Source organism: Streptomyces sp. TS71-3, from assembly GCF_018327685.1.
Taxonomy (GTDB): domain Bacteria; phylum Actinomycetota; class Actinomycetes; order Streptomycetales; family Streptomycetaceae; genus Streptomyces.
Genome location: NZ_BNEL01000001.1, coordinates 5115697 through 5231039, shown reverse-complemented (window position 1 = coordinate 5231039; position 115343 = coordinate 5115697). Strand labels below are relative to the sequence as shown.

Here is a 115343-nt window from a genome sequence, read left to right as displayed (position 1 = left end):
TGGCTGTCGGCGCTGACGGTGTCGGCGATCGTGGCCGTGGTGGTGGCGGGCAGCTCGACGGCGATCCGGTCGGCGGCGGCCCTGGTGCTCCTCGCGGTGGTGCTCCACAACGGCCTGGGGCTGGCCCTCGGCTACGGCGCGGGGAAGCTGGCGCGGCTGGGCACGCCGTCGTCGCGGGCGATGGCCTTCGAGGTGGGGATGCAGAACTCGGGCCTCGCCGCGTCGCTCGCCACCGCCCACTTCAGCCCGCTCGCCGCCCTGCCCGCGGCCGTCTTCTCCGTGTGGCACAACGTCTCGGGTGCGGTGGTGGCGGCCTGGATGTCCTACCGGGACCGTCGGGCGAAGGGCGCCGTGGCCGGGGCCTGAACGGGCGGTCGCGGGACCGGACTTACCCGACCGGCCGGTCGGACTCACCCGACCGGCCGGTCCCGCGATCCCGGTCCCCCGACCCCCTGTCCCGCGACCGCCGAAGGTTCAGTGGTCGTTCTGCGCGAGCCTCAGCAGATGGTCCGCCAGTGCCTGGCCTCCGGTCGGCTGCCGGCTGATCAGGAGCAGGGTGTCGTCGCCCGCGATGGTGCCGAGGATGTCGTGCAACTCGGCCTGGTCGATGGCCGAGGCGAGGAACTGGGCGGCACCCGGCGGGGTGCGCAGGACCACGAGGTTGGCGGAGGCCTCCGCGGAGATCAGCAGTTCCGCGGAGAGCCGCCGCATCCGCTCCTCCTTCGCCGACTCGCCCAGCGGCGCGCGCGGGGTGCGGAATCCTCCCTCGCTGGGCACCGCGTAGATGAGGTCGCCCTCAGCGTTGCGGATCTTCACGGCGTTGAGCTCGTCCAGGTCGCGGGAGAGCGTGGCCTGGGTGACGGTGAGTCCGTCGTCCGCGAGGAGCTTCGCCAACTGGCTCTGCGAGCGCACCGGCAGACGGTTGAGGATGTCCACGATGCGGCGGTGGCGGGCGGTGCGGGTCTGCGGCACGGCGGGCCCGCCGTGCTCGGGTCCGTGGTCCTGCGGCTGGCTCATCGTCGTCTCAGTCTCCGGATCATTCTCGGGCCGGCCCTTCCCCCTGCTGGTTCACGCTGTTGAGAACGCCGGGCAGCGCCCGGAGGAAGGCGTCCACCTCCTCGTCGCCTAGGGTCAGCGGCGGCATCAGCCGTACGACGTCGGGGGCGGGCGCGTTGACCAGGAGGCCGGCGTCCTGAGCCGCCTGTTGCACCTGGGGCGCGACGGGCTCGGTGAGCACGATACCCAGCAGCAGCCCGGCACCCCTGACATGGCTGACCAGTGGGTGCTTTCCGGTGCCGCCGGTGCCGCCGGCGCCCTCGATGCCGTCCCGCAGGCGCTCCCCCGCCCGCTTGACGTTCTCCAGCAGCCCGTCGGCCGCGATGGTGTCGAGGACGGCGAGGCCGGCCGCGCAGGCGACGGGGTTGCCGCCGAAGGTGGTGCCGTGCTGGCCGGGCCCGAGCAGGCCCGCGGCGTCGCCGAAGGCGACGGTGGCGCCGATCGGCAGGCCACCGCCGAGGCCCTTGGCCAGGGTGACGATGTCGGGGTCGACGCCGTCGTGCGCCTGGTGCTCGAACCAGTGGCCGGTGCGGCCGATGCCGGTCTGCACCTCGTCCAGCACCAGGAGCGCGCCGGTGGCACGGGTGATCTCCCGGGCCGCGCGGAGGTAGCCGGCGGGCGGCACGACCACGCCGTTCTCGCCCTGGATCGGCTCGATGACGACCAGCGCGGTGTCCTCGGTGACCGCGGCGCGCAGCGCCTCCGCGTCCCCGTACGGGACATGCGTGACGTCCCCGGGCAGCGGCAGGAACGGCTGCCGCTTGCCGGGCTGTCCGGTGAGGGCGAGCGCGCCCATGGTGCGGCCGTGGAAGCCGCCGTCGGTGGCGACCATGCGGGTACGGCCGGTCAGCCGCCCGATCTTGAAGGCGCCCTCGACGGCCTCGGCGCCGGAGTTGCAGAAGAACACGCGCCCGTCCCGGCCGAAGAGCTGGAGCAGCCGCTCGGCGAGCGCGACGGGCGGCTCGGCGACGAAGAGGTTGGAGACGTGGCCGAGGGAGGCGATCTGGCGGCTGACGGCCTCCACGACGGCGGGGTGGGCGTGCCCCAGGGCGTTCACGGCGATACCGCCCACGAAGTCCAGGTAGACCTTGCCCTCGGCGTCCCAGAGCCGGGCGCCCTCGCCGCGCACCAGCGGCACGCTCGGGGTGCCGTAGTTGTTCATGAGCGCGCCCTGCCAGCGGCGCACGAGCGAGGCGTTGCCGTCGGCCGCTCCCTCGGCGGCGGTGCGCACGGGGGCGGGGGCGGTGCCGCTGGTCGCGACGGCGGCGGTGCCGGTGGCCTCGTCCGCTCCGGTGGTGCCGCTCGCTCCGCCGGTGCCTGTGGTGGTCATGCGGTCCCCTTCTGCGGTGCCTGCGTGTTCTGCGGTGCGTGCGTGGTGGCGGGGTCGTCGGGCACGACCATCGTGCCGATGCCTTCGTCGGTGAAGATCTCCAGCAGGATCGAGTGCTGGACGCGGCCGTCGATGACGCGGGCGGTGGTGACGCCGCCCCGTACCGCGTGCAGGCAGCCCTCCATCTTCGGGACCATGCCGCTGGCCAGCTCGGGAAGCAGCTTCTCCAGCTGGGTCGCGGTGAGCCTGCTGATCACGTCGTCGCTGTTGGGCCAGTCCTCGTAGAGGCCCTCGACGTCGGTGAGGACCATCAGCGTCTCGGCCTTCAGCGCGGCGGCGAGCGCGGCGGCGGCGGTGTCGGCGTTGACGTTGTAGACGTGGCCGTCGTCGGCGGAGCGTGCGATGGACGACACCACCGGGATCCGGCCGTCCGAGAGCAGCGCCTCGACGGCTCCGGTGTCGATCCGGGTGATCTCGCCCACCCGCCCTATGTCGACGAGTTCGCCGTCGATCCTGGGGCGGTGCTTGGTGGCGGTCATGGTGTGCGCGTCCTCGCCGGTGAGGCCGACGGCGAAGGGGCCGTGGCGGTTGAGCAGGCCGACGAGCTCGCGCTGCACCTGCCCGGCGAGCACCATGCGGACCACGTCCATGGCCTCCGGAGTGGTGACCCTGAGCCCCGCCTTGAACTCGGAGACCAGGCCGTGCCGGTCGAGCTGGGCGTTGATCTGGGGCCCGCCGCCGTGCACCACGACGGGCTTGAGCCCGGCGTGCCGCAGGAAGACGACGTCCTGGGCGAAGGCGGCCTTCAGCTCGTCGTCCACCATGGCGTTGCCGCCGAACTTGATCACGATCGTCTTGCCGTGGTGCCGGGTCAGCCAGGGCAGTGCCTCGATGAGGATCTGTGCCTTGGGCAGTGCGGTGTGCTGGCGAGTGGTCATACGGTCGGGACCTTCGGGCCGGGGGACGGGGGGACGGGCCGCGAGCGCCCGGCGCCCGGTCCCGCGGGTGCGGGGCGGGCGGCGCGGTGGCGCCCGGTCGGGGCACGGGAGTGCGCTGCGGCATGTCGGTTCATGGAGCTAGGACGAGTACGCGCTGTTCTCGTGGACGTAGTCGGCGGTCAGGTCGTTGGTCCAGATCGTGGCGGAGGCGGGGCCCGCGGCGAGGTCGGCGGTGACGGTGACCTCGCGGTAGCGCATGTCGACGAGGTCGCGGTCCTCGCCGACCGAGCCGCCGCGGCAGACCCAGACGCCGTTGATGGCGACGTTCAGCCGGTCGGGCTCGAAGACGGCGGAGGTGGTGCCGATCGCGGAGAGGACCCGCCCCCAGTTCGGGTCCTCGCCGTGGATGGCGCACTTGAGGAGGTTGTTCCGGGCGATGGAGCGGCCGACCTCGACGGCGTCGTCCTCGCTGGCAGCGCCGACGACGTCGATCCTGATGTCCTTGCTGGCGCCCTCGGCGTCGCGGATGAGCTGGCGGCCGAGGTCGTCGCAGACGGTCCGCACCGCCTCGGCGAACTCGTCGAGCCCGGGGGTGGTGCCACAGGCTCCGGAGGCGAGCAGCAGCACGGTGTCGTTCGTCGACATGCAGCCGTCGGAGTCGACGCGGTCGAAGGTGGTGCGGGTGGCCGTGCGCAGCGCCTTGTCGAGCGCCTCGGGGGCCAGGTCGGCGTCGGTGGTGAGCACGACGAGCATGGTGGCGAGGCCCGGTGCGAGCATGCCGGCGCCCTTGGCCATGCCGCCCACCGTCCAGCCGCCCTCGCCGCGCACGACCGCGGTCTTGTGGACGGTGTCGGTGGTCATGATGGCGAGGGCGGCCTTCTCGCCGCCGTGCTCGGACAGTTCGGCCGCGGCCTGGTCCACGCCGGGCAGCAGCTTGTCCATCGGCAACCGCAGGCCGATCAGGCCGGTGGAGGCGACGGCGATCTCGGCCGCGCTGTGGCCGTCGAGCACCTCGGCGGCGTGCTCGGCGGTGGCGTGGGTGTCCTGGAAGCCCGCGGGGCCCGTGCAGGCGTTGGCGCCGCCGGAGTTGAGCACCACCGCGGACACCTGCCCGCCGGCGAGCACCTGCTCGGACCAGAGGACCGGGGCGGCCTTCACCCGGTTCGAGGTGAAGACGCCCGCGGCGGCGAGGCGGGGGCCGGTGTTGACGACGAGGGCGAGGTCGAGCCCGCCGCTGTCCTTGATCCCGGCGGCGACGCCCGCGGCCTTGAAGCCCTTGGCGGCTGTGACGGTCACTGCGTCTCCTCGTTGGCTGCGTCACCTGCGGAGCACGGGCGCACGTACGCCGCCGCCCGGCCCTGGTGTGTGGCTTGTGCCGCGGCCCGGCGGGCGGCGGTGGTGGGTGCTCCCGTGGCGGCCGGTGAGAGGCGTGTCCGGTTCACGGGGCGACTCCCACGGCGGTCAGGCCGGTGCCCTCGGGGAGGCCGAGAGCGATGTTCATGCTCTGGATCGCGCCGCCGGCGGTGCCCTTGGTGAGGTTGTCGATGGCGCTGACCGCTACGACGCGCCCGGCCGTCTCGTCCAGCGTGACCTGGATCTGCGCGGCGTTCGAACCGTACACGGAGGCGGTGGCGGGCCACTGGCCCTCGGGGAGCAGCCGGGTGAACGGCTCGTCCGCGAGTGCCTTCTCGTAGGCGGCCCGTACCGTCTCGGCGGTGACGCCGTCCTTGGCGCGTGCCGAGCAGGTGGCGAGGATGCCCCGGGGCATCGGGACGAGCGTGGGGGTGAAGGAGACCGTGACGGGCTCGCCCGCGACCGCGCCGAGGCTCTGGCTCATCTCGGGTGTGTGCCGGTGCACCCCGCCGACGCCGTACGGCGAGACGGATCCCATCACCTCGCTGCCGAGCAGGTGCGGCTTCGGCGACCTTCCGGCGCCCGAGGTCCCGCTGGCGGCGACAATCACGGCCTCCGGCTCCACGATGCCGGCCGCGTACGCGGGGAACAGCGCCAGGCTGACCGCCGTGGGGTAGCAGCCGGGGACCGCGATGCGCTTGGCCCCCTCCAGCGCGGCGCGGCCACCCGGCAGCTCCGGCAGGCCGTACGGCCAGGTCCCGGCGTGCTCCGAGCCGTAGAACCGCCGCCAGGCCGCGGGGTCCGCGAGCCGGAAGTCGGCGCCCATGTCGACGACGAGCACCTCGGGGCCGAGCTGCTCGGCCACCGCGGCGGACTCGCCGTGCGGCAGCGCGAGAAAGACGACGTCGTGTCCGGCGAGCGCCGCCGCGCCGGTGGGTTCGAGCACCCGGTCGGCGAGCGGCAGCAGGTGCGGCTGCACGGCGCCGAGGCGCTGGCCGGCGTTCGTGTGTCCCGTCAGGGCTCCGATCTCCACCTCGGGGTGGCCGAGGAGCAGCCGCAGCACCTCGCCCCCCGCATACCCGCTCGCTCCTGCCACTGCTGCACGTACGGCCATGGAATCCTCCTCCTGGACAGCATGACTATACGTCCACTAGCACACCTATGCAATGAGGTCTGGTTCACACTCCCGACTCGGCCCGTGACCGAGAGTCCTGGTCGGTGGACGGGCGCGCCGGCTCGCGGATCCTGACGTCGGAAGGATCGTTCTCTGCGGCCGCTCCCGCGCTGCTGTCGCCGGGCAGGCGGACCTCAGCTCTTGACGGCCTCCGCGATCCGGAGGGCGGCCTCGGCGGGCGTGAGGTGCGTGGTGTCGACGACCTCACCCTCCGCGTGCAGCCATGTGCGGGCCGCCTCGGCGTAGGGCTCGAGGTAGGCGAGGCGGAACGTGGACGGGCCGAGGACGGCGTCCCCCTGGATGCGCCCGCGGAGGGTGTCCTGGTCGGCGTGGAGGACGAAGTGCCGTACCGGAATGCCATGGCGGGCGAGGCCCGTGCTGATCTCGCGCCAGTACTGCTCGACCAGGACGGTCATGGGGATCACGAGGGTGCCGCCGGTGTAGTCGAGTACGTGGCGGGCGGTCTCGACGACGAGCGGCCGCCACGGCGGCCAGTGCTGGAAGTTGCCCGTCCAGGGCAGCTCCGGCTTGATGTCCATGAGCGTCTCGCCGACCTTCTCGGCGTCGAACACCCGCGAGTTCGGGACCAGCGGCTGCACGAGTGCACTGGTCGTCGTCTTGCCCGCGCCGTGGGTGCCGTTGAGCCATACGATCACGGGGCCCAACGCTAGCGTCGCACGGGCCGGGAAACGGGGCCGACGGAAAACCGGCCGACGACGTGGGGCGGGAGCGATGAGTTCCGGCCTCCTGCGCGGTCCGCCCCCACGGATTCTCGGCCCTTCGGGAACGAGACCGGTGTGGCCAGGCCGATCCGCTCGTTCACGGTGTCGGCGAACGGTCTACCTCCGCTACGGCGGCGCGGCCTGACACCGCTGCGCGCTGCGGGCACCTGGCCCCGCCCCGGCCCGGCGTCCTACGGTGGCCGCATGGACTCCTCCTCGCACCCCCAAGGCCCCGGGGCCGCCGCGGCGGGCCGCCCGGGCACCGCGGTCGCGGGCACCGGCGTCATACCCGAGGCCGGCGCCGTACCCGTGCCCGACCTGCTCGGCTACCTCGCCGGCACCTGGCATGTGGAGCGCACGGTGCGGGATGCCGCGAGCGGCGCGGAGGGCACGTTCACGGGCACCACGGTGTTCGCACCGCTTCCTCCCGCGGCGGGCGCGAACGGGTACGGGGAGAGCGGTGGGGGCGAACCGCCCGCCGCCCCCGCCGCCGGGAGCGGGGTCCTCTCGGAGCCCCCGGAGCCCGGTGCGGCCGCCGGCGCGCCCGGCACCGGCCGGGGGCTGCTGAGCCGGGAGGCCGGGACGTTCACCTGGCAGGGCACATCCCGCCCGGCCGAGCGCGTGCTGCGGTTCCTGCCCGGCGAGCGGGCCGGCACCGGCCACGTCGAGTTCACCGACGGCCGCCCCTTCCACGATCTGGACCTGACCTCCGGCCACCACATCGCCCACCACCCCTGTGCGGCGGACGACTACCGGGGCGAGTTCACGGTCCTCGGACCCGACCGCTGGCGCACGGTCTGGCGGGTCGCCGGGCCCGCCAAGGACCAGCTCCTCGTCACCGAGTACACGCGACGGGACACGGCTTTCGGCCACGCATCCGACCGCGGCGGCACGCCCGTGGAACCGCGCCCCGAACAGACCATATGGTAGAAATTTCCTTGAATATCATGGAATGACGTATTGCTCCTTTGGTGTGCTCCTCGCACGTCAACGCCGAGGGCAGGGCGACAGCACCGCTTAGATCTCGTGCGACGACGTCGCACCGGTCCGCACCCCGGCTTCCGCTGCCTGCCGCGGACGGGCGACACGACGGAAGGACACACCTCATGCGTCTTCGCCACGCTCTGGCCGGTGCCATCGGCTCGCTCGGGCTCCTGCTCACGTTGCCCACCTCGGCGAACGCGGCCACCGGCACCTTCGCATACGTCTACGAGACCGGGGCAGGCCCGTACACCACCGCGCTGGTCGACCCCCCGAGCGGACAGTGCGTCACCATTCCCTCGCCGGGACTGTCCCCTGCCTACTCGCCGCGGAACCTGACCAGTTCGTACGCCACCGTCTTCACCGGCTTCGCCTGCACCGGCGCGGCCTACGTCCTGCGCCCCTACGAGGGCCAGGGCTCCCCGCTGGTGGGGATCCGCTCGGTGCGGTTCACCTGAGCCGGTAGCCGTACCGCCCCGGAATCTCAGACCCCGGGTCTCGGGCCGCTTGTGCCCGGGCCCCGGGGCCCCGGCGGGTCATCCCCGCATCTCGTCCCAGGCCTGCCGCAACCGGCGGACGCCTTCGGTGATCTCGGCGAGGTCCGCCACCCCGGCGAAGCTCAGCCGCATGTACGAGGCGGAGGGCTCGGCGCAGAAGTAGGCGCGGCCGGGCGCCACCATGACCCCCGCCCGCAGAACGGCCGACGCCCACGCGGACTCGTCCGTGCCGTCCGGCAGCCGTAGCCACAGGTGGTAGCCGCCGGAGGGGAAGTAGGGCATCTCGAACTCGGGCAGTTGCCGCGCGAGTTCCGTGGCCATGACGTCACGCCGCGCCCGCAGCTCACCGGCCACGAACCTCAGGTGCCGGTGCCAGGCGGGCGCACCGACGAGTTCGAGCGCTGCCTCCTGGAGCGGGCTCGGCACGAAGAAGTTCTCCACGACCTGGATGGCGCGCAGCCGGTCGAGCACCGGGCCGCGGGCGGCCACCGCGCAGACCCGGAAGCTCGGCGAGGTGACCTTGGTGAGGGAGCAGACGTGCACCACCACGCCGTCCGGGTCCCCGCTCGCCAGCGGCCTGGGCAGCGGTCCCGCGTCGTCGTGGACGAGCCTGCGCACGAAGTCGTCCTCCACGACGAAGGCGCCCGCCTCCCGCGCGATCCGCAGCACCTCGCCGCGCCGCTCCCCGGCCAGCACCGCCCCGGTCGGGTTCTGGAACAGCGGCTGGCAGATGAACAGCCGCGCCCCGGTCACCCGGAAGGCGTCGGCGAGCAGAGGCGGCCGCACCCCGTCGGTGTCCACCGGCACCGGTACCGGACGCAGTCCGGCTGAACGGGCGATGGCGAGCATGCCGGGGTAGGTGGGCGACTCCACCAGCACCGGCGCACCGGGCGGCGCCAGCCCGCGCAGCACGGTGGTCAGCGCCGACTGGCCGCCCGCGGTGATCAGGACGCCCTCGGCGGTGACGGCGCCTCCGATGCCGCGCGCGAACCACTCCCTGAGCGCGGTCAGGCCCTCCACCGGCGGCCGGTCCCACGCACCGGGGTGCCGCCCGGCCCGGGCCAGCGCCTCGGCCATGGCGCGCTCGGGGCGCAGGGACCTGTGCAGGTAGCCGTCGTTGAACGCGATCACGCCGGGCGGCGCGGCGGCGAGGGTGGCGAGGAGGCCGGAGGCGTCGACCGTGCGCGGGACCGCGTCGGTGGCGCCGTCCGCGCTGAGGGCCACCTCCTGCCAGGAGGTGTCACCCGTGGCGGGCACAACGGTCGCGGGCCGGGAGCGGAACGCCCCCGCTCCCGGCCGGGTGGTCACCAGCCCCTCGGCGGCGAGCTGCGCCAGCGCCCGGGAGACGGTCACGGGGCTGACCCGGAAGCGTTCCACAAGTGCCCGGCTCGACGGGAGCTTTCCACCAGGTGAGTAGCGGTTGAGCTCGGCTCTAAGAGTTTCGGCCAGCTCGGACACGCTGCTACGCTCAGACATGAGAGCTAAGGATAGCGCTACCGATGAGGCCCCGATAGCGGTGGGCCCCTCCAGCTCCCCCTCCGCCGAGGCCCGATCCGGCCCGAGCGCTGCGGACGGCCACCGCCCGGCGGGGACGCTCGCTCCCTCGGACGCACCCGGCGCGGAACCGCGCTTCTCCGCAGCGGCAACCCGCCCCTCGGATCCGCCCCACTCCCCGGGCCCGCCGCAGGGCTCGGCAGCGTCCCGCCCCACTCCCCCGGGCTCCGCGGCCACCTCCGAACGGCCCCACCCGACGCGGCTCGGGCCCCACCCGGCGCGGCTCGGCGCACTGGAGGCCGGCCTCGGGGTGGCCGCCTTCTCCCTCACCTTCCCCGCTACCGCGTGGGGCCTGGAAGGGTTCGGCGCCTGGTCCCTGGTGACGGTGCGGACGCTGCTCGCCGGGCTACTCGCCGGCTGCTGGCTGGCCGTCCGGCGGGTGGCACCACCCGAACGGAGGCACTGGGCGTCCCTCGCGGTGGTCGGCGGGGGTGTGGTGATCGGCTTCCCGGTCCTGACCACGCTGGCGCTGAGGACGTCCAGCACGGCCCATGCGGCGGTGGTCGTGGGCCTGCTGCCGCTGGCCACGGCGGCGTGCTCCGCGCTGCGCACGGGTGCCCGGCCGTCCCGCACGTTCTGGGGTGCGGCACTGGCCGGGGCGGCGGCGGTGGTCGCCTTCACCGTGGGGCAGAGCGGCGGCGCCCTGAGCAGTGCGGACCTCTACCTCTTCGGCGCCCTGGTGGTCTGCGCCGCGGGCTACACCGAGGGCGGCCGGCTGGCCCGGGAGATGCCGGGGTGGCAGGTCATCGGCTGGGCCCTGGTGGCGCTGCTGCCGCTCTCCATGGCCGGGGCCTTCCTCGCGCTCGGCCGGGAACCGGTGACCCTGACGGTGCACAGTGTCACGGGGGTGCTCTGGGTGGCGGCCGTGTCGCAGTTCCTCGGCATGGTCGTGTGGTACCGGGGCATGGCAGCGATCGGCATCCCCAAGGCGAGCCAGCTCCAGCTTGCGCAGCCGCTGCTCACCCTGGTCTGGTCGGTGCTGCTGCTCGGCGAACGGATGACGGTGTGGGCCCCGCTCACCGCGCTGGCGGTCCTGGTGTGCATCGCGGTGACGCAGCGCTCGCGTGGGTAGGAGAACCCACAGAAGGCCGGTGTCACGGACGGCGGGCCGGTGTGCCCCGCACCGCGGGACCACTGCGCACGCGCGCGGTGCGCACGCTGCGGCGACCGCGTTCGTACTCCCACATATCGCCGTCGGCGGTGAGCCGGTCGTAAAATGACAGCCGCGGACAGACCACGGAACGCTGGCCCCGGACGAGGCCCCGCCCCGGCCATCCGGGCGGCGTCCCGCCGGGCGTGACGAGGAGGTCACTCCGATGCAGGCAACCAAGGGCGACCGGCTCCTGATGCACGGCAGGGTTGTCGGGCAGGAGGACAGGGTCGCGCAGATCGTCGAAGTTCTCGGCAACGACGGCAACCCCCCGTACCGGGTGCGCTTCGAGGACGGGCACGAGGCCGTGATGTCCCCGGGCCCCGACTCGGTGGTCCGGCACGAGAAGCCGACGCGGTGACGCGCCGCGCCGTCCTCCGTTCCCGCACACCCACGCCACCGTAGATTCATGGGCAGGCACCCCACCGGCCGGGTCGGCACGTCCGACCCGGCCGGTGGGCGGTGTGGCCGCCCGGAGTACCGTGCAGGCCGGAACAGGCGCCCGCGGGCATGGCCGTGCGGTCGCCGGGGTCGAGGATCGCCGAAAGGGACGATGTGACGGACACCCTGACCGACATCACACGCGTCGGTGTGGTGGGTTGTGGCCAGATGGGGGCGGGCATCGCGGAGGTGTGCGCCCGCGCCGGTCTTGAGGTCATGGTCGCGGAGACCACCGGAGAGGCGCTGGAGATCGGCCGCACCCGGCTGTTCAACTCGCTCTCCCGGGCCGCCGACCGCGGCAAGATCACCAAGGCGGACGAGGATGCCGCCCGTGAGCGGCTGAGCTTCACCACCGACCTCGGCGAGTTCGCCGACCGTGATCTGGTCATCGAGGCCGTCGTCGAGAACGAGCAGGTCAAGACGGAGATCTTCCGGGTGCTCGACGCCGTGGTGACCCGGCGGGACGCCATCCTCGCGTCCAACACCTCCTCGATCCCGCTGGTCAGGCTGGCCGTCGCGACCACCCGCCCGGACCAGGTCATCGGCATCCACTTCTTCAACCCCGCGCCGGTGCAGCGGCTGGTCGAGCTGATCCCGGCGCTGACCACCTCCGAGGGCACCATCAGCAGGGCGCAGCTGCTGACCGAGAAGGTGCTCGGCAAGCACGCGATCAGGGCCCAGGACCGCTCCGGCTTCGTGGTCAACGCCCTGCTCATCCCCTACCTGCTGGCGGCGGTCCGGATGTTCGAGTCGGGCATCGCCAGCCGGGAGGACATCGACGACGGCATGGTCCTCGGCTGCGCCCACCCCATGGGCCCGCTCCGGCTCACCGACCTGATCGGCCTGGACACCGTCGTCTCGGTGGCCACCTCGATGTACGAGGAGTACAAGGAGCCGCTGTACGCCGCTCCCCCGCTGCTCCAGCGGATGGTCGACGCGGGCCGGCTCGGCCAGAAGACCGGCTCGGGGTTCTACGTTTACACCTGACACCACAGGATCTACACGTGTGACCAGACGCCTTCCGCCTGAGGTCACGGGGAGCTATCCCGGTTCGTGTCACTCCATGTAGTCGGGCCGGAGTTCGAGTTCGTGCCCGGCGCTCCTGGGAGCGCCGGGCACGTATCTTTCACACGGCGTGTGCGCCGCTAACACACACCCACCTGCCGCACACTCTTTCGCCGCGCCTACCAGGGGGATTGACTTTCCGTATCTGCACAAGGGGATGTGACACCTACGGAAAGGAGCGGATCTGTGACCCCCGACCCCGAGCATCCCGTGGTCCCGGAAGACATCGCAGAGTTACGCAGACGGCTGGATGTGGGCATTGCCCGGATGGAAGGCCACCTTGCGTTGCTCACCCAGCGCGACGAGCAGAATGCCAAGGAACAGGATGACCTGCACGCCCGGTTGACCGCCCTGGAGCACACACGCTGGCCCCTTCCCACCGTCGCCGCGCTGACGGCGGTGGGAGCGCTGGTCGTGGCCGTCTGGCAACTGCTGCGTTAGCCCACCGGCCCCGGATCAGGAGGGATGCGGCACGGCAACCTGCCCCAGCCTGAGATGGTGCAACAGGAGCAGGGCCGCAGCCATGTTGGCGGCCGGGACCTCACCGCGGGCCACCAGCTTGGGGACGAGTTCGAGGGAGACCCACTCGCGGCGGTCCGACTCGAAGTCGTCCACTGGTGGGCCGGTGTAGACCCCGTCGTCGGCCCAGAAGATGTGGTGCCTGGCGTCGGAGAGCCCGTTGGAGGGCTCCACCGTCATCAGGTGCCGCAGGGGCCCCGGCCGCCAGCCGGTCTCCTCCTCCAGCTCTCGGGCCGCGGCGTAGGCGATGTCCTCGCCGTCCTCGACGACCCCGGCCGGCAGCTCCCAGCCCCAGCTGTCAGTGATGAACCGGTGCCGCCAGAGCAGCAGCACCTCGTTGGCGGCGTTGACGACGGTGGCGACGGCCACGGGCCGCAGCCGGATCAGGAAATGGTCCAGGTGATTACCGTCCGGCAGTTCCACATCGGCCAGATTGACGTCGAACCACCGGTTCGCGTAGACGGTCTGCTCGCTCTGCTTTCTCCACTGCACGGTCCTGCCACCTTCCGGTCGGATAGATGGCTATATCGCAGCAGCAGCATGCTCAGAGCGGTACGCGTAGTGCCCCGTCGATCAGTTCGGCCGCCTCCGCCGTGCCCGCTCCCCCGGTGCGGACGAGGTGTTCGCGGACCGCACGCAGCCGGTCGCGCAACCGCTGCGACTCCATGCCCCGCGCCTGCTCAGCCATCTGCACGGCCGTCGCGACCGCCTGATCCGCGTTGCCCTGGCGCAGTTCGATCTGGCTCAGGATGGCGAGCCGGTGCACGCGGCCCCGGTCGTGCGCCGGGGTGCCGACCGCGGCCGCGGCGTGCTCCTGTGCCGCCGCCAGGTCCCCGAGGCTGAGAAGCGCCTCCGCCACCTGGACGTTGACCAGGCCCGGCTGGACGTAGCCCGTCTCGTCCGGTTCGTGGCCCCGGCTGATGCGATCGGCGGCGGTCTCCGCACGCCTGATGCAGGACAGGGCGCTACTGCCGTCACCGAGGTGCGCGTACGCCTTGGCCTGCATCGCGTACAGGTCCGACGCCAGGGCGGGGGTGATGTGCTTGCCCGCGGCGCGCAGCGCGGCCTCCGCGAACGCGACCGCCTGCCGGTACTCCCGCATGAACAGCGACTGGTTGACCAGCAGCGCGATCACGTAGGCGCCGAGCCCGCGGTCCCCGCTGGCCTTGGCGAGCCGCAGCGCCTGGTGGAAGTAGCGCTGGGCGAGGCCGTGCGCGTCGGAGTCGTAGGCGCAGATCCCCGCGATGGCGACCAGGCCGCCGGTGGCGCGGTGCAGCTGCCGCCCCGTGGGGTCGGGGTAACTGCCGCGCAGCAGCGGCGTCGCCTCGGTGTTGAGGAATCCGACGATGCGGGAGCGGGTGGCCACGCCGCCGGCCTTGCGGTACATCTGCTCGTAGTGGGTGCGCGCGGCCCGCAGCACCTCGATGTCCGACATGCTCACCCGGCGCCTTCCGCCGCGGGACACGTCGACGTCCTCCGGCGGGTTCTCCCACTCCCAGACCGGCATCACGGCCGGGGTGCCGGTGACGGCGGGGGCGCCGAGGATGTGGGCCCGCTGCTGCTCGTCGGAGCGCCAGAGCGCGGTGGCGCGCTCCACGAAGCCGGACAGCGAGGTGGCACCCTGCGGGGCGGCCCTGCCGGGCACGCCGAGGCCGATGTCGTCGAGGGTGACGGGCCGGTGCAGCCGGCCCGCGAGCACCTCGCAGATCAGGTCGGGCACCTGCCCGCGCGGCCGCTGCCCCTTCAACCAGCGGGCGACCGCGGTGTGTTCGTATCTGAGCGCCAGGCCGCGGGCCTTGCCCGCCAGATTGACGTGGGCGGCGAGGCCCGCGTGAGAGATGCCCGCCTCGTCCAGGATCGCGTCGAGCAGGGTGTTGGGCTGCATCGGGCCCTCCGTAGGCGCGCAGCGGACAGGACGGCGTGGGGGGCCAGCGGGCACCCGGGGCGCACGCCGTGCCGGCGCGGGGGCTGCTGACGCAGCCGGTGCTCACGGCAGGTTATCGCGCTGGCCGTGTTGGAGAGCTTTCCCTTCACACGGGGTGTGAACCGGGTTCGGCCGCACGGCCGTTCGGGGGCGGGTCCTCCCGGCCGCGGGGCGGTGGGCTCAGCCTTGCGCCGGCGGCGGGTGCGGTGCGGGTGGCGGTGCGGTTCTTTGCGCAGTTCCCCGCGCCCCTTGACACGGCGCTTCGCACCCAAGACCGCAACGGCTGATCCCGGCGGCGCACCTCAGAAACATCCCGATTCTCGCGCAGTTCCCCGCGCCCCTGAGGGGCGCCGCCGCAGGCGGAACAAGGCGCGAAGCGCCAAAAAGGGGCGCGGGGAACTGCGCGACCAGCCACCACCGACCAGCAGCCAAGCAGACGACCGCAAGGGGCAGGACCCGATAGCCCACCGCAGGTGAACCGCGGCCGGCCTCACACAGCCCCCGCGCCGCCGCAGGCGGAACAAGGCGCGAAGCGCCAAAAAGGGGCGCGGGGAACTGCGCGACCAGCCACCACCGACCAGCAGCCAAGCAGACGACCGCAAGGGGCAGGACCCGATAGCCCACCGCAGGTGAACCGCGGCCGGCCTCACACAGCCCCCGCGCCGCCGCAGGCGGAACAAGGCGCGAAGCGCCAAAAAGGGGCGCGGGGAACTGCGCGACCAGCCACCACCGACCAGCAGCCAAACAGGCGACCGCAAGGGGCAGGACCCGATAGCCCACCGCAGGTGAACCGCGGCCGGCCTCACACAGCCCCCGCGCCGCCGCAGGCGGAACAAGGCGCGAAGCGCCAAAAAGGGGCGCGGGGAACTGCGCGACCAGCCACCACCGACCAGTGGCCAAGCAGACGACCGGAAGGGGCTGGACCAGGTGGCCCACCGCAGGTGAAAGGAGCGCGGGGAACCGCAGAACCAAACCCCACCGGCCACCACAGCACCGGCACAGCGGCGCGCCGCAGGCGCTACGCGCCTCGGAGCACCGCCCCCACCCGCTCCGCCGCGAGCGAGACCGCAGCGTCCCGCGCCGCGCTGGCCTCCTCGACGGTCAGCGTCCGGTCGGGGGCACGGAACCGCAGCGCGTAGGCGAGGGACTTGCGGCCCTCGCCGATCTGCTCGCCGGTGAAGACGTCGAACAGCCGGATGGACTCCAGCAGCCCGCCGGCGCCCTCGCGCAGCACCGCCTCGACGTCCGCGGCCGGCACTGCGGCGTCCACGACGAGCGCGACGTCCTGCGTGGCGACCGGGAACGTGGAGATCCACGGCGCCTGGACGACGCCCTGGCTCGCCTCCTGGAGGCGGTCGAGGTCGAGTTCCATCGCGCAGGTGCGGTCCGGCAGCCCGAGCGTCTTGACGACACCGGGGTGCAGCTCACCGGCGTGCCCGATGACCTGCTCGGTGCCCTCGCCCTCGGCGCCGTCCAGTCGCACCACGAGCTCGGCGCACCGGCCCGGGTGCCAGGGCCCGTAGCGGCCCGCGCGGACCGTGAGCTCGACCCCGGTCTCCCGGGCGACGATCCGCGCGGCCTCGACGGCGTCGGCCCACTCGGCCGGGCGGCCCCCGCCCCACCAGCCGGCCTGCTCGCGGGCGCCCGCGAGGACGACCGCGAGGTGCCGCGGCTGGACGGGCAGCGCCTCGGTCAGGTCGACGATCTCCTCGTCGCTGGGCCGCCGGTCGACCGGGAGCCGGGTCGCGATCCGCTGCCGCTCGCGGGGCTGGAAGACCAGGCCGGTCTCGAAGAGGGCCAGGTCGCGGCTGCCGCGGCCGTCGTTGCGGCGCAGCGCGCCGAGCAGGCCGGGCAGCAGCGTGGTGCGCAGCGCCGGCTCCTCGTCGGAGAGCGGGTTGACGAGCGTGACCACGCGGCGCGCCGGGTCGCCTGCGTCCAGGCCGAGCTGGTCGAAGACCGACTCGCTGATGAACGGGTAGTTCGGCGCCTCCACGTACCCGGCGCCCGCCAGCGCCCGCCCGACGCGGCGGTGCAGCCGCTGCCGCTCGGTCAGGCCGCGGCCCGCGGGGGGCCTGGGCAGGGTGGCGGGGAGGTTCTCGTAGCCCTCAAGGCGGATGACCTCCTCGGCGAGGTCGTTCGGGTCGCCGAGGTCGGGGCGCCAGGACGGCACCGTGACCTCCAGCTCGTCCTGCCCGAGGACGTCGCAGCCGATCTGCTGGAGGCGGCGGACGACGGTCTCGCGGCCGTAGGCCACGCCGGCGACCTGGTCCGGGTGGTCGGCCGGGATGGTGATGGTGCGGGGCACGGTGGGCGCCGCGACCTCGGTGACGCCGGGGTCGGCGGTGCCCGCCGCGAGCAGCACCAGCAGGTCCACGGTGCGCTGCGCGGCGGCGGCCGCCGCCTGCGGGTCGACGCCGCGCTCGAAGCGCCGTGACGCCTCGGAGGACAGCTTGTGGCGGCGGGCGGCGCGGGCGATGGCGACGGGGTCGAAGTGCGCGGCCTCGATGACGACGTCCGTGCTGCCGGCGACCTCGCCGGTCTCCGGGTCGGCGGCCGTGGACCCGTTGATCTCGGTGTTCGCGCCGCCCATCACGCCGGCGAGCCCGATCGGGCCCCGGTCGTCGGTGATGACCAGGTCCTCGGGGTGCAGGACCCGCTCGACGTCGTCGAGCGTGGTGAGCTTCTCGCCCGGCTGGGCGCGGCGCACCCCGATGGCGCCCTGGACGCGGTGCTTGTCGTAGGCGTGCAGGGGCTGGCCGAGCTCCAGCATCACGTAGTTGGTGACGTCCACGGCGAGCGAGATGGGACGCATGCCGGCCTTCTGGAGGCGGCGCTGCAGCCAGATCGGGGAGCGCGCCTCGGGGTTCAGGCCGGTGACGGTGCGGGCGGTGAAGCGGTCGCAGCCGTACGTGTCGCTGACCACCACCGGGTGGCCGAAGGTGTTCGGCTGGGGGACGTCGAGCAGGGCCGGGTCGCGCAGCGTCAGGCCGTAGGCCGTGGCCGTCTCGCGGGCGACGCCGCGCATCGACAGGCAGTAGCCGCGGTCGGGGGTGACGGCGATGTCCAGGACCTCGTCCACGAGCTCCAGCAGCTCGATGGCGTCGGTGCCCACCTCGTGCTCGGGCGGCAGGATGAGGATGCCGTGCGCGCCGTCGTCGCCGATGCCCAGCTCGCTGCTGGAGCAGATCATGCCGCGGGACATCCGGCCGTAGGTCTTCCGCTCGGCGATCTCGAAGCCGCCGGGCAGCACCGCGCCGGGCAGGCAGACGACGACCTTGTCGCCGACGGAGAAGTTGGTGGCACCGCAGATGATCTCCTGCGGCTCCCCCGTGCTGTTGGCGGCCCCCACGTCGACCGTGCAGTACCGGATCGGCTTCTTGAACTCGGTCAGCTCCTCGATGGTCAGCACCCGGCCGACCACCAGCGGGCCCTTGATGTCGGCGCCCAGGTGCTCGACGGTCTCCACCTCGAGGCCGGCCGAGATCAGCTTGGTCTGGACGTCACGGCCGGACTCGGTGGCCGGCAGGTCGACGTACTCCCGCAGCCAGGAAAGCGGGACCCGCATCAGATCTCCATCCCGAACGGCCGGGTGAACCGGACGTCACCCTCGACCATGTCTCGCATGTCCTCGATGTTGTGGCGGAACATCAGCATCCGCTCGATGCCGAAGCCGAACGCGAACCCGCTGTACTTCTCCGGATCGACACCGCAGGCGACCAGCACCCGGGGGTTGACCATGCCGCAGCCGCCCAGCTCGATCCAGCCCTCGCTGGCGCAGGTCCGGCAGGGCCGGTCGGGGTTGCCGACGGACTCGCCCTTGCAGACGTAGCAGAGCATGTCCATCTCGGCGGACGGCTCCGTGAAGGGGAAGTAGTTGGGCCGCAGCCGGGTCGTCATGTCGGGCCCGAACAGGGACTGCACCATGTGGTCCAGCGTGCCCTTGAGGTCGGCCATGGTCAGGCCCTCGTCCACGGCCAGCAGCTCGATCTGGTGGAAGACCGGGGTGTGCGTGGCGTCCAGCTCGTCCGTGCGGTAGACGCGGCCGGGGCAGACGACGTAGACGGGCAGTTCGCGGCCGAGCAGGACGCGGGCCTGCACCGGTGACGTGTGGGTGCGCAGCACCACGCCGGAGGCGGACTCGTCGTCGCCGGCGCCCTGAGGGCCGCGGACGAAGAAGGTGTCCTGCATCTGCCGGGCCGGGTGGTCGGGGCCGAAGTTGAGCGCGTCGAAGTTGAACCACTCGGCCTCGGCCTCGGGGCCCTCGGCGACCTCGTACCCCATGGCGACGAAGACGTCGGCGACCCGCTCCATGAAGGTGGTCAGCGGGTGGCGGGCGCCGGGCGGGGTGCGGTCGGGGGCCAGCGTGACGTCCACGGCCTCCTCGACCAGCACCCGGGCGTCCCGCTCGGCCTCCAGCTCGCTCTGCCTGGCGGCCAGCGCGCGGCCCACGGCGGCGCGGGCCTGGCCGACGCGCTTGCCGGCCTCCGCCTTGGCCTGCGGGGGCAGGGCGCCGATCTCCCGGTTGGCGAGCGCCAGGGGGGAGGTACCGCCGGTGTGGGCGGTCTTGGCCTCCTGGAGCTGCGTGAGGTCGGCGGCGGCCGCGAAGGCGGCGAGCGCCTCGTCCCGCATGCGCTCGATCTCTTCCGCTTTCAGTGCCTCGACCTCGACAGGGTCGTACGACTTGTTCGGTGCCGACATCTCTTCCCGTGCTTCCGGTTGGCTGGCTGATGGTCCCCGGTGTCCCCGGCGCCGTCCCTGCGTCCCGGGGGGGGTGCCCCGTCGGCGCGGGGCCGGGCCGGCCCGGCCGGTGTGACGGGGGGACGCAAAGGTGCCAGTGGCCGAGTCTAACGGGGCGGCGGTACCGGGCGGCGCCCGCGGGCTGCGTGAAGGGCTCAGAAGGCCGGCGTGCCCACGGGCAGGGTGAATCGGAACAGTGCCCCGCCGCCGGGCGCGCGGCCGACGGTGATGGAGCCGCCGTGCGCCTCGACGATGCCCTTGACGATGTAGAGCCCGAGCCCCGTGCCCCCGCGCTTGCTGCCCCGCCAGAAGCGGGTGAAGACGCGGTTCATGGACTCCTCCGGGATGCCGGGGCCCTCGTCGCTGACGGTGACCGTGGTGCCACCGCCGCGCTCCCGGGGTTCCGGGGCGGGCTCGACGTCAATGGTGACAGTGCCCTCGCCGTGCCGCACCGCGTTTTCGAGCAGGTTGCTCAGCACCTGGTCGATCTTGTCCGGGTCGGCCCACAGCTCGGGCAGCGGATGGCGGACGCGGACCAGGAAGCGGTCGGCGGGGTGGCCCGAGGCGACGTGGGCCTGGATGTGCCGGCCGACGGCGGCGCCGACGTCGACGGGCTGGCGGCGCACCTCCAGGCGCCCGGAGTCGATCCGCGAGATGTCCAGCAGCTCGGCGATCAGCCGGGTGACGCGGTTGGCGTCGGCGTCGACGGTCTCCAGCACCAGCCGCTTCTGGTCGTCGGTGAACCGCTCCCATTTGGCGAGCAGGGTCGCCGTGAAGCCCTTCACGGACGTCAGCGGGGAGCGCAGCTCGTGGGCGACCGTCGCGATCAGCTCGGCATGGCTGCGCTCGGTGCGGCGGCGGGCCTCGGTGTCGCGGAGCGAGACGATCACGCGTTGTACGGGTCCCATGGGCGCGTCCCGTACGTAGCGGGCGGCGACGAGGACTTCACGGCCGCCGGGCAGCAGGAGGTTCCGCTCGGGCTGGCCGACCCGGATGGCGAGCCCGCCGTAGGGGTCGGTGAGCTGCCACCAGCGGCGCCCCTCCAGGTCCTCCAGGGGCAGCGCACGCTCCAGGGGGGTGCCGAGGGCGTCGGCGGGGCGTACGGCGGTGATGCGGGCCGCGGCGGCGTTGAAGCAGACCACGGAGCCGGTCTCGTCGGCGATGACCAGGCCGTCCGGCAGCTCGTCCGGGTCGACGGCGAGCGGTTCTGCGCGGGCTCGCCCGGACTGCGGCGGTCCCTCCGCTCCGCGTGCCTGATGTGGCCTGCTGGTGCGGACACCCATCCCCGATCCCATCTCCCTAGCCGGCGCGGTGGGCTGGTACGAGCCCGCCACACTACTAGGCTCCGGTGACGCTGCGGCACCCTCCCGGCGCACGCTGTGCACGGGCGGAGGCGTAGAGGCACACGGCGGCGGCCGTGGCGAGGTTCAGGCTCTCGGCCCGGCCGTGGATGGGCACGCGCACCACCGCGTCGGCGAGCGCCGTGGTCTCCTCGGGCAGCCCCCAGGCCTCGTTGCCGAACACCCAGGCCGTGGGCACGCCCAGGCGCTCGTGGTCCAGCTCCGCGTCCAGGTCGTGCGAGCCGGCCCCGTCCGCGGCGAGCACCCGCACGCCCGCCTCCTTGAGGCCGTGCACGGCCTGCTCGACGGGGACGCCGACGGCGACGGGCAGGTGGAAGAGGGACCCGACGGACGCCCGTACCGCCTTGGGGTTGTACACGTCGACGGAGGCGTCGGTGAGGACGACGGCGTCGGCGCCGGCGGCATCCGCGCAGCGCAGCACGGTGCCGGCGTTGCCGGGATCGCGGACGTGCGCGAGGACCGCCACGAGCCGCGGCCGGGCGGCGAGCACCGTCTCGAACGGCGTGTCCAGGAACCGGCAGACGCCGACCAGCCCCTGGGGGGTGACGGTGGTGGAGATGTCGGCGATCACGGCCTCGTCGGCCAGGTGCACGCGCGCGCCCAGTTCCCGGGCGGCCGCGACGACGTCCGCGTACCGCTCGGCGGCCTCGACGGTCGCGAACAGCTCGGCGAGCACGGGCTCGGTAGCGTCCTGCCACGTCCCGTGTGCGACGGCCTCGCGCACGGCCTGCGGCCCCTCGGTGAGGAACCGCCGCTCCTTGCCGCGCACGTTCCGCCGCACCAGCCGCCGAGCGGCGGCCACCCGCGCGGAACGGGGAGAGATCAACTCGGACGCGGCGGGCATGGGTGCACCTTCGGTACGGGGAGGAACGGGGTCTGGGGGCCGGATCAGCGACGCATCCGAGACCGGGCATCGCCGGCCCGGAACGGCGCTCCACCGGAGCCACGGGAATGCCCAAGCCGGCACGGCACCTTCTCAGGGGCCGCCGATCTCCGGCCCGGCACCCTCTAGGGGTTACGCACATCTCTGGGCCGACACGGCGTCTCCAGGGGGCAGGCAGGTTTCCGGCCCGGCACGACGCCCTCCAGGGGGCACGCACCTCTCTGAGCCGCCACGGCGCCTTCCAGGGGCACGCAGACCTCCGGCCCGGCACGGCCCCCTCCAGGGCCACGCAGACTTCCGGGCCGCCACGACACCCTCCAGGGCCACGCAGACTTCCGGGCCGCCACGACACCCTCCAGGGGCGCGGGGAACTGCGCGACCAGCCCCCACCGGCGGATGGATGAGGCGAGACCGCAAGAGCCACCCCCTTGATGGCCCGCCGCAGGTGAATCAGGCGCGCCGCAGGCGGGGCCAGGCGCAGCCGGCCGACCGCCCCGCCCAGGGGCGACCCATCGGACGGGAGCCCCACACAACCGGACCCGCAGGCCACCGGCCCACGGGTCCGAAGCATCGGCTGAAGCCAGCCGCTGGCGTCACGCCGCCTTGGGGGCGTTCACGTCCGCCGGAAGCGCCTTCTGAGCGGCCTCGACGAGCGCGGAGAAGGCCGCGGAGTCGTTGACGGCGAGCTCGGCGAGGATCTTGCGGTCCACCTCGATGTTGGCGGCCTTCAGACCCTGGATGAAGCGGTTGTACGTCATGCCGTTGGCACGAGCGGCGGCGTTGATCCGCTGGATCCACAGCTGCCGGAAGTCGCCCTTGCGCTTCTTGCGGTCGTTGTAGTTGTAGACGAGGGAGTGGGTGACCTGCTCCTTCGCCTTGCGGTAGAGGCGCGAACGCTGGCCGCGGTAGCCGCTGGCCTGCTCGAGGATCGCCCGGCGCTTCTTGTGGGCGTTGACTGCCCGCTTGACGCGTGCCACTTGTTAACTCCTTGTAGCGGGGCCGGCTGCTGTCCTTCACTCACCGGCCCGGTGTCGATTGGGTCCCGGTCCTGACGTCGCGTGGCCCCCTCGGGGGCCACGGGTCACTTGCCGAGAAGCTTCTTGATCTTCTTGGCGTCGCCCGGGGCCATCTCGGCGTTGCCGGTGAGACGGCGGGTCAGCCGGGAGGACTTGTGCTCAAGCAGGTGGCGCTTGCCGGCGCGCTCGCGCAGCACCTTGCCGGAGCCGGTGACCTTGAAGCGCTTGCTGGCACCGCTGTGCGTCTTGTTCTTCGGCATGGCGCCGTACTCTCCTCGTCTGTGGCGCTTCGCTGCCCGGTCGGGTGGGCCGGGCACACGAAAGCGTCAGGTGTATCGGTGGGTGTTGCTCCCCTGGCTCCCGCGGAACGCAGGCGCGGTGTCCGGGGGTCAGGCGTCGGCGGTCTGCTCCTGCTCGGCCTGCTCGGAGGCCACCGGGGCGCGGCCCTGGCGCTCGGCCTCCTGGCGCTCGGCCTTGCGGGCCGCCTGAGCTTCCCTGGCCTCGGCCATCGCCTCGGTCTTCTTCTTGTGCGGACCGAGGACCATGATCATGTTTCGGCCGTCCTGCTTCGGGTTCGACTCGACGAAACCGAGGTCCTGGACGTCCTCCGCGAGACGCTGCAGCAGCCGGTAGCCGAGTTCCGGCCGGGACTGCTCGCGACCACGGAACATGATCGTGATCTTGACCTTGTCGCCCTGCTTGAGGAACCGGACGACGTGACCCTTCTTGGTGTCGTAGTCGTGCGGGTCGATCTTCGGCCGGAGCTTCATCTCCTTGATGACCGTGTGCGCCTGGTTCTTGCGCGCCTCACGGGCCTTCATGGCCGACTCGTACTTGAACTTCCCGTAGTCCATGAGCTTGCAGACGGGCGGACGGGCGTTCGCCGCGACCTCGACCAGGTCAAGGTCGTACTCCTGCGCAAGCTCCAGGGCCTTGGCAAGCGGAACAATCCCGACCTGCTCGCCACTGGGACCGACAAGTCGCACCTCGGGAACGCGAATCCGGTCGTTGATGCGGGGCTCGGCGCTGATGGATCCTCCTCGGTAGCACCACGCGGCTCATCTGGAGGGAACCGCGCTACGTATTGGTCTATATGACCTAACCGCGCCGGACCACGAAAAATGCCCCGGACGATCGCATGCGGAGCTCCTGTCACTACCGGAGCACCGCCGCTGACCGCGGGGCGCATCGGGCGGGCGTCGGGGACGCTACCGCCTGACCGGTGACCTGCCGCCCAACGGACAGCCAGGTGGGAGTTCGGAGCCTCCACTTGCGGGCCGGGCACCTGGATCTACGAAGGTGTCCAGCCGGTCGTCACACAAGGTTAGCAGGTTCCGCCCCGCGCGGCTAACCGCGTGACCGCGGGAGCCTTGCCGGGGCGGATCCGGCGGATCCGGCGACACCGACGAGGGCAGGGCGGCCGGTCCGGCGGCACCCCGGTGACGGTGGGCGAGCAAGCCGGCACCGGGGCCTAGGGTGAGGGGCCATGAGCGACCCCATCCTCCCCGCGCAGGGCGCGGACCTCCCGGCCGGCGACGGCGCCTCCGCTTCGGACTCCCAGGCCCCCGACTTCGACGCGCTCACCCGCGACCTCGCGGACGTCCCCGCGGTGGAGGTGATCACCACCGTGGGCGTCCACCTGATGAGCGCCGCCGCGGTCAAGCTGGGCCTCGCCGAGGGCGGCGAGCACCACAAGGACCTGGACGAGGCACGGAAGCTGATCCAGGCGCTCGCGGGCCTGGTCGAGGCGAGCGGCACCGAGATCAGCCCGTTCCACGCCGCCCCGCTCCGCGACGGCCTCAGGTCGCTCCAGCTCGCCTTCCGCGAGGCGTCGCCGGTGCCGGACGAGCCGGGCCTGGGTCCCGGCGAGGGGTACACGGGCACGGTCTTCGGCTGATCGTCCCGCCTCCGGCTTCGACCCATCGCCCTCTGGCCGTTCGACCGGGCACGCGAACCGCCAAGCGGTGGAGTCCGGCCCGTGCACGTGCGCGCCCGCTCGTACGAGCAGGTACGCGTGCGCGCCCGTACGAACAGGTACGCGCGCGTGCCCGCTCCTACGCCTGACTCCGCGCGCCTGCCCGCGCGTACAGAGGCGTGCCGGGCGGCCTGCTGCCGGGTGGCAGGACCGCCAGGTCGAGGCCGTGCACCAGGCGGGCCCTGAGAGTTTCGTCGTCGGCGAGCCGCCGCGCGAGGGCTCCGAGCGCCTCCTGTGCCGCGGGCCCGCTCGCCGGGTCCAGCACCACGGCGAGGGTGCCGTCGGCGCTGCCGGGGCCCAGGTGGGCACTGGCCACGGCCGGCACGGCGGCGACGGCGGCGCGCACCGCCTCGCGCACCGCGGGGTCGCCGAGCGGGTCGGCGGCGGGGCGCCCCTCCGCGAGGGCCCGCAGGGCCGCCCCTGTGAGCTCGAACGGGACGGGCCCGGCCAGGTCGAGCACGAGGGTGTCGGCGTGCTCGTGGGCGGCGGCCTGGAGCGCCTGGTGGAGCCGTACGGCGACGGGGCGGGCTGCCGGGTCCCAGCGGGCGAGCGCCGCGGTGGAGGTGAACGCGGGCAGCGCCGTTCGGCCGCCCGCCCTCAGGGTGGGCACGGCCATGTCGCTGGTCTTCTCGCGGGGCAGCCCCGCTCCGGCGCCGGACGCCTGCGTCTCGCCGGGCTCCTCGGCCTCCCCAAGTTCCCCCAGCACGGCGACGACGGGCACGAGCAGCCGGGCGGTCCTGAGCGCGTCGAGCACCGGCTTCTCGTCGGCCGGGGTCTTCGCCCACGCGGCCAGCGCGGCGGCGAGCCCGGGATCGGGCGAGCCGTCGTCGCCGGAGAAACCGGTGTCGGGGATGTTCATCTTCGGCACGCCCCGACCCTATCCGGGGCCACGGCGGCGTCCCGGGGCCGGGCCGGTGCCCGTGGAGCCAGGAGCCGGGCCGTGCCCCTGTCACCCCTGGCCGGGTCCGTACGGGTGCCCCCTCATGCCCTCGTGCCGCGCCTCACTCACCGCCCGGCGGCCGCACCGCAGGCCCCGCCGCGCGCACGCCGGCGGTGTCAGGCGCGCCCGCGGCGCCGCCACAGCAGCACGGCCGCGACCAGCAGCAGCACGCCGAGGCCGCCCGCCACCGGGGCCGCCCAGCCGAGGGCGCCCGCGCCGCCGGAGGCGTCCGGTCCCGGGCCGAAGTACTTCTTGCCGTAGGCCGCCGACCGCAGGCCCTCCGGCTTGACCTTGCCGCCCTCGCGGATCGCGGCGGCGGGGTCGACGAGACCGTAGCCGCGGGACTCGTCCCGGCCGCCGTCCGGCGGCTGGTCCGCGGTGTCCTCCAGCAGCTTCTTGATCTGGTCGGGGGCGAGCCCGGGGTGGGCGGCGCGCACCAGGGCGACGGCGCCGGACACGTACGCGGACGCGGCGCTCGTGCCCCAGCCCTTGTAGTAGTGGTGGTCGGGGTCGGCGAGGACGACGTCCACGCCGGGCGCGCTGACCGTCGCGTACCACCGCCGGGTGGAGAACCCGGCCCGGATGTCGTAGCGGTCGACGGCGGTGGCGGCGATCACGCCCGGGTAGGCCGCCGGGTACGAGATGTGGTCGCCCTTCTCGCCGCCGTTGCCCGCGGAGGCGACGACGACGGCGCCCTTCTTCAGGGCGTACTGCACGGCGGAGTCCTCCGCGGCCTCCGGGTGGGCGGAGGCGGAGTCGTCGCCGAGGGAGAGGTTGATGACGTCGGCGCCGTGGTCCGCCGCCCAGCGGATGCCGTCCGCGAGGGCGCCGCCGCGGGTGTTGCGGGCCTTCTTGCGGGCCGGGTCGCCGTCTTCGAGGATCACCCGGACCGGCAGGATCCTCGCCTCGGGGGCGATGCCCAGCACGCCCTCGGCGCGGTCGGGGCCGTGTCCGTGGCCCGCGATGATGCCGGCCATGGCGGTGCCGTGCCGGGCCCAGCTCCGGTCGCCGCGCCCCGCGCCGAAGCCGATCATGTCCTTGCCGGTCAGGACGTTGCCGGCGAGGTCGGGGTGCTCGGCGTCGACACCGGTGTCCAGTACGGCGACGGTGATGCCCTTGCCCTTGGTGGTCGCCCAGGCCTGGTCCGCGTGCAGCGCGTCGAGGCCCCACTGCTGGGCGCGTATGTCGTCGGCGTGCACCGCGGTGGCGGGCAGCAGCGCGAGCGAGGCGGCGAGCAGGACGGTGGCCGGGCCGCGGAGCCGTCGGGCGGCGTGCGCGGGCCGGCGGGTCATCGCTGCTCCGTGTCGGTGCTGACGGACTTGCGCAGGCCGCGCTCGACGCGGTCGGCGAGGCCCTTCGCGTCGAACCCGAGGCCCGCCTGTGCGGGCGCGGTGGTGGCCGAGGGCCGCATGGCGTCGGCGGCGGGCTGGGGATCCTGCACCGTGCGCCCGTCGGCGAAGCCGGAGACGGCCCAGACGACCACGGGGGCCTCGGTGAGCACCGACACCGTCCAGGAGGCGCGCTGGCCGTCGCCGAAGCCGGCCGCGGGGGTGCCCTTCGCGGGGTAGGCGCGCGGCATCAGGTCGCCCCGCCGGTCGAGCCCCTCGCCGGTGAACCGCTGGCGCAGCGCGCGCATCGCCACGGGGTCGGCCTTGGTGAAGAGCAGGCCGACGGTGGTGACGCTGCTGTGGGTGGCGTCGGTGTAGGTGGCGCGCAGCAGGCGCAGGCAGCCGACGGGTGCGAGGGCCTTGTACAGCAGCGGGTCGAAGGCGCCCGCACAGCCGGAGTCGGGGGCGACGGCGACCCTGGTCCAGGTGCGGTCGGCGCCGCCCGGACCGGCGCCGTCGCCCTGCACGACCGGCGGGAAGAGCGCGTCGACGGGGGTGTTGTGCCACAGCTCCGCGGCGGCGGCGAACGACTGCGCGGGGCCCGGTGCCGCGGAGCTGTCGCCGGTGAGCCAGCTGCCGGTGACGGCGCCGCCGATGAGGCCGAGGCCAAGGACCACGCAGGCCGCGGCGCTCGCGGCGCGCGGCGGCATGCGCAGTTTCAGCGCACGGCGCTCGCGTATCGGGCGCAGGCGGGTGGTGCTGTCGTCGAAGGCCTCCGGCCGTGCGAAGGAGACGAACGGCCGGCCCGCACCGGGCCCGGGGGTCAGGTCCACGGCTCCCACGGCGCGCCGGGGAGCGGCGGCGTCGCGCGCCGGGTCGGCGGCGGTGTTCCGTTCCGGACCGGCGGCGTGGGCCGCTGCCTGCCCCGGCCGGGGAGCGGCGGCGGGCGGTGCGGCGGGTCGGGGCGGTAGGCCGGGCGGGACGGCGACGGGCGTGGTGCCCGTGCCGCTCGCGGCGCGGGTGCCGGAGCCCGCCTGCCTGTCGCCGGCCTGCGCTCGGCCAGGGGCGGGCGGGGCCGCGGCTCTTCCTACCGCCGGCGGCGCGGCGGGCCGGGGCGGGAGTGCGGCACCGGGGCGCGCGGAGGCGTCCTGCCGTGCCGGGGCGCCTGGACGTTCCTGAGGGCCCTTCTGAGACGGCGTCAGGGGCAGTTCCCCGGAGGGCCGCCAGGGCGGCGCGGTGGGCGCAGGAGGTGCTTCCGGCGGGAGCGGCAGCGAGGCCGGCCGCGGGGCGGGCGTCGCCGGTGCGTCCGGGGAGCGGCCGTCGGCGGGTTTCCCGGCGTTGCGGCCGGCCGCGGCCGCCTGGGGGCTCCCACCGGCGGACGGCGTGGCCGCACCACGACCGCCGTGACCCGCGGATGACGCGTCCGCGTCCCGGGCAGCGGCCGGCGCCTGGGGGCCGTTGCCTGCGAACGATGTGGCTCCGCGAGCGGCCGGCGCCGCGTGCGCGTCGCGCGCGCCGCCCGGGGCGGCGGGCTCCGTGGCCGAAGCCGCCGGTGCCCGTGCGGGTGCCGGGACCGGCGCGGGCGGGGTGTCGGGAAGCCGTGCGGAGGCAGCGGGCGGCGGGGCCGGCGCGGGAACCGCGGAGGGCGCCGCGGACGGCGGCTGCTCGGGGGGTACCGCGGGTCTGGGCGGAACGGACGAGCGCTGCGTCTCCGTACTCATGCGCCCCCCGCTTCCTCGTACCGGCACCCCTGACCGGTGACCGCCGCTGGTGCGTGCACCCGGTGACGCGGCCCGGAACACGTACGCTCCTCCCGCGTGCGCGTCACTCTACGGGCTGGCACGGGTGCGAGGAGAACCGGTCCGCAAGCCAGAGTTGATCTGTCCGTATCGTCCCGCGGCCTCCCCGGATCCGGCCCATCCCCTCCGTATTCTCTCCCAGTTCCTTTCCTTCTCTCCCCGTTGCCCTGGCCGTCACACACGTTCCGCCGCACGTGCTCTACCCCTGGCAGGAGCCGTCTGGCACCCTGCGGTCATGAGCGCCCCCTCTGCGGACCGCGTCCGTTACGACCGTGCCACCGCGCGTCTGGACGCGCCGCTCGCGATGGTGGACCTGGAAGCCTTCGACGCCAACGCCGCGGACCTCGTGCGGCGGGCGGGCGGCAAGCCGATCAGGGTGGCCAGCAAGTCCGTCCGGTGCCGTGCGCTGCTGGAGCGGGTGCTGGAGAGGGACGGCTTCTCCGGAGTCATGGCGTTCACGCTGGCGGAGTCCCTCTGGCTGGCCGGATCCGGCTTCGACGACGTGCTGCTCGCCTACCCCTCCATGGACCGGGCGGCGTACGCCGAACTGGCCGGGGACCCCAAGCTGGCCTCGGCCGTCACGGTGATGATCGACGATCCCGAGCAGCTGCGGCTGATCGACGAGGCGCGCGCGGGTGGGCGCGAGACCATCCGGGTCTGTCTGGAACTCGACACCTCCCTGCACCTGTTCGGCGGCCGGGTCAGGGTGGGCACCCACCGCTCGCCGCTGCACTCGCCCGCGGACCTCGCGGACGTGGCCCGTGCGGTGCTGCGCCGGCCCGGGTTCCGGCTGGTGGGCGTGATGGGGTACGAGGGCCACATCGCAGGCGTGGGCGACGCGGTGCGGGGCCGGCCCATGCGGTCGCGTGCGGTGCGGATGATGCAGGCAGCGGCCCGTGGGGAGCTGGCGGCACGGCGCGCCCAGGCGGTGCACGCGGTGCGTGCCGTCGCGCCGGACCTGGAGTTCGTGAACGGCGGAGGCACCGGCAGCGTGCAGCACACCGCCGGCGAGGACGCGGTCACGGAGATCGCCGCCGGCTCCGGGCTCTACGTGCCGCGGCTGTTCGACGACTACACGTCGTTCCGCGGCCGTCCCGCCGCGCTCTTCGCGCTGCCGGTGGTGCGCAGGCCGGGGGTCGGGGTGGTGACGGTGCTGGGCGGCGGCTACCCCGCCTCGGGCCCGGCCGGACGGGACCGGCTCCCGGTGCCGTACCTCCCCCAGGGGCTGAGGTACGCGCCGCAGGAGGGGCCCGGCGAGGTGCAGACCCCGCTGCTCGGCTCCCCCGCGGACGACCTGCTGATCGGGGACAAGGTGTGGTTCCGGCACGCCAAGGCCGGTGAGCTGTGCGAGCGGTTCAACGCGCTGCATCTGGTCGAGGGCGATCAGGTGACGGCGACGGTGCCCACCTACCGCGGCGAGGGGCACGCGTTCCTCTGACGCCCGCCGGTGACGCCGCCCCTCCCGCGTCGCGGGGCCCGGCCCCGGGCCGCGTTCCGGGGGACGGGTCTCCCGGCCGCCCTCCGCCGCAGGCGCCGTTACCGCGAGGGCCCCACGCTGCTGCCGACCCCTCCGCCGGTCGCGGCGCCGCCGACGGGCCTGATGCCCTTGGTGATCCGGTCCATGTCGGCGAGCGGCGGCCCGTCCGGGCCGGCGTCGAAGGCGAAGCGCACGGACACCAGCGACTGGGGCCCGGTGCTGGCGGGGAACACCAGCGACTCGACGTATCCCCCGGGCCCCGAGGCGGTCCGCACCCGCCAGCGCACCATGTACCCGGGGCGCCCCGCGACCGTGACGGAGCCTTCCTTGATCTGCTGGTGCGACGTGAGGCCGTCGTAGGGGCGCGAGCCCGTCCCGTCGCGGTCGTAGAAGTGGTCGGCGGCGTCGCCGACGTCCTTCCTGGCCACCGCCTTCGGTGATGTCTCGTCGGTGCTGGTGACCGTGCTGGAGCCGACCCGGCCGTGGCGGCACAGGTTGCCGTCCCCGGGGCAGTCGTAGGTGCCGGGGGTGGTGAGCAGGATGGTGTCGTCCACGACGTACTCGGCCTTGGCCCAGCCGTCGAGCACCGGCAGCGTGATCCCGTCGAGCTCGTCCACGGCCACGGAGGCGTCCGCGCCGGAGGGCGAGGAGGGCGGGGAGTCGGTGGGCGTCGGGGTGGGCCCGGCGCCCGCCGGGGGCGATGCGGTGGAGCCGTTTCCCGGATCCGCCGGCGTGGCGCCGTCCCCGCCGCCGAGCACGACGGCGCCGACGACCACCGCCGCGACCACGACCAGCGCGGAGACCGTGAGCGCGATGGCCTTGCCGCGTCCCTGGCCGCGGCCGGGCGCCGGTGCGGGCGGCCCGAACCCCATCGGGACCGTCGGCGCCTGGGGCGGCATGAGAGCCGCCGGCCTGCGGTGGTCGGTCCAGGCCGCCCCGTCCCACCAGCGCTCCGTGGCCGGCTCCGACGGGTCGGGATACCAGCCGGGCTGCGGCGTCATGCTCATGCCCGGAACTGTAGAACACGCGTCAGGACACGGGGTCCGGACCGCCGGTCACCGCGGCCCACCTGCCGTTCCCTCCCCCCGCCCTGACGGCTCGTCCGTTCCCCGCGGGGCTGCTACAGCGGGGTGACGTACGCGCCGGCGATGCCGCCGTCCACGACGAAGTCCGTGGCGTTGACGAAGGAGGAGTCGTCGCTGGCGAGGAAGGCGACGGCGGCGGCGATCTCGGTGGCCTCCGCGAACCGCCCCACCGGGATGTGCACCAGGCGCCGCGCGGCCCGCTCCGGGTCCTTGGCGAACAGCTCCTGGAGCAGCGGGGTGTTGACGGGGCCCGGGCAGAGCGCGTTCACCCGGATGCCCTCCCGTGCGAACTGCACTCCCAGCTCGCGCGACATCGCGAGCACGCCTCCCTTGGAGGCGGTGTAGGAGATCTGCGACGTCGCGGCGCCCATGAGGGCCACGAAGGAGGCGGTGTTGATGATGGAGCCGCGCCGCTGGCGGCGCATGTAGGGCAGGGCGGCCTTGCAGCAGAGGTAGACGGAGGTGAGGTTGACCTCCTGCACCCTCCGCCATGCCGCGAGGCCCGTCTGAAGGATGGAGTCGTCCTCGGGCGGCGAGATGCCCGCGTTGTTGAAGGCGACGTCGACGGACCCGTAGGTGTCGTTGGCGACCTTGAAGAGCGTGTCGACCTGTCCCGCGTCGGTGACGTCCACCTGCACGAAGGTGCCGCCGATCTCCTCCGCGGCGGCCCTGCCGGCCCGCTCGTCGATGTCGCCGCAGACCACGTGCGCGCCTTCGGAGGCCAGCCGGCGCGCGGTGGCCAGGCCGATGCCGCTGCCGGCGCCGGTGATCACGGCGGTGCGGCCCCCCAGCCGGCGGCAGACGGGCGGGGCGGCCCCGTCGTCGACAGTGGTGTTCTCGGGCATGGCTTCAGGCCTCCGTGGCGATGAAGACGTTCTTGGTCTCGGTGAAGGCGGCGAGCGCGTCGGGGCCGAGCTCGCGCCCGAGGCCCGACTGGCGGAAGCCGCCGAACGGGGTCCAGTAGCGGACGCTGGCGTGGGAGTTGACGGAGAGGTTGCCGGCCGCGACCGCCGACGACATCCGCAGCGCACGGCCCACGTCGCGGGTCCAGATGGAGCCGGAGAGGCCATAGGAGGTGGCGTTCGCGAGCCGTACGGCGTCGGCCTCGTCGTCGAAGGGCACGATCACCGCGACCGGGCCGAAGACCTCCTCGCAGGCGACCGGCGAGGCGGGGTCCACTCCGGTCAGGACGGTCGGCGGGAACCAGTAGCCGGGTCCTGCGGGCGCGCTGCCGCGGATCGCGGCGGCGCCGTCCGGCACGTAGCCGCGTACCCGGTCGAGCTGGGAGGCCGAGATCAACGGGCCCATGTCCGTGCCCTCGTCCGCGGGATCCCCGACGGTGACGCCGGCCACGGCCGGTGCGAGCAGTTCCAGGAAGCGGTCGTGGACGGAGCGCTGGACGAGGATGCGGGTGCGGGCGCAGCAGTCCTGTCCCGCGTTGTCCAGGAAGGCCATCGGGGCACTGGCGGCGGCCTGTTCGAGGTCGGCGTCGGCGAAGACGATGTTGGGGTTCTTGCCGCCGAGCTCCAGGGTGAGCCGCTTCACCTGCTGGGCGCAGCGGGCCATGATCTCCTTGCCGACCCGCGTGGAGCCGGTGAAGACGATCTTCGCGACGCCGGGGTGCTCGACCAGCGCGGTGCCCGTGGTCGGGCCGGTGCCCGCAAGGACCTGGAAGAGGTTCTCGGGCAGGCCGGCCGCGAGGGCGAGTTCGGCGAGCCGCAGGGCGGTCAGCGGGGTGGTCTCGGCGGGCTTGAGCAGGACGGCGTTGCCGGCGGCGAGCGCGGGCGCGGTGCCCCAGGCGGCGATGGGCATCGGGAAGTTCCAGGGCGCTATGACGCCGACCACGCCGAGGGGCTCCAGGAGGGTGACGTCCATCCCGCCGGGCACCGGGATCTGCCGGCCGGTCAGCCGTTCCACTCCCCCGGCCGCGTAGTCGAGCAGGTCGCGGACGTTTCCCGCCTCCCAGCGGGCATTGCCGACGACGTGGCCCGCCTCCGTGACCTCCAGCTGCGCCAGTTCCTCGCGGTGGTCGTCGACGGCGGAGGCGAAGCGGCGCAGCAGCCGGGCGCGGTCGCCGGGTGCCAGGGCCGCCCAGGTCCGCTGGGCGGCGGCGGCCCTGCGGACCGCGACGTCCACGTCCCCGGCGGTGGCGGCGGGGACGGTGGCGACGACCTCCTCGGTGGCGGGATTGCGCACCAGGAGCTCGGTGGGGTCGGTGCCGGCCCGCGGTACCGCGGCGGGTCCTGCGGTGTCGTTCGCTGTCTCGGGCACTTCGGTCCTCACATGCGTTCGAAGGAGCGGCGCAGCTCCCAGTCGGTGACGGCGGCGTCGAAGGCGTCCAGCTCGACACGGGCCATGGTGCGGTAGTGCTCGACCACCTCGTCGCCGAAGGCGGCGCGGGCCAGGGCGCTGTCGGCCCAGAGCCCGGCGGCCTCGCGCAGCGTGGCGGGCACCTGCGGGTAGCCCGCGGAGTAGGCGTTGCCGGGGCAGACCGGGGGCAGTTCGAGCCGCTCCTCGATGCCGTGCAGGCCGGCGGCGATCATGCCGGCGACGGCGAGGTGGGGGTTGACGTCCCCGCCGGGCAGCCGGTTCTCGAAGCGCAGCGAGCGGCCGTGGCCGACGACCCGCAGCGCGCAGGTGCGGTTGTCCAGGCCCCAGGCGACCGCGGTGGGCGCGAAGGAACCGGGCTGGAACCGCTTGTAGGAGTTGATGCCCGGGGCGTAGAGCAGCGCGAAGTCGCGGAGCGCGGCGAGCTGTCCGGCCAGGAAGTGCCGCATCAGCGGCGACATGCCCGCCTCGCCGTCACCGGGCATCACGCTGGTGGCGCCGTCGGCGTCGGTGAGCGAGAGGTGGATGTGGCAGGAGTTGCCCTCGCGCTCGTTGTACTTGGCCATGAAGGTGAGCGCCATGCCCTGCTGGGCGGCGATCTCCTTGGCGCCGGTCTTGTAGATCGCGTGCTGGTCGCAGGTGGTCAGGGCGTCCGTGTAGCGGAAGACGATCTCGTGCTGGCCGGGGTTGCACTCGCCCTTCGCGGACTCGACGGTGAATCCGGCGCCGGCCATGTCGTTGCGGATGCGCCGCAGCAGGGGCTCGATGCGGCCGGTGCCGAGCACGGAGTAGTCGACGTTGTACTGGTTGGCCGGGGTGAGGTCGCGGTAGCGGGCGTTCCAGGCCTGCTCGTAGGTGTCCCTGAAGACGATGAACTCCAGCTCCGTGCCGACCTGGGCGGTGAGGCCGTGCGCGGCGAGCCGGTCGATCTGGCGGCGCAGTATCTGCCGCGGGGAGGCCGCGACCGGGGTGCCGTCCTCCCAGGAGAGGTCGGCGAGCAGCAGGGCCGTGCCCTCGTTCCAGGGCACCCGGCGCAGGGTGGCCGTGTCGGGGTGCAGCGCGAAGTCGCCGTAGCCCTGCTCCCAGGAGGACATCGCGTACCCGTCGACGGTGTTCATGTCGGTGTCGACGGCGAGCAGGTAGTTGCAGGCCTCCGTGCCGTGCCGGAGGACCTCGTCGAGGAAGAAGCGGGCGGCGAAGCGCTTGCCCTGGAGGCGCCCCTGCATGTCCGGGAAGGCCAGCACGACGGTGTCGAGCTCACCGCCCGCGACCAGGGCCGTCAACTCCTCGACGGTGAGCGGGGGTGTGCGGTCTGCCACGGGGAGGTCTCCTTCTGTCAGCCGCCCCATAAGGTATTGCCGTAGACCATTGGTTGTGAAGGGGGCACGGGCGCATGTCGGGGAGCGGGGGCGGTGCGCGCACGGACGAGCCGGGGCCGGACGGCGGCCCGGACGCCTCGGCCGGTGCGCCGGCCGACGGTTCGCCGGCGGCGCTGCTGCGTCCGGTGCACACGGGCAACGGCTTCGAGGAGGCGCTGGAGCAGATCCTGCAGATCGTCCGGCTGGGCCTGGTGCCCGGCGGCGGCCGGCTGCCGTCCGAGCGCGAGCTGGCGGGACTGCTCGGCATCAGCCGGGTCACGCTGCGCGAGGTGCTCAAGGTGCTCCAGGAGCAGGGCCTCGTCGAGTCGCGGCGCGGCCGGTACGGCGGGACGTTCGTGGTGCCCAGGGCCGGCACGCCCGGCGAGGCGGAGCTGCGGCGCCGGGTCGGCGCGGTCGACGTGGAGGACGTGCTGCGGTTCCGCGTCGTGCTGGAGACCGGCGCCGCGGAGCTGTGCGCCGCGCACGGCCTGGCCGGGCGGGACGCGGCCAGGCTGCGCGGCGCGCTGGCGCGCACCCATGACGCGCCGCTGACCGAGTACCGGCGCCAGGACACCCTGCTGCACCTCACCCTCGCCGAGCTGTGCGGCTCCCCGACGCTGGCCGGCCAGTACGCGGCCGTCCGGGCGGCCCTGAACGACCTGCTGGACTGCATCCCGCTGCTGGTGCGCAACCTGGAGCACTCGCAAGCGCAGCACACGGCCCTGGTGCGTGCCGTGCTGGACGGCGACGCGGTGTCCGCGGGAGCCGTGATGCGGGAGCACTGCGCGGGGACGGCCGCGCTGCTGCGGGGCTTCCTCGCGTGACGCGGCCGCGGTCCCGCGCCCGGTCCTGACGGGCCGGCCGAGGCCACCGGTGCGGCCGCCGGCGGCCGGGGGCCGGTGTGGTTCGCCTGGTCCCCAAAGGTATGCAAGCATTCCTTTGGGGTCGGATCGGCTGGAGGAGGACCAGGTGGGCAGACCGCTGATCGGCGTCAGTACGTATCTGGAGTCCGAGGTGCGCTGGGGCGTGTGGACGCTGCCCGCGGCGCTGCTGCCGGACGGCTACCGCCGGCTGGTGCAGGCCGCGGGCGGCATAGCCGTCATGCTCCCGCCGGACTCCCCCGACCACGCGGCCGCGGCCATCGAGCGGCTCGACGGTCTCGTCATCTCGGGCGGCCCGGACGTCGACCCCGACCGGTACGGCGCGGAGCGCGACCCGCGGACCGGCCCGCCCGCGCACGAGCGGGACACGTGGGAGCTGGCCCTGATCGACGCCGCCCTGGCGGCCGGCACCCCGATGCTGGCGATCTGCCGGGGCATGCAGGCCCTGAACGTCGCCCTCGGCGGCACCCTCGTGCAGCACCTGGACGGCCACGGGGACGACCGTCCGGGCGTCTTCGGCACGCACTCCGTGGTCCCGGTGCCGGGCACCCGGTACGCATCGCTGGTGCCGGAGGAGTCCGGCGTGGCCGTCCACCATCACCAGGCCCTGGACCGGCTGGGCAGCGGCCTGGTGGTCTCCGCCCGCGCGGCAGACGGGACCGTGGAGGCCGTGGAGCTGCCCGGAGCGCCCTGGGTGCTGGGCGTGCAGTGGCATCCGGAGATGGCCGACGACCCCCGGGTCATGCAGGACCTCGTACGGGCCGCTTCGCCAGTCGTGTCCTGAGCCAGCCGAGCGCGACGACCCCCTGCGCGTACTGGAACGCGCGCACCGGGGGCAGCCCCGGCGGCGAGGGCCGGCGGGCATGCGCGACGAGGTGGCCCGCCAGGGCCGCGAGCACCGCCGTCACCCCGGCCGGATCGGCCCTGCGGCCGAGCGGATGGGACGTGAAGACCTCCTCCGGCGGCGGCCCGCCCTGTGCCCGCACCCCGGGCAGCAGCGTCAGGAGGTCGAACCAGGGCGCGGCGAGCGAGGCGTGCGGCCAGTCGACGAAGGTCACGCCGCCGTCCGCGGTGAGCAGGATGTTGTCGGCGCGCAGGTCGCCGTGGGTGAGGGTGTCGCCGGCCGCGTGCTCGGCCCAGGGCGCGCTCAGGTCGGCGAGGTACGGCAGGTGGCGCACGGCCCAGGGGTCGAGGCCCCGGGTGTCCCCGCTCGCCAGGAGCTCCTGCCAGCCGGAGAACGCGTCCGCCTGACGCACCGCCACGGAGGGTGCGTCGACCGGCGAGGGGGTGAGCGTGCCGGCCAGGTCCTGCACGGCTGCCAGCACGCGGCCCAGCTCGTCGGCCCGCCAGGGGATGTGGGGCTGGTGGCCGGGGATGTCCTCGAAGACCAGGGCGACCCAGGTGCCGTCGTCGTAGCTGCCGAGCAGCTGGGGCGCGGCCACCCGGGAGGGCAGGGCAGCCGTGTGCCGGGCCTCCGTGCGGTGCATGCCGGGGGTGGCGGCTCCCGCCTCGCAGCTCACCGCCTTCACGAAGGCCCGCCGCCCGTCCACCGTGCCGACCCGGGCGGCCACGCCGGGCGAGAACCCGCCGCGCTGGGTGGTCGCGGTCTCCACCTGGCCGCCCAGGATCTCCGCGACGGCATCGCGGACACGCCCCGGAAGACGCTCCCAGGGGGTGCGGACACCGGGCGCGGGCGGGACATCGGTGGCAAAGGCAGGCATGCCAGCATCCTCCGTGCTCCCGGTGCCGCCCGCCACTCGGGCATCCCCCGTCCGGGCCCTTCCAAACGGCCGATCCAGCCGCCTCTGACCTGCACGCACGACACAGGGTGACCGTTCACGGCGGTGCCGGCGGGGTGCCGGCGAGCGGCGGCGGGCGGCGGCGGATTCCCGCGGTGCGTTCCTCCGTGGGGAGCAGTGGCGGGTCCGTGCGGCGGCACGGGCCGAAGGGGGCAGTGCCGGGTCCGTACGGCGACGGGACGAAGCGAATGGACGGCGGCGGGTCCGTACGGCGGGCCGGAGGGGCGGTGGCCGGGTCCACACCCGGCACGGTCCGAGTCAGGAGTGCTCCGGAGCCGGAAAGGGCGCCCCGGTCCGGAGGGCCGTCAGCGGCGGTCCTCCACCGCGTCGATGTGGTCGGCGAGGGCCACCACGACGATCCGGGTGTCCGGTTCCGTCGCGCGCCAGCGGTGCCGGACGCCGCCGGTCATGTACAGGGCATCGCCACGGCCCAGGCGGTAGGCGCTGCCCTCCGCCTCCACCTCAGCGGCACCGTCGGCGACGTAGAGCAGCTCGTCGTTGCGGTGCTGGAACTCGCGGCCCGCGTCGTGGTCGCCGGTGAACTCCATCGCCTGGAGGTGGTGGTGGCCGCGCACCAGCTGGCGCACCAGACCGCCCACCGGGGGCAGGCCCTGGCCGTCGTCGGCGCGTACCACGTCCACGCTGCGCGCCGGGTCGGCGGCGGCCAGCAGCTCGACGGCGGTCGTGCACAGGGCGTCGGCGACCTTCTCCAGGGAGCGCATGCTGGGGCGCGCACGCTCGTTCTCCACCTGGCTCAGGAAGGGCACGGAGAGGCCGCTGCGCTCGGCGACGACGGCGAGGGTGAGCTCCAGGGCCCTGCGCCGCCGGCGGACGGCCGCGCCCACCCGAGGTGTCTCTTTGTCGTCCATCGCTCCGGCTCCCTCCCGTGCGTCGTGTCCGCCGTGCGTCGTCTCAAGTCTCCATGGTCCCGCGCATTCGGCCGTTCGTTCCGGTGCAGACCGTCATGGATTGCGGTACGGCACCGCACGGTGCCGCCCTGTGAAGTTTCCTGCACCTTACGCACGTTCGGTAAACGGTCGCATCCGCTTGTGCTGTGCTCCTGCTTACAGCCCGTCGCGCGCACCCCTCCGCGCGCTCCACCGCGGTCCCTCACCGCGGTGCGCGTTCACCGGGGAGCGCGCGCACCGCCGGGTGCCGCGCCGCCGGGTGGCGGGTTCTCGCACTCGGGTTCCCAGGGTGCCGCGGGACAGACGGATCGGCGGCGATACAGGCGAAGGGGTGGGCTCCGCGGTGCGCGGAACCCACCCCTGTGCGGTGGACGGTCTCGGCCGGCTAGCCGGCTACCGGTGCGAGCTTGTCCTCCATGCCCGGGTGGGTGTCGAGCCAGTGCCGGGCGGACTGCTTCTCGTTGCCCGCGCCGCCCTTCTGGATCTCCACCTCGAGCGAGGCGAGCTCGCTCTCGCTGAGCTTGAACTTCTTCAGCCAGCCGTTGAACTCCGGGAGCTTCTTGTCGAAGCCCTTGTGGGCGACGATGTGGATCCGCTCGCCCTTGCCCCAGGCACCCTGCGGGTCCTTGAGCTTCTTCAGGTCGTACTTGCCGTACGCCCAGTGCGGCGTCCACAGCACCACCACGACCGGCTGCTTCTGCTTGATCGACCGGTCGAGCTGCGCCAGCATCGACGAGGTGCTCGACGACACCACCTTGTACTCGCCGTCCAGGCCGTAGGCCTTGAGCACCTTGCTGTTCAGGATGGACATCTCACCGGCGCTGGCCTCGATGCCGATGATCTTCCCGCCGAACATGCCGCCCTTGCCCTTCAGGTCGGACAGCGAGTCGACGCCCTTCACGTACGACGGGACCGTCAGCTCCAGCGACGTCGGCCCGTACCAGGAGCCCACGTCGTCGAGGTTGTTCTTGTATCTCTCCCAGTACTGCTTGTGCGTGGTCGGCAGCCACGAGTCCAGCTGGACGTCCATGTCGCCTCTGGACAGCGCCGTGTAGAGCGGGCCCGGGTCGAGCTGCTTCACGTTCGTCTTGTAGCCGCGGTCCTCGAGGATGTTCTCCCAGAGGTAGGTGGAGGCGATCGCCTCGTCCCACGGGAAGTAGCCCAGGTTGACGGTCTTGCCGGCGTCCTTGCCCTGCCGGCCGCCCTGGCCGCCGGGCACCGGGGCCAGCTTGTCCACCACGGTGGGGTTCTTCTTCAGCCAGGCCTTCACGCCGTCCTGCTCGTGGCCCTCGCCGGCGTTCTGGATCTCGTTCTCCAGGCTCGTGAGCTGCTGCTCGCTGAGCTTGAAGTGCTTCAGCCAGTTCGCGACGGTGGGGTCCTTCTGCGCGAAGCCCTTGTGCGCGACGGTGTGGATCTGCTCGCCCTTGCCCCAGGCGCCCTTCGGGTCCTTGAGCTTCTTCAGGTCGTACTTCTTGTACGCCCAGTGCGGCGACCAGAGGCTGACGACGACGGGGGCCTTCTTCTTGATCGACCGGTCCAGCTCGGCGAGCATCGAGGAGGTGCTCGACGTCACCACCTTGTACTCGCCCGACAGGCCGTAGGCGCCCATGACCTTGTTCTTCAGGGTGGTCATCTCACCAGCGCTGGCCTCGATGCCGGTGATCTTCCCGCCGAACGTGCCGCCCTTGCCCTTGAGGTCGGACAGCGAGTCGATGCCCTTCATGTACGACGGGACCGTCAGCTCCAGCGACGTCGGGCCGTACCAGCCGCCCAGGTCGTCGAGCTGGCTCTTGTACTTGTCCCAGTAGGCCTTGTGCGTGTTGGGCAGCCACGAGTCCGTCTGGAAGTCGACGTCACCGCGTGCCACACCCGAGTAGAGCGGGCCGGCGTCGAGCTGCTTGAGGTTGACGGTGTAGCCGCGCTGCTCCAGCAGGTCCTTCCAGAGGAACGTGGTGGCGATGCCCTCGTCCCACGGGATGTAGCCGATGTTGACGGTCTTGCCGGCGCCGACGTCGGCCCCGGCCCCGGCCTGCGCACCGCTCCCGCCGGAGTCCGTCAGGTTGAGGCCGCCCGCGACCAGCGCGAGGACCACGACGCCGATCAGGGCGACCGCGGTGCCCGGCCGGTAGCGGGCGAACTGGAACCGGCGCACGGCGGCGGCCGCCTTGGCCGCGGCACGGCGGCCGAGCGGGGACACCCGCTGGTTCAGGGCGCCCGTCATCCGGTCCAGGTAGATGGCGAGGATGACGACCGCCACGCCGCTCTCGGCGGCCAGGCCGACCTGGAGCTGGGTGATCGCGGCGTACACCTTCTCGCCGAGCCCGCCCGCACCGGCCATGCCGCCGATCACGACCATGGACAGCGCCAGCATGATGACCTGGTTGATACCGGCCATGATCGTCGGCAGGGCGAGCGGGAGCTGCACCCCGGTGAGGGTCTCGCGGGGGCTGGTGCCGAAGGCGTCGGCGGCCTCCACCAGCTCCTCGTCGACCTGCCGGATGCCCAGCTCGGTCATCCGCACGCCGGGCGGCATCGCGAACACGATGGTGGCGATGATGCCGGGGGTGGTGCCGACGCCGAAGAACATCACGCCGGGGATCAGGTACACGAACGCCGGCATGGTCTGCATGACGTCGAGCACCGGCCGTACCGCGGCGCTCACCCGGCTGTTGCGCGCCGCCCAGATGCCGAGCGGCACCGCCAGCACGATGGTGATCACGGCGGCGACGACGACCAGAGAAAGCGTCGACATCGCGTCGTCCCACAGGGCGAGCGAGTCGATCAGCGCGAAGCCGACGAAGGTGAAGACGGCCGGAACCAGGCCGCGCAGCCACCAGGCGATGACGGCCAGGATGCCGGCCATCAGCAGCGGCTCACCGCCCCCGAGGACGGCGTCCACGCCGTGGTACATCCCGTCGAGGACGGTCTTGATCAGGTCGAAGAGCCAGTTCAGGTGCGTCTGGAGCCAGTCGACGACGTCTTCGACCCAGTTGCCGAAGTTGAGCCTAGGCACCCGCGGTCACCCGGCCCTCGGTGTCGCCGCCGCTGCGGTCGGACGGGGCCGGCACCTTGCCGGAGCCGTTCTCGTCGGGCGGGGCCATCGGCTCGCCGAGCACGGCGAGCAGCCTGGCGCGCGGCACGACTCCGGTAAGCCGGCCGTCCCCGTCCGTGACGGCGACGGCCGTGGCGCTCGTGGAGCAGGGCGTGAACAGCTCGATGATCGGCGTGTCCTCGCTGACCGTGGCCGGAGCGGCGGCGAGCACGTCCTCGGGCGTGCGCAGCCGGGTGCCGTCCGGGGCGGTGCCGTAGGCACTGTCGGGGTCGGCCATGATCGCCCCCGCTGTCAGCACCCGGGAGCGGTCGACGTCCTGGGTGAACGCGGCCACGTAGTCGTTGGCCGGGGTCACCAGGATGTCCTCCGCGGTGCCGATCTGGACGATCCCGCCGTCGCGCATGACGGCGATCCGGTCGCCGAGGCGCATGGCCTCGTTGAGATCGTGCGTGATGAAGACGATGGTCTTCTTCAGCCGCTTCTGGAGCTCCAGGAGCTGGTCCTGCATGTCGCGCCTGATCAGCGGGTCGAGCGCGCTGAACGACTCGTCCATCAGCAGCAGCTCGGCATCCGTGGCCAGCGCCCTGGCGAGCCCGACGCGCTGCTGCATGCCGCCGGACAGCTCGTCGGGCCAGGACTTCTCCCAGCCCGCGAGGCCCGCGAGGTCCAGCGCCTCCAGTGCGCGCTTCTCGCGCTCGGCGCGCGGCACGCCCTGCACCTGGAGGCCGTACGCGGCGTTCTCCAGGACGCTGCGGTGCGGGAAGAGGGCGAAGTGCTGGAAGACCATGCTGATCTTCTTCGACCGCACCTCGCGCAGCTCGCCCGCGCCCAGCGCGGTCAGGTCCTGCCCGTCGAAGCGGACATGCCCGGACGTCGGCTCCAGCAGGCCGTTGAGCATGCGGAGCAGGGTGGACTTGCCGGACCCGGACAGCCCCATCACGACGAAGATCTCGCCGGGCTCGACGCTGAAGGAGGCGTCGATCACCGCGGCCGTCGCGCCGTCGGCGCGCAGCGCCTCCCGGTCAGCCCCGGCGCGGAGGCTGTCCACCGCTTTCCCTGGATGTCTGCCGAACACTTTGTACAGGTGCTCGGCTTGCAGCATGGACACATACACCTCTCGGCTCGAACCGGGACGACGGCCCGTATCCCCCGCCGGCGGGCCGTGGAGCGGCATGATCCGTCCGCGTGACCGGCCGGTTCCGTCGAACTGACACGACCGGGGTCCGCTCCGGGTGCGCGCCTGCCCTCACTTAGGTGGAGCAAACACACAAGTGCTTCAGTTCACAGGCCATTCACTTCTGTGGGGCTTGACTCCGCTCGTGCGGGGCGTGATGCGGTGGTCGGGCGTCCGGTGGTGATGAGCCGGTGAACCAGTGGGCCGAGGGGCCGGGCGGTCCGGTGGCCCCCGTGGTCCGGTGGCCGCTGTGGTCCGGTGGCCGCTGTGGTCCTGCGGCCACGTGGTCCGGTGGCTGCGTGGTCCGGTGGCTGCGTGGTCCGGTGGCCGCGTGGTCAGCGGGGCGCGCTGTCGGTGGGGATGCACTGCCGGTGGGGTGCGCTGTCAGTGGCGTGCGGCATGATGCGGTGCGTGACTGAGGACACCCGCCGGCTGATGCTGCTCGACACCTCCTCGCCGCGCCTTACCATCACCCGCAATGACAACTGAGCATGCGCCGAGACGGGTCATCGGGTACGCCCGGATCTCCAAGGCAACGGACGAGAGCACGTCCATCGAACGCCAGCGAGAGGTCATACAGGCCACGTGCCACGCACGAGGATGGGCCCTCGCCGACATCATCGAGGACGTCGACGTATCCGCCACCAAGACCCGCCTCGACCGTCCTGGCCTTGCCCGGGTACAGGATGCCGTCGCCGCCGGTCGCGTCGACACGGTCATGGTCTGGCGCATCGACCGCGTCGCCCGGTCCGTGTCCGACCTCGCGTCGCTCACTGAGGAGTGGGCGAAGACCGATGTGTCCCTGGTTTCGGCTACGGAACCGTTCGACATGACGACGTCAGCCGGTCGCATGCTGCTCCAGTTGCTCGGCGTGTTTGCCGAGTTCGAAGCGGCCACCATCCGGGACCGTGTGACAGCTGCCCGCGCCGCACTGGTGAAGGCCCAGCGATGGCCAGGAGGCTCGGCACCGTACGGATACCGCATCGTTGACAACTCCGACGGCGCCGGAAAGGCCCTTGAGGTCGACCCGGTCGAAGCCGCGTACGTCCGCAAGGCCGCCGACCTGGTCCTGAGCGGCAAATCCGTCTACTACGCGACCAACGTGCTCAACGAAGCCAGCTCGGTCCCGCGCAAGGCCAAGGCGTGGTCGATGACGTCGCTGCGTATTGTCCTCACGCAGGCGGCGACGCTCGGCCACATGACGCACAAGGGGAAGGTCGTCACCAACGCCGACGGCCAGCCGGTCCAGGTATGGGAGCCGTCCGCGCTTCAGCACATCGTGGTCAAGCCAGGCGTTCGCGGGCGGCGGGGTATCGATCCCGATCGCGTTGATATCCACTGGCACAACTGACGGCCAGCTGACGACCGAGGGGCGGCGTTCCGGGGTGATGGTCCCGGGGCGTCGCCCTCGTCGTCTACGCGCCCGGCTGGCCCGGCTCCGGCGCGGCCGTACCTTCCCCGTCATCGGCTGGTGCGGAGTTCATGTGCTTGGCCACCTCATCAAAGAGCACTGTCGCTCGCGGTGCATACACCTCGACCTGTTTCCAGGACCACGGTTCCTCGTATGCACCGCCGGTCATGAGGAGTGCGAGCTGGCGCGCATAGATGAAACCGGGGTCAGGGATCAGCTGGACTCGCTGGGGGGTGGCGCCCAGGCGCTCCTCAACTTACGATTCATGGCTGCGTTTGGTATCCCTCAGCTTGTCGACGGTCCATTCATTGACTTGGTCGTCGATCATCTTGTGATGGATTCGGCAGAGCAGAATCAGGTTTTCATGGTGATCGACATCGCCGGGATAATTCGCGTCTCCGCGTGGCCCCTGGGGCGACTGGGCAACTATGTGGGCTTCCTCGGCTACGACGGACGGGTCATCCTGTCCGGACTTGCTCGGTATCACCAATTCCGAGCGGCAAATGGCGCAGCGCCCGCCGCTTCTACACCACAAGATTCGCCTGCTGGGGAGAGAAATGGCCACCACGGCAGGCGTAACCCGGCGGTCGTCGAGCCGCACCAGGGCTGCCGCCGGTTCGTCGGCCGGAACGGATCGTGATCGTCGTCGCGGATGACGGCGCACTGGTCACGGCGTTGCTCCCGCGGTCCTCGCACTGGACCGACGACGACGCCATACGGCGTGCCTGCTGACCACAGGACGGCCACACCAACGCCCTCGGGATATCCGGGGGCGTTCGTCGTTCTCGCACGTCCAGCGGGCAGCAGTGCGATCCTGACCGCATGACCACCAGATCTGGAAATTTCCTTTTGCTAGACACCCCATCCCTGTACTTCCGGGCCTACTTCGGGGTTCCGGACTCCGTCCGCGCCCCGGACGGCACCCCGGTGAACGCGGTGCGCGGCCTGCTGGAGTTCATCGACCGCCTGGTGCGCGACCACGGCCCGGACTCGCTGGTCGCCTGCATGGACGCCGACTGGCGGCCCGCGTGGCGCGTGGAACTGATCCCCTCGTACAAGGCCCACCGGGTGGCCGAGGAGGTCCCGGGCGGGCCCGACGAGGAAGAGGTGCCGGACACCCTCTCGCCGCAGGTTCCCGTGATCGAGGAGGTGCTCGACGCCCTGGGCATCGCCCGCGTCGGCGTCGAGGGCTACGAGGCGGACGACGTCATCGGCACCTTCACCGCGCACGCCACCGGCCCGGTGGACATCGTCACGGGCGACCGGGACCTGTTCCAGCTCGTCGACGACGCCCGGGGCGTGCGGGTGCTCTACCCGCTCAAGGGCGTGGGTTCGCTGCAGGTCACGGACGAGTCGCTGCTGCGCGAGAAGTACGGCGTGGGCGGCGCGGGCTATGCCGACCTGGCCCTGCTGCGCGGCGACCCCAGCGACGGCCTGCCCGGGGTGCCCGGCATCGGCGAGAAGACGGCCGCGAAGCTCCTGGCCGAGTTCGGCGACCTCGCGGGCATCGTCGCCGCGGTGGCCGATCCACGCGCCCGGCTCACCCCCACGCAGCGCAAGCGGCTCACGGAGGCCGCGCCGTACCTGGAGGTGGCCCCGAAGGTGGTCAGGGTCGCCTCCGACGTCCCGCTGCCCGCCGTGGACACCACCGTGCCGCGAGCCCCGCGCGATCCGGCCGCCCTGGACGAGCTGGCGACCCGATGGGGCCTCGGCGGGTCCCTCAGGCGCCTGCTGGTCACCCTCGGGGAGTGAGGTGGGCGGTGGAGTCCGGGCATAGTGAAGGGGGACTCGAAGGGTGAGGCGAGGGGCCCGGGAGGCCCCTGAAGCGCGATATCCCGGCGCGGATCGGGCACCCGGATGCTAACTTAGGTAAGCCTAAGCATTCTTGATCTACCGGGAGGCCGAAATGGCAGATCGTCCTGCGGGCAACCAACGTCGGGTCCGCCACGCGCAGGTCGTGCGCACCGAGCGGATGACCCCGCACATGCAGCGCGTGGTGCTCGGCGGACCGGGCCTCGCCGCATTCCCCGTGGGCGAGTGCACCGATCACTACGTGAAGCTGCTGTTCGCCCCCGCCGGCGCGGCCTATCCGGAGCCCTTCGACCTGGAGCGGATCCGCGAGGAGCTGCCGCGCGAGCAGTGGCCGGTCAGCCGGGCGTACACGGTGCGCTCCTGGGACGAGGCGGCCGGCGAGGCGACCATCGACTTCGTGATCCACGGCGACGAGGGCGTGGCGGGCCCCTGGGCGGTGAACGCCCGCCCCGGCGAGACCGTGCACTTCCTCGGCCCCGGTGGTGGCTACGCCCCGGATCCGGCAGCCGACTGGCACCTGCTGGCGGGCGACGAGAGCGCGCTGCCCGCCATCGCCGCAGCCCTGGAGGCACTGCCGGAGGGCGCCCGCGTCCACGCCTTCATCGAGGTGGACGGGCCCGGCGAGGAGCAGAAGATCGCGACCGACGCGGACGTGGTCTGGCTGCACCGCGGCGAGCGGCCGGTGGGAGAGGCACTCATGGCGGCCGTCCGGGCCCTCGACTTCCCGGCGGGCCGGCCGCACGCGTTCGTGCACGGCGAGGCCGGCTGGGTGAAGGAGCTCCGCCGCCACCTCCGCCTGGAGCGTCAGGTGGCGAAGGAGCACCTGTCCGTCTCCGGTTACTGGCGCCTCGGCCACGACGACGAGAGCTGGCGCGCCTCCAAGCGGGAGTGGCGGGAGCAGGTCGAGGCGGAGCAGGAGACACCGGCCGCCTCCTGAGGGCCGGTGGCGGGCCGACCGATCCGGACCTCGGTGCACGGCGGCCAACCAGGGAAGCCGGGCCTGGGCGGGGCGCCGGGGGCGGCCGGGAACGCCGGGGCCGGGCACAAGCCCGAGGCATGCGGGCCGGGCTCGGAGCATCGGGGCCGGGCCACCGGCTCGCCGCTGGGCACCCACCGGAAGCACGCCTCGGTCGGCGCGTCAGCTCAGCAGGACCGGGTTGCCGAGTGCCGCCATCCGGCCGTCGGGCCCGCGGACCTCGACACGGACGAACGCCGAGTCGGCCGCGCTCGTGCGCCACTCCACGCTGCCGGACCCCGCGGCGGGCAGCGCCGCACGGTGGACGAGTCCCGCTTCGGTGTGGATGCCCACCACCCCGGAGGGCACGCCCTGCACGCCGACCCGCACCACGGCCGGCCTCCCATCCGTGACCACCCGCTCCCCCACCCCGGCGCCGCGCCCGCCGGCCGAGACCGTGACCGCCAGCTCGACCGCGCGCGAGGCGGCGAGCCAGCCGCGGCCGGCCCGGACGGCGGCGAGGATCGCGCCGGTACTCAGCTCGTCGGCCGGCACGACGGTGTGCGGCGTCCCGAGCTGCCCCTCCAGGTGGGCGTCGCTGTCGCCGATCGCCGGCCGCCACCGGCCCCGCCGGACGTCCCGGGCCAGAGCGCGCCCCCACTCCGCGAGAGCCGCCTCGTTGTCCGCCTGCCAGGGCACCTCGGAGTCCCACGCCCCGTTCCACACCTCGACCGCGTCGAAGCCCTCGTACGGGTACGTGAAGGTGCCCGAGGGGTAGGGCGCGTGGGGGTGGGCGGCCACGCAGAGCCCACCGGCCCGGTGCACCTCGTCCAGGTGCCGCACGAGGGGATGCCGCCCGGTCACCGCGCCCGTCCCCCGCGACCGGGAGCCCCCGAGGCGGCCGTCGCCGTCGCGCCCGCCGACCGTCTGCCCCGGCGGGAGTCCCAGCGCGAGCCAGTGGCCGGACGGGGTGACGACCTCCTGCCCCAGGATCACCAGCAGGTCATCGCCCGCGTGCGGGCCCCAGGCGCCGTGCGTGACGGTCGTGTTGTGCTCGGTCACGGCGAGGAAGTCGAGGCCCACCGCGCGCGCCGCGGCGGCGAGCTGCCCGGGCGTCAGCTCACCACCGCTGGAGACGGCGGAGTGGACATGGAAGTCACCGCGGTACCAGCCACGCCCGCGACCGGCCGCCCGTACCGGCGGGTACTCCTGCACGGGCACCTGGGCCTCCGGTCGATCGGCTGTCGGCATCGCGGCAGCCTAGTCCCAGTGCGCCGCCAGAGCCCGGCGGGCCACGGTGACCGTCGCGGCCAGCAGCTGGACGTTCGCCGCGCCGCCCCCGCGCCGGTCGAACGTCCGGTCCGGTGGCCCCCGGCCGCCGCCGTACGCTTGGCCGTGATGAGACGCAAGCGGCCGGCCCTGCCGGCACCCCTCCCCCAGCGCGACGGCATCGATCCCGTGCGGGTCAGGCTGCCGGCCGCCGGGGCGTGGGGCACCGTCCGGGACCACCTCGTGGAGCGGCTGGCGCCCGGTGCCGAGGTGATCGACACGATGCTGCGCGAGGGTGCGTTCGTGGACGGCGCGGGGCGGACCGTGGCGCCCGACGCCCCTTACGTGCCGGGCGGGACGGTGTGGTTCCACCGGGAGCGCGCGCCCGAGACGCCGGTGCCGTTCCCCCTTCGCGTGGTGTACCGGGACGAGCACATCGTCGTCGTCGACAAGCCGCACTTCCTGGCCACCACCCCGCGCGGCGGGCATGTCACGGAGACCGCGCTCGCCCGGCTGCGCAGGGAGCTGGGGGCGACCACCCTCAGCGCCGCCCACCGCCTGGACCGGCTCACCGCCGGCCTGGTGCTGTTCACCGTGCGGCCGGAGGAACGCGGCGCGTACCAGACGCTGTTCCGCGACCGCCTGGTCCACAAGGTGTACGAGGCCGTCGCCCGCCACGACCCCGGGCTCGCCCTGCCCCGTACCGTGCGCAGCCGGATCGAGAAGGACCGCGGGGTGCTGGCCGCGCGTGAGGTACCGGGCGAGCCCAACGCCGTCAGCCGTGTGGAGCTGTTGGAGCACCGGGCGTCTCTCGCTCGGTACCGGCTGCTGCCCAGCACCGGGCGTACCCACCAGCTGCGGGTGCACATGAACGCGCTCGGCGTGCCGATCCTCGGCGACCCGCTCTACCCGGTGGTGACGGGGCCGGTGCCGGACGACGACTTCAGCAGCCCGCTGCAACTCGTGGCCAGGGCTCTGGAGTTCACCGATCCGGTGACGGGACTCGCCCACCGGTTCACCAGCGGGCGCGAGCTGGCCGCGTGGCCGGCTCCGGGGGCGTGACCGCGCCCGCACCCCGCCCGATCGGTCAGTCGCCGCGCCACCACAGCACCAGCCGCCGCCAGAGCCCCACGGGCGCCACCGGCCCCGGCGCGGGACCTGCGGGCCCGGGCAGCGGTCCCGTGTCGTCCTGCGCAGGGAGCGGGCCCGCCGTGCCGGAACGCGCACTCGCCGGCGGGGCGGATCGCGGGGCGGGCGAGGACACCTGCCAGTCGGGGTCCCGCGGCCGCGGCACCACAGGTACGGCGCTGGGGCGGAGCATGACGTCCTGCGGGGGCTTGGGGGCGAACCGCACCGGCAGCGCGACCAGGTGCCGGGACGAGATCGACGACGTCCAGCGCAGCTCCTCTTCGGGCACCGCCAGCCGCACGTCCGGCAGGCGGGTCAGCAGCGCGTCGATGCCGGTGTCGGCGATGGCGCGGCCGATGTCCTGGCCGGGGCACTCGTGCGGGCCGCCGCTGAACGCCAGGTGGGAGCGGTTGCCCTGCATGTCGGCGCCGGGCTCCGGGCGGACCACCGGATCGGCGTTGCCGGGCGCGATGCCGAGCATCAGCCCGTCGCCGGCCTTGATCTGCCGGCCGCCCAGTTCGGTGTCCTGCTTGGCGACGTACGTCAGGATCGCGCTGAATGGAGGCTCGTCCCAGAGGGACTGCTCCACGGCCTCCGGCACGGTCATCTGGCCGCCGCCCAGCCGGGCGCGGAAGCGCGGGTCGGTCATCACGACCCGCAGCACGTTGGCGATCAGGTTGGCCGTGGCCTCGTAGGAGGCGATGAGGACCAGCCGCAGGTGCTGGGCGACCTCCTCGTCGGTGAGCCCCGACTCGTGGGTGAGCAGCGCGCCCGTGAAGTCGTTCCCGGGCTCCGCGCGCCGCCGCGCGACCAGCCGGTACAGCGCCGCCATCACGTACTCGTTGCTGGCGATGGCGGTCTCGGTGCCCTTGATCATGTCGCGGGCGGCCTGCACCATGCGCTCGTCGTACTCCTCGGGCATGCCGAGGATCTGGCACATCACCATCATCGGCAGGTGCTCGGCGAACTGGCCCACCAGGTCGGCGGTGCCCGTCTCGCAGAAGTCGTTGACGAGCCGCTGGCTGTAGCGGTTGATGTAGCGGCGCACGCCGCGGTGGTCGATCCTCGCCATGGCGCTCGTGACGGCGCCGCGCAGCCGCCGGTGCTCGTCGCCCTCGGCGAACGCGCAGATCGGCTGCCAGGTGAACACGGGCGCGAGCGGGTGGCCGGGACCGGCGGTGCCGTCCTGGACGGCCCGCCACTGCCGGGTGTCGCGGGTGAAGTGCGAGGGGGTGCGCACCATGTGCAGGTTCTCGGTGTGGCCGAGGACCGCCCAGACCGGTAAGCCGTCGTGGAGCAGGACCGGCGCGACCTGGCCGTGCTCCGTGCGCAGTTTCTCGTAGAGGCCGGCCAGGTCGTGCTGGGCCTCGGGGCCGTCCAGGCGGTGGAGGCCGCCGGGTCCGGTGCCGCCCGCGGCGTGCACCGGGCAGCCCGGCGCGGACGGGGACGGTCCGCCCGGTGCGGGGCGGGGGGAGGAGTCGGTCACGGTTCAGGCTCCGGAGGGGAAGGGCCGGGTGTGCGGGGCGGTTGCCGCGGGGCGGCCCGGCGGCCGTGCCGTCGCTGCCGGCGCCGGCACGTCGGGCGCCCCGTCACCTGGCGTGTGGTCAGGGGGTGAGGGAGAGGGAGTGCAGGAACCGCATCAGCGTCATCAGCGTGTCCCGGCTGGAGGCGCGGATCCGCGCGTCGCAGGACACGATCGGCACGTCCGGTGGCAGGTCGAGGGCGGCGCGCAGCTCCTCGACGGGGTAACGGGGCGCGTCGGGGAACTCGTTGACGGCGACCACGAAGGGCACCCCGCGGTCCTCCAGGCGCCCGATGACGTCGAAACTCACCTCCAGGCGGCGGGTGTCGACGAGCACGACGGCGCCGAGGGCGCCCTCGAACAGGCCGTTCCACAGGAACCAGAAGCGTTCCTGTCCCGGGGTGCCGAAGAGGTACAGGACGAGCTGGTCGGTGATGCTGATCCGGCCGAAGTCCATGGCGACCGTGGTGGCCGTCTTGGCCGCGGACCCCGGGTTGTCGTCGATGCCGATGCCGGCCCTGGTCATGGTCTCCTCGGTGGTCAGCGGGCGGATCTCGCTGACCGAGCCGACCATGGTCGTCTTGCCGACACCGAAGCCGCCCACGATCACGATCTTCACGGCGGCCGTGGCCGTGTCGGGCAGCACGTCCTCACTGCGGGGGCCCGAGAGCGTGTCAGAGCTTTTGAAGTCCATGCATCACCGCTTCGAGAAGGGAACGGTCCGGGAGCGCGGAGCGGACGATCGGCGCACGCGCCAGCACCAGTTCGGCCGCGAGCAGCTCGGTCAGCAGCACGGTGACCACGCTGAACGGCAGACTGAGGTAGGCCGAGATCTCGGCCACGGAGAGGGGATTCGCGCACAGCCGTAACACGGCGGCGTGCTCGGGCCCCGCGGTGGCCGGCGCCTCGGCGCGCGTCACGATCAGGGTGACCAGGTCGAGCGGGGCGCGCTCGCCGCCGTCCGGTCCGCCGGTGAGCACGTACAGCCGCTCGGGGTTGCCCTCCAGGCCTGCTTCCGGCTGGCGTCGCCGGCGCCTCGGAGGAGTAGTCATCCGGCCTGCCCGTCGTGCCTCGGCGGGCTGGTGAGGTGGGCGCCGATCCGGACGACGAGGTCCCGCATGCGGTTGCTGATGAGTCCGGCCTCGACGGTCTCGTCGGCGAGCACCGCGAGGTAGGCCCCGGTGCCGGCGGCCATCAGGTAGAAGAAGCCGCCGCTGATCTCGATGAGGACCATGCGCATCCGGCCGTCGTGGTCGGGGAACTCGGTGCCCACGGCTGCCGCGAGGCTCTGGAGCCCGGCGCAGGCGGCGGCGATCCGGTCGGCGGCGTCGGGCTCGCCGCCGAAGCGGGCGATGCGCAGGCCGTCGGCGGACAGGACCACGACCTGGCGGACTCCGGGGACACCGTCGGCCAGTTCCTTGAGCATCCAGTCGAAGTTGGCGCGCTGCTGGATCACTTGGGGTCCCCTTCGTCCACCACGTCATCGGAGTCTGTGCGAGCCGGCGGTCTTCCCGAGCCGCCGGCGGGGCGGGCGGCGACCGCCGAGGATCCGGCCCCCGGGCCGGATCGGGTCCATGAGCCCGAGCCGTCCGCCGGAGGGGGTTCGGCCCCCGGGGCGGCGCCGGGCAGCGGGGCGGCCTCGGGCAGCCGGCCGGCATCGGCGGCCGCGCGCGGCTCGCCGGCCTGATCGGTGCCGGCGCCCCGGTCGCCGCCGTGCACGCCCTCCATGAAGGCCTCGACCCAGAGGCCGGGCTCGGGTCCGGGGTCCGGCGCGTTCTGCCGCGGTCCCCCGGGGGCCATCCGCTCGGTCACGGAGGCGGCGGACGCGGAGGCGGACTCGGCCGCCTGCCGCGCGGCCTCCTCGGCGCGGGCCTCCGCGATGCGCTGGCTGAGGGGGGTCTTGACCCGGCTGCGGCGCTGGGGCAGTCCCATGGCGGTCCACTCGGTGACCACCGGGGCCTCGTCCTCCGCGGGGGCGCTGGCGGCGCGCTGCGGGGCGGGCGGCTCGGCGGTGCGCTGCGGCGGAAGCACGGGCGAGGGCACGGGGCCGGTGGGGCGGCGCTTCTTGGTGGCGACGGCGGTGACCAGCGTGCCGTCCTCGTCGATCCTGGGCACCGCGGAGGCCCCGATGCCGTGCGCCAGGCCCGGCGCGGGGCCGGTGGTGAGCATGTCGTGCGGGGCGACCAGCACGGCGCGCACGCCCCCGTAGGCGGACTGCCGCAGCGACACGCGCAGGTCGTACATCCGCGAGAGCCGGCCCACGACGGCCAGGCCGAGCCTGGGCGTCTCGCCGAGGTCCTGGATCTCGCTGCCGGCCTCGGGCGCGGACAGGATCCGCTCGGCGCGGGCGCGGGCCTCCTCGCTCAGGCTGACCCCGCCGTCCTCGATCTCGATGGCGATCCCGGACTGCACCTCGACGGCGGTGACGTGCACCTTGGTCTGCGGCGGCGAGTAGCGGGTGGCGTTGTCGAGGAGTTCCGCGCAGGCGTGGATGAGGGGTTCGACGGCGGAGCCCTTGACCGCGACCTTGACGATCGAGTGGAGTTCGATGCGCTGGTACTCCAGGATCCGGGACATGGCGCCGCGCAGCACGCTGAACAGCGGTACGGGCCTCGGCCACTGGCGGCCGGGCCTGGCCCCGCCGAGCACGGCGATGCTGTCGGCGAGGCGGCCGATGAGCGCGGTGCCGTGGTCGATGCGGAGCAGGTCGTCGAAGACCTCGGGGCTGCGGCCGTAGTCCTCCTCCATGCCGCGCAGCTCCGCGGCCTGCTGGTGGACGATGGCCTGCACGCGCCGGGCGATGTTGACGAAGGCGCGCTGGCTGATCTCACGGCGCGCCTCCTCCTCGTCCACGGTCTCCAGCACGGAGCGGAGCAGCAGGCGCTGCGGGCGGGGGAGGTCGCGGTGGGCGGGGTCCTCGTCGACGACGGCGCGGATCACCTCGTCGGGCGACTCGCCCTGCTTGAGGCGGAACACCGCGTCGGGGATGAGCCGGCTGCTCAGCCGGACGGTCTCCTCGTCGTGGCCGGCGAGGCGGCGCTCCAGGAACTCCAGCCGCTCGGTGAAGTGCTCGCGCACCTGGCGGGTGTGGTGACCGCGGCGGACGGCCTCGGCGGCGACGGCCAGCACCAGGACGGTGCACAGTGCCCCGATCAGGCCCACGGCGAGCCTGGCGGGCGGTGCGACGGCGGCGACGGCGCCCGCGGCGGCGGCCGCCATCAGGAGCGCGGGCGGTAAGAGGATGCGGGCGGGGCGGCTACCGCGGCCGCCGGGAGGTGATTCTTCACTCACCATGTATGCCTTCTGGACGATCACTCGGGGAACGGTGTCTCAGCGGTGTGACAGCGGGCATGGGAAACGCTTTTCCGAGCAGGGGGAACCATGGGGACAAAGCGCGCGAAAACCCTCAACTCGCTGCACTGCGTGGGAGTTTAGTCCGACAGGAACATCGCCCGTGTCATATTCCAAGAGCCTCTGACAGAGTGGTGCCGGCGGCGTAGACTCGAGCCCATTTGCACGCGGAGTAAGCAGTGCAAACGGTGAGTGATCGCTTCCGCTCAGCCGACCGGCGGGCTCGGGTTCCGGTCGCCGCGGCCGGTGCCCCTCACTGTCCGCGGGGTCGGCGGATGCCGCCTCCGCGGTGGGCAGATGTCACCTGCGAGGTCGCCGGCCACCACCCGCGGGTTCGACGGCTCTCACCCGCCGGGTCCACCGACGCCTCCGGCCGGGTCGCCCGGTGCCTCCGCCTCCGGCCGTTCGGGGATGCCTCCTCAGCCCACCGACGAGTACGCCACCACGCCCCGCAGCAGCCCCTCCACGGCCTTGCGGGCGTTCTTCGGCACCGTCGAGGATCCGTCGACCGGTGCGGCGGCCGAGATCTGGCCGAGGACGTCGATGACCTGCTTGCACCACCGGACGAAGTCGCCCGCGGGCATCTCCGCCTCGCGCAGCACCTCGTCGAGTCCCTTGCCGGAGGCCCACATGTAAGCGGCCCAGGCGAACCCGAGGTCGGGCTCACGCTGGCCGACACCCTCCGCCTGGCTGATCCGGAAGTCCTCCTCCAGGGCGTCGAGGCGGCCCCAGATGCGGACCATCTCGCTGAGCGACGCCTTCGCTCGGCCGGACGGCAGCTTGGGCGCGAGCGCGTCGTCGCCGATCCGGGACTCGTAGACCAGCGCCGAGACGCAGGCGGCCAGTTCGGGCGGGGCGAGGCCCTCCCAGACGCCTTCCCGCAGGCATTCGCTGGCGAGCAGGTCCAGCTCGCCGTAGAGCCGGGCGAGGCGCTTGCCGTGCTCGGTGACCTCGTTGCCGCGGAGGTAGTCCAGCTCGGTGAGGAGGGAGACGATCCGGTCGAAGGTGCGGGCGATGGTGTTGGTGCGGCCCTCGATGCGGCGCTCCAGCTGGTGGGTGTCGCGCATCAGCCGGTGGTAGCGCTCGGCCCAGCGGGCGTGGTTCTCGCGGTCGCTGCAGCCGTGGCAGGGGTGGGCGCGCAACTCGGCGCGGAGCCGGGCGATCTCGCGGTCGTCCGCGGCGGCGGCGCGCTGCTTGCGGTGCCGCTCGGGGACGATGTGGCCGGCCTTGGTGCGCAGCGCCGAGGCCAGGTCCCGGCGGGACTGCGGGCTGCGCGGGTTGAACGACTTGGGGATGCGCATCCGCTCCAGCGGTTCCACCGGCACCGGGAAGTCCATCGCCGCCAGCCGCTTGACCTGCCGCTCCACGGTGAGCACCAGGGGCCGGGGGCCGTCCTGCTGGTCGAAGCCGCGGTGTCCGCCCGCGCGGCCGGCGGGCATCCCGGGGTCGAGCACCAGGGCGAGGCCGGCGAACTTGCCGGTGGGGACGTGGATGACGTCGCCGGGGCGCAGCTTCTCCAGGGCGGCGGCGGCCGCGGCGCGCCGCTGGGCCGCCCCCTGCTTGGCCAGCTCCGTCTCACGGTCCTTCAGATCCCGGCGGAGCCGGGCGTACTCGTCGAAGTCGCCGAGGTGGCAGGTCATCGACTCCTTGTAGCCCGCGAGGCCCTCCTCGTTCCGCTGCACCTGGCGGGAGATGCCCACCACCGACTTGTCGGCCTGGAACTGCGCGAACGACGTCTCCAGCAGCTCCCGGGAGCGGTGCCGGCCGAACTGCTCGACGAGGTTGACGGCCATGTTGTACGACGGCTTGAAGCTGGAGCGCAGCGGATAGGTGCGGGTGCCGGCGAGGCCCGCGAGGTGCTCGGGGCTCATGGCGCGCTGCCAGAGCACCACGGCGTGGCCCTCGACATCGATGCCGCGCCGCCCGGCGCGGCCGGTGAGCTGGGTGTACTCGCCGGGGGTGATGTCGGCGTGCTGCTCGCCGTTCCACTTGACGAGCTTCTCCAGGACCACGGAGCGTGCGGGCATGTTGATGCCCAGGGCCAGGGTCTCGGTGGCGAAGACGGCCTTGACCAGGCCCCGCACGAACAGTTCCTCGACGACCTCCTTGAAGGTGGGGAGCATGCCCGCGTGGTGCGCGGCGATTCCGCGCTCCAGGCCTTCCAGCCATTCGTAGTAGCCGAGGACGTGCAGGTCCTCGGGGGGAATGGAGTCGGTGCGCTGCTCGACGATCTCGCGGACGCGCTCGCGCGCCTCCTCGTCGTTGAGCCGAAGGCCCGCGAAGAGGCACTGCTGGACGGCGGACTCGCAGCCGGCGCGGCTGAAGATGAAGGTGATGGCGGGCAGCAGGCCCTCGGCGTCGAGCCGCTCGATGACTTCCGGGCGGCTCGGGGTCCAGATCCGGGAGCGCTGGCGGCGCTCCCGCTCGCGGTCGGCCTCGCGCAGGCTCCTGCCGCGTCTGCGGCCGGGCCCGTACGCCGGTCGGGTGGCGTCGTTCCTGGCGAGGCGGGTGAGGTCGGGGTTGACGGCCTTCTTGCTGCCCTCGCCCTCCTCGAAGAGGTCGTACATCCTGCGGCCGGCCAGCACGTGCTGGAACAGCGGCACGGGGCGGTGCTCGGAGACGATCACCTCGGTGTCGCCGCGGACGGTGTCGAGCCAGTCCCCGAACTCCTCGGCGTTGGAGACCGTGGCCGACAGGGAGACCAGGGTGACCGACTCAGGAAGGTGGATGATCACTTCCTCCCAGACGGCGCCGCGGAAGCGGTCCGAGAGGTAGTGCACCTCGTCCATGACGACGTATCCGAGGCCGCGGAGGGTCTCCGAGCCGGCGTAGAGCATGTTCCTGAGCACCTCGGTGGTCATCACGACCACGGGGGCGCCGGGATTGACACTGTTGTCGCCGGTGAGCAGGCCCACCTGGTCGGGGCCGTAGCGCTTGGCGAGGTCGGAGTACTTCTGGTTGGAGAGCGCCTTGATGGGCGTGGTGTAGAAGCACTTCTTCCCCTGCCGGAGGGCGAGGTGCACCGCGAATTCCCCGACGATGGTCTTGCCGGAGCCGGTGGGTGCCGCCACCAGCACGCCCTTGCCGGCCTCCAGGGCCTGACACGCCTCGGTCTGGAAGGGGTCCAGGTCGAAGTCGTACATCCCGCGGAAGGTGCCGAGCGCTGTGGCTTGCTCGGCGGCACGCTTACGGGCTACCGCGTACCGCTCGGCCGGTGAGAGGTCCTCAGTCATCGTACTTTCGAGCCTACCCGCCCCCTGTGACAGAGCACGATCTTTATGGGGATCGGCGAATCGTTCCTGGTCAGCGCGGTACGTTCCCGGACCGGCGGGCGGGGCCCGCGGGGCGAGGGGGCGCACGGGCACGCGGACGGTGTCAGCGGACCAGCACGCGGACGGCCGCGGGCACGCACTCGACGGTCAGCGGCAGCGGGCCGAGCGGCTCCCCGTCGGCGTATCCGGTGGTGGCGGGTGCGGCCAGTTCCACCTTCGCGGCGCGGTGCACGGTGACCTTGGGGTGGTGCACGTGGCTGCCGGTGTAGACCCGCGGAAACACCTTGAGGAGGGTGGCGCGGCCGCAGTCGCCGACGACGGTGACGTCGAGGAGCCCGTCGCCGGGGTCGGCCGCGGGGCAGATCTTCATGCCTCCCCCGTACGAGGGACCGTTGCCGACGGCCACCAGGGTCGCCTCGGTGTGCAGGGGGGTGCCGTCGTCGAGGGTGATGCGGTACGGCACGGGGCGGAAGGCGGCGAGTTCGGCGAGCATGGCCAGGTCGTACTTGAGGCGGCCGGCGGGCCAGCGCATCCGGTTGCCGCGGTCGTTGACGCGGGAGTCGAAGCCGGAGGCGAGGACGGTGCCGAACCAGCGTCCGGCGGCCCGGCCGAGGTCCACGTCGCGCATGTGGGAGCCCTTGAGCGCGTCGGCGGCGAGCCGCCCGCCCGCCGCAGGGTCCCGCACGGGAAGGCCGAGGCAGCGGGCGAAGTCGTTGCCGGTGCCGACGGCGACCACGCCGAGCGGGGTGCCAGTGCCCGCGACGGCCTGAAGGGCGAGGCCGACCATGCCGTCGCCGCCGACCGCGATGAGCGCCCCCGTGCCGTCCCGGACGGCGTCGCGGGCCCTGTGCAGGGCGTCCTCGGGGTCGCGGCCGAGGATGGTGCGCACCGAGAAGCCGGCCGCGCGCAGAGCGGAAGCGGCCGGCTGCGCTGCGTGAGCGCCCCGGCCGCGGCCCGCGGCCGGGTTGACGAAAAGGCTGATGTCGCTGGTCACTGCGGGCCCCCCGGGCGGCGTACTGCGCCAGGACCCTACAAGGTGACCGGCCGGCGGTGGGTGGCCGGTCAGGTCACGTCGTCATAACCGTTGATCCGGTCCTGGTCGCCGGAGGCCTGCTCGGGCAGGGCGCGGCTGGCGGAGACGGGCTCCGCGTCGTCGACGGAGTCGGGGGTGAGGTCGAGGTCGGACGCCTCGTCGTCGCCGGGTCCGGCCTCTTCGAGGCGCGCCTTGCGGCGGTCGTTGAGGATCGAGAAGACGGTGGCGGCGAAGTACAGCACCCAGATCGGGCCGGCCAGCGCCAGCATCGTGAGGGGGTCGGTGCTGGGCGTGGCGACGGCGGCGAAGACGGTGATCCCCATGATCATCGCCCGCCACCAGCCGAGCATCCGCCGGCCGGTGAGCACGCCGGTGAGGTTGAGCATCACCAGCAGCAGCGGCAGCTCGAAGGAGAGGCCGAAGATCACCACCATGCGGGTGATCAGGTCGATCAGCTCGTCGAGCGGGAGGAGGTTGTCCAGGCCGCCGGGCGAGAAGCCGAGCAGCACCGTCGCCATCGTCGGCAGCGTCTTGTAGGCGAAGAACGCCCCGCCGAGGAAGAGCGGAACGCCGGTGCCGACGAAGGCGCGGGCGTACTTCTTCTCGTGCCTGTGGAGGCCGGGGGCGACGAAGGCCCAGAGCTGGTAGAGCCAGACGGGGGAGCCCACGATGACGCCGACCATCAGGGAGACCTTGAGCGCCAGGGTGAACGGCGTCAGCAGGCCGTTCAGGACGATGCGGGCGCAGGTGCCGCTCTCCTTGTGGGCCAGGTCGTCAAAGCTGGAGTGGCACCCCACGGCGTCCAGGATCGGGTTCGTGAAGAACTCGACGATGTCCTTGTAGAAGAAGGCGGCGACGATCGTGACCAGAATGATCGCCAGGACGGCCTTGGCGAGCCTGTTGCGCAGCTCGCGCAGATGATCCGAGAGCGGCATCCGGCCCTCGGGATCCCTCTCCTGCTTGCGGGCAGACCTGAGCAACCCACGTCCTCATCTCGTGCGGCGGTCCGCGACTGCCGACCGCTCCGGCGTCGTCAGCGCTGCGTGGTGTCCGTCGGCTCGGAGACCGGACGGGAACTGCTGACGTCGCCCGGGGCGGCCTGGATCGTGCGCTGCGAGGGGTCGGAGGCCGGCGGGTCGGCGGGGGCGGTCTGGGACGACCCTTCCGACTTCATCGCCTTGGCCTCGCTCTTGAGGATCCGCGCGGACTTGCCGAGGGAACGGGCCATGTCCGGAAGCTTCTTCGCACCGAACAGCAGGACGATGACGACGAGGATGAGAATGATCTCGGGGGCGCCGAGCCTTCCGAACATGGTCTCTACCTTCTCACCGAGGCGGCGTGGGACGGGAATGCGGCCCGATCGGCCGGTTTGCGTACCGACCGCCGTGCTGTCAAGGATCGTAACCCTCTGGGGTAAACGTGAAGCAAGCCCCGAGCGTACTCCCGGCGCGGCCCGCGCCTCGTCTTCGGGCCACGGGGAGCAGAGTACCTGCCTGGCCTGTGACTTCGACAGGCCGTTGCCGGCCTCATGCCCCTACCACGGCCCTGACCTGGGCCGCTACAAGGTCAGCGGGTTCTCCCGGCGGCCCCGGAGGCGGCCGCCGCGGCTTCCGCGGCCTCCACTGCCTTCTCCAGGTCGCCGGCCGCTCGCCCGATGCGCTGCGCGGCGCGTGTCACCTCCCGGCCGAGCCGCTCGGCCGCCAGGAAGACCCGCACCGCGAGGACGCCGAGCACGGCCAGGCCGAGGAAGCCGGCGGCCACGGCGAGCATCGCCCAGAACATCCGGCCTCCTACGAGCCGCGCGGTGTGTGCAGCCGCAGGGTGCGCACACCGCCGCCGGTGAGCAGTTCGACGATGCGGTCACCGGCGGGCTTGCGCACCGCGGTGCCGCACTCGGGGCAGGTGAACGAGTAGAACGTGGTCTTGGGGGTGGCGCCGACGGCCAGCCGCAGGGCCTCGGCGTCGAGTTGGAAGCGTGCCCGGCATTCGGGACAGGCGGCCTTGAACAGCACCTCGCCCACGGCCGCGAGGCCGGGGTCGTCGTCACCCGGCCGGGGGGCGTCCTCGCCGGGCCGGGGGTCATCCTCGCCGGGCTTGCGGGCTTCCTCGCCGGGCCGGGGGTCGTCCTCGCCGGGCTGGGGGGCTTCCCCGCCGGACTGAAGACCGTCGTGCCCGGGGCCGCCTTCGGTGCCGGACATGGCCGACGTGCTCAAAGCTTCTGCTCCTGCCTGTCGTGGGGGGACGTACGGGGACCGGGGGCGCCCGGTGCGGCCGGCGCCGGGTCGGGGGGCGCCGCGGCGCTCTCCCGCGCCGCCTCCGGAACGAGTGCCGCGGTCTTGGACGCCCCAGGACCGCCTGTCGCCGCCGGGTCGCCCGCCGGGTCGTCGTAGGCGGCGAGGGCCGCTGTCGCCGCCTGCTGGGCGCTCTCGGCGAGCTCACGCGGCGCGACGATCCGGCCGTCGCGGCCGAGCCGCAGGGCGAGCCTGCGCAGCGAGGCCGGGTCGGGGGTGCGCAGCGTGATCCGCAGGCCGCCCTCGGGCAGTTCCTCGGCGCTGTCGTGGGGGTAGTACTCGGCGACCCAGCGGCCGCCGGGGCCGACCTCGACGACCACCTCGGGGTCCTCGGCGGCGGGCTGCACCAGGCCCTCGGAGAGGTCGCGCAGCTCGACCTCGGGCGGCTCGGAGGGCTCGTCGAGGACCTTGATCTCCGCGACCCGGTCGAGCCGGAAGGTGCGGCGCGCCTCCGAGCGGCGGCACCAGGCCTCCACGTAGGTGTGCCCGACGCTCACCAGCCGTATCGGGTCGATCTCACGCTCGGTGACCTCGTCGCGTGCCGGGGAGTAGTAGCGGATCCAGAGCCTGCGGCGCTCGGAGATGGCGCGGTCGACGTCGGCGAAGACGCCGCCCTCGGACTCGAAGGTGACCGAGACCCGGGCGCTGGCGCCCGCCGCCTCCCCGGCGGCCGTCTCCAGCTTGGCGGTGGCCCGCAGCAGGGCCCGCCGGTCGCCCTCCCGGAGTCCCGGGAGGGTGGCGACGGCGCGTGCGGCGACCAGCAGGGCGGTGGCCTCGTCGGCGGCGAGGCGCAGCGGTTCGGCGGCCTCGGCGGCCAGCGCTCCGGGGTTGCGCCACCAGATGCGGTCACCGTCGGTGTCGATGTCGAGCAGGTCGCCGCCGCGGAAGCTGGTGCCGCACATGGGCAGGACGTCGAGGTCGGCGATCAGCTCGTCCTCGGTGATGCCGAAGGCGCGGGCCACGTCGCTGACGCGGGCGCCCGGACGCTCGCGGAGGTAGGTCACCAGGGAGAGCATCCGGCGGGTCTGGTCGATGGCGTTCTGCGGCCGGGCGGCGCGCGCCGGCCTGCCGTGGCGCGCGGATGTGGCGTCCATGGTCCCTGCTCTCCCCCTCAGCCCTTGGCCACGGCGCGTAGCCGGTCCACCACGTCGGCCCGCAGCTCGGCGGGGTCGAGCACGACCACGTCGGGGCCGAACTCGACCAGCCATGCCTCCAGGCCGTGCCCGTACGGAATCTCCAACTCGTCCCACCCGCCTCCGAGTTCCCGCACCGAGTCGGCCTTGGCGCGCAGCGGGTAGCCGGCGCCGGCGCGGAGCCTGATGCGGGCCCGGCGCTCGGCGCCCTCGCCGGCCCACGCGGCGACGGTCTCACGGACGGTGACGACGTCGGGCACGTCGACGGTGAACGATCCGCCGCGGCTCCTGACCCGGCCGGTGATCCTGGAGAGCCGGAAGACCCGCTCGGCGCTGCGCTCGCGGTCCCATCCGGCGAGGTACCAGTGGCCGCGCCAGCACTCCAGCGCCCAGGGCTCCACGACCCGCTGCTCGGGGTGGACGGCGGTGGCCTTGCGGTAGTCGAAGGTGACGGCCCTGCGGTCCCTGCACGCCAGCATCAGCGGCTCGAACGCGGCCTCGCGGGCGGGGATGCGGGGCTCCAGGGCTGAGTGGGTCTCGTACGGGTCGACGTCCTCCGGCAGGCCGGCGGCGCGCAGCTTCTGCAGGGCGCCGCTGGCCGCTCCCGCGAGCCGGGCCTGCTGCCACACCTTGGCGGCGAGGCCGAGGGCGGCGGCCTCCTCGGCGTCCAGGGAGATGGGCGGCAGGCGGTTGCTGTCGCGGCGGGCGAGGTAGCCGACCTCGCCGTCGATGTTCTCCACGGTGTCGATGACCAGCCCGAGTTCGCGCAGGTCCTCCTTGTCCCGCTCGAACATGCGGTTGAAGGAGTCGTCGGAACCGGAGCCGCCCGCCGCCGACGTGCCCCGGGACGCCGCCGCGGCTTCCACGTAGGCCTCGATGGAGTCACGCAGTTCGCGCTTGCTGAGGGGGCGCCGGGTGCCGAGCAGGCACAGCGCCAGGTTCATCAGCCGCTCGGCCTTGGCAATCGCCATCGCCGCCCCAACGTCCTCTCATCAGTCCTTCCGCCCGCCCGACGGTACCGCTGATGGACGGCACGGCAAAAGCGAGGACCCATGCCCGGGGGCATGGGTCCCGCGCGCGCCGGGGGCGGTCCGCCCCCGGGCGCGTCCCGGTCCTCTCACGAGGGGCCGGTCGGGGTGGTCAGACGGCCACCAGGTCGCAGACGAAGATCAGCGTCTCGCCGGGGGCGATCCTGCCGCCGCCCGCGCCACGCTCGCCGTAGGCAAGGTGGGACGGGATGGTGAGCTGGCGCCGGCCGCCCACCTTCATGCCCTGCACTCCCTGGTCCCATCCGGCGATCACCTGGCCGACGCCGAGCTGGAACTGGAGCGGCGTACCGCGGTTCCAGCTGGCGTCGAACTCCTCGCCGGTCGAGAAGGACACGCCCACATAGTGGACGGAAACGGTGTCGCCCGCCTTGGCGACCGGGCCGTCCCCCTCCCAGATGTCCTTGATCTCCAGGTCCGCCGGGGGCTCTCCGCCGGGGAAGTCGACCTCGGGCTTCTCGATGTTCACGTCACGCGCTCCTGCTCAGTACGGTTGGGCAACCCGGCCAGTCTCGCATCCGCGCCCTCACATCGCGTCGAGGATGTCCACCACGAAGACGAGGGTCGAGTTCGCCGGCAGGTCCGCGCCCTGGGCCTGGTTCTTGTAGGCCAGCTCCGGCGGGATCACGAGCAGCACCCGGCTGCCGACCTTCTTGCCGACCAGGCCCTTGTCCCAGCCCTCGATGACCTGCTTCTGGCCGATCACCGTCGAGAACGGCGTGCCCACGTTGTACGAGGAGTCGAAGAGCTTGGCCTGGGCCTTGCCCTCGTTCGGCTTCCACGCGGCACCGCTGTACTGCATGTACACCGTCTGGCCGCTCTTGACCTCGGGCCCCTTGCCCTGGATCAGCACCTGGTCGACGAGGTCGTTCGGCGGGTTCTTCTTCGGCACGGAGATCACGGCGGGCTCGGGCTTGTCGGCCTTGATCTGCGGCAGGTTGGACGGGATCGGGGCCTGCTTGCCCTGCGCCGTCCTCGGGATGATCTTGTCGATGTCCAGGACCAGCACGAGGGTGTCGGTGCCCTTCACGCCCAGCTGCTGGTTGCCCTTCTGGCCGAAGCCGGCGTCGGGCGGGGCGACGACCAGCACCCGGCCGCCGACCTTCTGGCCCATCACGGCCTGCGAGAAGGCAGCGATGATGGTCTTCTTCCCGGCCGGGATGACCTGCGGCGCGGCGCCCTGGTCGTAGGAGCTGCCCAGGTCCTTGCCGCCCTGCCACACCTTGACGGTGTAGTGCGAGACGACCAGGTCGTCCGCCTTCACCACCGGGCCGTCGCCGTCCTTGAGGGAGTGCACGACGAACTTCCCGCTCGGGGACCCCTTGGGGATGGTGATACCGGCCTTCTTGCCCTTGTCGCCGCTGACCTTCGGCATGGGCGCGGCGGTCTCCACCGGCTTGAGGTTCGCCGCCTGCGCTGACTGGCTCGGGGAGGGGGACGCCTGTTTCTTGCCCGAGTCGCCACCTCCACAGGCGGTCAGTGCCAGGGCCGGCACGATGAGCAAGGCGGCAAGTCGGCGTCGCACGTCGGTGTCCTCGAAGCTAGTGGGGGTGTTCCCGGCCCGCCACACTCTACGTCCGCACCCCCACCGCCTGAAGTGCGGCATGCACAAGGGCCCCGCGGGCGACGCCCGCGGGGCCCTTTAGGTCGATGTGAGGGTGATCACATTCCTGCGATGAGCTTCTCCACCCGGTCGTCCACGCTGCGGAACGGGTCCTTGCACAGGACCGTCCGCTGCGCCTGGTCGTTGAGCTTCAGGTGCACCCAGTCGACCGTGAAGTCGCGGCGCTGCTCCTGGGCGCGCCGGATGAAGTCACCCCGCAGCCGCGCGCGGGTCGTCTGCGGCGGCACGGACTTGCCCTCGAAGATCTTGAGGTCGTTGCAGACACGGGCCGCCTGGCCGTTCCGCTCCAGCAGGTAGTACAGGCCACGACGCCGGTGGATGTCGTGGTACGCGAGGTCTATCTGCGCGACCCGCGGGTGCGACATGGTCATGTTGTTCTTGGCGCGGTACCGCTCGATGAGCTTGTACTTCATCACCCAGTCGATCTCGGTGCCGATGCGGTCGAGGTCCTCCTCCTCGATCGCCTCCAGCGCCCGGCCCCACAGCTCAAGCACCTGCTCGACGATGCCCTTGCGGATGCCGCGGCGGTCGCAGAAGTCCACCGCCTTCTCGAAGTACTCCCGCTGCACCTCCAGCGCCGACGCCTCCCGGCCGCTCGCCAGGCGCACCTTGCGACGGCCCGTGGTGTCGTGGCTGACCTCGCGGATCGCCCGGATCGGGTTCTCCAGCGTGAGGTCCCGCATGACCGTGCCGGCCTCGATCATCCGCAGCACCAGGTCGGTCGCGCCGACCTTCAGCAGCATCGTCGTCTCCGACATGTTCGAGTCGCCGACGATCACATGCAGCCGGCGGTAACGCTCCGCGTCCGCGTGCGGCTCGTCGCGGGTGTTGATGATCGGCCTGGAGCGGGTGGTGGCCGAACTGACACCCTCCCAGATGTGCTCAGCGCGCTGGCTCACGCAGTACACGGCCCCGCGCGGGGTCTGCAGCACCTTGCCCGCCCCGCACAGCAGCTGCCGGGTGACGAGGAACGGGATCAGGATGTCCGCGAGCCGCGAGAACTCGCCGTGGCGCGCCACCAGATAGTTCTCGTGGCAGCCGTAGGAGTTGCCCGCGGAGTCGGTGTTGTTCTTGAAAAGGTAGACGTCGCCCGCGATGCCCTCCTCATGCAGGCGGCGCTCGGCGTCGACGAGGAGGCCTTCGAGAATGCGCTCGCCCGCCTTGTCGTGCGTGACCAGCTCCGTGACGCTGTCACACTCCGGGGTGGCGTACTCCGGGTGCGAGCCCACGTCGAGGTACAGACGGGCGCCGTTCCGCAGGAAGACATTGCTGCTGCGGCCCCATGACACAACTCGGCGGAAGAGGTACCGCGCCACCTCGTCGGGAGACAGGCGGCGCTGTCCCCGGAACGTACACGTGACGCCGTACTCGTTCTCCAGCCCGAAAATGCGGCGGTCCATGACTGAACATTACGCCCGACCGCCCTCACTGAAACCGGCTTCGGGGACACCATTCCGATCATTTTCCGTCGCGACCTCGACCTCCGCCGCACGTCCGGTAGCTGCGAGGACCTGCCGAGTGGCCAGCAGGACGAGGAACGCCACCGCCCCCGCACACCCCGGCACCGCAAACCCCCGGACGGTCCCACCCCACTCCACCACCGGACCCGCCACGGCCGAACCCGCCGCCGAACCCACCGTGAACGTCGTCACGAGCCACGAGAACGCCTCCGTCACCGTCCCCACCGGAGCATGCCGGTCCACCACCACGAACGCACACGCGATCGCAGGCGCCAGGAACACCCCCGCCAGCACCGCCAGCCCCGTCATCGCCACCGGCCCCGGCACCAGCAGCAGCGGCAGATAGCCCAGCGTCAGCAGCCCCACCAGCACCGAAAGACGCCGCTCCGGCGCGCCCGCCCACGGCCGCGCCCCGTACGCCGCACCACCGATCAGCGCACCCAGCCCCAGCGCCGCCATCAACCAGCCGTACACCGCATCACCGCCGTGCGTGTCCGCATACGACACGGCGACCACCGCGATCGACCCCAGCGCCATCCCCACGAACAGGAACGCGCCCAGCAGCGCCAGCAGCCCCGGCGCCCGCAGCGCCCCCAGCCAGTGCGGCACCCGCTGCGCCGACCGCCACGCGCGCGACGGCCCCGACACCACCACCGACACCACACCGAGCACACCCACGGCGTTGATCAGCAGCAGAGCCGCCCGCGCCGACCACACCGCCACGCACAGGCTCACCAGCAGCGGCCCCACGGTGAACATCACCTCCTGGGCCACCGCGTCCATCGCGTACGCCGTCTGCACGCGCTCCGCCCGCAGGATGCTCGGCCACAGCGCCCGCAGCCCGCCCTCCAGCGGAGGCACGCTGAGGCCCGCCACCGCCATCGCCCCATAGGCGACAGCCGGAACGCCCGTACCCACCACCGCGAACGCCGCCGTGGCCAGCGCCGAGAGCAGCACCGCGGGCAGCTGCACCCAGGGCTGCCCCCACAGGTCCACCAGCCGCCCCAGCACTGGCTGCCCGACCGCGTTCGCCACCCCGTACACCGCCGCCAGCGCACCCGCCAGGCTGTACGAGCCGCCCTCCGCCCGCACGAACAGCAGCACCGCGAGCGGCGCCACCGCGTTCGGCAGCCGGCCCACCAGCGTGCCCGCCAGCAACCTCAGCGCGTGCCGCGCCCGAAGGATCTCCCCATACCCGGCCGCCATGCCCGCCGCCCACCTCTCCGCACGACCCACGGCGGCCCAGACCGCCCGTCCCCGGCACACCCGCGCCCACCCCCGGCGGGATACCCAGCGAGGGCAGGCGCGTACGTTTTACGTATAACTTCGCGAGGTCATACGTACCATGTCCGCGGACCACGGTCCACCGCGATCACCGCCCGCACCGCACCGGAAACCGGCGCAGGCCCGCGAGACACGCGACAGAAAGGCCACCGGTGACCACCGCAGAGCACGGCCGGGAGCACCCCCGCACCCGTCCCGCCCAGCCCACCGGCCACGACGAGGCCGGCCCCCGCGGCCGGGACACGGCACGCCCCACCAGCCGCGACGTCGCAAGCGCCGCCGGCGTCTCCCAGGCCGCCGTCTCCCTGGTACTCAGCGGCAAGTGGCAGGGCAGGGTCTCGGCAACCACCGCGGAACGCGTCCGCACCGCCGCCCGCGACCTCGGCTACCGGCCCAACCTCGCCGCACGCAACCTACGGCTCGGCAGCACCCGCACCGCCCTCCTCGTCGTCCCCGCCCTCACCAGCGAGTTCTTCGCACACGTCCACACCGGCGCCGCCCGCATCGCACGCCGCCACGGCTTCGGCATCGTCCTCTACCCCACCCCCGAAGGAACCGGACCCGCCAGCACCACCACCCAACCAGGCACCGACACCGCGGGGATGCCACAGCAGCCCCCGCCCGTCACCGACCCCTTCGCCTCCGCGCCCGCCGCACTCGACGGCGTCATCGCCTCCTCCATGGCCGCCCACACCCTCAGCGCCATCCGCGGCGACCGCCTCCCCCTCGTCATGCTCGACAGCGAACCCACCGCCGACCCCACGACCACCACCGTGAACCCCGACATCGCCGACGGCATGCGCCAGGTGACACACCATCTCCTCGCCCTCGGCCACCGCCGCTTCCTGCACCTGGCCGCCGCCGTCGACTCCTGGACCTTCCGCACCCGCGCCCACGCCCTCCAGGAAGCCCTGCACGGCACCGGAGGCGACCTCCGCCGGGTCCACGCGCCCCTCGGCACCGACGAGGCCCGCGCCGCCGCCCACGCCGCTCTCACCGCATCCGGGGCACCACGACCCACCGCACTCGTCTGCGACGACGACACCATGGCCGCCGGCGCCTGCAAAGCCGCCCGCCGCCTCGGCCTGCGCATCCCCCAGGACCTCTCCGTCACCGGCTTCGACGACCTCACCCTGGCCACCGCCATCGAACCCGAACTGACGACCGTACGGCTGCCCGCCGAAGCCGTCGGCGAGCACGGCATGTCCGCCCTCCTCGCCCTCCTCGACGGCGAGCCACCCGCCCCCGGCACCCTCCCCTGCCACCTCGTCGTCCGCGCCTCCAGCGGACCCCCACCGGCCGGCGGCTGAAACCACCCCACACCCACCGGCCGACCTCACCGGCCAACCCCCGAGGCCGCCTCACACCCACCGGACACACCTGTGCCCGGCCGCCCACCGGCGACCGGGCACACACCAGAACCCCACAGAGCGGCACGCCCCAGAACAGGGGCGCCCGCGAGGATCACTCGTCCGCGGACTCCGAACCCGAGCCGCCCTTCTTCTCCTCCGACGCCTCCGAGCCGCCGGAAGAACCCTCCGAAGAGCCCTCAGAGGAAGCCGAGTCGCCGCCCTCGTCACCAGACGGCTCCCCCGACCCCCCGTCCGCCTCCAGGAGCCGCGCCAGCTGCCGGCCCACGATCCGCTTGAACTTCCGCTGCTGCGGCCGCGTACGGTCCAGCACGGCAACCTCCAGCCGCTCCGCCGGAATCTCCCGCTCACTGCCGTTCGTGTCCCGCGACAACGCCTGCACGGCCAGCTTCAGCGCCTCCGCCAACGTCATCCCATCCCGATGACGCTGATCCAGATAACCGCTGATCTGCTCCGCATTGCCGCCGACCGCCACCGAACCGTGCTCATCCACGATCGAGCCGTCATGCGGAAGCCGGTAGATCTGATCGCCCTCAGGGGTCTCCCCCACCTCCGCGACCACCAGCTCCACCTCGTACGGCTTCTCCGCCGCACTCGAGAAGATCGTGCCCAGCGTCTGCGCGTACACGTTCGCCAGACCGCGAGCCGTCACATCGTCACGGTCGTACGTGTAACCCCGCAGATCCGCGTAGCGCACACCACCGATACGGAGGTTCTCGTACTCGTTGTACTTACCCGCCGCCGCGAACCCGATCCGGTCGTAGATCTCGCTGAACTTGTGCAGCGCGCGCGACGGGTTCTCACCGACGAACACGATGCCGTCGGCATACTGCAGGACGACCAGGCTGCGGCCCCGGGCAATGCCCTTGCGCGCGTACTCCGCCCGGTCGGCCATGGCCTGCTGGGGTGAGACATAGAACGGCGTCGACACCGGCTGCCCGTCCCTTTCTGTCAGAGGTTAAGTTCTCAACGGGGGCTTGCGCTGACCTGCGACAACCCGATCAGAGCAGCGAAGCCCGCGGGCCGTCCGGCTGCTCCAGCCGCTGGTCGACCACCGTGCGCACGATCTCGGACGACTCCGCGTCCGCCAGCCTCCGGTAGCCGTCCGCGTCGATCACCGAGATCAGCGGATAGATCCGCCGCGCCACGTCCGGACCACCCGTCGCCGAGTCCTCGTCGGCAGCGTCGTACAGCGCCTGCACGGCGAGCATCGTCGCCTGCTCCTCGGTCAGGTCGTCGCGGTACAGCTTCTTCATCGACCCGCGCGCATAGACCGAACCCGAGCCCGTCCCGGCGTAGCCGTGCTCCTCCGAGCGGCCACCCGTCACGTCATAGGTGAAGATCCGGCCCTTCTCGCGGTCCACGTCCCAGCCCGCGAAGACCGGCACCACCGCAAGGCCCTGCATCGCCATCGACATGTTCGACCTGATCATCGTCGAGAGGCGGTTGGCCTTGCCCTCCAGGGACAGCGTGGTCCCCTCCACCTTCTCGAAGTGCTCCAGCTCCAGCTGGAACAGCTTCACCATCTCCACGCCCAGGCCCGCGACGCCCGCCATGGCCACCGCGGAGTACTCGTCCGCAGGGAAGACCTTCTCGACATCGCGCTGGGCGATCACATTGCCCATCGTCGCCCGCCGGTCGCCGGCGAGCACCACACCACCCGAATAGATGATGCCCACGATCGTGGTGCCGTGCGGCACCTCGATCGCACCCTGCACCGGCGGCAGGTCGCGGTTCGCCGGCAGCATCCCGGGCTGGTGCGACGACAGGAAGTCCATGAAGGACGATGACCCGGGAGTCAGGAAGGCAGCAGGTAGACGCCCGGTGCCACGAGTGTTGGCTTCCACACGATTCCTTCCACATACGCGGCTGCACGCCTCATGGCATCCGGCCGATCCTTGAACTGCCCCAGGGCTGCGTTGCAGCTGAAGCACAGTACGCCACGGACCCTACCCGTCTCGTGGTCGTGATCCACATGCTCGGCGGGAGCGGCCAGACAGATGACACAGATCCCACGCTGCTGCTCCAGCAACGTTTCCAACTCGGTCTGCGTCAAACCGTATTTCCTGCGGTAGTAGCTGTCGCGATTACGCTGCGCACGACATTCACGGCAGTAGCTCGCCCAGCCGTCGGGCGAACTGCGGTTGCGCTCCCAGTCGGCGTACGGCTTGATCTCTGCACACTGCGGGCACCGCTTGTGGCCCTCAGGCACGGGCACCTTGACGCGCACGGTCTTGCCCTTGGCCTCCTGACGCTGCCGGTAGTACTCGGCCGAGCAACCACGGCGGTACGCCTGGAGGCCGTCGCGCATGGCTTTGTTGCTGGCGAACGCGGTGCGAGGAAGCATCTCCTTGCACCGCGAACACCTCCTAGATCCCCCGTTCATGGATGTGACTACTGTCCACCCTTCTGAACAAAGGACCTCACGAAATCCTCTGCGTTGTCCTCTAGGACGTCATCGATCTCGTCCAGCACGGAGTCGACATCATCGCTCAGCTTCTCCTGGCGTTCCTTGAGGTCGTCCGACCCCTGCGCGTCCTGTGACTGCTCCTCCGCCTCGTCGGTGGAGCGCGTCGCCTTCTGCTGTCCGCCGCCGGTGTCCTTGGTTGCCATGACCCTCACCCCGCTCGGTTCGAGACTTCGACATGTCGACCGTAACCAGTCGTACAAGATCAGACCCTACAAGCAGGGTCCGACATCGGCCCTGCCGTTGTTGCAACGTCCGGGAACCACCTCGATGATTCCCTGACGACAGGTTTTTCAGCCCTGGGGCCCGTGGTGGGCCTCTGATGGGCGGTCCCGCCAGGTCCGGGCCCCTCAGCCGCCCGAGAGAACCCTGACCAGGTCTTCGGCCGTGCGGCAGCGGTCCAGGAGCTCCTTTACGTGATTACGCGTTCCGCGAAGGGGCTCCAGGGTGGGTACCCGTTGGAGCGAGTCCCGACCGGGCAGGTCGAAGATCACGGAGTCCCAGGAGGCGGCGGCCACGTCGTCGGCGTACTGGTCGAGGCAGCGGCCGCGGAAGTAGGCCCTGGTGTCCTCGGGGGGCTGCGTGCGGGCGCGGGTGACCTCGTTCTCGTCGAGGAGGCGGCGCATCTTGCCGCGGGCCTCCAGCCGGTTGTAGAGGCCCTTGTCGGAGCGGACGTCGGCGTACTGGAGGTCGACGAGGTGCAGGCGCGCTGCGTCCCAGTCGAGGCTGTCGCGGCGCCGGTAGCCCTCCATGAGTTCTCGTTTGGCGACCCAGTCGAGTTCTCCGGCGAGGCTCATGGGGTCGCGCTCCAGACGGGTGAGGACGTCCTCCCAGCGGGTGAGGACGTCCTTGGTCTGGTCGTCCGCGTCGCCGCCGTAGCGCTCTTCGACGTATTTGCGTGCGAGCTCGTAGTACTCCATCTGCAGCTGGACCGCGGTGAGCGAGCGGCCGTTGCGGAGGGTGACGAGGTGCTTGAGGGAGGCGTCGTGGGAGACGTCGTGGAGGGTGCGGACGGGCTGGTCGACGGCGAGGTCGACGGCGATGAAGCCGTCCTCGATCATGGAGAGGACGAGTGCGGTGGTGCCGAGTTTCAGGTAGGTGGAGATCTCGGAGAGGTTGGCGTCGCCGATGATGACGTGGAGTCGGCGGTATTTCTCGGCGTCGGCGTGCGGCTCGTCGCGGGTGTTGATGATGGGCCGCTTGAGGGTGGTTTCCAGGCCGACTTCGACTTCGAAGTAGTCGGCGCGCTGGCTGAGCTGGAAGCCGTGCTCGTGGCCGTCCTGGCCGATGCCGACGCGGCCGGCGCCGGTGACGACCTGACGGGAGACGAAGAAGGGCGTGAGGTGGCGCACGATGTCGGAGAAGGGGGTCTCCCGCTTCATCAGGTAGTTCTCGTGCGTGCCGTAGGAGGCGCCCTTGTTGTCGGTGTTGTTCTTGTAGAGGTGGATGGGCTGGGCGCCGGGGAGCTGGCTGGCTCGCTCGGCGGCCTCGGCCATGATGCGCTCGCCGGCCTTGTCCCAGAGGACGGCGTCGCGGGGGTTGGTGACCTCGGGGGCGCTGTATTCGGGGTGTGCGTGGTCGACGTAGAGCCTGGCGCCGTTGGTGAGGATGACGTTGGCGAGGCCGATGTCCTCGTCGGTGAGCTGGCTGGCGTCGGCGGACTCGCGGGCGAGGTCGAAGCCCCGTGCGTCGCGCAGGGGGTTCTCCTCCTCGAAGTCCCAGCGGGCTCGGCGGGCCCGCTGCATCGCCGCGGCATAGGCGTTGACGATCTGGGATGAGGTGAGCATGGCATTGGCATTGGGGTGACCGGGGACGGAGATGCCGTACTCCGTCTCGATGCCCATTACTCGCCGTACGGTCATGCGGCCCTCCTTGCCAGGCAGCGGCCCCGGGCGGGGGCGGCGCTCTTGTACCGCGGGTGGCGCGGGTGTGCGGTGTGCTTCCCCGCACTGCGCGACTCGGCGGTACGAAAGAGCCTAGAACGCCTTTGCGCTGGTGGGGAGATCATTTCGGTCATTGGTCGGTTCGGATGATGGCCTGAAAAACAGGTGGCTGCGGGTACCCCGGTGAGGGCACCCGCAGCCACCCTGCCTTTACAGGTATTGTCCGGTGTTCGCCACCGTGTCGATGGAGCGCCCGGTGTCCGCGCCCTGCTTTCCGGTGACGAGGGTGCGGATGTAGACGATCCGCTCGCCCTTCTTTCCGGAGATCCTGGCCCAGTCGTCGGGGTTGGTGGTGTTGGGGAGGTCCTCGTTCTCCTTGAACTCGTCCACGCATGCCTGGAGGAGGTGGGAGACGCGGAGGCCTTTCTGGTTCTGTTCGAGGAAGGCCTTGATGGCCATCTTCTTGGCGCGGCCGACGATGTTCTCGATCATTGCGCCGGAATTGAAGTCCTTGAAGTAGAGGACTTCCTTGTCGCCGTTGGCGTAGGTGACCTCGAGGAAGCGGTTCTCCTCGGATTCCGCGTACATCTGCTCGACCACGGACTGGATCATGCCCTGGACGGTGGCGGCCTTGTCGGTGCCGTGTTCGGCGAGGTCGTCGCTGTGCAGGGGGAGCCGGGCCGTGAGGTACTTGGCGAAGATGTCCTTGGCGGCCTCTGCGTCGGGGCGCTCGATCTTGATCTTCACGTCGAGCCGGCCCGGGCGGAGGATGGCGGGGTCGATCATGTCCTCGCGGTTGGAGGCGCCGATGACGATGACGTTCTCCAGGCCCTCGACACCGTCGATCTCGGCCAGCAGCTGGGGGACGATGGTGTTCTCCACGTCCGAGCTGACGCCCGAGCCCCGGGTGCGGAAGAGGGATTCCATTTCGTCGAAGAACACGATGACCGGGGTGCCTTCGCTCGCCTTCTCGCGGGCGCGCTGGAAGACGAGGCGGATGTGCCGCTCGGTCTCGCCGACGTACTTGTTGAGGAGCTCTGGTCCCTTGATGTTGAGGAAGTAGCTCTTGCCCGCGGGCTGGCCGGTGACCTCCGCGACCTTCTTCGCGAGGGAGTTCGCGACGGCCTTGGCGATCAGCGTCTTGCCGCAGCCGGGCGGGCCGTAGAGCAGGACGCCCTTCGGGGGCCTGAGCTCGTGCTCCTTGAACAGGTCGGGGTAGAGGTACGGGAGCTCGACGGCGTCGCGGATCATCTCGATCTGACCGCCGAGGCCGCCGATCTTGTCGTAGCTGATGTCCGGGACCTCTTCGAGGACGAGCTCTTCGACCTCGCTCTTGGGGATGACCTCGTAGACGTAGCCCGAGCGGGGCTCCAGCAGGAGCGCGTCGCCGGGGCGGATGGTGACGTCGAGGAGGGGTTCGGCGAGCCTGACGACCCGCTCCTCGTCGGTGTGTCCGAGCACCAGGGCGCGCTCGCCGTCCTCGAGGATCTCCTTGAGGGTGACGATGTCTCCGGCGCGCTCGAACTCCATGGCGTCGACCACGTTGAGTGCTTCGTTGAGCATCACTTCCTGGCCGCGCCTGAGCTCGTCGAGCTCGACGCTGGGGCTGACGTTCACGCGGAGTTTGCGGCCTCCGGTGAAGATGTCGGCTGTGCCGTCCTCGTTGGCCGAGAGGAAGACGCCGAATCCGGCGGGCGGCTGCGCGAGCCGGTCGACCTCCTCCTTGAGGGCCACGATCTGGTCTCGGGCCTCACGGAGCGTGTTCGCAAGTCGCTCGTTCTGTGCGGAGACGCCGGCCAGATTGGTCTGCAGCTCGACGATCCGCTCTTCGAGAATCCTCGTGTGGCGCGGAGAGTCGGCGAGCTTGCGCCGCAGGACGGCGATCTCCTGCTCAAGATAGGCGATCTGACCAGCGGGGTCCTCGGACCCGCGACCGGGCCGGATGCCGCGGTTCATGTCGTCGTCGTGGGCTGCCACGGTCCTCACCTCCTCCAAAGGGAGCTGGACGCTTCCTGACCCTACCTGGGTGGGTGTCGATTGAAACCCCTAGATCACAAAGACGGTCGGGGTGTGTCCGATCTTCACCCTTGCGCTCTCCCTCACGCCAGGGGAATACCCATCCCACTACGTAGAGACAACATCGGGAAGCTGACAGTTGTACGGTCGATGCGGTCAACACCCGTCCGCGGTGGCCTGACTTGCTCGGTGGGTGGCCTGCTCCGGGCGGTGTGGGCGGGGCGGGAGGACCGTTCGGCGGGAGACCTTCTCCGGGGCGGGGGTGTGCGCGGGTCCGGGGGGTCCGGTTCGGTCGGGACCTCGGTGCGGGCGGCGGCGTCTTCGACCAAGTATGCGCCCGAGGTCTTCGCGCTGGGTTCGGCTGGTGTCGCGGGTGGGGGGAACGGGGCGGCCGGCTGCTGGCGGGAGCCCGGGGCGTCGGTGCCCGTGCCGGTGCCGATGGTGCGGGGTGTCGGGTTCCGCGAGGGAGTGTCCAGGAGAGTGTATCCATGGGGGGCGCATTTCGGACAAGGTGAAGATCCCTGGTCCGGGCGCCCGGGACGCGGTGCCGGCCGGAGTTGCCGCGTGTGACGCGTTGCCGGGTGTGGGCCTGCCGGGTGAGCGGGGTGGCGCCGGCGGCCCGGTGGCGCGCGGCGGCGCTCAGACGGTGCGCGGCGCCGTGGGGGTGGAGCGTTGGAAGGCGCCGTCGCGCCAGGTCCAGGCGGCCTTTTTCTGCTGGTCGGGGCAGCAGCGCGGGATGTCCGGGGAGGAGTAGCCGAGGAGGGTGGCGGTGATGGCGGCGTTGCGCACCGTGAGGGCCGAGACGGTGGTGTGGTCCTTGGGGTCGACGAGGGTGGCGACGACCCTGGGGGCGGCGTGGGGGTCGTCCGCGGGCGCCGTGAGCACGTAGAGGCCGTCGGGCGGTGTGCCGGATCCCGCGTCGCAGTGCACGACGGCGAGGGTCTCGGGGCGGCCGTCGCCGTCCAGGTCGCCGGTGGCGGAGCGCTGCACGCGTGCCTTGGTGGGGCCGCAGTCGATGGGGAACGACACGGCCTTCGGGTCGGGGGCCTGAAGGGGGTGTGCGCCGGGGGCGGATTTGGTGGCGGGGTGTGCGCCCGATTGGGCGGCGGTGGCGGCGCCCGGCTGCAGGAAGCCGGAGACGGCGACGACGGCGGCGACGGCCGTGGCGGTGGCGACCCAGTGGATGGGGCGGGTCTCGGTGTGTGCGAGTGCGAGTTCCGGGACAACGGATGGCTGCACGAGGAGTTTCTCCTGCGGTGGCTGTGCCGGCGGGGGTGGAGGCGAAACGGGGTGGGGTGGCCAGCATCGTGCCATACGTCACATCGGCGGGGAACGGCGGGGGGTTGATCAGCTGCCGTTGCGTCAGGGAAACGCCGGGGCGCGGCTGGGCGGCCGGAAATGGGCCCTGGGTGAGGTCGGACGGGACCGGCGTGTGACGTTCTGCGCGGATGGGGCACCCGGGGCCGCGGTGGCGGTGCGGAGGCCGGTGCCGGTGCGGAGGCCGGTGCCGGTGGACGACGGCCGGCGCGGGCGGGTGGCTGTCGGCGCGGGCAGACGGCGATCGGAGGCGCGAGCGGACCGCGGTCGTCCGGCGTGGGCAGGTGGCCGTCGGCGCGGACTTACGGCGGCCGTCCGGCGCGGGCAGACGCCGGTCGTCCGATGCGAGCGGGTGGCGGCCGTCCGGCGCGGAGTGGCGGCCGGCGGCGGGCTCGTGGCGGTCGGGCGTGGACCGTGCGTGGAGACGGAGCCGCCGCCCGGGCCCCTGGCGGGAACTGGGCGGCGGCTCTGCGGGGTTGTGGGGCGGGCCGGGGTGTGTCGCCCGGCCGCCCGGGGGGTCGCTAGCGGGGGGTGCCCCCGTCGGCGTTGGGGCCGGTGTAGTCGTCGCCGTAGGCGCCCTTGGCGGGCCGGCGGCGGCGCATCGGGGGTTCGACGCCGTCGGCGAGGCGGCGGGCGGTGAGCAGGAAGCCGGTGTGGCCGATCATGCGGTGGTCGGGGCGGACGGCCAGGCCCTCGACGTGCCAGTTGCGGATCATGGTCTCCCAGGCGGTCGGCTCGTTGAAGCAGCCGATCTCGCGGATGGACTCCATGGTGCGCGCGAGCTGGGTGGTGGTGGCCACATAGGAGCAGAGGATGCCGCCGGGGACGAGCGCCTTGGACACGGCGTCGAGGCACTCCCAGGGGGCGAGCATGTCGAGGATGACGCGGTCGACGTCGCTGTCCGAGAGGTGGTCCTGGAGGTCGCCGACGGTGAGCTGCCAGGCGGGGTGGGGCTCGCCGAAGTAGCGTTCGACGTTCTGCCGGGCGATGTCCGCGAAGTCCGCCCTGCGCTCGTAGGAGTGCAGCATGCCCTGGTCTCCGACGGCCCGCAGCAGGAAGGCGCTGAGGGACCCCGATCCGACACCGGCCTCGACGACGCGCGCGCCGGGGAAGATGTCGGCGAAGGACAGGATCTGTCCCGCGTCCTTGGGGTAGACCACGGCGGCGCCGCGGGGCATGGACAGGACGTAGTCGGGGAGCAGGGGGCGCAGCGCCAGGTAGGCGACGTTTCCCGTGGTGCGGACAACACTGCCTTCGGGGGCGCCGATCAGCTCGTCGTGGGGGAAGGATCCCTTGTGGGTGTGGAAGTTCTTCCCGGCTTCGAGCGTGAACGTGTAGTGGCGTCCCTTGGGATCGGTGAGCTGGACCTGGTCCCCGACCTTGAAGGGCCCGCGACGGCGGGCGGCACCGGTCGGTTCGGACATGCGGTCAGCCTACCGGGCGGCGGGTGGGGGGTGTGGACGGGCGGGCGTCAGTTCGGGCGGGCCATGGCCTTGACGAAGGCGCGCTCGACGTCGGCGGCGGACAGCACGCCGTAGATCTCGCCGGTCTCCTCGATGACCAGGTACTCGGTGGCGGGGCTGGCCCGCAGGGCGTCGAGGAGTTCCTCCCCGGCGAGCTCCGCGGAGACCCGCATGCCGTCGGTGAGCTCCTGGGCGACGGTGCTGACGGCGACCCAGGGGCGGCGGTGCTCGGGGATGCCGACGATGGCGTTCTCACGGACGACGGAGAGGGGGGCGCCCTGCGGGTCGACGACGACGAGGGCGCGGGCGCCGGCTTCGTTGGCGCGGCGCAGCGCCTCGGACAGCGGGGTCTCGGTCTGCACGGGGATGGCCCGCCGCGTGAGGGTGCGGGCGCGCAGTTCGGGCAGGTGCTCGCGGAGGCGGGCCATGCGCAGGCTGTTTCCTGCGCCGGTCCAGATGATGGCGGCGAGGATCGCGGCGAGCAGGGCGTCGGTGATGGTGTCCACGCCGCCGGTGCCGGCGGCGCGGCCGCCGAAGAGTCCCGACTGGGTGAGCAGCGGCAGGCCGATGAGGACGGCGATGGCGAGCGCCCTGCCGACCCAGGCGGCGGCGACGGTGCCGGTCATGGGTTTGCCGCTGATCTTCCAGACGACGGCGCGGAGCATCCGGCCGCCGTCGAGGGGCAGGCCGGGCAGGAGGTTGAAGACGGCGACGATCAGGTTGGACGCCATCAGGCCGGCGAGGAGCACGCCGGGCACGGTACGGGGTTCGACGGCTTGCAGCGCGGCGAAGAAGAGGGCCGCGAGGACCAGCGAGAGGAGCGGCCCGACGAAGGCGAGGGTGAACTCGCGCCCGGGCGTCTCGGTCTCCTTCTCGATCTCGGAGACGCCGCCGAAGAACTGGAGCTGGATGCGGCGCACCGGGAGCTGGAAGCGGAGTGCGGCGACGGTGTGGGCGAGTTCGTGGATGAGGACGGAGCCGTAGAAGGCGACCGCGAAGAAGAGGGAGACGAGGTAGCGTGCCACGCCCAGCTCGGGCAGGACGCGGTCGAGCTGCCCGCCGAAGACCCAGGTGATCAGGGCGGCGACGAGGAACCAGCTCGGGGCGACGTAGACGGGCACGCCGAAGGGGCGGCCCATCAGGATGCCGCCGCCGGGTCCGGGTTTGCGGGGCTGTCCCGGTTTGCGGGGCGGCGGGGTGGTGGTGCCGATGGGCTCGGGGGGACGGTCTGCGGGGCCTTCCAGGCCGCTCTTGCCGGAGTCCGACGGGCGGTCGCCCTCCTCGCCGGAATCCTGCGCCGCGTGGTCGGCGGGCTCGTCGTCCGGGGTGTGCTGGGCGCCGGGGCCGGGGGATGCGGGGGCCGCCGGACGGCCGTGGGTGCCGGTGCCGGCGGTGCCGGGGGCCGCGGGCTGGTCGGGGTGCTCCGGTGCGGGGGCGGGGTGCTCGGTTGCCGGGGAGCGGGGTTCGGGGTGTTCCCGTGCGGCGTCGGAGGGGCGCCCGGCCGCGGGATCCGTGCCGTCGGCGCGGTCGGGGGCTGCGGTGTCCTGGGTGTGCTCTGGGCGTGCCACTGTGCCTTCGGGATGTTCCGGGTGCTGTGTCCTGCCGGAACACTCGGGGTCGTCGTGGTGTTCCCGGTCGGCGCCGCGGTGGTCCGCGCCGCCGCTTCCGGGCAGCGGCTGCCCGCTTCCGCCGCTCTCGTCCACGCTGTCCCCTCGTTCGAAGCGTCCCTCGCTCCTGATCATGCAGGGTGAGAGGGTCTGGCGTCGATGGTATGCGCCGGGTGTCAGTGACGGGTCGTAGGGTCTTGGGTCATGGAGACCAGCGCGGCCGGCGGGGCCGGCACGGAGGGTGGGGGCGGCGCGGCCGGCGGGGAGCGCACGGCCGCCGCGCGGGACGCGGACGACATGGCCGGCGCGGCCGGCAAGCCGGGCGCGGCGGCCTCGGAAGCCGGTCAGGGCAGGGTGCCGGCAGGGGTCGGGGGCACTGGGGACGTTTCGGGCTCCGCGCAGGGTTCGGGTTCCGCGCAGGACCCGGCCGCGCAGGTCTGGCAGGGCGCGGTGCCGGCCCAGGGCGGGGCTGCCGGGGAGCGCGAGGGTGCCGCGGAGGGTCGGCGCGGGGGTGGCGGCGGCCGGCGGGGCGGTGGTGCCGCGTGGCCCACGTCCCTGTCGCCCTCACGGGCGAGTGACTTCATGCAGTGCCCGCTGCTGTACCGCTTCCGGGTGATCGACCGGCTGCCGGAGAAGCCGAGCGCGGCGGCCACCCGGGGCACGCTGGTGCACGCGGTGCTCGAGCGGCTCTTCGACGCTCCGGCGGGGCAGCGCACCGCACTTCGTGCGAAGTCCCTGATCCCCGGGCAGTGGGAGCGGCTGCGGCAGGCGCGCCCGGAGCTGGCGGAGCTGTTCGCCGACGCCGATGAGGAGGAGGCCGGCGCCGGGATGGCCCGCTGGCTCGCTCAGGCCGAGGAACTGGTCGAGCGCTGGTTCACCCTGGAGGACCCGACGCGTCTCGAGCCGGCGGAGCGCGAGATGTTCGTGGAGACGCAGTTGGAGTCGGGCCTGCGGCTGCGCGGCATCATCGACCGCGTCGACGTGGCGCCGACGGGCGAGGTGCGCATCGTCGACTACAAGACGGGCAAGGCCCCGCGCCCGGAGTACGCCCAGGGCGCGCACTTCCAGATGAGCTTCTACGCGCTGGTGGTGTGGCGCCTGAAGGGCGTGATCCCCCGCCGGCTCCAGCTGGTGTACCTGGGCAGCGGCGATGTGGTGACGTACGACCCCGTCGCCTCGGACCTGGAGGCGGTGGAGCGGAAGCTGCACGCGCTGTGGGAGGCGATCCGGCTGGCGACGGAGACCGGCGACTGGCGGCCGCGGCCCTCGAAGCTGTGCGGCTGGTGCGACCACCAGGCGGTGTGCCCGGAGTTCGGCGGTACTCCCCCGCCGTACCCGCTGCCGCTGGCACTGCCGCTCGGGGCGGCTGATCCGGATGCCTCGCCGCAGGGCACAATGGGCCCCCACTAGCGAGGGAGACTCACGTGGCCGTCCGTGTCCTTCTGGTCGACGACCAGCCGCTGCTGCGCACCGGATTCCGGATGATCCTGGAGGCCGAGCAGGACATCGCGGTCGTCGGCGAGGCCGGGGACGGCCTTCAGGCCCTGGACCAGGTGCGCGCGCTGCAACCCGACGTGGTGCTGATGGACATCCGGATGCCGCGGATGGACGGCGTGGAGGCCACTCGCCAGATCTCGGGACCCGGCAGGGACGGCCCGGCGAAGGTGCTGGTGCTGACGACGTTCGACCTCGACGAGTACGTGGTCGAGGCGCTCCGGGCGGGCGCGAGCGGCTTCCTGCTGAAGGACGCCCCGGCGAACGAGCTGGTCCAGGCGATCCGGGTGGTCGCCGCGGGCGAGGCGATGCTGGCGCCGAGCATCACCCGGCGGCTCCTCGACAAGTACGCGGGGCACCTGCCGTCGGGCGAGGAGCCGGTGCCCGACACGCTGCACACCCTCACGGAGCGTGAGGTGGAGGTGCTGAAGCTGGTGGCGCGCGGGCTGTCGAACGCCGAGATCGCCGCGGACCTGTTCGTGAGCGAGACGACGGTGAAGACGCATGTGGGGCACGTGCTGACGAAACTGGGCCTGCGCGACCGGGTCCAGGCGGCGGTGTACGCCTACGAGAGCGGCTTGGTGCGCCCGGGCGCGCAGTGATCGGGGCTTCGCCCCGGCCCCTCAGGGGCGCGGGGAACTGCGCCAGCAGCCACCCATCGGCAGGTGGTCCGGCTGCGGCAGAACCAGCCCCTTGCGGACGGTGACGATCTGACGGTCTCGTCGTGGCTTGTCGCGCAGTTCCCCGCGCCCCTGGAATCCGCCCTGAAAGGCGGGGCTTCGCCCCGATCGCGGGCGCCGGGAACCGGCGCAGCCACGACGCGCCCGCAGACGGTCACCGGCCGCACCGACACGCGGCCAACCGAACCCGTCAGGGTTCAGTCCTTGCTGAGTTCCCAGAACCGGAACACCGTGGACGGATCGAGGCAGTTCTCGACGCCGTAGACGCTCCCGTGCACGACCGCGTACTGCTTGGCCTGCCACACCGGCAGGATGGGCAGTTCGTCGGCGACGATGTCCTGGAGCTTGTCGTAGTCACGGGTGGTCGCCGTGCGGTCGCCGCTGGCGGCGGTGGCCGGGATGATGTCCCTGGTGATCGTCCCGTTCTCGTAGTGGTTGCCGAGGACGTTCCCGGTGCCGAAGAACGGCTGCGTGAAGTTGTCGGGGTCCGGGTAGTCCGGCACCCAGCCCTTGACGTAGACCCCGTACTTTCCGCTGTTGATGTCGCGCTGGTACTGGTCGAACCCGACGGACTTCATGTCGGCGTCGAAGAGGCCGCTGGCGTTGAGCTGGTCGGCGATGGTCTGGAGCTCTTCGTCGGTCGCGGGGCCGTAGCGGGACGGGGTGGACCACAGGGTCAGCTTGACCTTGCCGGTGACGCCGTTCTCGCGGAGGACCTGCTTGGCCTTGTCGCGGTCCGGGCGGGGGCCGTAGGTGTCGAAGTAGGCCGTGTTGTGGCCGACGATCCCGGCCGGGATGATCGAGTACAGCGGTGTGGCGGTGTTCTGGTAGACCTTGTCGATCAGGGCGTTGCGGTCCAGCAGGTAGGTGATGGCCTTGCGGACGCTGAGCTTGCCCGCCACCGGGTCGTTCAGGTTGAAGACCAGGTGCTGGACCTCGGCGCTGGAGCCCTCGATGACATCGATGCCCTTGCTGTCGCTGGCGGCGTCCTGCTGGATGTCGGCGATGTCCTTGGCGGCCAGGCCGCGGTAGGCGATGTCGACGTCGCCCTTCAGCAGGGCCTGCTTCAGCTTGCTCTGGCCGCCGTGGAAGAAGTCGAGGGTGATGCCGGAGTTGCGGACCTTCGCGGTGCCCTCGTACTGCGAGTTGATCCCGAAGACGGCCTGCTTCTTGCCGAACGACTGGAGGGTGTAGGGGCCGGAGCCGACGGCCTTGCCGTCGGTGCGGAGCTTGTCGGCCGGGTACACGCGGTGGTCGACGATCGATCCGGCGCCGGAGGCGATCTTGCTGGGGAAGGTGGCGTCGGGGACCTTGAGCGAGAAGACGACGGTGCTCTTGTCGGGCGTGTCCACCCTGTCCAGGGTGGGGAACATGACGGCCGGACCGGCAGGATCGTTTATCCGCATCATGCGGTCGAAGGAGAACTTCACGTCGGTGGACGTGAGGGCGTCACCGTTGCTGAACTTCAGGCCGTCCCTCAGGGTGCAGCGGTAGGTCATGCTGCGGGAGTCGGCGAAGGTGCAGGACTTGGCCGCCTCGGGGACGGGCTCCGTCGCACCGTTGGGGAAGCTGAGCAGGGACTGGAAGACGTTGTTGAACAACAGCCAGGAGCCGGGGTCGTAGCCGGACGCGGGGTCGGTGGCCAGGACGTCGTCGGACATGCCGACGATCAGGGGCTTTCCCGTTCCCCCGGAACCACCCTGGTCACTGCCGCAGCCGGTCACGAAGGCGCCGGTGAGTCCGGCGGCGACGGCGAGGACGGGCCATCGTTTGCGCAAAGTCATGTGCATGAGCTGGGTCTCGGTCGTTCTGCTCGGTGGGTCAGCCGCTGACACCGCGGCTGAGCTCCCACAGCTGGAGGTTCGATGACGTGTCGAGCGCCCACTCGGCCCCCTGGACGTCGTCGCGTGCGGCCACGTACTGCTTGCCCTGCCACAGGGGCAGCACCGGTACGTCGGTGGCGACGATGTCCTGGATCCGGGCGAGGCTCGTCGATGCGTTGAGCCGGTCTGCCGCACGCCGGGACTGCGGTATCAACTCGTCCCGGACCGTGGAGTTGGCGTAGGGAGAGGCGAGGAAGTTGTCCTTGTCGAGGAAGGGGGCGATGAAGTTGTCGGCGTCCGGGAAGTCGGGGAACCATCCCAGCCCGTAGACGGCGTACTTTCCTTTGAGCTGCTGGGCGCGGAACGTGTCCCAGGGGGTGCCCTTGATGTCGACGTGGAAGAGGCCGCTGCCGTTCAGCTGCTTCCGCAGCTCCTCGAACTCCTTCTCGGTGCTGCGGCCGTAGTGGTCGGTGGTGTAGTTCAGGGTCAGCCGGACGGGTGTTCTGACGTGTGCCTTCTTGAGGATGGCGCGGGCCTTGGCGGGGCTGGGGTTGCCGTACCCGTTGAAGAAGGCGTTGGTGTGGCCGGTGATCGTGGCGGGGACGAGCGAGTAGAGCGGCTCGGCGGTGGTGCCGTAGACGCCGGAGGCCAGCGCGCCGCGGTCCACGACCTGCGCCATGGCCTGGCGGACCGCCGTGTTCCGGACGGGTGCCGCGCCGGTGTTGAAGGCCAGGTAGCGGATCTCCAGGCCGGGTTCCTCGACGAGGTCGACGTCGGGGGTGGGGTGGTCCTTGTACTTCCTGATCTGCTCGGGCGACAGGGTGCGCGTCATCAGGTCGATGTCGCCCTTCTCCAGCGCACGGCCCATGGCGTCGGGGTCCTCGGGGAAGCTGCGCAGTTCGACCGTGTCGCTCTTGGGGTCCCACGCGCCGGTGTAGTGCGGGTTCCTGGTGAAGACGGCGGTGGTGAGGGTGCCCGCCCTGGTCCTCGCCCGGAACCGGTAGGGGCCGGAGCCGTCCACCCTGAAGCCGGTGCGGAGGCGGTCCTTCGGGTACTTCGAGGGCGGCACGATGCCGGCGGCGGGCGTGGCGAGCTTGTACGGGAAGGTGGCGTCGGGCGTCTTCAGGTGGAAGACGACCTGCGCGTCGCCCCGGGTCTCGACGGTGTCGATGTTGGAGAGCAGGCCGGAGACGCCGCTGTCGGCCTTGATGCGCAGCACCCGGTCGATGGAGTACTTCACGTCGGCGGCGGTGACCTTCTGGCCGTCCGCGAAGGCCAGGCCGGGGCGGAGGGTGCAGGCGTACCGCTCGTCGCCGGTGTCGGTGAAGGTGCACCGGCGGGCTGCCTCGGGGACCGGGTTGCCGCCGCCGCGGGGCAGGACCATCAGGGTCTGGAGGGTCTGCCGGAGGACGTTCCAGGAGCCGGCGTCGTAGGCGTAGGCGGGGTCGAGGGGCGCCGGCACCGCCTTGGACGCGGAGAACCGGTCGGTGGTGCCGACCGTGATGGGCTTGCCGCCGCTGCCGCTCTGCGACCCGCCGCATGCGGCGAGCAGGGGGGCCAGGACGCCGATCACGGCCGGCAGCGCCAAGCTCCTGCGGTTCATCCTCGAAAGTCTCCAGGGCGGTCGGTCCCGCTCCCCGGGCATGGAAGTGGCATGCCTGCCGGACGGTGGGGACCGGGCTGTGGTGTTCGGCGATGAGATTAGTCCGGCCGTCCGGGGGCCCCGGCGGGGCGCACTTGCGCCACCCGTTACGGTGCGGCACCGATCGCGGACTCACCGAAACCATTACAGGGGGAAGGTTTCGCGCAGGACATCCGGAATCAGGACACAAGGGCGCGTACGAGGAGTGGTTGACGCCGGGAAAGTCAGGACGGGACCGGCAGGGCAACCCCCGAGAAGGTGAGAAAGGTCATAGATCAAGTGCACATAGGGGGCGTGTCGTGGCACAGAGGATCCGTCGGCCACGTGCCCGGAGGGATTCCTTCCGGTGGCCGGGGGATGTCGCACCGACGCCCGCGCGGGGTGTCATCGGTGGCTGAAAAACGATGGAAGCCGCTGCTGCGAAGTCGCCGACGGCAGCACTCTCCACGCCCCTGGCCGGGGCGCTCACGCAGGACCGAGGGGCCTCTGCCGCCGCTGGGGCCCTTCCGCCGAACCGGGCCCCCCGCTCGACCGAAGGCCGTTACCGCCGGACCGAGGAACCCCTACCGCCGGACCGAGGGGCCCGGGGGCCGGGTGGGCCCGGCCGCTCAGCCGCGAACGACGCGTCAGGCGCTCATGGGCAGCGCCATCAGGCCCCGCAGAAAGGGCAGATCGACCTCTTCGAGGGAGGCGACGATGGTGCGCCCGTCGGCCGGCGGGACGGGGGCGACGGACGGGACCGCGATCACCCGGCAGCCGGCCGCCTCGCCGGCGGCCACGCCGGTGGCGGTGTCCTCGATGACGGCGCACCGGCCCGGGTGGACGCCGAGGCCGGCCGCGGCCAGCAGGTAGGGGTCGGGGTGCGGCTTGGTCCGCTCGACCTCGTCGCCGGCGACGGTCAGCCGGAAGTGCTCGGGGCCGAGCGACACCAGGATGCGGTCCATGATGCGCCGGTGCGTCGCCGACACCAGGGCGGTGGGGATCCCGTGCTGGGCCAGCTCGGCCAGCAGCCGCCCGGCTCCCGGCATCAGCGGCAGCGCCCCGCTGATGCGCCGCTCGAAGCCGTCGTTGAGCAGCACGGTCAGCTCCGGGACGGTGACGTCGGCGCCGGTGGACTCGATCAGGAAGGCCGCGCTGCGGGTCATGGGGCCGCCCACGACGACGTCGCGCCAGGCCTCGTCGAGGGCGTGGCCGAGCCGGGCGAAGACCTCGACCTCCGCGTCCCACCAGAAGCCCTCCGTGTCGACGAGCGTGCCGTCCATGTCGAGGAGCACGGCCCCCAGAGCGGAACCTTCGGCCATCTGGGCATCGACAGCGGGGACGGTACTGGTCATCCGGGTGTACCTCCGTGCGGGACGAGAAGGCCGGCCGCCTCATGTGCGAAGAAGGCAACCGGCCAGCGCTGGACCGACCAGTTTACGACCCCGGGGCGACGACCGCGCGACGTCTGCACCATGTGGCACATCCCGGGCACATCCGGCCGGCCACGACAAGCGGCGTGACCAGCCCGATGTGGGATAAATCACAATTATCGGGCGTTGAAGTACTTCGCCTCGGGGTGGTGGATCACGATCGCGTCGGTGGACTGCTCCGGGTGGAGCTGGAACTCCTCGGACAGGCGCACCCCGATCCGCTCGGGCTCCAGCATCTCGGCGATCTTCGCGCGGTCCTCCAGGTCGGGGCAGGCGCCGTAGCCGAGGGAGAAGCGGGCGCCGCGGTACTTCAGCGCGAACATGTCCTCGACGTCGGCGGGGTCCTCGCCGCCGAAGCCCAGCTCGGCGCGGACCCGGGCGTGCCAGTACTCGGCCAGGGCCTCCGCGAGCTGCACGGACAGGCCGTGCAGCTCCAGGTAGTCCCGGTAGGAGTCGTCCGCGAAGAGCCGGGCGGTGGCCTCCCCGATCCGGGAGCCGACGGTGACGACCTGGAAGCCCACCACGTCCTGCTCGCCGGAGTCCTCGGGCCGGAAGAAGTCGGCGAGGCAGAGCCTGCGGCCGCGCCGCTGGCGGGGGAAGGTGAAGCGGGTGCGCTCGTTGCCCTGCTCGTCCAGGATGATCAGGTCGTCGCCCTTGGAGACGCACGGGTAGTAGCCGTACACGGCGGCCGCTTCGAGGAGGTTCTCGGTGTGCAGCCGCTCCAGCCAGCCGCGCAGCCGCGGCCGGCCGTCCGACTCGACCAGCTCCTCGTAGCTGGGGCCGTCGCCGCTGCGGGACTGCTTCAGGCCCCACTGCCCCTTGAACAGCGCGCCCTCGTCCAGCCAGGAGGCGTAGTCGCCCAGCGGGATGCCCTTGACCACCCGGCTGCCCCAGAACGGCGGGGCCGGCACGGGGTTGTCGGTGGCGACGTCCGAGCGGACGGTGCCGACCTCGGGGCGGTCCTCCACGACGGTCGTGGCGGCCCTGACGCGCCGCTGCCTGAGCTCGGGGAGCGCGGCGCCGGGCACGCCGCGCTTGACGGCGATGAGGGCGTCCATCAGGTTCAGGCCCTCGAAGGCGTCGCGGGCGTAGCGCACTTCGCCCTGGTAGAGCTCGTGGAGGTCCTGCTCGACATAGGCGCGGGTCAGGGCGGCGCCGCCGAGGATCACCGGGTAGCGGTCGGCGAGGCCGCGCTGGTTCAGCTCCTCCAGGTTCTCCTTCATGATCACGGTGGACTTCACCAGCAGTCCGGACATGCCGATGACGTCGGCCCGGTTCTCCTGGGCCGCGTCCAGGATCGCGGAGACGGGCTGCTTGATGCCCAGGTTGACGACGTTGTAGCCGTTGTTGGAGAGGATGATGTCGACGAGGTTCTTGCCGATGTCGTGCACGTCGCCGCGGACGGTGGCGAGCACGATGGTGCCCTTGCCCCCGTCGTCGTCCGTCTTCTCCATGTGCGGCTCCAGGTGGGCCACCGCGGACTTCATGACCTCGGCGGACTGGAGCACGAACGGCAGCTGCATCTGCCCGGAGCCGAACAGCTCGCCGACCACCTTCATGCCGTCGAGCAGGGTGTCGTTGACGATGTCGAGCGCGGGACGGCTCTGAAGGGCGCTGTCGAGGTCGGCCTCCAGGCCGTTCTTCTCGCCGTCGATGATCCGCCGCTTGAGGCGCTCCTCCAGGGGCAGCGCGGCGAGTTCCTCGGCCTTGCCGGCCTTCATGGACTTCGTGTCGACGCCCTCGAAGAGGGCCATCAGGCGCTGCAGCGGGTCGTAGGCGGGCGTCTCGCCCTGGGCCGGGCGGCGGCGGTCGTAGATCAGGTCCCAGGCGACCTGCACCTGCTCCTCGTCCAGGCGCGCGATCGGCAGGATCTTGGAGGCGTGCACGATCGCCGAGTCCAGGCCCGCCTTGACGCACTCGTCCAGGAAGACGGAGTTGAGGACGATCCGGGCGGCGGGGTTGAGGCCGAAGGAGATGTTGGACAGGCCGAGCGTGGTCTGCACATCGGGGTGGCGGCGCTTCAGCTCGCGGATCGCCTCGATGGTGGCGATGCCGTCGCCGCGGGACTCCTCCTGGCCGGTACAGATGGTGAACGTCAGGCAGTCGATGAGGATGTCGGACTCGTGGATGCCCCAGTTGCCGGTGAGATCGTCGATCAGCCGCTCGGCGATGGCGACCTTGTTCTCGACGGTGCGGGCCTGGCCCTCCTCGTCGATGGTGAGCGCGATCAGGGCCGCGCCGTGCTCGCGGGCGAGCGCGGTGACCTTGGCGAAGCGGGACTCGGGGCCGTCGCCGTCCTCGTAGTTGACGGAGTTGATGACCGCCCGGCCGCCCAGCTTCTCCAGGCCGGCGCGGATCACGTCGACCTCGGTGGAGTCCAGCACGATGGGCAGCGTGGAGGCGGTGGCGAACCGGCCGGCCAGCTCCTCCATGTCGGCGACGCCGTCCCGGCCGACGTAGTCCACGCAGAGGTCCAGCATGTGGGCGCCCTCGCGGATCTGGTCGCGGGCCATCTCCACGCAGTCGTCCCAGCGGCCCTCCAGCATCGCCGTGCGGAACTTCTTGGAGCCGTTGGCGTTGGTGCGCTCGCCGATGGCGAGGTACGAGGTGTCCTGCCGGAACGACACGGCCTGGTAGAGGGATGCGGCGCCCGGCTCGGGCCGCGGCTCGCGGGTCGCGGGCTCGGCGCCGCGCACCCGCTCGACGACCTGGCGCAGGTGCTCGGGGGTGGTGCCGCAGCAGCCGCCGACGAGGGAGAGGCCGTACTCGCGGACGAAGGTCTCCTGCGCGTCGGCGAGGCCCTCGGGTTCGAGCGGGAAGTACGCACCGTCCTTGCCGAGCACCGGGAGGCCGGCGTTGGGCATGCAGAGCAGCGGGATGCGCGAGTGGCGGGTGAGATAGCGCAGGTGCTCGCTCATCTCGGCGGGGCCCGTGGAGCAGTTGAGGCCGATCATGTCGATGCCGAGGGGTTCGAGCACGGTCAGGGCGGCGCCGATCTCGGAGCCGAGCAGCATGGTGCCGGTGGTCTCGAAGGCGAGCGAGCAGAGCAGCGGGAGGTCGCTGCCGCTGGCCTCGATGGCGCGCCGGGCGCCCAGGACGGCGGCCTTGGTCTGGAGCAGGTCCTGGGTGGTCTCGACGATGAGCGCGTCGGCTCCGCCGGCGATCAGGCCCTCGGCGTTCTGCTGGAAGCCGTCCCGCAGCACCGTGTAGGGGGCGTGTCCGAGGGTGGGGAGCTTGGTGCCGGGGCCCATGGAGCCCAGCACCCAGCGCTGCCGGCCGCTCTCGCCGGTGACGGTGTCGGCGACCCCGCGGGCGATCCGGGCGCCTGCTTCCGACAGCTCGAAGATGCGGTGGGCGATCTCGTACTCGCCCATGGCGGAGGCGTTGGCCCCGAAGGTGTTGGTCTCCACGCAGTCGACGCCCGCCGCGAAGTACTCCTCGTGCACGGAGCGGACGATGTCGGGGCGGGTGACGTTGAGGACCTCGTTGCAGCCTTCGAGGTCCTGGAAGTCTTCGAGGGTGGGATCCTGCGCCTGGAGCATGGTGCCCATCGCCCCGTCGGCCACCACGACCCGGGTGGCGAGGGCTTCGCGGAGGGCGGCGATGCGCTCGCGGCTGCCGGGCGCGGTCGTGGGGGTGGACGTCGAAGAGGTTGGCGTCGGCGACGAGGCCATGAGTGAGCTCCCTGAATGCGACGGCTGTCGGCTTTGCGCCCTCTCGGGAGAGGGCGCACCCGGCCAGCCTAGCCCGGACATCGTTTCGGTGCGCCGCTTCGTCCAGGAGGCGGACGGGTCCGGCGGGGCTCCGGGCATGCCGCGGCCGGCTCTCCCGCCAGGGGGAAGATGCGCCGGACGGGTCGGCTCTGGGCCGACCGGGTGGGCGGCCGGGCGCCGGACAGTGTTTGCCGACTCTTGGCTACAGGTCGGCAACGACCGATACTGTTCAGCAATGCCGACCACGCCTCGCGGAGGCCATACGAATGCGTGGCGTCCGGGAGGCCGTGTGCAGACGCGGCCGGTGGAGGCCGCCGAGGAACGGAGGCTTCAAGGGGATGGCACGGAACATCCAGTCGCTCGAACGGGCGGCGGCGATGCTGCGGCTGCTGGCGGGCGGCGAGCGGCGGCTCGGGCTGTCGGACATCGCCTCCTCCCTGGGTCTGGCCAAGGGCACCGCGCACGGCATCCTGCGCACCCTGCACGACGAGGGGTTCGTCGAGCAGGACCCGGCCTCGGGCCGCTACCAGCTCGGCGCGGAGCTGCTCAGGCTGGGCAACAGCTACCTGGACGTGCACGAGTTGCGCTCCCGGGCGCTGGTGTGGACCGACGACCTGGCGCGCTCCACCGGCGAGGCCGCCTACCTGGGCGTGCTGCACCAGAACGGCGTGCTGATCGTGCACCACGTCTTCCGGCCCGACGACAGCCGGCAGGTGCTGGAGGTGGGGGCCATGCAGCCGCTGCACTCCACCGCGCTGGGCAAGGTGCTCGCCGCGTACGACCCGGTGGCGCACACCCAGGCCCTGGAGACGGACCGCAGCCCGTACACGGGGCGCACGGTCTGCTCGCCGGAGGACTTCGAGGCGGTGCTCGATCTCACACGCGCGCGGGGCTGGGCCGCCGACATAGAGGAGACCTGGGAGGGCGTGGCCTCGGTGGCGGCGCCCATCCACGACCGGCGCCGCATGCCGGTGGGCGCGGTGGGCGTCACGGGCGCGGTGGAGCGGGCGTGCCGGGAGGGCGAGCTGCGTGGCGAGCTGATCGCGGCGGTGCGCGACTGCGCCCGCTCCGTGTCCCGGGACCTCGGCGCCGGACGTTTCTGAGCTTGTCCCGCCGGGGATCGGTCAACGATCGGATTTTCGAACCGGGACCCTTGACGAGCCAGCGACACCGGAGTGACACTCGCGTCCATCGGTCGGCATTGTCGAACACTTAACGGCAATACGCACTAGAGTGTGGCAACGCCACGGCCGCAACACCCTCATGTGATGAGGGGCGCGGACCACTGGGGCGGGAATCCTGGGGTTCGCCTTCCCCTGGACGAAGGACAAAGGAGTCGCGGGTGTCCAGCTCCGACATCTTCATCGGCGAGACCACAGGTACCGCCCTGCTCATCCTCCTCGGCGGCGGCGTTGTCGCCGCCGCCACACTCACGCGTTCCAAAGCGCGGAACGCCGGCTGGGTCGCGATCACCCTCGGATGGGGTTTCGCGGTGCTGACCGGCGCGTATGTCGCCGGGGGCGTGTCCGGCGCCCATCTGAATCCGGCCGTGACCATAGGGCTCGCCATAGAAGGCGGCACCAAGTGGAGCGACGTCCCGGTCTACCTGGGTTCCGAGCTGCTCGGTGCGATGATCGGCGCGGTACTGGTGTGGCTCGCCTACTACGGGCAGTTCCAGGCGCACCTGACCGACCCGGAGATCGTGGCGGCCCGGACCACCGAAGAGGCCATGGTCGACCGGAAGGCGGCCCCCGCCGCGGGCCCGGTGCTCGGCGTCTTCTCCACGGGGCCCGAGATCCGCAACGTCGCCCAGAACCTGGCGACCGAGATCATTGCCACCTTCGTCCTGGTCATCGCGATCCTCACCCAGGGCCTCAACGACAGCGGCAACGGTCTGGGCACCCTCGGCGCCCTGATCACGTCGTTCGTGGTGGTCGGCATCGGCCTCTCGCTCGGCGGGCCCACGGGCTACGCCATCAACCCGGTACGTGACCTCGGTCCCCGCATCGTGCACGCCCTGCTCCCGCTGCCGAACAAGGGCGGCTCCGACTGGAGCTACGCGTGGATACCCGTCGTCGGCCCGCTGATAGGCGGCGCCCTCGCGGCGCTCCTGTACAACGCCGCGTTCGCCTGACACACCTGGGACACGCCGACCGGCACCGCCGGACGCCGACAGGCCGCCGAACCCCGGCGGACAGGCCCCGGCGGGTTGCGAGCGCCGTCCCCGGGCCGCACGCACCGAAAGCCGCGGACGTGTCCTCAGCCCGCGGGCCCCAGTCACCACTCCCCCGAGCCGAGCAGCCCCCGAGAACTTCTGGAGCACACCGTGACCGACGCAACCACCGCTTCCCACTCCCACGGCGAGGGGCCGTTCATCGCGGCCATCGACCAGGGCACCACCTCCAGCCGCTGCATCGTCTTCGACCGGGACGGCCGGATCGTCTCCGTCGACCAGAAGGAGCACGAGCAGATCTTCCCGAGGCCCGGCTGGGTCGAGCACGACGCCACCGAGATCTGGCGCAACGTGCAGGAGGTCGTCGCCGGCGCCATCACCAAGGCGGGCGTCACCCGCAACGACATCAAGGCGATCGGCATCACCAACCAGCGCGAGACCACCCTGCTGTGGGACCGCAAGACCGGGCAGCCGGTGCACAACGCCATCGTCTGGCAGGACACCCGCACCGACGCGCTCGTCAAGGAGCTGGGCCGCAACGTCGGCCAGGACCGCTTCCGCCGCGAGACGGGCCTGCCGCTGGCGACCTACTTCGCGGGGCCGAAGGCCCGCTGGCTGCTCGACAACGTCGAGGGCCTGCGGGAGCGCGCCGAGGCCGGCGACATCCTCTTCGGCACGATGGACTCCTGGGTCATCTGGAACCTCACCGGCGGTGTCAACGGCGGCCGGCACGTCACCGACGTCACCAACGCGTCGCGCACCATGCTGATGAACCTGCACTCCATGGAGTGGGACGAGCGCATCTGCAACTCCATCGGCGTACCCAGGCAGATGCTGCCCGAGATCCGCTCCTCGTCCGAGGTGTACGGGGACGTCAAGGGCGGCACGCTGGGCGAGCTGCTGCGGGACGTGCCGGTCGCCTCCGCGCTCGGCGACCAGCAGGCGGCGCTGTTCGGCCAGACCTGCTTCGACGAGGGCGAGGCCAAGTCCACGTACGGCACGGGCACGTTCATGCTGATCAACACCGCCCACAAGGCCATCAACTCGTACTCGGGCCTGATCACCACGGTCGGCTACCGCATCGGCGACCAGCAGGCGGTGTACGCCCTGGAGGGCTCCATCGCGGTCACCGGCGCGCTGGTGCAGTGGATGCGCGACCAGATGGGCCTGATCAGTACCGCCGCCGAGATCGAGACCCTGGCGTCGCAGGTGGAGGACAACGGCGGCGCCTACTTCGTGCCGGCCTTCTCCGGCCTGTTCGCCCCCTACTGGCGCTCCGACGCGCGAGGGGTGATCGCCGGTCTCAGCCGGTACGTCACCAAGGCGCACATCGCGCGTGCCGTGCTGGAGGCCACCGCGTGGCAGACGAAGGAGATCGCCGACGCGATGAAGAAGGACTCCGGCGTCGAGGTGAGCGCCCTCAAGGTGGACGGCGGCATGACCGCCAACAACCTGCTGATGCAGACCCTCGCCGATGTGCTGGACGCGCCCGTGGTGCGTCCCATGGTCGCCGAGACCACCGCCCTGGGCGCCGCCTACGCCGCCGGTCTCGCCACCGGTTTCTGGCCCGACATCGACACGCTGCGCGCCAACTGGCGCCGGGCCGCGGAGTGGACGCCCCAGATGGACGAGGCGACCCGCGACCGCGAGTACAAGCTCTGGCTGAAGGCCGTCCAGCGGACGATGGGCTGGCTGGAGGACTGAGGCACGGGGCCCCGGCACCGGGCCCGGCGACCTGCCGGGCACCCGGGCCGGGGCCACCACGAGACGCACGGCACCGGCGCGGCCTCAGACGTCCGCGCCGGTGCCGTGGATAAGCACCAAGCATGGGGAGACACCACCATGACCACCCTGCAGAGCGTCCCCGCACCCGACAAGGCCCGGCCGGTGGCCGGTCCCAGGGCGCTGCGGGGCACGGACAGCCGCGCCGAGACCCGGGAGCGGCTGTCCCGCACGACCTACGACCTCCTGGTGATAGGCGGCGGGATCCTCGGGATCTCGACCGCCTGGCACGCCGCCCAGTCCGGACTGCGGGTGGCACTGGTGGACGCCGGTGACTTCGCCGCGGCCACCTCCTCGGCCTCCTCCAAACTGCTGCACGGCGGGCTGCGGTACCTCCAGACCGGTGCGGTGCGGCTGGTGGCGGAGAACCACTTCGAGCGGCGCGCGGTGGCCCGCCAGGTGGCCCCGCACCTGTCGAACCCGCTCCGCTTCTACCTGCCCGTCTACCGGAACGGCCCGCACGGCGCGGCCAAGCTGGGCGCGGGCGTGCTCGCCTACTCGGCGCTGTCCGCGTTCGGCGACGGCGTGGGCCACCTGCTGAGCCCCGCCAAGGCCCGCCAGGACGTGCCGGAGCTGCGCACGGAGAACCTCAAGGCCGTGGCCGTGTACGGCGACGACCAGATGAACGACGCGCGGATGGCGCTGATGACGGTCCGCGCGGCGGTGGACGCCGGGGCCGTGGTGCTCAACCACGCCGAGGTGACGGGGCTCCGCTTCACGCTGGGCCGGGTCACCGGCGCGGAGCTCAAGGACCGCAGGGACAGCACCGAGTTCGGAGTCGACGCCCGCCTGGTGCTCAACGCCACCGGCCCCTGGGTCGACCACCTGCGGCGCTTGGAGGACCGGGGCGCCGAGCCGTCCATCCGGCTCTCCAAGGGCGCGCACCTGGTCCTCAAGCGGACCTCCCCCTGGCGGGCGGCGCTGGCCACCCCCATCGACAAGTACCGCATCACCTTCGCGCTGCCGTGGGAGGACATGCTCCTGCTCGGCACCACCGACGAGGCGTACGAGGGCGATCCGGCGGACGTCTCGGTCACCGCGCGGGACACCGCGCAGATCCTCGACGAGGCGGCGTTCTCGCTGCGCGACCGCCAGCTGTCCCGCGACCTGATCACGTACTCCTTCGCGGGCCTGCGGGTGCTGCCCGGCGGCCCCGGGGACACCGCCAAGGCCAAGCGGGAGACGGTGGTCACCGAGGGCAGGGGCGGCATGCTGTCCGTCGCGGGCGGCAAGTGGACGACGTTCCGGCACATCGGGCGCACCGTGATGGCGAAGCTCCAGAGCCTGCCCGGCCGGCCGCTGGGCGAGGAGTTCGAGCCGATGTCGCGGCTGCCGAAGCGGATGCCGCTGCCGGGCATGGCCAGCCCGCGCGCCGTCGCCCACCGGCTGCTGGTGGAGCACCCGGTGCCGGGCCGCCAGATGGAGCCCGACACCGCCCGCCACCTCGCCACGCACTACGGCTCGCTCGCCTTCGGCATCGCCCGCCTGGCGGACGAGTATCCGGAGCTGGCCGAGCGCATCCACCCGGACGCCCCCGAGATCTGGGCCCAGGTCGTCTGGGCCCGCGACCAGGAGTGGGCGCAGACCGTGGACGACGTGCTGCGGCGGCGCACCACGCTCACGATCCGCGGGCTGGACGACGCCGGCGTGCGGGCGGAGGTGCAGCGCCTGCTCGACCACGCCTGAGCCGGCCCGCTGCGGCCCGGCTCAGCGCGGTCCCCCGCGCCCTGTTTCAAGGCTCTGTCGCGCCGGCGGAGCACCCCGGAAGGGCGCGGGAGACTGCGTGTGGACCCCTCCCACACGGCACAGCCGACCCGTCGGGCCTGCCGCCGGGTCGGCGCCAGGTGCGGCCTCCTCGCCCGTGGCGGCACCGCGATGGGCGCGGGCCGTCCCGCGGTCGACCGGGGGCGGCGACCGGACGCGCGGGCCACCCGCATAATGTGCTCAGGCTGAGACATCGGATGTCTAACCGGGGAGGACGGGGCCATGGCTGTCACCGACGAGGCGATCGAGAAGATCAAGGGAATGATCGTCTCCGGCGCGCTGCGCCCCGGCGACCGGTTGCCCAAGGAGAGCGAGCTGGCCGCTGACCTGGGACTGTCCCGCAACTCCCTGCGGGAGGCGGTGCGCGCGCTGTCGCTGATCCGGATCCTCGACGTACGGCAGGGCGACGGCACCTACGTGACGAGCCTGGACCCGCAGTTGCTGCTGGAGGCGCTGAGCTTCGTCGTGGACTTCCACCGCGACGACACGGTGCTCGAGTTCCTGGCGGTGCGCCGGATCCTGGAGCCGGCCGCGACGGCGATGGCGGCGTCCCGGATCAGCAACGCCCAGCTCGACGCGCTGACGCTGCAACTCGACGCGCTGGGCGAGGCGCCCTCCGTGGAGGAACTGGTCGCGTGCGACCTGGAGTTCCACCGCGGCATCGTGCAGACGTCCGGGAACTCCGTGCTCTGCTCGCTGCTCGACGGCCTCTCGGGGCCGACGACCCGGGCCCGCATCTGGCGCGGCCTGACCCAGGAGGACGCGGTCAGCCGCACCCTGCACGAGCACCGCGCGATCCTCGCGGCACTGCGCGACCAGGACGCGGAGGCGGCACGCTCCTGGGCGACGGTGCACATCGCGAGCGTGGAGCAGTGGCTGCGCTCCACGCTCTGACAGCCCTCGACGCCGGCTCCCACAGCCCTCGACGCCCTGACGCTCCGGACACACCCGCTCACGGTGTGCGGGGGACGTTCCGTGCGGCGGGCGCCGGGAGGGGTGGTCGGACGGGCACGTGGCGCTGGCGCCCGGGCCCGGGCCCGGGGGCCGCGCGGGGCGCCGGCCTGCGTCCGCGAGTGCGCGGGGAGGCGGCCATGCGACCGGCGCGGGCAGTCTACGCGATCTTCGACAGGACGCTGATCACTTCACTCACCCGCGCAAAGGGGCTGCGGAGGGGCCCCGCGGGGGCCGTAAGGTTGGGATGTACGGGAGACACATCGGAAGGAGGCACTGGGTGATCGAGCTCGACGGGATGCCCGAGCTGGTCGACCCGGTCATGGTGGCAGCGTTCGAAGGCTGGAACGACGCGGGCGACGCCGCCTCCACCGCGGTCGCGCACTTGGAGCGGGAGTGGAAGGGCGAGGTGTTCGCGGCGCTGGACGCCGAGGACTACTACGACTTCCAGGTCAACCGCCCCACGGTGTGGCTGGACGACGGGATCCGCAAGATCACCTGGCCGACGACCCGGCTCTCGGTGGTCAGGGTCGGCGGCGAGAAGCCGCGTGACCTCGTGCTGGTCCGGGGCATCGAGCCGTCCATGCGATGGCGCTCGTTCTGCAACGAACTGCTGGGCTTCGCGCACGAGCTCGGCGTGGAACTGGTGGTGGTGCTGGGGGCGCTGCTCGGCGACACCCCGCACACCCGGCCGGTTCCCGTCAGCGGTGTGACCTCGGACCCCGACCTGGCTCGCACGATGAACCTGGAGGAGACCAAGTACGAGGGCCCCACGGGCATCGTCGGCATCCTCCAGGAGGCGTGCACCCATGCCGGGGTACCGGCCGTGAGCCTGTGGGCCGCCGTGCCGCACTACGTCTCGCAGCCGCCGAACCCGAAGGCCACCCTGGCGCTGCTGAACCGCCTCGAGGACCTCATCGACATGCGCATCCCGCTCGGCGAGCTGCCGGAGGACGCGCGGGCGTGGCAGGTCGGCGTGGACCAGTTGGCCGCGGAGGACAGCGAGGTCGCGGAGTACGTGCAGACGCTGGAGGAGGCACGGGACACGGCCGACCTGCCGGAGGCGTCCGGCGAGGCGATCGCCCGCGAGTTCGAGCGCTACCTCCGGCGCCGGGACGGCGGCGGTCCGGGCGGCACGGCAGGCGGTCACGCCACGGAGGGCGGGGACTCCTCGTACCTGCGCGACAATCCCAGCGGCCGGACCAGGCCGCCGCGGAGGCCGCGGCGCGGGGGTGACGAGGACGAGGGGGACGAGTCCCCCGAGTAGCGCCCCGTCCGGGGCGCGAATCGCCGACGGTCACCACGCTGGGCCTCGCCCCTGCTCCGGCGCTTCGCGCCAACGGCCGGTCCTGAGGGGCGCGGGGAACTGCGCGAGCAACTCACCACCTGCCGGTGGCCCGGACACGACGGAACCAGCCCCCTCCCGAGGGTGGCGACCCGACGGTCTCGTCGTGGCTTGTCGCGCAGTTCCCCGCGCCCCTTTTCAAGCGCTGACGCGCCCCCTCGGGGCGAAGCCCCGTCCTCAAGAGGGCGAGCAACCACCCACCGGCCAGCGGCCCGAACAGGACAGAACCAGCCCCCTCCCGAGGGTGGCGACCCGACGGTCTCGTCGTGGCTTGTCGCGCAGTTCCCCGCGCCCCTTTTCAAGCGCTGACGCGCCCCCTCGGGGCGAAGCCCCGTCCTCAAGAGGGCGAGCAACCACCCACCGGCCAGCGGCCCGAACAGGACAGAACCAGCCCCCTCCCGAGGGTGGCGACCCGACGGTCTCGTCGTGGCTTGTCGCGCAGTTCCCCGCGCCCCTTTTCAAGCGCTGACGCGCCCCCTCGGGGCGAAGCCCCGTCCTCAAGAGGGCGAGCAACCACCCACCGGCCAGCGGCCCGAACAGGACAGAACCAGCCCCCTCCCGAGGGTGGCGACCCGACGGTCTCGTCGTGGCTTGTCGCGCAGTTCCCCGCGCCCCTTTTCAAGCGCTGACGCGCCCCCTCGGGGCGAAGCCCCGTCCTCAAGAGGGCGAGCAACCACCCACCGGCCAGCGGCCCGAACAGGACAGAACCAGCCCCCTCCCGAGGGTGGCGACCCGACGGTCTCGTCGTGGCTGTCCCCCACTGCCTGAAGGGCGTGGGAGGTGCCCCCAGCAGTTCCCCGCGCCCCTTCCGGGGCACACCCTGACCGAGGGGGCCCGGTTAGAGGGCCACGCCCAAGAGCGCGTCCGCCGTGCGGGAGACCACGCCGGGGGCGCCCGTGTCCGTGCCGCCCCGTTCGTTCTGGAGGGCCGCCCAGCGGTCCACCGCGGCGAGGGCTGCCGGGGCGTCCAGGTCGTGGGCGAGGGCTTCGCGCACCTCCTCGACGAGGGCGAGGGCGGGTGGGCCGTCGGGCCGGGAGACCGCGGCGCGCCACCGCTCCAGGCGGTCCACGGCCTCGTCGAGCACACCGCTCGTCCACTCCCAGTCGGAGCGGTAGTGGTGAGCCAGCAGCGCGAGCCGGATCGCGGCGGGGTCCACGCCGTCCTTGCGGAGGTCGGAGACGAAGACCAGGTTCCCCTTGGACTTGGACATCTTCTCGCCGTCCAACGCCACCATGCCCGCGTGCACATAGGCCTTGGCGAAGGGGAACTCGCCGGTCAGCGACTGCGCGTGCGAGGCGCCCATCTCGTGGTGCGGGAAGGCCAGGTCGGAGCCGCCGCCCTGGACGTCGAAGCCCATGCCCAGGTGGTCGAGGGCGATGGCGACGCACTCGATGTGCCAGCCGGGCCTGCCGGGGCCCAGCGAACCGCCGTCCCAGCTCGGCTCGCCGTCCCTGGCGGCGCGCCACAGGAGCGCGTCGAGGGGGTTCTTCTTGCCGGGCCGCTCCGGGTCCCCGCCCCGCTCGGCGGAGAGCAGCCGCATCGCGGCCGCGTCCAGGCCGGAGACGGCGCCGAAGTGGGCGTCGGCCGCGACGGAGAAGTAGATGTCGCCGTCCAGCTCGTAGGCCGCCCCGGCGTCCCGCAGCCGCTCGACGACCGGGACGATGCCGGGTATGGCCTCCACGACCCCGATGTAGTGCTGCGGGGCCAGCATCCGCAGCGCCGCCATGTCCTCCCGGAACAGGGCGGTCTCGCGCTCGGCGAGGCCGGTCCAGTCGATGCCGTCGCGCACCGCGCGCTCCAGCAGCGGGTCGTCGACGTCGGTGACGTTCTGGACGTAGTGCACCTGCCGCTGAGTGTCGAGCCACACGCGCTGGACGAGGTCGAACGCGTTGTACGTCGCCGCGTGCCCCAGGTGGGTCGCGTCGTACGGGGTGATTCCGCAGACGTATATGCGGGCGACAGGACCGGGGTCGAGGGTGACGAGGCCACCGGTCGCGGTGTCGTGGATCCGTAGGTCGCGGCCTCTGCCGGGCAGGGCGGGGACCTCAGGAGCAGGCCATGCATGCATGTCATGAGCGTAACCGGACGATGGCTCCACCTACGAACCGGACCTGGGCAGATGGCCGGGAAGGCACTCTTGCGTTCCCGCTCGGGGTGTGATCCACAACGGCCCGCCCTCCCCCGCGAGCCGCCGTCCGTCCTGCTCCGCGGCCCCTCGGCCGTGGCCGCGCCGCCGTGGCTACACCGGAGGCCAGGGGATGGCCGGCCACTCGCCGGATGGCGACGGGTGGCGGCCCGAGTCGAGCATGGCGGCCACGCGGTCCCGGGTGGCGTCCAGCTCGGCCGGTGTGATCAGGTCGGCGAGCCGGCTCGCGAGCGGGGCCCCGTCGGCGAGTGACTTCGTCAGCTCGGAGAGCGCGGTCAGGGCCTCCCCGGGCAGGGGCTCCCCGGCCCATCCCCACAGCAGCGTGCGCAGCTTGTTCTCGGTGTTGAAGGTGACGCCGTGGTCGATGCCGTACAGCCGGTCCTCGGCGGCCGGCAGCAGGTGGCCGCCCTTGCGGTCGGCGTTGTTGACCACCGCGTCGAAGACCGCGAGCCTGCGCAGCCGGGGGTCGTCGGCGTGCACCAGCAGCGCCGTGCGCCCCTCGGCGACCTCGGCGAGGCCGATGGCCTTCCAGCCGGGCTCCGGCTCCTCGGCGTCGACGAGCGCGAGCAGCTCGGGTGCGGTGTCCTGCGGCAGCGTCTCGATCCACAGCTGGCACATGCCCTCGCCGTGGGGCCCGTCGCGCAGCACGGTCGGCGGCACCAGCTCCCAGCCGAGCGCCTCGGAGACCTCGTACGCGGCCACCTCGCGCCGCGCCAGGTTGCCGTCGGGGAAGTCCCAGAGCGGGCGCTCGCCGGCGACCGGCTTGTAGACGCACTCCGCGCTCTCGCCCTCGTACTCGATGCCGCAGAAGAGCACCGCGTTCGACGCCTCACGGATCCGGCCGCGCACCGTCAGCTCGCCGTGCGCGAGCAGGTCGGTGGCGGTCACGCTCCGCGGCGGTATCCGTTCTGGCGCGGACATACGTGTCCCTCCGGGTCGAGCGGCAGACTGCACAGCGGGCAGGGCGGGCGTCCGGCGTTGACGACTTCCAGGGCGCGCTTCGCGAACGCCCTGGCCTGGGAGCCGCTGAGGCGCACGCGCAGCATGGGCGGGCCGTTCTCCTCGTCCTGGAGCAGCCGCTCCTCGGCCGCGGCGAGGTCGTCCTCCGAGTCGGCGTCCAGCTCGACCAGGGCCTGCGCCTCGACGATCATGCGCTGCTCGTCACCATCCCAGGCCAGGGCCATGGTCCCGACGCGGAACTCCTCCTCCACGGGGGTGTCGAGCGGGGCGGTGTCGGAGATCTCCGAGGGGGCGACGGCCGGCACGGACGCGCTGCCGCCGCTGCGCCGGACGACCTCGTCGAGGAGTTCGTCCATGCGCTCCGCGAGTGCCGCCACCTGGGTCTTCTCCAGGGCGACGCTCGTCACCCTGGTTCCGGCGGAGGCCTGGAGGAAGAAGGTGCGGCGTCCGGGCAGCCCGACCGTACCGGCCACGAAACGTTCCGGTGGGTCGTAGAGGAACACCTGACGGGACACGTCCTGTCTCCATGTGGAATCGACTGTGGTTATCGGCTGCTGGGTCTGACGCCGGTCTGGTACCGGTCCGTCGGGTCGGTGGGCGGGTCGCTGGCATGGCCGCACCGGGCGAGCGCCCGGTGCGATCGACTCACCCTACTGCGGTGAACGATCACGGTGCGCCCGCACCGCCTCCGACCGTCGCGTCTCCCTGTGGGGCCTGCGCTTTTGCCTTGCCGTCCGCGGAGTTCTCACGCGGTGCGAGCCCCGCGAGGTCGCCGGTCTCGCCGAGGCGCAGCAGGAAGGGGCGCAGGCGGGTGTAGCGGATCGCGGTGACCGAGCAGGGGTCCACGGAGATCCGCTGGAAGAGGTCCAGGTGCAGGCCGAGGGCGTCGGCGACAAGGGACTTGATGACGTCGCCGTGCGAGCACACCGCGTACACGGCGTCGGGGCCGTGCTCGCGCTCGACGCGCTCGTTCCACTCGCGCACCGCCTCCGCGGCGCGGGTGGCCATGGCGCGCAGGGACTCGCCGCCCGGGAAGGCGGCGGCCGAGGGGTGCTGCTGGACGGTCTCCCAGACGGGCTCGTCCGTGAGTTCGGCCAGCTTGCGGCCCGACCAGTCCCCGTAGTCGCACTCGTTGAGGCGGTCGTCGGTGTGCAGGGCGAGGCCGGGGCGCGCTTCGAGCAGCGGTGCCAGGGTCTCGTTGCACCGCTGGAGGGGGCTGCTGACGGCCAGGGCGAGCGGCAGGTCGCCGAGCCGCCCCGGAAGGGCAGCGGCCTGGGCGAGGCCGCGCTCGTCGAGCCCGACACCCGGTGTGCGGCCGGCGAGTACTCCGGTGGTGTTGGCGGTGGACCGACCGTGCCGGAGGAGTATCAGCGTGGGCATGCCCGCCAGCCTAGAGCCTGACGGATCGGTGCGGCGCCGGCGGAGCGCCGCACCGGTCCTCGGGCCCGTCCGGTCAGGCGCCGCCCTCCCCGGTGCCCTTGTCCGCCCGCTCGACGAGGGCGTGCAGGGCGCGGGTGTGGTCGACGTGCCGGGCCGCCCCGGTGAGGCGGGTGCGGGCGGTCAGCCGGATGTCGCCGCTGGAGGCGCCGAGACGCAGTTCCAGGTCGCCCGGTTCGACGCGGCGGCGGCCGTCGCGTCCCGTGAAGGACGTGACGTCGGCGGGGACGGCCACCCGGACGCGGGTGCTCTCCCCCGGCTCCAGGGCGACCTTGAGGTAGCCGATGAGGCGCTGCACGGGCTGCACCACGGACGCCACGGGGTCGTGCACGTAGAGCTGCACGACCTCGGCGCCGGCCCGCTCACCGGTGTTGGTGAGCGTGAAGGACAGCCGCAGGGTGCCGTCGGTGGGCGCGGCCTGGGTCTCGGTGGCGAGGTCCGACCAGCCGAAGGTGGTGTAGGACAGGCCGTGGCCGAAGGGGAAGGCGGGCGTGGGGTCGATGTTGGAGACGTCGCTGGCGCCGGCGAGCGGCGCGGCCAGGTAGGTCGCGGGGTGCACTCCGGCGGAGGCGGGCACGCTGACCGGCAGCCGCCCGGACGGGTTGACCCGGCCGGAGAGCACGCCGGCGACGGCCGCCGGCCCCTCCTGGCCGGGGAAGAACGCCTCCACGATCGCGGCGGCGCCCTCGGCGGCGCGCCCGAGCACGTAGGGCCGCCCGGCGAGCAGGGTGAGGACGACGGGCGTGCCGGTGTCGAGCAGGGCGTCGAGGAGCTGTCCCTGCACGCCGGGCAGTGCGAGGGACTCGGCGTCGCAGCCCTCGCCGCTGGTGCCGCGGCCGAAGAGGCCGGCGCGGTCGCCGAGCGCGACGACGGCGACGTCGCAGTCCCGGGCCGCCCGCAGGGCCTCGTCGAAGCCGTCGGTGCCGGGCCCGTCGACCGTGCAGCCCTGGGCGACAACGATGTCCGCGTCGGGGAACTCCGCGGTCAGCGCCTCATGCAGGGTGGGCAGCCCGATCCCGACCGGCACACCGGGGTGCTGGCCGCCGACGTGCACGGGGAACGAGTAGCAGCCGAGCACGGCGGTCGGGGTGGCCGCCTGGGGGCCGATGAGGGCGATCCGCGCCGGCCGCGCGAGCGGCAGGGTGCCGTCGTTGCGCAGCAGGACGGCGGAGGCCTCGGCGAGGGCGCGGGCGCGCTCGCGGTTGCGGGGGCTGTCCAGGTCGATGGTGCCGCGCAGCCGCTCGGTGGCGTCCGGGCCGTCCGGGTCGGCGTCGGCCAGCGCGGCGGGCACCGGCGAGTAGCCGGGGTCGAGCAGCCCGAACTCGGCCTTCTGGAGCAGCACCCTGCGCAGCGCCCGGTCCACCACGGCCTCGGGGACCTCGCCCGCGGCCAGGGCGGCGCGCAGCGGGGCCCTGTAGGCGTTGGCCGTGGGCAGTTCGACGTCGACGCCGGCGCCGAGCGCGGCGCCGGCGGCTCCGGCCAGGTCGGCGGCGACGGCGTGCAGGTTCTTCAGGAAGGCGATGCCGAAGTAGTCGGCGACGACGGTGCCGGTGAAGCCCCAGGTGTCCCGGAGCAGCCCGGTGAGCAGGGCCTCGTCGTCGGTGGAGGGCAGGCCGTCGGTGTCCGTGTAGGCGGCCATCACGGAGCGCACGCCGCTCTCCCGGACCGCCATCTCGAACGGCGGCAGGATGACGTCGGCGCGTTCGCGCGGGCCCATGGAGACGGGAGCGAGGTTGCGTCCGGCGCGGGAGGCGGAGTAGCCGGCGAAGTGCTTGAGGGTGGCGACGACGCCCTCGGACTCCAGCCCCTGGATGTAGGCGGTGGCGATGGTGCCGACGAGGTACGGGTCCTCGCCGATGGTCTCCTCCACGCGGCCCCAGCGGGCGTCGCGCACCACGTCGAGCACGGGCGCGAGCCCCTGGTGGACGCCGACGGACAGCATGTCGCTGCCGATGGCGCGGGCGATGTCGTGCACGAGGCCGGGGTCGAACGACGCGCCCCAGGACAGCGGTACCGGGTAGGTGGTGGCGCCCCAGGCGGCGAACCCGGCGAGGCACTCGTCGTGGGCGAGCGCCGGTATGCCGAAGCGGTTGCCCGCCATGATGCGCCGCTGGGTGCGCAGCAGCGAGAGGGCACCGAGTGCCGGGTCGACGGGGGTGGTGCCGAAGGGGCGGGTGAGCTGGCCGAGGCCGTGCGGCAGCAGCTCCTCCAGGGACGGCGGGACCTCCATGTCGTGCTGGTGCGGGGCGACCTCGGCGCCGTCCGGCGAGGCGCCGGCCCACAGCCCGTAGAGCTGGGCGGTCTTCTCCTCGAGGGTCATGCCGGCGATCAGCTCGTCGACCCGGGCCAGGGCCGCCGCGGGGACGGGCGGCCGGGCGGGTGCGGCGGGCCGGGGACCGGTCGGGGCGGGCGCGGTCACGGCGGGGGCGTCTGCCCCGGGGACCTCGGGGAGCCCGGTGTGGTTGGCGGTCACGTTGGCGGTCACTTTCCTCCCACGCCCATCAGCCCCTGGATCAGGGCGCGGCGGGCGAAGAGATAGACGAGCAGGATGGGCACGGTGGACATCAGGACGGCGGCCAGCAGGCCGGGGACGTTCGTGCCGTACTGCGTGCGGAAGTTGTACAGGCCGAGCGTGATCACCTTGCTGGACTCGGACTGGGTGAGCACCAGCGGGAAGAGGAAGCCGTTCCACGCCTGGAGGGCGGAGAAGACCACGATGGTCGACAGGCCGCCGCGGGACAGCGGCACCACCAGCTGGAAGAAGACGCGGTGGGTGGAGGCGCCGTCCACGGTCATGGCCTCGAACAGCTCGGGGGCGATCTCCCGCATGGTGCCGGTGAGGATCAGGGCGCACACCGGCAGGCAGAAGGCCGCGGTGGGCAGGATGACGCCGATGAGGTTGTCGTAGAGCCCCAGCTGGCTCATCACGTAGAACATCGGCACGATCACGGCCTGCGCGGGCACGGCGAGGCCGAGCAGGAAGAGCCTGAAGACGCTCCGGGTGGAGCGGCGGCCGATGTTCCGGACGATGGCGAAGGCGAGCGGCGGCACCAGCAGCGCCACGATCGCCACCACGCAGACGGTGACGATCACGGTGTTCAGGAAGTACTGGCCGAAGCCGTTCTGGAAGTCGGAGACGAAGTTGTCGAAGGTGAAGTGTGCGGGCCAGCTCAGCGGTCCGGCGGCGCTGAAGTCGCTCTGCGACTGGAAGGAGGCGCCGAGCATCACGTAGACGGGCAGGCCCACGAGGACCAGCCAGCACAGGGTGGCGATGCCGGCGAGGTAGTTGGGGCGCTGCCTCATGACACGCCCTCCTGGGTGCCGGCCATCTTGTCGAAGCCGGAGACGCGCACCACGATCAGCGAGATCACGGTGGCGACGACGACGAGCAGCAGCGCGACTGCGGCACCGGTGCCGTAGTCGAAGCCCTTGAAGGCCTTGTCGTACATGTAGTAGGCGCTGATGGTGGTGTCCGTGCCGGGCCCGCCCTGGGTGAGGATGAGCACGGTGTCGAAGGTGGTGAGGCCGCCGACGATCATCAGGATCATCGAGGTGATGATCGCGTTGCGCAGCTGCGGCAGGGTGACGTGGAAGAACTGCCGCACCCGGCCCGCGCCGTCGATGGCGGCGGCCTGGTAGAGCACCTCGGGTATGGCTCGGGTGGCGCCCTGGTAGATGAGGGTGTGCAGCGGCGTGAACTGCCATGCGGCGACGAAGACCAGGACCCCGATGGCGGTGCTCTGGTTGCCGAACAGGTTGCCGTCGCCGAACAGCCACTTCATCTGCGAGGGCACCCCGAAGTTCGGGTCGAGCAGCGAGCGCCAGAGGATGGAGACGGCGGTGGCGGACAGCAGCAGCGGCACGAAGAAGACCGCGGACAGCACGGCCCGGTTGCGCTGCGAGCCGGCCGCCCAGACTCCGAGCAGGATGCTCAGCGGGGTCTGGACGACGACTCCGAGCCCGGTGAGCAGCACGCTCAGCCAGAGGCTCTTGATCATGACCGGGTCGTCGAAGAGCTTCGTCCAGTTGTCGAGTCCGTTGAACACCGGATCGCCGAGCCCGCTCCAGCTGGTGAAGGAGAGCACGGCGACGAGTATCAGCGGCACGATGGCGAAGAGCAGGAAGAAGACGGTGGCGGGGAGCGCCCAGGCGATGCCCGGGCGCCCGGTCGGGGTGGTGACCGGGCGCCGTGTCCTTTGTCGCTGCCCCTGCCCGTCGGATGCGGCGAGGGTGACCAAGGGAATGAGTCTCTCTCAGGTGGAGTTCGGGATCGTGCGGCCGCTCAGTCGGTCTTCAGGCCCTGCATGGCCTTGATGAAGCCGTCCTGGTCGATGCTGCCGTTGAAGTACTGCTGGATGGCGTTCTGCAGCTGGGTGGCGTTGTCCTGGGTGTATGCCTGGTCCCAGGAGAGCTGGAAGCCCTTCGCCTTGGCCACCAGGTCGTACTGGTAGTTCAGGTACGTGGCGTTGGTGGAGGTGTGCAGCGCGTCCTTGGTGTTCGTGGTGGTGGGCAGGTTGCCTATCTGGAGCTGGTCGTTGATGAAGCGCTCCGAGTACATGAAGGCCAGGAACTTCGCGATGGCCTCCTTGTGCGGGGCCTTCTTCATCACCGAGTAGTAGTTGTTGGTGTTGCCGACGAGGTCGCTCGGGTCGCCCTTGCCGCCGGAGACGGTCGGGAACGTGGTGTACTCCAGGCCGTCCTTGGCGAACGCGGGGGCGCTGTCCTGCTGCTGCGAGAAGTACCAGGACCCCATCAGCTCGAAGGCGGCCTTGCCCTTGTTGACCAGGGAGACCGAACCGCCGTCGGTGTACTTCACCGAGTCGAAGTTCTTGCCGAAGGCGCCGGTGCCGACCAGCTGCTTGATCGCCGCCAGGGCCTTCTTGCTGTCGGGGCTCGCCCAGACGTCCTTGTCGCCGGAGAGCGCCTTCTTCAGCACGTCGGGGCCGGCGATGCGGTCGTAGAGGTACTCGAACCACATCAGCGTCGGCCACTTGTCGCCGCCGCCGAGGGCGATGGGGGTGACGCCCTTCGCCTTGAGCTTGGGCACCGCCGCCATCAGGTCGTCCAGGGTCTTGGGCTGCTGGACGCCCGCGCTGTCGAGCACCTTCTTGTTGTCGAAGAGCAGCACGGGCTGGGTGCCGCGCATGGGCACTCCGTACGGCTTGCCGTCGACCGTGGCGGCGTCGAAGACCGTGGGCACGAACATGCTCTTCAGCTTGGGGTCCGTCTTGATCATGTCGTCGAGCGGCTGGAGCAGGCCCGCCTTGACGAACGGCCTGATGCTGCCGCCACCCCAGTTGAAGAAGACGTCCGGCGCCTGCTTGGTGTTGATGATGGTCTGCAGCTTGGCCTGGTAGTCGGCGCCCGGGATGGTGTCGAGGACCGCCTTGACCTTCGAGGTCTTGTTGAACTCCGCGACGATGTCCTTCTCCACCTTGTTGCCGGTGTCTCCGTAGACCAGCACGTGGAAGGTGTTGGAATCGCCCCCGGAATCCGAATTGCCGCAGGCCGCCAGTGACAGCCCCATGACCATGGCCGTCGCTGCGGCAAGAGCGCGTGGGAGCCGTGCGGGTGCCTTCATCGTCGTCGCCCTTCGAAAGTTTCGGCAGCATCGCCGAAAGTCCATTGCCGAGCGACGGTATGACCGCACCGCAAAGTGGTCAACATGCGGAGAAGGCTGCTACCAAACCGTTATCAGGACCCTGCACTTGCGTCTGTGCCCTATCCTTTTCACCATGCGTGACGACGATGAGTCCACCGGACGCGTCACCTTGGCGCAGGTGGCGGCCAAAGCTGGCGTCTCTCTTTCGACAGTTTCGAAAGTGCTCAACGGCAGGCCGGATGTCTCCGCGCCCACCCGTGTGAAGATCGAGAGCCTGCTGGACGCCCATGGCTACCGGCGCACCTCGGCGGCCGCCTCCGAGGCGCCGCTCATCGAGCTCGTCTTCCACGAGCTGGAGAGCACCTGGGCCATGGAGCTCATCCGCGGGGTCGAGAACGTCGCCAAGTCGACGGGCGCCAGCGTGGTGCTCACCGAGTCCGGCACCCGGCACGCGCCCGGCCCCGAGTGGATCGACGGCGTGCTGCGCCGCCGGCCGCTCGGCGTGGTGCTGGTCTTCTCGACCCTGCCGGACGAGCTGAAGCACAAGCTCCGCTCGCGCGCGATCCCGTTCGCGATCGTGGACCCGGCCGGCGACCCGGAACCCGACGTGCCGTCCGTCGGATCGGCCAACTGGGCCGGCGGCCTCGCCGCCACCCGCCACCTGATCGAGCTGGGGCACCGCAGGATCGCCATCATCTCCGGGCCCGAGGACATGCTCTGCTCGCTGGCGCGCGTCGACGGCTTCCGCTCGGCGATGAGCATGGCCGGCCTGGAGGTCGACCCGGACCTGATCCGCTTCGGCGACTTCCACGTGCAGGGCGGCTTCCAGCACGCCGAGTCGCTGCTGGACGGCGAGAACCCGCCCACGGCGATCTTCTCGGGCAGCGACCTGCAGGGCCTCGGCGTGCTGGAGGCGGCGCGGGTACGGGGCCTGCGCGTGCCCACCGACCTCTCCGTGGTGGGGTACGACGACATCCCCCTCGCGCGGTGGTCGAGCCCGGCCCTGACCACCGTCCACCAGCCGCTGCGCAGGATGGCCGAGACGGCGGCACAGATGGTGCTCCAGCTGCGCCGCGGGGACGCCACGGAGCCCCGTATCGAGCTGGGCACCGAGCTGGTGGTCCGGCACAGCACGGCGCAGGCGCCCACGGCGGACGCCGGCGGGAGCTAGCACCCCGGAAGGCGGTGTTCGAGCCCCGCGCGCCCGCGCGCCCGAGTGTCCGGGTGTCCGGGTGTCCGGGTGAAGGTGAGATGGACGGAACATTGCTCACGGGATGCGTCCGGGCGCGATGCACGGAAGAATGCCCGCCGTGATCGTGGACTGCGCCATCTACCAGGACGGACGCCGCAGCGAGGGCCCGTCGGACTTCTCCGACGCCCTGGCGCAGGCCCGTGCCCACGGGGACGCGTTCGTCTGGATCGGGGTGCACGAACCCACCCACGAGGAGTTCGAGCACATCTCCGAGGAGTTCGGCCTCCACGTCCTCGCGGTGGAGGACGCCCTCAAGGCACACCAGCGGCCCAAGCTCGAAATCTACGACGACTCGCTGTTCATGGTCCTCAAGCCGGTGGCGTACGACGCCCCGAACGACGAGGTGTCCTCCGGGGAGATCATGCTCTTCGTCGGCGACGCCTTCGTGGTGACCGTCCGGCACGGCGAGATCTCACCGCTGGGGTCGGTGCGCGAGCGGCTGGAGGCGGATCCGGGCATGCTCAAGCACGGCCCCACCTCCGTGCTGTACTCGGTCGCCGACGCCACCGTCGACCACTACCTGGACGTCGCCGAGGAGCTCCAGGTCGACCTGGAGGAGCTGGAGACGGAGGTCTTCTCGCCGGACATCGGCGGCACGGGCTCGACCGCCTCCCGCATCTACCGGTTCAAGCGGCAGATCGTGGAGTTCCGCAGGGCCACGGGCCCGCTGGCCGTGCCGGTGGCACGGCTGGCCGGCGCCGGCACGTACTCGGCGGCCGTGCCGTTCGTGGCTCCCACGGCGCAGCCGTTCTTCCGCGATGTCAGCGACCACCTCACCCGGGTCAACGAGTCGGTGGAGGGCCTGGACCGGCTGGTGTCGGACATCCTCTCGGCGCATCTGGCGCAGATGAGCGTGCGGCAGAACGACGACATGCGGAAGATCTCGGCCTGGGCGGCCATGGTGGCCGTGCCCACCCTTATCGCGGGCATCGAGGGCATGAACTTCGTCCACCAGCCGGAACTTCACTGGACCTGGTCCTACCCGGCGGTCATCGCCCTGATGGTCCTTCTGGAGATCATCCTCTTCCGTCTCTTCAAGCGCCGGGGATGGCTGTAGGCCGCCGCTTCGACCGGGCCTGCGGGTGGCCGGCTGGCTACGCGCGCACTTCCCCGCGCCCCTTCGGCGACAGCCACGGGCCGCACGCCCGAGCCCCGCGTGATCAGGGCCGCGGGGAACTGCGCTTGAGGGGCACGGGGAACTGTGCACAGAGCCACGACGGTGTCCGCGCCGAACCACGCACCTCAACCACCTACTTCAGGGGCGCGGGGAACTGCGCAAAAAACCACGACGACGTCACACCGGACCCCTCGCCTCCGCCACGGACTCAGGGGCGCGGGGAACTGCGCAAGAAAGCCACGGCCGCGTTCAGACAACCGTTCCGGCCCCCTGGCACCGGCCGCCGACCGAGATGCTCAGGCGTACTCGGGCGCCGGCTCCGGGGTCGCAGGCCCGCCCAGCGCGTTGAGACGCTCGGGCATGCTCAGGCTCACCATGCGCCGCCACCCGCCCAGCCTCTCGTAGCCGTATGTGGCGTGGATGCCCGCGCCGACCAGCCCCATCCGCGCCCGGGACCAGCCCAGGATGCGCCCCATATGGGCCATCACCGCCAGGCTGACATCGCGGTGCACCCGGATCTCGGCGTGCGCGCACTCGCGCAGCGCGCGGTGGATGGTGCGGCCGTGCCCCGCGCGCGCGAGCCGCAGCAGTTCCTCGTGGCAGTACGCCAGGTGGTTGTCCTCGTCGGCGGCGATCATCCGGACGGCGCGGCCGACCTCCGGGTGGTCCTCGAAGATGCGGCGCAGCAGCGCCATCTGCTCCGCGGCGCGCTGCTCCGTGACCCTGCTGTGGGCGAGGTAGACGATGATGTCGGGCACGGTCAGCCGCTCGTCGCGCCGGAGCTTGTCGTGGGCGAGTCCGATGCCGTTCTGCTCCAGGAGCAGGGTGTAGTCGGTCTCGCGGGGCACGTCGACCGGGCGCAGGCCGCGCTTCTTGAGCAGCGCGCGGAAGATCCGCCCGTGCTTGTCCTCGTCGGCACCGTGCCGGGCCACCTTCGGCGCGAGCGTCCGTTCGCTCTCGGGGATGAGCGCCGCGATGCGGCTGTTCTCCCAGCCGCCTTGGGCCTCACCGCTGGCGGCGATGGAGCAGAAGAGCCGGAACGAGTCGTCGTTGTCGAGGATCTCCAGGAAGAGACTCTTGGCCGAGAGCATCCGATACCTCCGTACAGGGGTCAGCAGAGATCGAGTCAAATGCTGACGTGAGCGGACGGCAAGCCACGAGTCTCACAAATCGGCCGAAAGGGGTACGAGAATAGCTATCTGCCTCGAACGGCCCCGTCACCCCGTCCTTCCGAAACGACTCCGTCGCCCCCTCCTGCCCGAGCGGGGCCACGCGGGGCCGGAGCGGGCCCTCGGAGCTGAGGGCCGGGCAGGACGGGGTGGGACGGCGGGTGAGCTGGCGGGGCGCAGCCGGGACCAGGCGGGACCCCGGGACCGGAACTAGGCGAGGCCCGCCCGCTCCAGGGCCTCCGTGCCGGCCCGCAGGGCCGCGAGGCGCTCGTCGAGGGTGAAACCGGCCGGCGACAGCGTGAGCGTGGTGACGCCCGCGTCCGCGTAGGCCCTCATCCGGTCGGCGATCCGGTCCACCGAACCGAGCAGCGCGGTCTGGTCGATCAGCCGCTGCGGCACGGCCGCCGCGGCGCCCTGCTTGTCGCCGCCGAGGTACTTCTCCTGGATCTCCGCGGCCTCCTTCTCGTACCCCATGCGCTGCGCGAGCTGGTTGTAGAAGTTCTGCTTGCGGCTGCCCATGCCGCCGACGTACAGGGCGGTGTAGGGGCGGAAGAGGTCGGCGAGCGCGCTCACGTCCTCGTCGCCGCTGCCGGCGCCGTCCGGGTTCACCGCGATCGGCAGTGTCGGCACCACGTCGAAGCCCTCCATGGTGAGCCCGGCCTTCTCGCGTCCGGCGCGCACGTGCCGGATGGCCGTCTCCTCCAGGTGCTCGGCGGCGGAGAACACCAGCAGGGCTCCGTCCGCGATCTCGCCGGTCTGCTCCAGGTTCTTCGGGCCGATGGCGGCGATGTACAGCGGGATGTGCTCGCGCTGGGGGTGCACGATCAGCTTGAGCGGCTTGCCGGGGCCGCCGGGCAGCGGAAGCGTCCAGTGCTCGCCCTCGTAGCTGAGCCGCTCCCGGGACATCGCCCTGCGGACGATCTCCACGTACTCGCGGGTGCGGGCCAGCGGCTTGTCGAACTTGACGCCGTACCAGCCCTCCGAGACCTGGGGGCCCGACACGCCGATGCCCAGCCGAAACCTGCCGCCGGAGAGCGTGTCCAGGGTCGCCGCCGTCATCGCGGTCATGGTGGGCTGGCGCGCCGGGATCTGGAGGATCGCGGAGCCGACGTCGATGCGCTCGGTCTTCGCGGCGACCCAGGAGAGCACGCTGGGCACGTCGGAGCCGTAGGCCTCGGCCGCCCAGCAGACGGCGTAGCCGAGCCTGTCCGCCTCCTGCGCCACCGCGAGGTTGTCCGCGTCCATCCCGGCGCCCCAGTAGCCGAGGTTGATCCCGAGCTGCATGACCGCTTCCCCTTACCCGTCGGTAACGTCGTGGTGTGCAGACCCTAGCGTGCCGGTGCCCCGGCCGTCAGCGACGGGTGCGCCGGGTACGGCACGGGGGTGGCTCGTGCCACCGGTTGCCCAGGGGCCACCACATCACCGCGCGCGACCAGTAATCTCAGCGCCCATGGAACAAAGGCATCTCGGTCGCACCGGCCTGCGTGTGTCCCGGCTGGGCCTCGGCACCCTCACCTGGGGCCGGGACACCGACGAGAACGATGCGGCCGACCTCCTGAAGACCTTCTGGGAGGCCGGCGGCACGCTCGTCGACACGGCCGACGTGTACGGGGACGGAGAAGCCGAGTACGTGCTCGGCCGGCTGATCGAGGGCCTGGTGCCGCGCCGCGACCTGGTCGTGGCCACCAAGGCCGGCAGCGTGCCCGACCCCGACCGCCGCTTCGACGGCTCCCGCGGCCACCTCCTCGGCGCGCTCGACGCGTCCCTGGCCCGCCTCGGCACGGACTACGTGGACATCTGGCAGGTGCACGCCTTCGACCACGCCACCCCGCTCGACGAGACCCTTCAGGCCCTGGACATCGCCGTCAGCAGCGGGCGCGCCCGGTACGTCGGCGTCTCCAACTTCTGCGGCTGGCAGCTGGCGAAGGCGGCGACCTGGCAGCTCGCGGCGCCCGGCACCCGCGCCCGGCTGGCCGGTACGCAGATGGAGTACTCGCTGTTGCAACGCGGCATCGAGCGGGAGGTGCTGCCCGCGGCGCTGGATCTCGGCATCGGCCTGCTGCCCTCGTCCCCGCTGGGCCGCGGCGTGCTGACGGGCAAGTACCGGCACGCCATACCGCCGGACTCGCGCGGGGCCTCCGACCTCGCGCCGTTCGTCGAGCCGTACCTCGACGACGCGGCGGGCCGCATCGTGGACGCGGTGGCCACGGCGGCGGACGGCCTCGCCGCCACCCCGCTCCAGGTCGCGCTCGCCTGGGTGCGCGACCGCCCCGGCGTGGCCGCCCCCATCGTCGGCGCGCGCACGGCACAGCAGCTCACGGCCGTGCTGTCAGTGGAGGCGCTTAGTCTTCCCGAGGAGATCTGCAGGGCGCTGGACGACGTGTCGGCGCCCGTGCACCGCTATCCCGATGACGACTGGAGCACGCTGTGAGCACGGAGCCCGCCGAAAGCCGCGCCGAGCAGCAGGACGCAGAAACGGACGGTCCGGTTCCGGACGGTGCGGAGACAGGTTCCGCCACCGGCGGGGACGCGGGCCCGGCGGACCGGGGCGAGCCCGCCGAGGGCGGCGCGGAGGGCGCAGGTGCCACCGAGCTCTCGGAGGCCGAGGCCGAGCTGGCCGCCCAGCGGGAGGAGCGGCGGCGGATCGAGGAGCGCAAGGCGGCGCGTCAGCAGCCCGTCGCGAGCGGCAGCCGGCTGAGCGGAACGGCGGCGGAGCTGCTGGCGGCGGTCCGGGCGGTGGAGGGCGGCGCGGCCCCGGCGCGCAGCGTGTTCGGTGCGGAGCCCGCGCCGCGCAGTGCGCCCGAGCCCGCGCCGGCGGAGCGGTCCGCGCGCGTGACGCTCCCGTCCGCACCGGTCTCCTCGGCGGAGGCCGTGAAGGCGGCGGGCGAGGTGCTGGCGGCGGGCGGCGCGCCCGCCTCGCTGGCCGGCCCGGCGGCCACGGCGCTCGGGGAGGACGCGGCGGACGTACTGCGGGACGACCCCTGGCAGTTGCTCAGGCTCCCCGGTGTCCGGCCCGAGCAGGCCGACGGCTTCGCCAGGGCCCTGCTGGGCCCGGAGTGCGGCCCCGAGGACGAGCGCCGGGGCCGGGCACTGACGGTCTGGCTGCTCGACCAGGCCGCGCTCGCCGGGCACACCGTCCTGGAGGCCCCGGCGCTGAGCGGCGCGCTGGGCCGGTACTCCGTGCCCGATCCGGACGAGGCCGTGCAGAGCGCCGTCGCCGAGGGCGATGTGCTGGTCTTCCAGGACGCTCTGGACACGCCGGCCGGTCACCCCGGCTCCGTCCCCGCACAGGGCGGCCCCGGCGGTCCCGGTGCCCCGCGCGCGGCGGACGGCGCCCCGGAGGCGGAGGACGGTGCGGACGC

The 115343-nt window shown here is 72.4% G+C and carries 97 protein-coding genes (2 of these 97 only partly in view); 28 read left to right on the top strand and 69 right to left on the bottom strand.

The genetic code is table 11. The features are described from left to right. Positions 1-366, top strand: partial view of a bile acid:sodium symporter family protein gene (locus Sm713_RS21285; protein WP_249416419.1) — the end only. Its footprint begins 714 nt before the window's first position; the window shows 366 of its 1080 coding nt (coding positions 715-1080); the start codon falls outside the window, past its left edge; its stop codon occupies positions 364-366. 108 nt (positions 367-474) lie between these two features. Here Sm713_RS21285 and Sm713_RS21280 read toward each other — a convergent pair whose 3' ends face one another. From Sm713_RS21280 to Sm713_RS21255, 6 genes are all read right to left on the bottom strand, one after another. Continuing rightward, positions 475-1017, bottom strand: a complete 543-nt coding sequence (locus tag Sm713_RS21280) for an arginine repressor (protein ID WP_212911154.1) — start codon at positions 1015-1017, stop codon at positions 475-477. A 19-nt stretch (positions 1018-1036) separates the two neighbouring features. Then, complete coding sequence (locus Sm713_RS21275) at positions 1037-2386, bottom strand: acetylornithine transaminase (RefSeq protein WP_212911153.1); 1350 nt, start codon at positions 2384-2386, stop codon at positions 1037-1039. Beyond that, complete coding sequence (gene argB, locus Sm713_RS21270) at positions 2383-3324, bottom strand: acetylglutamate kinase (RefSeq protein ID WP_212911152.1); 942 nt, start codon at positions 3322-3324, stop codon at positions 2383-2385. Before argB ends, Sm713_RS21275 begins: the two co-directional genes overlap by 4 nt. Before the next feature lie 138 nt (positions 3325-3462). Beyond that, positions 3463-4620: a bifunctional glutamate N-acetyltransferase/amino-acid acetyltransferase ArgJ gene (argJ, locus tag Sm713_RS21265; protein WP_212911151.1), complete on the bottom strand. Its 1158-nt coding sequence runs from the start codon at positions 4618-4620 to the stop codon at positions 3463-3465. A 142-nt stretch (positions 4621-4762) separates the two neighbouring features. Then, a complete protein-coding gene (gene argC / locus Sm713_RS21260) occupies positions 4763-5791 on the bottom strand; it encodes an N-acetyl-gamma-glutamyl-phosphate reductase (protein ID WP_212911150.1) in 1029 nt (342 codons plus the stop codon). A 194-nt stretch (positions 5792-5985) separates the two neighbouring features. Next, positions 5986-6507: an ATP-binding protein gene (locus tag Sm713_RS21255; RefSeq protein ID WP_212911149.1), complete on the bottom strand. Its 522-nt coding sequence runs from the start codon at positions 6505-6507 to the stop codon at positions 5986-5988. A 270-nt stretch (positions 6508-6777) separates the two neighbouring features. Between Sm713_RS21255 and Sm713_RS40560 the strand changes: the two genes are divergently transcribed. Together Sm713_RS40560 and Sm713_RS21245 are read left to right on the top strand one after the other, a co-directional pair. Continuing rightward, positions 6778-7503 carry a DUF6314 family protein gene (locus tag Sm713_RS40560; RefSeq protein ID WP_308293172.1) on the top strand — a complete coding sequence of 242 codons (726 nt, stop codon included), beginning with the start codon at positions 6778-6780 and terminating at the stop codon, positions 7501-7503. Positions 7504-7679: 176 nt separating this feature from the next. Further along, positions 7680-8012: a hypothetical protein gene (locus Sm713_RS21245; RefSeq protein WP_212911148.1), complete on the top strand. Its 333-nt coding sequence runs from the start codon at positions 7680-7682 to the stop codon at positions 8010-8012. A 78-nt stretch (positions 8013-8090) separates the two neighbouring features. Here Sm713_RS21245 and Sm713_RS21240 read toward each other — a convergent pair whose 3' ends face one another. Continuing rightward, positions 8091-9527 carry a PLP-dependent aminotransferase family protein gene (locus Sm713_RS21240; protein ID WP_212911147.1) on the bottom strand — a complete coding sequence of 479 codons (1437 nt, stop codon included), beginning with the start codon at positions 9525-9527 and terminating at the stop codon, positions 8091-8093. Between Sm713_RS21240 and Sm713_RS21235 the strand changes: the two genes are divergently transcribed. The 4 genes from Sm713_RS21235 (at position 9526) to Sm713_RS21220 (ending at position 12702) form a co-directional block, all read left to right on the top strand. After that, positions 9526-10677, top strand: coding sequence for an EamA family transporter (locus tag Sm713_RS21235; RefSeq protein WP_374196016.1), 1152 nt, complete (start codon positions 9526-9528; stop codon positions 10675-10677). The two genes, Sm713_RS21240 and Sm713_RS21235, sit on opposite strands and share 2 nt — an antisense overlap. Positions 10678-10921: 244 nt before the next feature. Further along, a complete protein-coding gene (locus tag Sm713_RS21230) occupies positions 10922-11116 on the top strand; it encodes a DUF1918 domain-containing protein (protein ID WP_212911146.1) in 195 nt (64 codons plus the stop codon). A 149-nt stretch (positions 11117-11265) separates the two neighbouring features. Continuing rightward, the gene (locus tag Sm713_RS21225; protein ID WP_283249787.1) at positions 11266-12183 is read left to right on the top strand and encodes a 3-hydroxybutyryl-CoA dehydrogenase; all 918 of its coding nucleotides are present in this window, start codon (positions 11266-11268) and stop codon (positions 12181-12183) included. Positions 12184-12447: 264 nt separating this feature from the next. Beyond that, positions 12448-12702, top strand: coding sequence for a hypothetical protein (locus tag Sm713_RS21220; protein WP_212911145.1), 255 nt, complete (start codon positions 12448-12450; stop codon positions 12700-12702). A 15-nt stretch (positions 12703-12717) separates the two neighbouring features. Here Sm713_RS21220 and Sm713_RS21215 read toward each other — a convergent pair whose 3' ends face one another. From Sm713_RS21215 to infC, 9 genes are all read right to left on the bottom strand, one after another. Beyond that, positions 12718-13272 carry an NUDIX hydrolase gene (locus tag Sm713_RS21215; RefSeq protein ID WP_212911144.1) on the bottom strand — a complete coding sequence of 185 codons (555 nt, stop codon included), beginning with the start codon at positions 13270-13272 and terminating at the stop codon, positions 12718-12720. Positions 13273-13324: 52 nt separating this feature from the next. Next, positions 13325-14665 carry a transcriptional regulator gene (locus Sm713_RS21210; RefSeq protein ID WP_212911143.1) on the bottom strand — a complete coding sequence of 447 codons (1341 nt, stop codon included), beginning with the start codon at positions 14663-14665 and terminating at the stop codon, positions 13325-13327. Positions 14666-15722: 1057 nt separating this feature from the next. Continuing rightward, positions 15723-18269, bottom strand: coding sequence for a phenylalanine--tRNA ligase subunit beta (pheT, locus tag Sm713_RS21205; RefSeq protein ID WP_212911142.1), 2547 nt, complete (start codon positions 18267-18269; stop codon positions 15723-15725). Further along, positions 18269-19402, bottom strand: coding sequence for a phenylalanine--tRNA ligase subunit alpha (gene pheS, locus Sm713_RS21200; protein WP_212911141.1), 1134 nt, complete (start codon positions 19400-19402; stop codon positions 18269-18271). Before pheS ends, pheT begins: the two co-directional genes overlap by 1 nt. A gap of 194 nt (positions 19403-19596) precedes the next feature. Beyond that, positions 19597-20724 (bottom strand): ATP-binding protein, encoded by a 1128-nt coding sequence (locus Sm713_RS21195; protein ID WP_212911140.1) that lies wholly within the window; start codon positions 20722-20724, stop codon positions 19597-19599. Between the two features lie 55 nt (positions 20725-20779). Then, a complete protein-coding gene (locus tag Sm713_RS21190) occupies positions 20780-21646 on the bottom strand; it encodes an RNA methyltransferase (RefSeq protein ID WP_212911139.1) in 867 nt (288 codons plus the stop codon). A 632-nt stretch (positions 21647-22278) separates the two neighbouring features. Beyond that, positions 22279-22662, bottom strand: a complete 384-nt coding sequence (rplT, locus tag Sm713_RS21185; protein ID WP_212911138.1) for a 50S ribosomal protein L20 — start codon at positions 22660-22662, stop codon at positions 22279-22281. A gap of 104 nt (positions 22663-22766) precedes the next feature. Beyond that, positions 22767-22961: a 50S ribosomal protein L35 gene (rpmI, locus tag Sm713_RS21180; RefSeq protein ID WP_004944288.1), complete on the bottom strand. Its 195-nt coding sequence runs from the start codon at positions 22959-22961 to the stop codon at positions 22767-22769. Positions 22962-23090: 129 nt separating this feature from the next. Further along, entirely contained in the window at positions 23091-23732 is a 642-nt protein-coding gene (gene infC / locus Sm713_RS21175; protein WP_212912167.1) for a translation initiation factor IF-3, read from the bottom strand. A 455-nt stretch (positions 23733-24187) separates the two neighbouring features. Here infC and Sm713_RS21170 point away from each other — a divergent pair, with 455 nt between their 5' ends. Continuing rightward, positions 24188-24598 (top strand): DUF1844 domain-containing protein, encoded by a 411-nt coding sequence (locus tag Sm713_RS21170; protein WP_249416418.1) that lies wholly within the window; start codon positions 24188-24190, stop codon positions 24596-24598. Between the two features lie 157 nt (positions 24599-24755). Here the strand turns inward: Sm713_RS21170 and Sm713_RS21165 are convergent, their stop codons facing one another. The 3 genes from Sm713_RS21165 to Sm713_RS21155 form a co-directional block, all read right to left on the bottom strand. Next, a complete protein-coding gene (locus tag Sm713_RS21165) occupies positions 24756-25544 on the bottom strand; it encodes an SseB family protein (RefSeq protein WP_212911137.1) in 789 nt (262 codons plus the stop codon). 188 nt (positions 25545-25732) lie between these two features. Continuing rightward, a complete protein-coding gene (gene mycP, locus Sm713_RS21160; RefSeq protein ID WP_212911136.1) occupies positions 25733-26908 on the bottom strand; it encodes a type VII secretion-associated serine protease mycosin in 1176 nt (391 codons plus the stop codon). Beyond that, the gene (locus Sm713_RS21155) at positions 26905-27777 is read right to left on the bottom strand and encodes a hypothetical protein (RefSeq protein WP_249416417.1); all 873 of its coding nucleotides are present in this window, start codon (positions 27775-27777) and stop codon (positions 26905-26907) included. The genes mycP and Sm713_RS21155 overlap by 4 nt, the downstream gene beginning before the upstream one ends. Positions 27778-28978: 1201 nt before the next feature. Between Sm713_RS21155 and Sm713_RS21150 the strand changes: the two genes are divergently transcribed. Continuing rightward, complete coding sequence (locus tag Sm713_RS21150) at positions 28979-30181, top strand: amino acid deaminase/aldolase (RefSeq protein WP_212911135.1); 1203 nt, start codon at positions 28979-28981, stop codon at positions 30179-30181. A 98-nt stretch (positions 30182-30279) separates the two neighbouring features. Here the strand turns inward: Sm713_RS21150 and Sm713_RS21145 are convergent, their stop codons facing one another. From Sm713_RS21145 to Sm713_RS21130, 4 genes are all read right to left on the bottom strand, one after another. Next, a complete protein-coding gene (locus tag Sm713_RS21145) occupies positions 30280-31227 on the bottom strand; it encodes a DUF2510 domain-containing protein (RefSeq protein WP_212911134.1) in 948 nt (315 codons plus the stop codon). Between the two features lie 113 nt (positions 31228-31340). Then, positions 31341-32150 carry a 3-oxoacyl-ACP reductase gene (locus tag Sm713_RS21140; protein WP_212911133.1) on the bottom strand — a complete coding sequence of 270 codons (810 nt, stop codon included), beginning with the start codon at positions 32148-32150 and terminating at the stop codon, positions 31341-31343. A gap of 4 nt (positions 32151-32154) precedes the next feature. After that, positions 32155-33504: an aldehyde dehydrogenase gene (locus Sm713_RS21135; RefSeq protein WP_249416648.1), complete on the bottom strand. Its 1350-nt coding sequence runs from the start codon at positions 33502-33504 to the stop codon at positions 32155-32157. Between the two features lie 80 nt (positions 33505-33584). Then, on the bottom strand, positions 33585-34952 hold the full coding sequence (locus Sm713_RS21130; RefSeq protein ID WP_212911132.1) for a glutamine synthetase family protein: 1368 nt from the start codon (positions 34950-34952) through the stop codon (positions 33585-33587). Positions 34953-35026: 74 nt separating this feature from the next. On the opposite strand from Sm713_RS21130, the gene Sm713_RS21125 reads away from it, so the two are divergent. Next, positions 35027-35815: a FadR/GntR family transcriptional regulator gene (locus Sm713_RS21125; RefSeq protein WP_212911131.1), complete on the top strand. Its 789-nt coding sequence runs from the start codon at positions 35027-35029 to the stop codon at positions 35813-35815. Positions 35816-35960: 145 nt separating this feature from the next. Beyond that, complete coding sequence (locus Sm713_RS21120) at positions 35961-36656, top strand: gamma-glutamyl-gamma-aminobutyrate hydrolase family protein (RefSeq protein WP_212911130.1); 696 nt, start codon at positions 35961-35963, stop codon at positions 36654-36656. On the opposite strand, the gene Sm713_RS21115 is transcribed toward Sm713_RS21120, so the two are convergent. The 4 genes from Sm713_RS21115 to Sm713_RS21100 all read right to left on the bottom strand — a co-directional run bounded on the left by Sm713_RS21115 (position 36613) and on the right by Sm713_RS21100 (position 42739). After that, positions 36613-37593 (bottom strand): phosphotransferase family protein, encoded by a 981-nt coding sequence (locus Sm713_RS21115; RefSeq protein WP_212911129.1) that lies wholly within the window; start codon positions 37591-37593, stop codon positions 36613-36615. The two genes, Sm713_RS21120 and Sm713_RS21115, sit on opposite strands and share 44 nt — an antisense overlap. Positions 37594-37976: 383 nt before the next feature. After that, positions 37977-38540 carry a helix-turn-helix domain-containing protein gene (locus Sm713_RS21110; RefSeq protein ID WP_212911128.1) on the bottom strand — a complete coding sequence of 188 codons (564 nt, stop codon included), beginning with the start codon at positions 38538-38540 and terminating at the stop codon, positions 37977-37979. 424 nt (positions 38541-38964) lie between these two features. After that, entirely contained in the window at positions 38965-41592 is a 2628-nt protein-coding gene (locus Sm713_RS21105) for an ABC transporter permease/substrate binding protein (RefSeq protein ID WP_212911127.1), read from the bottom strand. Beyond that, positions 41585-42739 (bottom strand): glycine betaine/L-proline ABC transporter ATP-binding protein, encoded by a 1155-nt coding sequence (locus Sm713_RS21100; protein WP_283249786.1) that lies wholly within the window; start codon positions 42737-42739, stop codon positions 41585-41587. Before Sm713_RS21100 ends, Sm713_RS21105 begins: the two co-directional genes overlap by 8 nt. Positions 42740-43283: 544 nt before the next feature. Between Sm713_RS21100 and Sm713_RS21095 the strand changes: the two genes are divergently transcribed. Next, entirely contained in the window at positions 43284-44156 is an 873-nt protein-coding gene (locus Sm713_RS21095) for a recombinase family protein (RefSeq protein ID WP_212911125.1), read from the top strand. Between the two features lie 316 nt (positions 44157-44472). Here the strand turns inward: Sm713_RS21095 and Sm713_RS41730 are convergent, their stop codons facing one another. Beyond that, on the bottom strand, positions 44473-44703 hold the full coding sequence (locus tag Sm713_RS41730; RefSeq protein ID WP_374196059.1) for an HNH endonuclease signature motif containing protein: 231 nt from the start codon (positions 44701-44703) through the stop codon (positions 44473-44475). A gap of 335 nt (positions 44704-45038) precedes the next feature. Between Sm713_RS41730 and Sm713_RS21085 the strand changes: the two genes are divergently transcribed. Together Sm713_RS21085 and Sm713_RS21080 are read left to right on the top strand one after the other, a co-directional pair. Beyond that, entirely contained in the window at positions 45039-45968 is a 930-nt protein-coding gene (locus Sm713_RS21085; RefSeq protein ID WP_212911123.1) for a 5'-3' exonuclease, read from the top strand. Positions 45969-46122: 154 nt separating this feature from the next. Then, positions 46123-46965, top strand: coding sequence for a siderophore-interacting protein (locus Sm713_RS21080; RefSeq protein WP_212911122.1), 843 nt, complete (start codon positions 46123-46125; stop codon positions 46963-46965). A gap of 201 nt (positions 46966-47166) precedes the next feature. Here Sm713_RS21080 and Sm713_RS21075 read toward each other — a convergent pair whose 3' ends face one another. Next, entirely contained in the window at positions 47167-48234 is a 1068-nt protein-coding gene (locus tag Sm713_RS21075) for a CehA/McbA family metallohydrolase (RefSeq protein WP_212911121.1), read from the bottom strand. Between the two features lie 147 nt (positions 48235-48381). On the opposite strand from Sm713_RS21075, the gene Sm713_RS21070 reads away from it, so the two are divergent. After that, entirely contained in the window at positions 48382-49314 is a 933-nt protein-coding gene (locus Sm713_RS21070; RefSeq protein WP_212911120.1) for an RluA family pseudouridine synthase, read from the top strand. Positions 49315-49339: 25 nt separating this feature from the next. Here Sm713_RS21070 and Sm713_RS21065 read toward each other — a convergent pair whose 3' ends face one another. The 17 genes from Sm713_RS21065 to Sm713_RS20985 form a co-directional block, all read right to left on the bottom strand. Beyond that, complete coding sequence (locus Sm713_RS21065) at positions 49340-50866, bottom strand: cytochrome P450 (RefSeq protein WP_212911119.1); 1527 nt, start codon at positions 50864-50866, stop codon at positions 49340-49342. 118 nt (positions 50867-50984) lie between these two features. Further along, a complete protein-coding gene (locus Sm713_RS21060; RefSeq protein WP_212911118.1) occupies positions 50985-51596 on the bottom strand; it encodes an ATP/GTP-binding protein in 612 nt (203 codons plus the stop codon). Continuing rightward, on the bottom strand, positions 51577-51954 hold the full coding sequence (locus tag Sm713_RS21055) for a DUF742 domain-containing protein (RefSeq protein ID WP_212911117.1): 378 nt from the start codon (positions 51952-51954) through the stop codon (positions 51577-51579). The genes Sm713_RS21060 and Sm713_RS21055 overlap by 20 nt, the downstream gene beginning before the upstream one ends. Then, a complete protein-coding gene (locus Sm713_RS21050) occupies positions 51951-52358 on the bottom strand; it encodes a roadblock/LC7 domain-containing protein (RefSeq protein ID WP_212911116.1) in 408 nt (135 codons plus the stop codon). Before Sm713_RS21050 ends, Sm713_RS21055 begins: the two co-directional genes overlap by 4 nt. Next, positions 52355-54196, bottom strand: coding sequence for an ATP-binding protein (locus tag Sm713_RS21045; protein WP_212911115.1), 1842 nt, complete (start codon positions 54194-54196; stop codon positions 52355-52357). The genes Sm713_RS21050 and Sm713_RS21045 overlap by 4 nt, the downstream gene beginning before the upstream one ends. Before the next feature lie 476 nt (positions 54197-54672). Continuing rightward, positions 54673-57486: an RNA helicase gene (locus Sm713_RS21040; protein WP_212911114.1), complete on the bottom strand. Its 2814-nt coding sequence runs from the start codon at positions 57484-57486 to the stop codon at positions 54673-54675. 142 nt (positions 57487-57628) lie between these two features. After that, positions 57629-58519, bottom strand: a complete 891-nt coding sequence (locus tag Sm713_RS21035) for a diacylglycerol kinase (RefSeq protein ID WP_212911113.1) — start codon at positions 58517-58519, stop codon at positions 57629-57631. Positions 58520-58587: 68 nt separating this feature from the next. Continuing rightward, positions 58588-59538, bottom strand: a complete 951-nt coding sequence (gene tatC / locus Sm713_RS21030; RefSeq protein ID WP_212911112.1) for a twin-arginine translocase subunit TatC — start codon at positions 59536-59538, stop codon at positions 58588-58590. A gap of 53 nt (positions 59539-59591) precedes the next feature. Next, positions 59592-59870 (bottom strand): Sec-independent protein translocase subunit TatA, encoded by a 279-nt coding sequence (tatA, locus tag Sm713_RS21025; RefSeq protein WP_212911111.1) that lies wholly within the window; start codon positions 59868-59870, stop codon positions 59592-59594. A gap of 254 nt (positions 59871-60124) precedes the next feature. Further along, entirely contained in the window at positions 60125-60340 is a 216-nt protein-coding gene (locus tag Sm713_RS21020; RefSeq protein WP_212911110.1) for a hypothetical protein, read from the bottom strand. A gap of 8 nt (positions 60341-60348) precedes the next feature. Further along, positions 60349-60579 carry a hypothetical protein gene (locus Sm713_RS21015; protein WP_212912163.1) on the bottom strand — a complete coding sequence of 77 codons (231 nt, stop codon included), beginning with the start codon at positions 60577-60579 and terminating at the stop codon, positions 60349-60351. 188 nt (positions 60580-60767) lie between these two features. Beyond that, complete coding sequence (locus Sm713_RS21010; RefSeq protein WP_212911109.1) at positions 60768-61943, bottom strand: YafY family protein; 1176 nt, start codon at positions 61941-61943, stop codon at positions 60768-60770. Positions 61944-61960: 17 nt separating this feature from the next. After that, a complete protein-coding gene (locus tag Sm713_RS21005; protein WP_212911108.1) occupies positions 61961-62953 on the bottom strand; it encodes a YafY family protein in 993 nt (330 codons plus the stop codon). 169 nt (positions 62954-63122) lie between these two features. Next, positions 63123-63497: an FKBP-type peptidyl-prolyl cis-trans isomerase gene (locus Sm713_RS21000; RefSeq protein ID WP_212911107.1), complete on the bottom strand. Its 375-nt coding sequence runs from the start codon at positions 63495-63497 to the stop codon at positions 63123-63125. A 57-nt stretch (positions 63498-63554) separates the two neighbouring features. After that, the gene (locus tag Sm713_RS20995) at positions 63555-64553 is read right to left on the bottom strand and encodes an FKBP-type peptidyl-prolyl cis-trans isomerase (RefSeq protein WP_212911106.1); all 999 of its coding nucleotides are present in this window, start codon (positions 64551-64553) and stop codon (positions 63555-63557) included. A gap of 137 nt (positions 64554-64690) precedes the next feature. Continuing rightward, positions 64691-66052 (bottom strand): Pup--protein ligase, encoded by a 1362-nt coding sequence (pafA, locus tag Sm713_RS20990; RefSeq protein ID WP_212911105.1) that lies wholly within the window; start codon positions 66050-66052, stop codon positions 64691-64693. A gap of 9 nt (positions 66053-66061) precedes the next feature. Then, a complete protein-coding gene (locus Sm713_RS20985) occupies positions 66062-67318 on the bottom strand; it encodes an MFS transporter (protein WP_212911104.1) in 1257 nt (418 codons plus the stop codon). A gap of 230 nt (positions 67319-67548) precedes the next feature. Between Sm713_RS20985 and Sm713_RS20980 the strand changes: the two genes are divergently transcribed. After that, on the top strand, positions 67549-68706 hold the full coding sequence (locus tag Sm713_RS20980; protein ID WP_212911103.1) for a LacI family DNA-binding transcriptional regulator: 1158 nt from the start codon (positions 67549-67551) through the stop codon (positions 68704-68706). A 154-nt stretch (positions 68707-68860) separates the two neighbouring features. Here the strand turns inward: Sm713_RS20980 and prcA are convergent, their stop codons facing one another. From prcA to Sm713_RS20935, 9 genes are all read right to left on the bottom strand, one after another. Continuing rightward, positions 68861-69697 carry a proteasome subunit alpha gene (gene prcA, locus Sm713_RS20975; protein WP_212911102.1) on the bottom strand — a complete coding sequence of 279 codons (837 nt, stop codon included), beginning with the start codon at positions 69695-69697 and terminating at the stop codon, positions 68861-68863. Between the two features lie 70 nt (positions 69698-69767). Beyond that, entirely contained in the window at positions 69768-70613 is an 846-nt protein-coding gene (gene prcB, locus Sm713_RS20970; protein WP_212911101.1) for a proteasome subunit beta, read from the bottom strand. Further along, positions 70565-71113, bottom strand: coding sequence for an endonuclease VII domain-containing protein (locus Sm713_RS20965; protein WP_249416414.1), 549 nt, complete (start codon positions 71111-71113; stop codon positions 70565-70567). Before Sm713_RS20965 ends, prcB begins: the two co-directional genes overlap by 49 nt. Positions 71114-71160: 47 nt before the next feature. Further along, complete coding sequence (locus tag Sm713_RS20960; RefSeq protein WP_212911099.1) at positions 71161-71379, bottom strand: ubiquitin-like protein Pup; 219 nt, start codon at positions 71377-71379, stop codon at positions 71161-71163. A gap of 204 nt (positions 71380-71583) precedes the next feature. Further along, entirely contained in the window at positions 71584-73095 is a 1512-nt protein-coding gene (dop, locus tag Sm713_RS20955) for a depupylase/deamidase Dop (RefSeq protein WP_374196015.1), read from the bottom strand. Positions 73096-73326: 231 nt separating this feature from the next. Next, positions 73327-75093 carry a proteasome ATPase gene (gene arc, locus Sm713_RS20950; protein ID WP_212911098.1) on the bottom strand — a complete coding sequence of 589 codons (1767 nt, stop codon included), beginning with the start codon at positions 75091-75093 and terminating at the stop codon, positions 73327-73329. A 678-nt stretch (positions 75094-75771) separates the two neighbouring features. Next, positions 75772-76371 carry a hypothetical protein gene (locus Sm713_RS20945; RefSeq protein WP_212911097.1) on the bottom strand — a complete coding sequence of 200 codons (600 nt, stop codon included), beginning with the start codon at positions 76369-76371 and terminating at the stop codon, positions 75772-75774. Between the two features lie 599 nt (positions 76372-76970). Beyond that, on the bottom strand, positions 76971-77873 hold the full coding sequence (locus Sm713_RS20940) for a tRNA (adenine-N1)-methyltransferase (protein ID WP_212911096.1): 903 nt from the start codon (positions 77871-77873) through the stop codon (positions 76971-76973). A gap of 47 nt (positions 77874-77920) precedes the next feature. Beyond that, positions 77921-79654, bottom strand: coding sequence for a site-2 protease family protein (locus Sm713_RS20935; RefSeq protein ID WP_249416413.1), 1734 nt, complete (start codon positions 79652-79654; stop codon positions 77921-77923). Positions 79655-79816: 162 nt separating this feature from the next. Between Sm713_RS20935 and Sm713_RS20930 the strand changes: the two genes are divergently transcribed. Both Sm713_RS20930 and Sm713_RS20925 read left to right on the top strand, forming a co-directional pair. Next, complete coding sequence (locus tag Sm713_RS20930) at positions 79817-80929, top strand: RecB family exonuclease (RefSeq protein ID WP_374196058.1); 1113 nt, start codon at positions 79817-79819, stop codon at positions 80927-80929. A gap of 14 nt (positions 80930-80943) precedes the next feature. After that, positions 80944-81615: a response regulator transcription factor gene (locus Sm713_RS20925; RefSeq protein ID WP_212911095.1), complete on the top strand. Its 672-nt coding sequence runs from the start codon at positions 80944-80946 to the stop codon at positions 81613-81615. Between the two features lie 275 nt (positions 81616-81890). On the opposite strand, the gene Sm713_RS20920 is transcribed toward Sm713_RS20925, so the two are convergent. From Sm713_RS20920 to metH, 4 genes are all read right to left on the bottom strand, one after another. Then, positions 81891-83477: an ABC transporter substrate-binding protein gene (locus Sm713_RS20920; protein WP_212912159.1), complete on the bottom strand. Its 1587-nt coding sequence runs from the start codon at positions 83475-83477 to the stop codon at positions 81891-81893. Between the two features lie 37 nt (positions 83478-83514). After that, positions 83515-85119: an ABC transporter substrate-binding protein gene (locus tag Sm713_RS20915; protein WP_212911094.1), complete on the bottom strand. Its 1605-nt coding sequence runs from the start codon at positions 85117-85119 to the stop codon at positions 83515-83517. A 665-nt stretch (positions 85120-85784) separates the two neighbouring features. Further along, a complete protein-coding gene (locus Sm713_RS20910; protein ID WP_212911093.1) occupies positions 85785-86492 on the bottom strand; it encodes an HAD family phosphatase in 708 nt (235 codons plus the stop codon). Between the two features lie 194 nt (positions 86493-86686). Beyond that, positions 86687-90244, bottom strand: coding sequence for a methionine synthase (gene metH, locus Sm713_RS20905; protein WP_212911092.1), 3558 nt, complete (start codon positions 90242-90244; stop codon positions 86687-86689). A gap of 377 nt (positions 90245-90621) precedes the next feature. Between metH and Sm713_RS20900 the strand changes: the two genes are divergently transcribed. The 6 genes from Sm713_RS20900 (at position 90622) to Sm713_RS20875 (ending at position 98220) form a co-directional block, all read left to right on the top strand. Continuing rightward, positions 90622-91386 carry an IclR family transcriptional regulator gene (locus Sm713_RS20900; protein ID WP_212911091.1) on the top strand — a complete coding sequence of 255 codons (765 nt, stop codon included), beginning with the start codon at positions 90622-90624 and terminating at the stop codon, positions 91384-91386. A 239-nt stretch (positions 91387-91625) separates the two neighbouring features. Then, positions 91626-92417 (top strand): MIP/aquaporin family protein, encoded by a 792-nt coding sequence (locus tag Sm713_RS20895; protein WP_212911090.1) that lies wholly within the window; start codon positions 91626-91628, stop codon positions 92415-92417. A gap of 192 nt (positions 92418-92609) precedes the next feature. Further along, positions 92610-94160, top strand: coding sequence for a glycerol kinase GlpK (gene glpK / locus Sm713_RS20890; protein WP_212911089.1), 1551 nt, complete (start codon positions 92610-92612; stop codon positions 94158-94160). A 138-nt stretch (positions 94161-94298) separates the two neighbouring features. Beyond that, positions 94299-95924 carry a glycerol-3-phosphate dehydrogenase/oxidase gene (locus tag Sm713_RS20885; protein WP_212911088.1) on the top strand — a complete coding sequence of 542 codons (1626 nt, stop codon included), beginning with the start codon at positions 94299-94301 and terminating at the stop codon, positions 95922-95924. A 300-nt stretch (positions 95925-96224) separates the two neighbouring features. Then, complete coding sequence (locus tag Sm713_RS20880) at positions 96225-96896, top strand: FadR/GntR family transcriptional regulator (protein ID WP_212911087.1); 672 nt, start codon at positions 96225-96227, stop codon at positions 96894-96896. Between the two features lie 337 nt (positions 96897-97233). After that, on the top strand, positions 97234-98220 hold the full coding sequence (locus Sm713_RS20875) for a PAC2 family protein (RefSeq protein ID WP_212911086.1): 987 nt from the start codon (positions 97234-97236) through the stop codon (positions 98218-98220). A 916-nt stretch (positions 98221-99136) separates the two neighbouring features. Here the strand turns inward: Sm713_RS20875 and mshC are convergent. The 8 genes from mshC to Sm713_RS20835 all read right to left on the bottom strand — a co-directional run bounded on the left by mshC (position 99137) and on the right by Sm713_RS20835 (position 108422). Next, positions 99137-100366 carry a cysteine--1-D-myo-inosityl 2-amino-2-deoxy-alpha-D-glucopyranoside ligase gene (gene mshC / locus Sm713_RS20870; protein ID WP_212911085.1) on the bottom strand — a complete coding sequence of 410 codons (1230 nt, stop codon included), beginning with the start codon at positions 100364-100366 and terminating at the stop codon, positions 99137-99139. Between the two features lie 171 nt (positions 100367-100537). Then, entirely contained in the window at positions 100538-101365 is an 828-nt protein-coding gene (locus Sm713_RS20865) for an SCO1664 family protein (protein WP_212911084.1), read from the bottom strand. Then, positions 101329-101919: a DUF3090 domain-containing protein gene (locus Sm713_RS20860; protein ID WP_212911083.1), complete on the bottom strand. Its 591-nt coding sequence runs from the start codon at positions 101917-101919 to the stop codon at positions 101329-101331. Before Sm713_RS20860 ends, Sm713_RS20865 begins: the two co-directional genes overlap by 37 nt. 151 nt (positions 101920-102070) lie before the next feature. Then, positions 102071-102784 (bottom strand): histidine phosphatase family protein, encoded by a 714-nt coding sequence (locus Sm713_RS20855; protein ID WP_212911082.1) that lies wholly within the window; start codon positions 102782-102784, stop codon positions 102071-102073. Positions 102785-102857: 73 nt separating this feature from the next. Continuing rightward, positions 102858-105326, bottom strand: coding sequence for a glycoside hydrolase family 3 N-terminal domain-containing protein (locus Sm713_RS20850; RefSeq protein ID WP_374196014.1), 2469 nt, complete (start codon positions 105324-105326; stop codon positions 102858-102860). Then, positions 105323-106144 carry a carbohydrate ABC transporter permease gene (locus Sm713_RS20845; RefSeq protein WP_212911081.1) on the bottom strand — a complete coding sequence of 274 codons (822 nt, stop codon included), beginning with the start codon at positions 106142-106144 and terminating at the stop codon, positions 105323-105325. Before Sm713_RS20845 ends, Sm713_RS20850 begins: the two co-directional genes overlap by 4 nt. Beyond that, a complete protein-coding gene (locus tag Sm713_RS20840) occupies positions 106141-106995 on the bottom strand; it encodes a carbohydrate ABC transporter permease (protein ID WP_249416647.1) in 855 nt (284 codons plus the stop codon). The genes Sm713_RS20845 and Sm713_RS20840 overlap by 4 nt, the downstream gene beginning before the upstream one ends. Positions 106996-107123: 128 nt before the next feature. Beyond that, positions 107124-108422 carry an ABC transporter substrate-binding protein gene (locus Sm713_RS20835; RefSeq protein ID WP_212911079.1) on the bottom strand — a complete coding sequence of 433 codons (1299 nt, stop codon included), beginning with the start codon at positions 108420-108422 and terminating at the stop codon, positions 107124-107126. A 142-nt stretch (positions 108423-108564) separates the two neighbouring features. Here Sm713_RS20835 and Sm713_RS20830 point away from each other — a divergent pair, with 142 nt between their 5' ends. Beyond that, complete coding sequence (locus Sm713_RS20830) at positions 108565-109614, top strand: LacI family DNA-binding transcriptional regulator (protein WP_374196057.1); 1050 nt, start codon at positions 108565-108567, stop codon at positions 109612-109614. Positions 109615-109753: 139 nt separating this feature from the next. Further along, the gene (gene corA / locus Sm713_RS20825; RefSeq protein WP_308293186.1) at positions 109754-110752 is read left to right on the top strand and encodes a magnesium/cobalt transporter CorA; all 999 of its coding nucleotides are present in this window, start codon (positions 109754-109756) and stop codon (positions 110750-110752) included. A 356-nt stretch (positions 110753-111108) separates the two neighbouring features. Here the strand turns inward: corA and Sm713_RS20820 are convergent, their stop codons facing one another. Beyond that, complete coding sequence (locus Sm713_RS20820; RefSeq protein WP_212911077.1) at positions 111109-111903, bottom strand: ferritin-like domain-containing protein; 795 nt, start codon at positions 111901-111903, stop codon at positions 111109-111111. A gap of 288 nt (positions 111904-112191) precedes the next feature. Further along, the gene (locus Sm713_RS20815; protein ID WP_212911076.1) at positions 112192-113265 is read right to left on the bottom strand and encodes an LLM class F420-dependent oxidoreductase; all 1074 of its coding nucleotides are present in this window, start codon (positions 113263-113265) and stop codon (positions 112192-112194) included. Between the two features lie 166 nt (positions 113266-113431). Here Sm713_RS20815 and Sm713_RS20810 point away from each other — a divergent pair, with 166 nt between their 5' ends. Both Sm713_RS20810 and Sm713_RS20805 read left to right on the top strand, forming a co-directional pair. Further along, entirely contained in the window at positions 113432-114412 is a 981-nt protein-coding gene (locus Sm713_RS20810) for an aldo/keto reductase (RefSeq protein WP_212911075.1), read from the top strand. Beyond that, a protein-coding gene (locus Sm713_RS20805; RefSeq protein WP_212911074.1) for a helix-hairpin-helix domain-containing protein crosses the window boundary here: on the top strand, positions 114409-115343 show its beginning. 1405 nt of this gene lie beyond the right edge of the window; only the first 935 of its 2340 coding nucleotides appear in the window; it begins with the start codon at positions 114409-114411; the stop codon falls past the right edge of the window. The genes Sm713_RS20810 and Sm713_RS20805 overlap by 4 nt, the downstream gene beginning before the upstream one ends.

Coding starts and splice junctions, on each gene's coding strand:
- Sm713_RS21280 (WP_212911154.1), bottom strand. CDS start 1,017: ATGAGCCAGCCGCAGGACCACGGACCCGAGCACGGCGGGCCCGCCGTG.
- Sm713_RS21275 (WP_212911153.1), bottom strand. CDS start 2,386: ATGACCACCACAGGCACCGGCGGAGCGAGCGGCACCACCGGAGCGGAC.
- argB (WP_212911152.1), bottom strand. CDS start 3,324: ATGACCACTCGCCAGCACACCGCACTGCCCAAGGCACAGATCCTCATC.
- argC (WP_212911150.1), bottom strand. CDS start 5,791: ATGGCCGTACGTGCAGCAGTGGCAGGAGCGAGCGGGTATGCGGGGGGC.
- Sm713_RS40560 (WP_308293172.1), top strand. CDS start 6,778: ATGGACTCCTCCTCGCACCCCCAAGGCCCCGGGGCCGCCGCGGCGGGC.
- Sm713_RS21245 (WP_212911148.1), top strand. CDS start 7,680: ATGCGTCTTCGCCACGCTCTGGCCGGTGCCATCGGCTCGCTCGGGCTC.
- Sm713_RS21235 (WP_374196016.1), top strand. CDS start 9,526: ATGAGAGCTAAGGATAGCGCTACCGATGAGGCCCCGATAGCGGTGGGC.
- Sm713_RS21240 (WP_212911147.1), bottom strand. CDS start 9,527: ATGTCTGAGCGTAGCAGCGTGTCCGAGCTGGCCGAAACTCTTAGAGCC.
- Sm713_RS21230 (WP_212911146.1), top strand. CDS start 10,922: ATGCAGGCAACCAAGGGCGACCGGCTCCTGATGCACGGCAGGGTTGTC.
- Sm713_RS21225 (WP_283249787.1), top strand. CDS start 11,266: ATGGCCGTGCGGTCGCCGGGGTCGAGGATCGCCGAAAGGGACGATGTG.
- Sm713_RS21210 (WP_212911143.1), bottom strand. CDS start 14,665: ATGCAGCCCAACACCCTGCTCGACGCGATCCTGGACGAGGCGGGCATC.
- pheT (WP_212911142.1), bottom strand. CDS start 18,269: ATGCGGGTCCCGCTTTCCTGGCTGCGGGAGTACGTCGACCTGCCGGCC.
- pheS (WP_212911141.1), bottom strand. CDS start 19,402: ATGTCGGCACCGAACAAGTCGTACGACCCTGTCGAGGTCGAGGCACTG.
- Sm713_RS21195 (WP_212911140.1), bottom strand. CDS start 20,724: ATGGGTGTCCGCACCAGCAGGCCACATCAGGCACGCGGAGCGGAGGGA.
- Sm713_RS21190 (WP_212911139.1), bottom strand. CDS start 21,646: ATGCCCGCCGCGTCCGAGTTGATCTCTCCCCGTTCCGCGCGGGTGGCC.
- rpmI (WP_004944288.1), bottom strand. CDS start 22,961: ATGCCGAAGAACAAGACGCACAGCGGTGCCAGCAAGCGCTTCAAGGTC.
- Sm713_RS21170 (WP_249416418.1), top strand. CDS start 24,188: ATGAGCGACCCCATCCTCCCCGCGCAGGGCGCGGACCTCCCGGCCGGC.
- mycP (WP_212911136.1), bottom strand. CDS start 26,908: ATGACCCGCCGGCCCGCGCACGCCGCCCGACGGCTCCGCGGCCCGGCC.
- Sm713_RS21150 (WP_212911135.1), top strand. CDS start 28,979: ATGAGCGCCCCCTCTGCGGACCGCGTCCGTTACGACCGTGCCACCGCG.
- Sm713_RS21145 (WP_212911134.1), bottom strand. CDS start 31,227: ATGAGCATGACGCCGCAGCCCGGCTGGTATCCCGACCCGTCGGAGCCG.
- Sm713_RS21140 (WP_212911133.1), bottom strand. CDS start 32,150: ATGCCCGAGAACACCACTGTCGACGACGGGGCCGCCCCGCCCGTCTGC.
- Sm713_RS21125 (WP_212911131.1), top strand. CDS start 35,027: ATGTCGGGGAGCGGGGGCGGTGCGCGCACGGACGAGCCGGGGCCGGAC.
- Sm713_RS21115 (WP_212911129.1), bottom strand. CDS start 37,593: ATGCCTGCCTTTGCCACCGATGTCCCGCCCGCGCCCGGTGTCCGCACC.
- Sm713_RS21110 (WP_212911128.1), bottom strand. CDS start 38,540: ATGGACGACAAAGAGACACCTCGGGTGGGCGCGGCCGTCCGCCGGCGG.
- Sm713_RS21095 (WP_212911125.1), top strand. CDS start 43,284: ATGACAACTGAGCATGCGCCGAGACGGGTCATCGGGTACGCCCGGATC.
- Sm713_RS21085 (WP_212911123.1), top strand. CDS start 45,039: ATGACCACCAGATCTGGAAATTTCCTTTTGCTAGACACCCCATCCCTG.
- Sm713_RS21080 (WP_212911122.1), top strand. CDS start 46,123: ATGGCAGATCGTCCTGCGGGCAACCAACGTCGGGTCCGCCACGCGCAG.
- Sm713_RS21075 (WP_212911121.1), bottom strand. CDS start 48,234: ATGCCGACAGCCGATCGACCGGAGGCCCAGGTGCCCGTGCAGGAGTAC.
- Sm713_RS21070 (WP_212911120.1), top strand. CDS start 48,382: ATGAGACGCAAGCGGCCGGCCCTGCCGGCACCCCTCCCCCAGCGCGAC.
- Sm713_RS21060 (WP_212911118.1), bottom strand. CDS start 51,596: ATGGACTTCAAAAGCTCTGACACGCTCTCGGGCCCCCGCAGTGAGGAC.
- Sm713_RS21055 (WP_212911117.1), bottom strand. CDS start 51,954: ATGACTACTCCTCCGAGGCGCCGGCGACGCCAGCCGGAAGCAGGCCTG.
- Sm713_RS21045 (WP_212911115.1), bottom strand. CDS start 54,196: ATGGTGAGTGAAGAATCACCTCCCGGCGGCCGCGGTAGCCGCCCCGCC.
- Sm713_RS21040 (WP_212911114.1), bottom strand. CDS start 57,486: ATGACTGAGGACCTCTCACCGGCCGAGCGGTACGCGGTAGCCCGTAAG.
- tatA (WP_212911111.1), bottom strand. CDS start 59,870: ATGTTCGGAAGGCTCGGCGCCCCCGAGATCATTCTCATCCTCGTCGTC.
- Sm713_RS21020 (WP_212911110.1), bottom strand. CDS start 60,340: ATGTTCTGGGCGATGCTCGCCGTGGCCGCCGGCTTCCTCGGCCTGGCC.
- Sm713_RS21010 (WP_212911109.1), bottom strand. CDS start 61,943: ATGGACGCCACATCCGCGCGCCACGGCAGGCCGGCGCGCGCCGCCCGG.
- Sm713_RS21005 (WP_212911108.1), bottom strand. CDS start 62,953: ATGGCGATTGCCAAGGCCGAGCGGCTGATGAACCTGGCGCTGTGCCTG.
- pafA (WP_212911105.1), bottom strand. CDS start 66,052: ATGGACCGCCGCATTTTCGGGCTGGAGAACGAGTACGGCGTCACGTGT.
- Sm713_RS20985 (WP_212911104.1), bottom strand. CDS start 67,318: ATGGCGGCCGGGTATGGGGAGATCCTTCGGGCGCGGCACGCGCTGAGG.
- Sm713_RS20965 (WP_249416414.1), bottom strand. CDS start 71,113: ATGCTTCCTCGCACCGCGTTCGCCAGCAACAAAGCCATGCGCGACGGC.
- Sm713_RS20960 (WP_212911099.1), bottom strand. CDS start 71,379: ATGGCAACCAAGGACACCGGCGGCGGACAGCAGAAGGCGACGCGCTCC.
- dop (WP_374196015.1), bottom strand. CDS start 73,095: ATGACCGTACGGCGAGTAATGGGCATCGAGACGGAGTACGGCATCTCC.
- Sm713_RS20940 (WP_212911096.1), bottom strand. CDS start 77,873: ATGTCCGAACCGACCGGTGCCGCCCGCCGTCGCGGGCCCTTCAAGGTC.
- Sm713_RS20935 (WP_249416413.1), bottom strand. CDS start 79,654: ATGATCAGGAGCGAGGGACGCTTCGAACGAGGGGACAGCGTGGACGAG.
- Sm713_RS20930 (WP_374196058.1), top strand. CDS start 79,817: ATGGCCGGCGCGGCCGGCAAGCCGGGCGCGGCGGCCTCGGAAGCCGGT.
- Sm713_RS20920 (WP_212912159.1), bottom strand. CDS start 83,477: ATGACTTTGCGCAAACGATGGCCCGTCCTCGCCGTCGCCGCCGGACTC.
- Sm713_RS20915 (WP_212911094.1), bottom strand. CDS start 85,119: ATGAACCGCAGGAGCTTGGCGCTGCCGGCCGTGATCGGCGTCCTGGCC.
- Sm713_RS20910 (WP_212911093.1), bottom strand. CDS start 86,492: ATGACCAGTACCGTCCCCGCTGTCGATGCCCAGATGGCCGAAGGTTCC.
- metH (WP_212911092.1), bottom strand. CDS start 90,244: ATGGCCTCGTCGCCGACGCCAACCTCTTCGACGTCCACCCCCACGACC.
- Sm713_RS20900 (WP_212911091.1), top strand. CDS start 90,622: ATGGCACGGAACATCCAGTCGCTCGAACGGGCGGCGGCGATGCTGCGG.
- Sm713_RS20885 (WP_212911088.1), top strand. CDS start 94,299: ATGACCACCCTGCAGAGCGTCCCCGCACCCGACAAGGCCCGGCCGGTG.
- Sm713_RS20880 (WP_212911087.1), top strand. CDS start 96,225: ATGGCTGTCACCGACGAGGCGATCGAGAAGATCAAGGGAATGATCGTC.
- mshC (WP_212911085.1), bottom strand. CDS start 100,366: ATGCATGCATGGCCTGCTCCTGAGGTCCCCGCCCTGCCCGGCAGAGGC.
- Sm713_RS20865 (WP_212911084.1), bottom strand. CDS start 101,365: ATGTCCGCGCCAGAACGGATACCGCCGCGGAGCGTGACCGCCACCGAC.
- Sm713_RS20855 (WP_212911082.1), bottom strand. CDS start 102,784: ATGCCCACGCTGATACTCCTCCGGCACGGTCGGTCCACCGCCAACACC.
- Sm713_RS20845 (WP_212911081.1), bottom strand. CDS start 106,144: ATGAGGCAGCGCCCCAACTACCTCGCCGGCATCGCCACCCTGTGCTGG.
- Sm713_RS20835 (WP_212911079.1), bottom strand. CDS start 108,422: ATGAAGGCACCCGCACGGCTCCCACGCGCTCTTGCCGCAGCGACGGCC.
- Sm713_RS20820 (WP_212911077.1), bottom strand. CDS start 111,903: ATGCTCTCGGCCAAGAGTCTCTTCCTGGAGATCCTCGACAACGACGAC.
- Sm713_RS20815 (WP_212911076.1), bottom strand. CDS start 113,265: ATGCAGCTCGGGATCAACCTCGGCTACTGGGGCGCCGGGATGGACGCG.
- Sm713_RS20810 (WP_212911075.1), top strand. CDS start 113,432: ATGGAACAAAGGCATCTCGGTCGCACCGGCCTGCGTGTGTCCCGGCTG.